General features: G+C 44.2%; 91 protein-coding genes (1 of these 91 running past the window's edge). 46 read left to right on the top strand and 45 right to left on the bottom strand.

Going from position 1 to position 115,343, the window contains the following annotated elements:
* Together yejF and AB6D80_RS01245 are read left to right on the top strand one after the other, a co-directional pair.
* Positions 1-86, top strand: the 3' end of a protein-coding gene (yejF, locus tag AB6D80_RS01250) for a microcin C ABC transporter ATP-binding protein YejF (protein WP_371701076.1). Its footprint begins 1,567 nt before the window's first position; the window shows 86 of its 1,653 coding nt (coding positions 1,568-1,653); its start codon lies off the left edge, out of view; its stop codon occupies positions 84-86.
* Positions 87-202: 116 nt separating this feature from the next.
* Entirely contained in the window at positions 203-748 is a 546-nt protein-coding gene (locus AB6D80_RS01245) for an RNA-binding S4 domain-containing protein (protein WP_371701078.1), read from the top strand.
* A gap of 180 nt (positions 749-928) precedes the next feature.
* Here the strand turns inward: AB6D80_RS01245 and AB6D80_RS01240 are convergent, their stop codons facing one another.
* The 10 genes from AB6D80_RS01240 to AB6D80_RS01195 all read right to left on the bottom strand — a co-directional run bounded on the left by AB6D80_RS01240 (position 929) and on the right by AB6D80_RS01195 (position 9,522).
* Complete coding sequence (locus AB6D80_RS01240; protein WP_004730391.1) at positions 929-1,372, bottom strand: F0F1 ATP synthase subunit epsilon; 444 nt, start codon at positions 1,370-1,372, stop codon at positions 929-931.
* 14 nt (positions 1,373-1,386) lie between these two features.
* A complete protein-coding gene (atpD, locus tag AB6D80_RS01235; RefSeq protein WP_108195932.1) occupies positions 1,387-2,772 on the bottom strand; it encodes a F0F1 ATP synthase subunit beta in 1,386 nt (461 codons plus the stop codon).
* A 44-nt stretch (positions 2,773-2,816) separates the two neighbouring features.
* Complete coding sequence (atpG, locus tag AB6D80_RS01230; RefSeq protein WP_009844931.1) at positions 2,817-3,686, bottom strand: F0F1 ATP synthase subunit gamma; 870 nt, start codon at positions 3,684-3,686, stop codon at positions 2,817-2,819.
* 47 nt (positions 3,687-3,733) lie between these two features.
* Entirely contained in the window at positions 3,734-5,275 is a 1,542-nt protein-coding gene (gene atpA / locus AB6D80_RS01225) for a F0F1 ATP synthase subunit alpha (RefSeq protein ID WP_009844932.1), read from the bottom strand.
* 9 nt (positions 5,276-5,284) lie between these two features.
* Positions 5,285-5,836, bottom strand: coding sequence for a F0F1 ATP synthase subunit delta (locus tag AB6D80_RS01220; RefSeq protein WP_009844933.1), 552 nt, complete (start codon positions 5,834-5,836; stop codon positions 5,285-5,287).
* 11 nt (positions 5,837-5,847) lie between these two features.
* Positions 5,848-6,318 carry a F0F1 ATP synthase subunit B gene (locus AB6D80_RS01215; RefSeq protein ID WP_004730401.1) on the bottom strand — a complete coding sequence of 157 codons (471 nt, stop codon included), beginning with the start codon at positions 6,316-6,318 and terminating at the stop codon, positions 5,848-5,850.
* A 54-nt stretch (positions 6,319-6,372) separates the two neighbouring features.
* A complete protein-coding gene (gene atpE / locus AB6D80_RS01210; RefSeq protein ID WP_004730405.1) occupies positions 6,373-6,609 on the bottom strand; it encodes a F0F1 ATP synthase subunit C in 237 nt (78 codons plus the stop codon).
* Between the two features lie 45 nt (positions 6,610-6,654).
* Positions 6,655-7,425 carry a F0F1 ATP synthase subunit A gene (gene atpB, locus AB6D80_RS01205; RefSeq protein ID WP_372187572.1) on the bottom strand — a complete coding sequence of 257 codons (771 nt, stop codon included), beginning with the start codon at positions 7,423-7,425 and terminating at the stop codon, positions 6,655-6,657.
* 1 nt (position 7,426) lies between these two features.
* Complete coding sequence (locus tag AB6D80_RS01200) at positions 7,427-7,828, bottom strand: hypothetical protein (protein ID WP_017098977.1); 402 nt, start codon at positions 7,826-7,828, stop codon at positions 7,427-7,429.
* A gap of 809 nt (positions 7,829-8,637) precedes the next feature.
* On the bottom strand, positions 8,638-9,522 hold the full coding sequence (locus AB6D80_RS01195) for a LysR family transcriptional regulator (protein WP_017098976.1): 885 nt from the start codon (positions 9,520-9,522) through the stop codon (positions 8,638-8,640).
* 157 nt (positions 9,523-9,679) lie between these two features.
* Between AB6D80_RS01195 and AB6D80_RS01190 the strand changes: the two genes are divergently transcribed.
* The 7 genes from AB6D80_RS01190 to AB6D80_RS01160 all read left to right on the top strand — a co-directional run bounded on the left by AB6D80_RS01190 (position 9,680) and on the right by AB6D80_RS01160 (position 19,239).
* The gene (locus AB6D80_RS01190) at positions 9,680-10,078 is read left to right on the top strand and encodes a RidA family protein (RefSeq protein ID WP_004730412.1); all 399 of its coding nucleotides are present in this window, start codon (positions 9,680-9,682) and stop codon (positions 10,076-10,078) included.
* 199 nt (positions 10,079-10,277) lie between these two features.
* Positions 10,278-11,738 carry an aldehyde dehydrogenase family protein gene (locus AB6D80_RS01185; protein ID WP_372181828.1) on the top strand — a complete coding sequence of 487 codons (1,461 nt, stop codon included), beginning with the start codon at positions 10,278-10,280 and terminating at the stop codon, positions 11,736-11,738.
* Positions 11,739-11,948: 210 nt separating this feature from the next.
* Positions 11,949-12,944 (top strand): membrane dipeptidase, encoded by a 996-nt coding sequence (locus AB6D80_RS01180; protein ID WP_122047072.1) that lies wholly within the window; start codon positions 11,949-11,951, stop codon positions 12,942-12,944.
* 231 nt (positions 12,945-13,175) lie between these two features.
* The gene (locus AB6D80_RS01175; RefSeq protein WP_017098973.1) at positions 13,176-14,783 is read left to right on the top strand and encodes a BCCT family transporter; all 1,608 of its coding nucleotides are present in this window, start codon (positions 13,176-13,178) and stop codon (positions 14,781-14,783) included.
* Between the two features lie 271 nt (positions 14,784-15,054).
* A complete protein-coding gene (locus AB6D80_RS01170; RefSeq protein ID WP_372187570.1) occupies positions 15,055-16,857 on the top strand; it encodes a hypothetical protein in 1,803 nt (600 codons plus the stop codon).
* The gene (locus AB6D80_RS01165; protein WP_048608575.1) at positions 16,854-17,591 is read left to right on the top strand and encodes a DUF3726 domain-containing protein; all 738 of its coding nucleotides are present in this window, start codon (positions 16,854-16,856) and stop codon (positions 17,589-17,591) included. Before AB6D80_RS01170 ends, AB6D80_RS01165 begins: the two co-directional genes overlap by 4 nt.
* Positions 17,592-17,946: 355 nt before the next feature.
* Positions 17,947-19,239 (top strand): alpha/beta fold hydrolase, encoded by a 1,293-nt coding sequence (locus AB6D80_RS01160; RefSeq protein WP_372065945.1) that lies wholly within the window; start codon positions 17,947-17,949, stop codon positions 19,237-19,239.
* A gap of 210 nt (positions 19,240-19,449) precedes the next feature.
* Here the strand turns inward: AB6D80_RS01160 and AB6D80_RS01155 are convergent, their stop codons facing one another.
* The 6 genes from AB6D80_RS01155 to AB6D80_RS01130 all read right to left on the bottom strand — a co-directional run bounded on the left by AB6D80_RS01155 (position 19,450) and on the right by AB6D80_RS01130 (position 24,988).
* Positions 19,450-19,632: a hypothetical protein gene (locus AB6D80_RS01155; RefSeq protein ID WP_017102586.1), complete on the bottom strand. Its 183-nt coding sequence runs from the start codon at positions 19,630-19,632 to the stop codon at positions 19,450-19,452.
* 263 nt (positions 19,633-19,895) lie between these two features.
* Positions 19,896-20,123 carry a PAS factor family protein gene (locus tag AB6D80_RS01150; protein WP_004730426.1) on the bottom strand — a complete coding sequence of 76 codons (228 nt, stop codon included), beginning with the start codon at positions 20,121-20,123 and terminating at the stop codon, positions 19,896-19,898.
* Positions 20,124-20,384: 261 nt separating this feature from the next.
* Positions 20,385-22,541, bottom strand: a complete 2,157-nt coding sequence (locus tag AB6D80_RS01145) for a c-type cytochrome (protein ID WP_372065942.1) — start codon at positions 22,539-22,541, stop codon at positions 20,385-20,387.
* Positions 22,538-23,152, bottom strand: coding sequence for a cbb3-type cytochrome c oxidase subunit II (locus AB6D80_RS01140; RefSeq protein WP_004730430.1), 615 nt, complete (start codon positions 23,150-23,152; stop codon positions 22,538-22,540). The genes AB6D80_RS01145 and AB6D80_RS01140 overlap by 4 nt, the downstream gene beginning before the upstream one ends.
* Complete coding sequence (gene ccoN, locus AB6D80_RS01135; protein ID WP_017089926.1) at positions 23,153-24,577, bottom strand: cytochrome-c oxidase, cbb3-type subunit I; 1,425 nt, start codon at positions 24,575-24,577, stop codon at positions 23,153-23,155.
* Between the two features lie 24 nt (positions 24,578-24,601).
* On the bottom strand, positions 24,602-24,988 hold the full coding sequence (locus tag AB6D80_RS01130; RefSeq protein WP_004730436.1) for a cytochrome c: 387 nt from the start codon (positions 24,986-24,988) through the stop codon (positions 24,602-24,604).
* Positions 24,989-25,408: 420 nt separating this feature from the next.
* On the opposite strand from AB6D80_RS01130, the gene AB6D80_RS01125 reads away from it, so the two are divergent.
* Both AB6D80_RS01125 and AB6D80_RS01120 read left to right on the top strand, forming a co-directional pair.
* Entirely contained in the window at positions 25,409-25,876 is a 468-nt protein-coding gene (locus AB6D80_RS01125) for a hypothetical protein (RefSeq protein ID WP_372187568.1), read from the top strand.
* A 9-nt stretch (positions 25,877-25,885) separates the two neighbouring features.
* Positions 25,886-26,911, top strand: coding sequence for a diguanylate cyclase domain-containing protein (locus AB6D80_RS01120; RefSeq protein WP_372065934.1), 1,026 nt, complete (start codon positions 25,886-25,888; stop codon positions 26,909-26,911).
* 53 nt (positions 26,912-26,964) lie between these two features.
* Here AB6D80_RS01120 and AB6D80_RS01115 read toward each other — a convergent pair whose 3' ends face one another.
* Positions 26,965-29,397, bottom strand: a complete 2,433-nt coding sequence (locus AB6D80_RS01115) for a putative bifunctional diguanylate cyclase/phosphodiesterase (protein ID WP_372065931.1) — start codon at positions 29,395-29,397, stop codon at positions 26,965-26,967.
* Between the two features lie 3 nt (positions 29,398-29,400).
* Positions 29,401-30,432: a PotD/PotF family extracellular solute-binding protein gene (locus AB6D80_RS01110; protein ID WP_135381852.1), complete on the bottom strand. Its 1,032-nt coding sequence runs from the start codon at positions 30,430-30,432 to the stop codon at positions 29,401-29,403.
* A 370-nt stretch (positions 30,433-30,802) separates the two neighbouring features.
* Here AB6D80_RS01110 and AB6D80_RS01105 point away from each other — a divergent pair, with 370 nt between their 5' ends.
* The 5 genes from AB6D80_RS01105 to AB6D80_RS01085 all read left to right on the top strand — a co-directional run bounded on the left by AB6D80_RS01105 (position 30,803) and on the right by AB6D80_RS01085 (position 34,085).
* On the top strand, positions 30,803-31,453 hold the full coding sequence (locus tag AB6D80_RS01105; protein ID WP_009844948.1) for a LysE family transporter: 651 nt from the start codon (positions 30,803-30,805) through the stop codon (positions 31,451-31,453).
* Between the two features lie 288 nt (positions 31,454-31,741).
* Positions 31,742-32,542: a PhzF family phenazine biosynthesis protein gene (locus tag AB6D80_RS01100; protein ID WP_372065927.1), complete on the top strand. Its 801-nt coding sequence runs from the start codon at positions 31,742-31,744 to the stop codon at positions 32,540-32,542.
* Between the two features lie 70 nt (positions 32,543-32,612).
* A complete protein-coding gene (locus AB6D80_RS01095) occupies positions 32,613-33,125 on the top strand; it encodes a YgjV family protein (RefSeq protein ID WP_372065924.1) in 513 nt (170 codons plus the stop codon).
* 124 nt (positions 33,126-33,249) lie between these two features.
* Positions 33,250-33,564: a cupin domain-containing protein gene (locus AB6D80_RS01090; protein WP_371694497.1), complete on the top strand. Its 315-nt coding sequence runs from the start codon at positions 33,250-33,252 to the stop codon at positions 33,562-33,564.
* Between the two features lie 53 nt (positions 33,565-33,617).
* Positions 33,618-34,085 (top strand): GNAT family N-acetyltransferase, encoded by a 468-nt coding sequence (locus tag AB6D80_RS01085; protein WP_371694496.1) that lies wholly within the window; start codon positions 33,618-33,620, stop codon positions 34,083-34,085.
* 127 nt (positions 34,086-34,212) lie between these two features.
* Here AB6D80_RS01085 and AB6D80_RS01080 read toward each other — a convergent pair whose 3' ends face one another.
* Entirely contained in the window at positions 34,213-34,710 is a 498-nt protein-coding gene (locus AB6D80_RS01080) for a fasciclin domain-containing protein (RefSeq protein WP_009844953.1), read from the bottom strand.
* A gap of 447 nt (positions 34,711-35,157) precedes the next feature.
* On the opposite strand from AB6D80_RS01080, the gene AB6D80_RS01075 reads away from it, so the two are divergent.
* Positions 35,158-35,652, top strand: coding sequence for a GNAT family N-acetyltransferase (locus AB6D80_RS01075; protein WP_009844954.1), 495 nt, complete (start codon positions 35,158-35,160; stop codon positions 35,650-35,652).
* Between the two features lie 105 nt (positions 35,653-35,757).
* Here the strand turns inward: AB6D80_RS01075 and AB6D80_RS01070 are convergent, their stop codons facing one another.
* Both AB6D80_RS01070 and AB6D80_RS01065 read right to left on the bottom strand, forming a co-directional pair.
* Complete coding sequence (locus AB6D80_RS01070) at positions 35,758-36,411, bottom strand: DUF2057 family protein (RefSeq protein WP_135384274.1); 654 nt, start codon at positions 36,409-36,411, stop codon at positions 35,758-35,760.
* 290 nt (positions 36,412-36,701) lie between these two features.
* On the bottom strand, positions 36,702-38,264 hold the full coding sequence (locus tag AB6D80_RS01065) for an arylsulfatase (protein ID WP_372065919.1): 1,563 nt from the start codon (positions 38,262-38,264) through the stop codon (positions 36,702-36,704).
* Positions 38,265-38,610: 346 nt separating this feature from the next.
* Between AB6D80_RS01065 and AB6D80_RS01060 the strand changes: the two genes are divergently transcribed.
* The 9 genes from AB6D80_RS01060 (at position 38,611) to AB6D80_RS01020 (ending at position 50,621) form a co-directional block, all read left to right on the top strand.
* Positions 38,611-40,158 (top strand): arylsulfatase, encoded by a 1,548-nt coding sequence (locus tag AB6D80_RS01060; RefSeq protein WP_029222847.1) that lies wholly within the window; start codon positions 38,611-38,613, stop codon positions 40,156-40,158.
* A gap of 207 nt (positions 40,159-40,365) precedes the next feature.
* A complete protein-coding gene (locus tag AB6D80_RS01055; protein WP_372187566.1) occupies positions 40,366-42,753 on the top strand; it encodes a tetratricopeptide repeat protein in 2,388 nt (795 codons plus the stop codon).
* Between the two features lie 184 nt (positions 42,754-42,937).
* Complete coding sequence (locus AB6D80_RS01050) at positions 42,938-43,921, top strand: AAA family ATPase (protein WP_372065912.1); 984 nt, start codon at positions 42,938-42,940, stop codon at positions 43,919-43,921.
* Positions 43,922-43,933: 12 nt separating this feature from the next.
* Positions 43,934-44,896, top strand: coding sequence for a DUF58 domain-containing protein (locus tag AB6D80_RS01045; RefSeq protein WP_048608531.1), 963 nt, complete (start codon positions 43,934-43,936; stop codon positions 44,894-44,896).
* A complete protein-coding gene (locus AB6D80_RS01040; protein ID WP_102582414.1) occupies positions 44,897-45,457 on the top strand; it encodes a DUF4381 domain-containing protein in 561 nt (186 codons plus the stop codon).
* Positions 45,450-46,529 (top strand): VWA domain-containing protein, encoded by a 1,080-nt coding sequence (locus AB6D80_RS01035; RefSeq protein WP_102249222.1) that lies wholly within the window; start codon positions 45,450-45,452, stop codon positions 46,527-46,529. Before AB6D80_RS01040 ends, AB6D80_RS01035 begins: the two co-directional genes overlap by 8 nt.
* A complete protein-coding gene (locus tag AB6D80_RS01030; protein WP_102249223.1) occupies positions 46,522-48,246 on the top strand; it encodes a VWA domain-containing protein in 1,725 nt (574 codons plus the stop codon). Before AB6D80_RS01035 ends, AB6D80_RS01030 begins: the two co-directional genes overlap by 8 nt.
* Positions 48,243-49,637, top strand: a complete 1,395-nt coding sequence (locus tag AB6D80_RS01025) for a BatD family protein (protein ID WP_102249224.1) — start codon at positions 48,243-48,245, stop codon at positions 49,635-49,637. The genes AB6D80_RS01030 and AB6D80_RS01025 overlap by 4 nt, the downstream gene beginning before the upstream one ends.
* 78 nt (positions 49,638-49,715) lie before the next feature.
* Positions 49,716-50,621, top strand: a complete 906-nt coding sequence (locus AB6D80_RS01020) for a LysR family transcriptional regulator (protein ID WP_102249225.1) — start codon at positions 49,716-49,718, stop codon at positions 50,619-50,621.
* A 204-nt stretch (positions 50,622-50,825) separates the two neighbouring features.
* Here the strand turns inward: AB6D80_RS01020 and AB6D80_RS01015 are convergent, their stop codons facing one another.
* Together AB6D80_RS01015 and AB6D80_RS01010 are read right to left on the bottom strand one after the other, a co-directional pair.
* Positions 50,826-52,508 carry an alkaline phosphatase family protein gene (locus AB6D80_RS01015; protein WP_372187564.1) on the bottom strand — a complete coding sequence of 561 codons (1,683 nt, stop codon included), beginning with the start codon at positions 52,506-52,508 and terminating at the stop codon, positions 50,826-50,828.
* 179 nt (positions 52,509-52,687) lie between these two features.
* Positions 52,688-53,476 (bottom strand): SUMF1/EgtB/PvdO family nonheme iron enzyme, encoded by a 789-nt coding sequence (locus tag AB6D80_RS01010; RefSeq protein ID WP_102249227.1) that lies wholly within the window; start codon positions 53,474-53,476, stop codon positions 52,688-52,690.
* A 136-nt stretch (positions 53,477-53,612) separates the two neighbouring features.
* Between AB6D80_RS01010 and AB6D80_RS01005 the strand changes: the two genes are divergently transcribed.
* On the top strand, positions 53,613-54,944 hold the full coding sequence (locus AB6D80_RS01005) for an anaerobic sulfatase maturase (protein ID WP_102249228.1): 1,332 nt from the start codon (positions 53,613-53,615) through the stop codon (positions 54,942-54,944).
* 86 nt (positions 54,945-55,030) lie between these two features.
* Positions 55,031-56,125, top strand: a complete 1,095-nt coding sequence (locus AB6D80_RS01000) for a HEAT repeat domain-containing protein (protein ID WP_102249229.1) — start codon at positions 55,031-55,033, stop codon at positions 56,123-56,125.
* A 107-nt stretch (positions 56,126-56,232) separates the two neighbouring features.
* On the opposite strand, the gene AB6D80_RS00995 is transcribed toward AB6D80_RS01000, so the two are convergent.
* From AB6D80_RS00995 to AB6D80_RS00950, 10 genes are all read right to left on the bottom strand, one after another.
* Complete coding sequence (locus AB6D80_RS00995) at positions 56,233-57,285, bottom strand: sulfate ABC transporter permease (protein ID WP_371706983.1); 1,053 nt, start codon at positions 57,283-57,285, stop codon at positions 56,233-56,235.
* A gap of 1 nt (position 57,286) precedes the next feature.
* Complete coding sequence (locus AB6D80_RS00990; protein WP_009844970.1) at positions 57,287-57,763, bottom strand: hypothetical protein; 477 nt, start codon at positions 57,761-57,763, stop codon at positions 57,287-57,289.
* Positions 57,764-57,772: 9 nt separating this feature from the next.
* The gene (locus AB6D80_RS00985) at positions 57,773-60,976 is read right to left on the bottom strand and encodes a response regulator (RefSeq protein ID WP_102249231.1); all 3,204 of its coding nucleotides are present in this window, start codon (positions 60,974-60,976) and stop codon (positions 57,773-57,775) included.
* Positions 60,977-61,191: 215 nt separating this feature from the next.
* Positions 61,192-61,566 carry a hypothetical protein gene (locus tag AB6D80_RS00980; protein ID WP_102249232.1) on the bottom strand — a complete coding sequence of 125 codons (375 nt, stop codon included), beginning with the start codon at positions 61,564-61,566 and terminating at the stop codon, positions 61,192-61,194.
* A 109-nt stretch (positions 61,567-61,675) separates the two neighbouring features.
* Positions 61,676-63,814 (bottom strand): ATP-binding cassette domain-containing protein, encoded by a 2,139-nt coding sequence (locus AB6D80_RS00975; protein WP_102249233.1) that lies wholly within the window; start codon positions 63,812-63,814, stop codon positions 61,676-61,678.
* Complete coding sequence (locus AB6D80_RS00970) at positions 63,811-65,397, bottom strand: ABC transporter transmembrane domain-containing protein (protein ID WP_017102610.1); 1,587 nt, start codon at positions 65,395-65,397, stop codon at positions 63,811-63,813. Before AB6D80_RS00970 ends, AB6D80_RS00975 begins: the two co-directional genes overlap by 4 nt.
* Positions 65,387-66,811, bottom strand: a complete 1,425-nt coding sequence (locus AB6D80_RS00965) for a TolC family protein (protein ID WP_017102611.1) — start codon at positions 66,809-66,811, stop codon at positions 65,387-65,389. Before AB6D80_RS00965 ends, AB6D80_RS00970 begins: the two co-directional genes overlap by 11 nt.
* Positions 66,786-69,017 (bottom strand): response regulator, encoded by a 2,232-nt coding sequence (locus AB6D80_RS00960; protein WP_017102612.1) that lies wholly within the window; start codon positions 69,015-69,017, stop codon positions 66,786-66,788. The genes AB6D80_RS00965 and AB6D80_RS00960 overlap by 26 nt, the downstream gene beginning before the upstream one ends.
* Before the next feature lie 3 nt (positions 69,018-69,020).
* A complete protein-coding gene (locus AB6D80_RS00955; protein ID WP_009844977.1) occupies positions 69,021-70,370 on the bottom strand; it encodes an HlyD family type I secretion periplasmic adaptor subunit in 1,350 nt (449 codons plus the stop codon).
* Positions 70,371-70,373: 3 nt separating this feature from the next.
* Positions 70,374-70,736 carry a hypothetical protein gene (locus AB6D80_RS00950; RefSeq protein ID WP_017102613.1) on the bottom strand — a complete coding sequence of 121 codons (363 nt, stop codon included), beginning with the start codon at positions 70,734-70,736 and terminating at the stop codon, positions 70,374-70,376.
* Positions 70,737-70,922: 186 nt separating this feature from the next.
* Between AB6D80_RS00950 and AB6D80_RS00945 the strand changes: the two genes are divergently transcribed.
* On the top strand, positions 70,923-85,124 hold the full coding sequence (locus AB6D80_RS00945) for a tandem-95 repeat protein (RefSeq protein WP_372187562.1): 14,202 nt from the start codon (positions 70,923-70,925) through the stop codon (positions 85,122-85,124).
* Between the two features lie 201 nt (positions 85,125-85,325).
* Positions 85,326-85,679, top strand: coding sequence for a hypothetical protein (locus tag AB6D80_RS00940; RefSeq protein ID WP_102249235.1), 354 nt, complete (start codon positions 85,326-85,328; stop codon positions 85,677-85,679).
* A 144-nt stretch (positions 85,680-85,823) separates the two neighbouring features.
* Here the strand turns inward: AB6D80_RS00940 and AB6D80_RS00935 are convergent, their stop codons facing one another.
* From AB6D80_RS00935 to AB6D80_RS00915, 5 genes are all read right to left on the bottom strand, one after another.
* On the bottom strand, positions 85,824-86,720 hold the full coding sequence (locus AB6D80_RS00935; RefSeq protein ID WP_102249236.1) for an RNA polymerase sigma factor RpoD/SigA: 897 nt from the start codon (positions 86,718-86,720) through the stop codon (positions 85,824-85,826).
* A gap of 410 nt (positions 86,721-87,130) precedes the next feature.
* Entirely contained in the window at positions 87,131-87,463 is a 333-nt protein-coding gene (locus AB6D80_RS00930) for an Hpt domain-containing protein (protein WP_009844988.1), read from the bottom strand.
* The gene (locus AB6D80_RS00925; RefSeq protein WP_102249237.1) at positions 87,457-89,046 is read right to left on the bottom strand and encodes a response regulator; all 1,590 of its coding nucleotides are present in this window, start codon (positions 89,044-89,046) and stop codon (positions 87,457-87,459) included. The genes AB6D80_RS00930 and AB6D80_RS00925 overlap by 7 nt, the downstream gene beginning before the upstream one ends.
* 276 nt (positions 89,047-89,322) lie before the next feature.
* Positions 89,323-90,873 (bottom strand): DHA2 family efflux MFS transporter permease subunit, encoded by a 1,551-nt coding sequence (locus AB6D80_RS00920; protein ID WP_102249238.1) that lies wholly within the window; start codon positions 90,871-90,873, stop codon positions 89,323-89,325.
* A 3-nt stretch (positions 90,874-90,876) separates the two neighbouring features.
* The gene (locus tag AB6D80_RS00915; protein WP_372187560.1) at positions 90,877-91,941 is read right to left on the bottom strand and encodes an HlyD family secretion protein; all 1,065 of its coding nucleotides are present in this window, start codon (positions 91,939-91,941) and stop codon (positions 90,877-90,879) included.
* Positions 91,942-92,069: 128 nt separating this feature from the next.
* Between AB6D80_RS00915 and AB6D80_RS00910 the strand changes: the two genes are divergently transcribed.
* Positions 92,070-92,972, top strand: coding sequence for a LysR family transcriptional regulator (locus AB6D80_RS00910; protein WP_372187558.1), 903 nt, complete (start codon positions 92,070-92,072; stop codon positions 92,970-92,972).
* Between the two features lie 72 nt (positions 92,973-93,044).
* Here the strand turns inward: AB6D80_RS00910 and AB6D80_RS00905 are convergent, their stop codons facing one another.
* From AB6D80_RS00905 to AB6D80_RS00890, 4 genes are all read right to left on the bottom strand, one after another.
* Positions 93,045-95,423 carry a glycoside hydrolase gene (locus tag AB6D80_RS00905; RefSeq protein ID WP_372187557.1) on the bottom strand — a complete coding sequence of 793 codons (2,379 nt, stop codon included), beginning with the start codon at positions 95,421-95,423 and terminating at the stop codon, positions 93,045-93,047.
* Positions 95,424-95,542: 119 nt separating this feature from the next.
* On the bottom strand, positions 95,543-96,373 hold the full coding sequence (locus AB6D80_RS00900) for a DUF2861 family protein (RefSeq protein ID WP_372187555.1): 831 nt from the start codon (positions 96,371-96,373) through the stop codon (positions 95,543-95,545).
* Complete coding sequence (locus AB6D80_RS00895) at positions 96,370-97,020, bottom strand: response regulator transcription factor (protein WP_012600722.1); 651 nt, start codon at positions 97,018-97,020, stop codon at positions 96,370-96,372. Before AB6D80_RS00895 ends, AB6D80_RS00900 begins: the two co-directional genes overlap by 4 nt.
* Positions 96,998-98,407: a DUF3404 domain-containing protein gene (locus AB6D80_RS00890; protein WP_372187553.1), complete on the bottom strand. Its 1,410-nt coding sequence runs from the start codon at positions 98,405-98,407 to the stop codon at positions 96,998-97,000. Before AB6D80_RS00890 ends, AB6D80_RS00895 begins: the two co-directional genes overlap by 23 nt.
* Before the next feature lie 243 nt (positions 98,408-98,650).
* On the opposite strand from AB6D80_RS00890, the gene AB6D80_RS00885 reads away from it, so the two are divergent.
* The 10 genes from AB6D80_RS00885 (at position 98,651) to AB6D80_RS00840 (ending at position 107,649) form a co-directional block, all read left to right on the top strand.
* Positions 98,651-99,184, top strand: coding sequence for a YbhB/YbcL family Raf kinase inhibitor-like protein (locus tag AB6D80_RS00885; RefSeq protein WP_029223939.1), 534 nt, complete (start codon positions 98,651-98,653; stop codon positions 99,182-99,184).
* A 65-nt stretch (positions 99,185-99,249) separates the two neighbouring features.
* The gene (locus tag AB6D80_RS00880) at positions 99,250-100,032 is read left to right on the top strand and encodes a helix-turn-helix transcriptional regulator (RefSeq protein ID WP_371701146.1); all 783 of its coding nucleotides are present in this window, start codon (positions 99,250-99,252) and stop codon (positions 100,030-100,032) included.
* Between the two features lie 154 nt (positions 100,033-100,186).
* A complete protein-coding gene (locus tag AB6D80_RS00875; protein ID WP_372187551.1) occupies positions 100,187-101,536 on the top strand; it encodes a D-serine ammonia-lyase in 1,350 nt (449 codons plus the stop codon).
* Positions 101,537-101,789: 253 nt separating this feature from the next.
* Positions 101,790-102,590, top strand: a complete 801-nt coding sequence (locus tag AB6D80_RS00870; RefSeq protein ID WP_102249245.1) for a hypothetical protein — start codon at positions 101,790-101,792, stop codon at positions 102,588-102,590.
* A gap of 251 nt (positions 102,591-102,841) precedes the next feature.
* A complete protein-coding gene (gene trpS / locus AB6D80_RS00865; RefSeq protein WP_372187550.1) occupies positions 102,842-103,903 on the top strand; it encodes a tryptophan--tRNA ligase in 1,062 nt (353 codons plus the stop codon).
* A gap of 137 nt (positions 103,904-104,040) precedes the next feature.
* Positions 104,041-104,409 (top strand): hypothetical protein, encoded by a 369-nt coding sequence (locus AB6D80_RS00860; RefSeq protein ID WP_372187548.1) that lies wholly within the window; start codon positions 104,041-104,043, stop codon positions 104,407-104,409.
* A 124-nt stretch (positions 104,410-104,533) separates the two neighbouring features.
* Positions 104,534-104,911, top strand: a complete 378-nt coding sequence (locus AB6D80_RS00855; RefSeq protein ID WP_372187606.1) for a VOC family protein — start codon at positions 104,534-104,536, stop codon at positions 104,909-104,911.
* A 137-nt stretch (positions 104,912-105,048) separates the two neighbouring features.
* On the top strand, positions 105,049-105,528 hold the full coding sequence (locus tag AB6D80_RS00850) for a hypothetical protein (protein WP_102249246.1): 480 nt from the start codon (positions 105,049-105,051) through the stop codon (positions 105,526-105,528).
* 357 nt (positions 105,529-105,885) lie between these two features.
* The gene (locus AB6D80_RS00845; protein WP_102249247.1) at positions 105,886-106,746 is read left to right on the top strand and encodes a delta-class carbonic anhydrase; all 861 of its coding nucleotides are present in this window, start codon (positions 105,886-105,888) and stop codon (positions 106,744-106,746) included.
* Positions 106,747-107,022: 276 nt separating this feature from the next.
* Positions 107,023-107,649, top strand: a complete 627-nt coding sequence (locus AB6D80_RS00840) for a LysE family translocator (RefSeq protein ID WP_102249248.1) — start codon at positions 107,023-107,025, stop codon at positions 107,647-107,649.
* Positions 107,650-107,751: 102 nt separating this feature from the next.
* Here the strand turns inward: AB6D80_RS00840 and AB6D80_RS00835 are convergent, their stop codons facing one another.
* Complete coding sequence (locus AB6D80_RS00835) at positions 107,752-109,134, bottom strand: MATE family efflux transporter (RefSeq protein WP_017102631.1); 1,383 nt, start codon at positions 109,132-109,134, stop codon at positions 107,752-107,754.
* Between the two features lie 394 nt (positions 109,135-109,528).
* On the opposite strand from AB6D80_RS00835, the gene AB6D80_RS00830 reads away from it, so the two are divergent.
* Complete coding sequence (locus tag AB6D80_RS00830) at positions 109,529-110,254, top strand: Abi-alpha family protein (RefSeq protein ID WP_372187547.1); 726 nt, start codon at positions 109,529-109,531, stop codon at positions 110,252-110,254.
* A gap of 125 nt (positions 110,255-110,379) precedes the next feature.
* Positions 110,380-111,381, top strand: a complete 1,002-nt coding sequence (locus AB6D80_RS00825; protein WP_372187545.1) for a hypothetical protein — start codon at positions 110,380-110,382, stop codon at positions 111,379-111,381.
* Positions 111,382-111,627: 246 nt separating this feature from the next.
* Here the strand turns inward: AB6D80_RS00825 and AB6D80_RS00820 are convergent, their stop codons facing one another.
* Complete coding sequence (locus tag AB6D80_RS00820; protein WP_372187544.1) at positions 111,628-112,158, bottom strand: hypothetical protein; 531 nt, start codon at positions 112,156-112,158, stop codon at positions 111,628-111,630.
* A gap of 305 nt (positions 112,159-112,463) precedes the next feature.
* On the opposite strand from AB6D80_RS00820, the gene AB6D80_RS00815 reads away from it, so the two are divergent.
* From AB6D80_RS00815 to AB6D80_RS00805, 3 genes are all read left to right on the top strand, one after another.
* Complete coding sequence (locus AB6D80_RS00815; RefSeq protein ID WP_102250480.1) at positions 112,464-113,102, top strand: glutathione S-transferase family protein; 639 nt, start codon at positions 112,464-112,466, stop codon at positions 113,100-113,102.
* Positions 113,103-113,258: 156 nt separating this feature from the next.
* A complete protein-coding gene (locus AB6D80_RS00810; protein WP_009846796.1) occupies positions 113,259-113,675 on the top strand; it encodes a GFA family protein in 417 nt (138 codons plus the stop codon).
* Between the two features lie 147 nt (positions 113,676-113,822).
* On the top strand, positions 113,823-114,194 hold the full coding sequence (locus AB6D80_RS00805) for a DUF4440 domain-containing protein (protein WP_102250373.1): 372 nt from the start codon (positions 113,823-113,825) through the stop codon (positions 114,192-114,194).
* A 301-nt stretch (positions 114,195-114,495) separates the two neighbouring features.
* Here AB6D80_RS00805 and AB6D80_RS00800 read toward each other — a convergent pair.
* Positions 114,496-115,343 (bottom strand): transposase (locus AB6D80_RS00800; protein ID WP_372187543.1); only part of this gene is annotated, 848 nt, incomplete at its 5' end.

Below are 115,343 nucleotides of genomic sequence, written 5' to 3'. Positions count from 1 at the left end.
GTGACACAGAAACCTTATTCGGCAATCCCCAGCATGAATACACCAAGCAACTTGTCAGCCTTTCGAATGTTGGTGGTGCGGTATAAAGTGGGTGCGTAACGAGAACAAAAGAGTGCTCGGTGAATTCAACATGGTCATTTAGTTGTTTTAAGATTACACTGCGCCCAATATTTCAGAAGTACATATTTAGGTAGAGGTCACCATGGACCAAGAACATTACGAAGACGCTGACTACGAAGGTCAAGAGCTGGGCGAAGAAGGCGAAGAGATTGAGATTGAAGCAATTGGTATTGATGTATCGTCTCAGCCCATCGAACTCTACAAAGTGTTTAAAATTGCTAACTTAGTGAGTGGTGGCGGTGAAGCTAAACACATCATTTCTGAAGGTTATGTAGCGGTTAATGGTGAATTAGAAACTCGTAAACGTCGTAAAATGTACGATGGCGACTTCTTTGAATTCAACCAAGAGTACTATGTAGTGGTGTGTGATCAGCCAGTACAAGAAGAATCAGAACAGCCGAAAAAGAAAGAAGCGCCTAAAAAAGAGAACAAGGCGAAGAAAGGTCAGTCTAAAAAGGATTCTAAGAAGAAAGAATCTAAGAAAAGCAAAGCAGAAATGCTAAGCGCAACGGCTGAACCAAAGAAAGAGAAAAAAGAGAAGAAAGAAAAAAATCCGAAAAAGAAAGCGGATACGCCAAAGCCAACACGTGACGACAAAAGCGGCCGTAACTCGATTGAATTCTTTTAAACTACAGTTCTAAACGACTGCTCTAAACTGCTTTTCTAAAACGAATCTTTTAAAACTATTCGTTTGAACATCAAGCAACGTTAGACCTAGGTTTTACGTTACGCAGATATCAAAAGGCTCACTAGTTAGTGAGCCTTTTTTGTATTTGTTAGCACAGCTAACGGCCAATAACGCTTATTCTCAGTGTCGAGTGCGAGAAGACGTCAGTTCTGATGCGCGAAGCTGAGCAACGGCTTTTGCGAGTTCAAGCTGAGCTTGTGCAAAGTTGATGTCTACATTGCCCTTATTGATATTCTCTAGGGCTGCATATTTCGCTTCTTCTGCGCGAGCGCGGTCAATATCTTGGCCGTGCAAGGCAGTATCGGCTAACACCGTTACCACATCCGGCTGAACTTCTAGCATCCCGCCAGAAACATACAGCACTTGCCCCTCTGATTTAGGATCTGTGACAAACACTGTTACGCCTGGCTTTATTTTACTGAGAAGCGGGGAGTGACCGGGGCGGATCCCCAGCTCACCATCAGCGCCAGAAACGGCTAAGGCATACGCTGGACCTGAAAACAGCGTACCTTCCGCACTTACAATATTAAGTTGAAATGTATTATCTGTAATTCCGATAGCCATGGTGCACCTGCCTCTTAGAGTGATTTTGCTTTGTTAAGCACTTCGTCGATAGAACCACAGTACAAGAATGCTTGCTCTGGGATATCGTCATATTCGCCGCCTAACAGGCCTTTAAAGCCTCTTAGTGTTTCGCTTAGCGGTACAAATACACCTTTCTGACCAGTAAACACTTCGGCTACGTGGTAAGGCTGAGTTAAGAAACGTTCAATCTTACGAGCGCGAGATACGGTCTGTTTGTCTTCCGTAGACAGCTCATCCATACCAAGAATCGCGATGATGTCTTTTAGCTCTTTGTAGCGTTGCAGCGTTGTTTGGACTTTTTGTGCAATGTCGTAGTGCTCTTGACCAACCACAAGCGGGTCCAATTGGCGAGATGTTGAATCCAATGGGTCGATTGCAGGGTAGAGGCCTAATGCAGCGATATTACGAGACAGTACAACGGTCGCATCTAAGTGAGCAAAGGTTGTTGCTGGCGATGGATCGGTCAAGTCATCCGCAGGTACGTATACCGCTTGGATAGACGTGATAGAGCCTTGTCTAGTCGAAGTGATACGCTCTTGAAGCACACCCATCTCTTCAGCGAGTGTTGGTTGGTAACCTACTGCTGAAGGCATACGACCTAACAGTGCTGACACCTCAGTCCCCGCAAGCGTGTAACGGTAAATGTTATCAATGAACAACAGTACGTCACGACCTTCATCACGGAAGCGCTCAGCCATAGTCAGGCCTGTAAGTGCAACACGTAGACGGTTTCCCGGTGGCTCGTTCATTTGGCCGTAAACCATGGCTACTTTGTCTAGTACACCCGCTTCTTTCATCTCGTAGTAGAAGTCGTTACCTTCACGAGTACGCTCACCAACACCAGTAAATACAGAGAGACCTGAGTGGGCTTTTGCGATGTTGTTGATAAGCTCCATCATGTTGACGGTTTTACCTACGCCAGCACCACCGAACAGACCGATTTTACCGCCCTTTGCGAACGGACAAATAAGGTCGATAACCTTAACGCCGGTCTCAAGAAGTTCAGTGCTGTTTGCTTGTTCTTCATAAGAGGGTGCTTCACGGTGAATTTCGTAGCTTTCTTTTTGACCGATTTCACCGCATTCATCGATGGGCTGACCTAGAACGTTCATGATACGGCCTAAAGTTTCTACGCCCACAGGAACGGTGATTGGAGAACCGGTGTTTTCAACAGTTAGGCCGCGGCGCAAGCCATCTGACGTACCCATTGCTATACAACGAACGATACTGCCACCCAGTTGTTGCTGAACTTCCAATACGAGCGAGCTTGCTTCCTCGCTAGTCACTTTCAATGCATCATAAACGCGTGGGCTGTTGCCGCCGCTGAACTCGACGTCTACCACCGCGCCGATAACTTTAACTATTTTTCCAACACTCATCTCTAAATCCTCAAATTCTATTCTTAACCCGCTCTTTTCTGCCTTTAGACAGCTTGAGCACCTGAGACTATTTCACTCAGTTCTTGGGTGATGGCAGCCTGTCGCGCTTTGTTGTATACCAACTGCAAATCATCGATGAGTTGGCCTGCGTTATCGGTCGCCGCTTTCATGGCCACCATTCGGGCTGCTTGCTCACAGGCAATGCTCTCTACGATGCCTTGATACACTTGCGATTCAATGTATCGATGTAACAGCTCAGAGAGGATGTCTCTTGGTGCTTGTTCATAGATGTAGTCCCAACGACGTGCTTTTTTCGCGCCTCCATCGGCCTCAGAATCTGAAGGGTGTGGCAGCAACTGCAAGGTCGTTGGTTCTTGAACCATGGTGTTGATGAACTGGTTATAAACGAGATACAAGCTGTCGATTTTTTCGTCGTCGTAATGCCCTAGCATCGCGTTAACCGTACCTAAAATGTCTTCTAATTTAGGCGCGTCACCAAGGCCTGACGTTTGCGCGATAACATTGCCGCTGCGTTGGAAGAACGAGATAGCCTTAGATCCCACTAAGGTTGTTTCTACCTCGACTCCTTTGGTGCGCCATTGCTCCATTTCTTCTAACACTTTCTTGAACAAGTTCGAGTTCAAGCCACCACATAAGCCCCGGTCGGACGAAATAATGATGTAAGCAACGCGTTTTGGTTCACGCTGTTGAAGGTAGGGATGCTGGTATTCCAGCGACCCTGATGCGACATGAGAGATAACTTTGCGCATGTTCTCCGCATATGGACGTGTTAGCGTCATATTGTCTTGAACCTTACGCATCTTACTTGCCGCAACCATCTCCATTGCACTGGTGATTTTCTGAGTGTTACTAACACTGCCTATCTTGGTGCGAATTTCTTTAGTATTTGCCATTATCTGCTCCTAATTTGTTTTGATTTCCAGCCAACAAACCGGAGCGTTTACCAAGCTTTCAACGCTACAAAGTCACCGAGAAGCTTTGCAAGAGCGCCATCAATTTCATCGTTGTAGTCACCATTAGCGTTGATGGTGTCGAACAACTCTGGGTTTTGACCTTTTGCGTAAGCAATCAATTCTTCTTCAAAACGTGCAATTTTGTTCAACTCTACGTCAGCCAAATAGCCTTTTTCTGCTGCATAGATAACCGTTGCTTGCTCAGCGACAGACATCGGCGAGTATTGCTTTTGCTTCATCAGTTCGGTTACACGCTCACCATGGTCAAGCTGCTTACGCGTCATGTCATCTAAGTCAGAAGAGAACTGAGCAAATGCGGCTAATTCGCGGTATTGAGCTAATGATGTACGGATACCACCAGACAGCTTCTTGATGATCTTGCACTGCGCTGCGCCACCCACACGAGATACCGAGATACCTGGGTCAACAGCAGGGCGTAGGCCTGAGTTAAACAGTTGGGTTTGTAGGAAAACCTGACCATCAGTAATTGAGATTACGTTGGTTGGTACAAACGCAGATACGTCACCCGCTTGAGTTTCAATGATAGGAAGCGCCGTCAGTGAGCCTGTTTGGCCTTTTACTTCACCGTTCGTAAACTTCTCTACATATTCCGCATTCACTCGTGCTGCACGTTCTAGTAGGCGTGAGTGGAGGTAGAATACGTCGCCAGGGAAGGCTTCACGACCCGGTGGGCGTTTCAGTAGCAATGAGATTTGACGGTAAGCGACGGCTTGTTTTGATAGGTCATCATAGATGATCAGTGCATCTTCACCGCGGTCACGGAAGTATTCGCCCATGGTGCAACCTGCATAAGGTGCTAGGTATTGAAGCGCGGCTGATTCTGATGCTGATGCTACAACAACGATGGTATTTTTAAGCGCATCGTGGTCTTCCAGTTTACGAACCACGTTAGCGATGGTTGAAGCTTTCTGGCCAATCGCCACGTACACACATTTGATGCCAGAATCTTTTTGATTGATGATTGCATCGATGGCTAGCGCCGTTTTACCTGTCTGACGGTCACCGATGATAAGTTCGCGTTGACCTCGACCGATAGGCACCATGGTGTCAACGGCTTTATAGCCTGTCTGAATTGGCTGATCGACGGACTTACGCTCGATTACGCCGGGTGCAATTACTTCAACTGGGTCGAGTCGGTCACAACTCACTGGGCCTTTGCCATCGATTGGCTCGCCTAATGTGTTCACTACACGGCCAAGAAGTCCATTACCGACAGGTACTTCTAAGATACGACCTGTCCCTTTCACTTTCATACCTTCAGAAAGGTCAGTGTAGGGACCCATAACCACGGCACCGACTGAGTGCGTGTCAAGGTTAAGAGCAAGAGCGTATTTGCCACCTGGAAGCTCGATCATCTCACCCTGCATGACATCCGCAAGGCCGTTAATGGTAATGATGCCGTCACGAACCGAGACTATAGTGCCTTCGTTGCGAGCTTCGGTGCTCACATTAAATTTCGAGATGCGATCTTTGATTAGATCGCTGATTTCATTTGAATTTAATTGCATAATTGTTACCTATCTCGCGTGAAGTTGATGGGCTAATCGGTTAATTGATGTGTTCAAAGAACCATCGATGACGGTTTCGCCCGCCTTGATTACGATCCCGCCAACCAGCGAGTCATCAATAACCTGTTCCATTTCAACCTGACGTTCTAATTTCTTCTCAAGTGCAGCAGTGAGTGATGTAACTTGATCTTGTGTAAGCAATTCTGAACTGGTGACAGTGACAGGGATTACACGTTCATGTTCGTCCTTTAGGTCGCTGAACAAGTTAAACAAGTCTCTGATCACTGCAAGACGGCCATTCTCAGCCAAGACTTTAATGAGATTAATGACGTGGTCATCAACGAGTCCTTGGCAAACGTGAATGATGAGATTGACCAGTTCTTCAGATTGCTGTGTATGAACACCTTCTGCTGATGAAATCTGTTTAGCGATCGTTTCTTCTTCCGCTACCGTCACAAGAATGGACAGCATTGAGTGCCACTCTTGTAACTTGTTTTCACCTAAAGCAAAGTCGAACGATGCTTTAGCATAGGGATGAGCAATATTGGTGTAATCTGACATATTGCCTCCGTTTAGAGTTCGCTTATCATTTGATCAACTAACGCTCGGTTCGTTTCAGAATCTAGGTTTTTGCTAATCAATTTCTGTGCACTTTGAATAACAGCATCTGCCATATCCGCCTGAAGTTCACGGCGTAACTTTTGACGTTCGCCTTCTAGCTCAGCTCTACCTTGTTCTAAGATGCGTGCCTTTTCTTGCTCACCTTCTTGGTGAGCTAAGGTGATGATTTCGTTGCGGCGTTTTTTGCCTTGCTCAATCAGTTCGGTCACATTTTTTTTCGCATCTGCGACGAGTTGTGCGCCATTTGATTTTGCTAGTTCTAGCTCTTTCGCTGCATTCTCTGAGTGGCGTAAACCATCAGCGATTTCTTTTTGGCGCTCGTCTAACATCGCGGTGAGAGGGGGCCATACATATTTCATGCATAGCCAAACAAAAATCACGAATGAGATTGCTTGACCAAACATGCTGGCATTTAAGTTCATACCTTCCTCACTAAATCTTGATTATTTACAAATCGATCTTTTCAAAGCTTTTAATTAAGCCACGGCAAAGATGATGTATAGACCGATACCAACACCGATCATCGGTACAGCATCTACAAGGCCCATCATGATGAAGAATTGAGTACGAAGCATTGGAGTAAGGTCTGGTTGACGAGCAACACCTTCAAGGTATTTACCTGCTAAGTTACCAATACCAGATGCTGCACCCGCTGCACCTAAACCGATCAGTAATGCACCTGCTACATATAAAACTGCGCTTACGATATCCATTTGTATCTCCGATAAATAATTTGTTAGTTAATTTTTAGTTATTAATTAATGGTGTTCTTCTGTTGCCATTGCTAAATAAACAACGGTCAGTACCATAAATATAAATGCTTGCAAGAATACGATTAATATGTGGAATAAGGCCCATGGAACACTAAGTGCCCATTGCATCCACCAAGGCATTAGTGCGATAAGGATGAATATCATCTCGCCTGCATAAATATTTCCGAATAATCGTAAGCCTAGTGATATTGGCTTTGAAATTAATGTTATTAATTCAAGAACGAAGTTAACAGGATATAAAAGAGGGTTATCAAATGGCTGAGTAGTGAGCTCTTTGATAAAGCCTTTCAAACCTTTATTTTTTAACGTATAAGTTAACAGTAGAATAAACACACCGAGTGCCATCGACATTGGGACATTTACATCCGCTGTCGGTAGATCTCTAAAGTGTTCTAAACCCATTACACGAGTTAACCCTGGTATTAAATCAATTGGTAATAGGTCGACTGCATTCATTAACAACACCCAAACAAAAGTGGTTAATGCCAGTGGCCCTATTAATTTATCCTCCGCTTGAAAAATCTCTTTGACTAGGTTGTTAACGAAATCAAAGATAAGCTCGATAAAACATTGAAAACGACCTGGAACACCGCTAGTGCCCTTGGTCACTACATATCGAAAAGCTCCAATAAACAATAAACCCGTAATCCAAGATACCAACATTGAGTCAATGTTGAACGCCCAGAAACCATCACCTGTAGTTAAGAAGGTTAAGTGATGCTCTATGTATTCGTGAGCGGTAGTGACTTGATCCATACTACACGTACTCCGATCTTGTAGAGGCAGTAATAAATGGTGTTAAGAAGTACCCAATCATTGTGAAAATGTACGCGTATAATATTACTGGGTTATCCAATTTAAAAAACTGGAATGCCAAGATAAACATTAAGAACGTATAGGTTATTTTCACGACACGACTCATTTGCATTAAGTCACGTAAACTATAATTAGGATTCTTGTGCACCTTTAGGCTTGCATATATAAAACCAAACAGCGGTGGTAACATCGCGATTACGACACCCAAAGCTGAAGACTCCATATCTACTTTATTACCAAAAAACACTTCATATAAAACTACACCGACGGCTAATACTATTTGGCAGAGAATAACTCTTTTAGCAGCAACAAGGATGTCGCTACTTATCCCATTAAGCCTCATAATAAAACCCTATATTTAACAGTGTAAGTCAATATAAAACACAGTTTGAATATGTTTTGTTACTAGCACTTACTTGTTAATAGCAATTTGACTTGTTAATAAACCTTTACTTGTTAACAAAAAAATAATCTTTCTGGCTTTATATCTCCTGACGAAATTAAACGATAAAAACTAATTCGCTATCGTTTCGACAAAATATAAACTACGCCTAAAATTATGTGATCAAAACGACAAAAAGCGACATCAATAATTCCATTTTTGAAATAAATGTTTTTCATTTATGAAAGTAATAGTTGAATAACTTTATTCATGAAAATTTTAAATGCTTTATTTTCAGCGAAAAGGGGCGTTTTTGTGCAAAAGTTTTAGATAGCAATTTGGCAAGTTATGATCTTATCAATTACGTATATTCAAACACTTAGCGTCATTTATAAGTTGATTATTGCGTGCAAATTTACAAGTGGATAAAGCCAGTTTTAATCAGCGATGAAAGCCTTCGTGCATTGAGTGATTTATCTGTACGGCGTTCTCTATCTGGAAGTGATTATTTTTCAAAATAGTTTGTCACGACTTCATTCTTAACGTCTTTCTGGCGATTCGAAACGGAAAAATAGGCGTTTAAGATGAATATGATGGAAGAAATTCAGCTCCTCACGTGGATGTAAGGAGCTGAAGATAGGGCAAAAATCTGAAGGTTAGGGCACTAAGCCCAAGATAGAAAGGTCAAAAGTCTGGAGATTCGAGCTGGAATTTCTTGATGTGTTGCTCTAACAACCGCTTTTTAAGCAAACAAACTCAATCATGTCCCTCTATTCGTCTTCATAACTTAGATATTGAATACATAAGTCATGAAAAGCCTGCGCTTGTGGCGAGATCGTACGATCAGACAATCTGAAAATGCCAATTTGACGCTGTAAGGGCGGGTCAATCAACGGAATCCACACCAAGCGGGTTTCATTGGTTGGGAAAGCCAGTTTAGGCAGCGTGGTCACGCCTATCCCGAGCTCTAACACCGAAAACAACGAAGTAATGTTCTCGACTGAATACAAAGCTTGTTCGCTGAGCATTCGTGCAGGTGTTGGGTCAAGTAGGGTACAAGTCCCGTTACGAATGAAGGGTTGTTTTAACAAAGTTTGCCATTCTATTCCCTCTCGTTGAGAGGCAATGGGGTTGTCCTTGAGGCAGACCACACCAATAGGGTCGGAGAGTAAAGGCGTGAAGTCGATGCTCTCTTCTTCTAAATGGGAGCTATTTCCGAGGGCAACATCCACCTCTCCAGAGAGTAATCTCGCTTCCACACCCGCCGCGTTATCATCAATCAAGCTTACCTCAACATTCGGGTACTGCTCACAAAAAGCCCCTAAAACACTAGGGATTAATTTTGCCGCTACTGATGGCACGCTTGCTATTCGAACTCTTCCTTGTTGTCCTGCCGCGGCTGCGCGTAGGTCATTGTCTAATGCTTTGTAAACATTTAGGAATTGAATAATTTTTGGCAGGCATATTTCCCCGAAAGGTGTCAGGGTTGATTTGTTGCCTGTTTCAAACAGTGGCTGACCAAGTATTTTTTCTAGCTCTTTTATCGACGTAGAAAGCGCCGCTTGCGACCGATTTGCGCGGTGAGATGCTGCTCGAAATCCGCCTTCTTCGACCACTAAAACAAAATGTTTTAACTGTTGTAGCTTAATACTCATGGCACTGATCCTTCTCTAGCCCTTGCTATACCTTACTTTTCGCAAGGTGATAGATTTTATTTATCAAATGCACAAAATTTACCGTTAGATTTATCAGTCGTCAAGGCGCAGTATTTAACCATCTTGAAACATAGTTGTTACAAAGTTGGATGGAATCGTGAACGCACAAACTAAAAAACACCCAGTAAAAACTGAGCTTTTCGCTTCAAAAGCACCACTAGAGTGGGCAATCGTTAATAACGGCACTCTATACACAGCGCAGATTCCAATTGATGAAACTGGCGCAGTAGTAGAAGGCGGTATCGAAGCGCAAACGCGTCAGACTTTTAACAACCTTGTTCATACGTTGGAGTGTGCAGGCGAATCTATGGATTCAGTGCTGCAAGTTCTGATTTACGTGACAGACCGTGAATATCTAAAAACGGTCAACAGCGTATACGGAGAATACTTCAATGCACCTTATCCAAACCGTGCTGCGGTCGTCGTTGCAGGGTTAGCAAGAGAAGAAATGTTGGTTGAGTTCGTGGTTTACGCATCGGCGTCTCAACCTGAATAATTCGACTGTGAACTAAGGCTATTTGCGGATCAAAACTCTTTTAAATTGAAGTGGTTTATTGATACAAGCGACTTGGTTCACTTTAGAAACAAAATATACATCTTATTTTAGCAATTAATTACCTGAATATTAACAGTTTATTAATTAACCAGATGGTTGCCAGACTCAACCGCAACCTAACCGTTACAAGGACAGAATGATGACTCAATTACAGAATGTTCAAGCAGAAAACGCACTTTACATTGGCGGCGAATGGCAAGCGGGTGTAAGCACCGTTGCGAACATTAACCCATCAGATATTTCTGAAAACATCGGTAACTTCGCACAAGCAAGTGCTGACCAAGTTCAACAAGCGATTTCAGCGGCGAAGAACGCTCAACCAGAGTGGGAAAAAACGCCTATTGAACGTAAGCAAGCAGTACTTCAAGCAATCGGTGATGAGCTGATTGCACGTTGTGATGAGCTAGGTACGTTACTTTCTCGTGAAGAAGGTAAGCCTTTTGCTGAAGGTCGTGGCGAAATTTACCGTGCAGGTCAGTTCTTCCAGTACTTTGCGGCTGAAGTGCTTCGTCAAATTGGCGACAACGCAGAATCAGTACGCCCAGGCGTTTCTGTAGAAGTGACTCGTGAAGCGGTGGGTGTTATCGGCATCATCTCTCCTTGGAACTTCCCAACGGCAACAGCAGCTTGGAAAATCGCTCCAGCATTGGCTTTCGGTAACAGCGTTATCTGGAAACCAGCAAACCTAACACCAGCAAGTGCGGTTGCGTTAACTGAGATTATCCACCGCCAAGGCATGCCAGCAGGCACGTTTAACCTTGTTCTAGGTAGTGGTTCGAAAGTAGGTGATGCACTGATCAACTCTAAAGAAGTGAACGGTGTGAGCTTTACTGGTTCTGTTGATACAGGTCGTAAGGTTGCGGCTGCTACAGCGCCAAACTTCGTTCGTTGCCAACTAGAAATGGGCAGTAAGAACGCACTTGTGGTTGCTGATGATGCGGATATCCAAACAGCTGTTGATGCGACTATCGCAGGTTCGTTCTCTGGCGCGGGTCAAAAATGTACAGCATCTTCTCGCCTAGTGGTTATGGATGGCATTCACGACCAATACGTTGAAGCACTGATCAAACGTATGAGCGAGCTTAAAGTGGGTCACGCACTAGAAGACGGCGTATTCATGGGCCCTGTTGTCGATGGTAACCAACTTGAAGCAAACCTTGGTTGGGTTGAGAAAGCACGTCAAAGCGGCGGTGAGCTAGCATTTGGTGGCGAACGCCTAAGCATGAAACACGAAGGTTTCTACATGTCTCCAACGCTGTTCTTGAATACTAAGAACGATTGGGAAGTGAACCAAGAAGAAGTGTTTGCACCAATGGCAAGCGTGATTCGTGTAGCCGACTTAGAAGAAGCTATCGCGACAACAAACGATACTCGCTTTGGTCTAACGGGCGGCATCATTACTCAAAGCCTACGTACTAGCGCAATGTTCAAGCAACAAGCGCAAACAGGTTGTGTGATGGTGAACCTACCAACAGCAGGCACCGACTACCACGTACCGTTTGGTGGTCGTAAAGAGTCTAGCTTCGGTCCTCGTGAGCAAGGTCAGTACGCGAAAGAGTTCTACACAGTCGTGAAGACGGCTTACCAGCGTCCTTACTAATCAACTTTCTATATAAGAATTGGATAGCTGAAGATATTAAGTCTCTAGCTATCCAGCTATCGAATTGGCCTGATTCACAGAGTCAGGCCAACATCCCAACCAAAGCAGCAAACGAAATTAGACAAGTGATTTAACCCATTTTTGAAAACATGTTATTTGAGCGTGTTTTCAAAACCGAGCTAGAACACTGAGCTTTCAATAGGAGTGGTTATGTACCAGCAACGGATTGTTATAGATGGATTGCAATACTGCAATTGGAACAGAGAATATTTCCAAACACTAAAGGCGAGCGGCATTACAGCAGTTCACGCTACCGCGGTTTACCACGAGACAGCTCGTGAAACCTTATCTCGCTTTGCAGAATGGAACTTAAGATTCGAGCAGAATGCAGACATTATCATGCCGATTCATTCAATGGCTGATGTTGAAACTGCAAAAGCGACCGGCAAAGTCGGCATTTTCCTTGGTGCTCAAAACTGTTCTCCAATCGACGATGAGATTGGTCTTATCGAAGTGATGCGCAAGCAAGGTCTTTTGATCATGCAGCTTACTTACAACAACCAGAGCTTATTGGCGACGGGTTGTTACGAGAAGAACGACACTGGTATCACGCGCTTTGGTAAGCAAGCTATCGAAGAGATGAACCGAGTGGGCATGATCATCGATATGTCTCACAGTGCGGAGCGTTCAACGCTTGAAGCGATTGACCTGTCTTCTCGTCCTATTTGTATCAGCCACGCGAACCCAACGTTTGCTCATGATGCACTACGAAACAAATCAAACGATGTGATTAAAGCCCTAACCGAACGCGGTGGCTTAATTGGATTCAGCTTGTACCCATTCCACCTACCAAATGGCAGCCAATGTACGTTGGAAGATTTCTGCCAAATGGTTGCGACGACCGCTGACATGGTTGGCGTAGAACACCTAGGTATTGGTAGTGACCTATGCTTAAACCAACCTCAAGCCGTTCTTGAATGGATGAGAAATGGTCGTTGGTCTAAAGCAATGGACTACGGTGAAGGCTCTGCGAACAACTCAGGTTGGCCAGATGCGTTGCCTTGGTTCTGTGGTAGTGCGGGTATGGAAAATATTTATAACGGATTGATGCGTCATGGTTTCAGCGAGTCTGAAGCTGGGCAAGTCTTGGGAGAAAACTGGTTTAACTTCTTGAAAGATGGCCTAGAGCCTCAAAGTAAGGGTTAAGTGCTTTCTCACTAGTAATCATCGAATTAGCAGCCTTCTAATTAACCTTCATTTAGAAGTGCTGTTGTTACCAATTTAACTATTCAAAAGGAACAACGGTCTATTTCGCAACGCGGTAACCCAAACATGGATTAGCCTGCCCAACACAAAAAACAATAGGGCAGGTGTTAAATACACCTCTTGTAGTCATCATTAAAATGACAGCTGCAAAGAAACCTCTGGAGTCAGAGTATGTCTGATTTAACCAATAGCGTGAAATCTTCAAACGTAAATGCGGGTCAAGCACACACAGCAAGCAACAAAACGAGTAACACAAACCAGTCTGAATCGACTTCAGACAAATTAGGACTTACCAACCCAGCATTATGGTACAGCGGCGGTTTTATCGCTCTGTTCGTGGCGCTTGCTTTATTTGATGGCGAGCTGCTATCAAGCTTAGTAAATACAGGCTTTGCTTGGTCGGTAAAAGTGTTCGGCCCTTATTGGCAAATGCTTCTTCTTCTGACTTTTCTTATTGGTCTTGGCCTGGCGGCAGGGCGAACAGGCAAGGTTATCCTAGGCGGCATCGCGAAACCTGAAATGGATGGCTTCCGTTGGATGGCAATCATCTTCTGTACGCTACTTGCGGGCGGTGGTGTATTTTGGGCGGCAGCAGAGCCTATCGCACACTACGTTAACCCACCACCGTTGTATGGTGCACAAGAAAACGCACAGCAAGGCGCAGTGAATGCTTTATCACAATCATTCATGCACTGGGGTTTCCTAGCATGGGCTATTGTGGGCAGCTTAACGTCTATCGTGGTTATGCACCTTCACTACGACAAAGGCTTGCCTCTTAAACCTCGTATTTTGCTTTACCCAGTTTTGGGCGAAAGAGCACTGAAAGGCCATACCGGCGCACTGATTGATGCATGTTGTATTGTCGCTGTAGCGGCGGGTACTATCGGTCCGATTGGCTTCTTGGGCTTGCAAGTCAGCTACGCTCTGAATGAACTGTTTGGTATTCCAGATGGCTTCACAACTCAGCTAATCATTATCTTGTTCGCTATCGTGCTTTACACATTGTCGGCATTAAGTGGTCTCAACCGCGGAATGCAAATGCTAAGTCGTTACAACGTAATTTTAGCAATGGCATTGATGATTTACATCCTTATCTTCGGTCCAACGAACTTCATCTTCAATGGCTACATTCAAGGTGTAGGCAGCATGATAGATAACTTCATCCCAATGGCAACATACCGTGGTGATGAAGGTTGGTTAAGCTGGTGGACAGTGTTCTTCTGGGGTTGGTTCTTAGGTTACGGTCCAATGATGGCAATCTTTATCGCTCGTATTTCACGCGGTCGTAGTATTCGCCAATTGGTATCAACCATTAGCCTTATCGCACCGTTTGTAACTTGTTTCTGGTTCACGATTGTTGGTGGCTCTGGTCTTGCGTTCGAAATTGCGGACCCAGGCAGCGTAAGTAAAGCGTTCGAAGGCTTCAACTTACCAGGCGCGCTACTGGCGGTAACTCAGCAGTTACCTATGCCGATGCTTATTTCTATTCTGTTCTTGATCTTAACCACGATCTTCATCGTAACGACCGGTGACTCGATGACTTACACCATTAGTGTGGTAGTCAGTGGTGAGACTGAGCCTAACGCAATTATTCGTACCTTCTGGGGTGTGATGATGGGGGTAACAGCGTTGATTCTGATTTCCCTAGGTTCTGGCGGCATTTCAGCGCTGCAATCGTTCATCGTAATCACAGCGGTACCAGTGTCCATAATCTTACTGCCATCGCTCTGGAATGCGCCTCAAATCGCAATCAAGATGGCAAAAGAACAGGGTTTGTAGAAGAGCCGAGTTTATAAAAGAGCAGGGTCTGTAAAGAAAAGAGCCTGCAGAGAAAACGCTCTCTAAAAATGAAAGAGAAACAAGGTGTCAGCCTTTGAAAGAAGGCTGACACAAGATTCCGAAAGGAAGAGGAAACCCGTACTGGTGAAGATACACCGGGCGGCACGTATTTAGGTCAATCGATCTAGTCAGGACAAATAATAAGGGGTGAGTTCACTTACCCCAAATAACGTGAAAGCTAACCAACACACTGTAAAAACGAATGCTTCAAATGATGGCAACGATCGGTTCTGAATGGCTAGCAAAATCCTATAACTATAAGGTGGTGAGCAAAATGGATGCACATCGTTCTACCTACACTGAATCAGCACTACGTGACGCGACTGTCGTCATGGCACCGGAAAGGCTAGGTGCAATGCACCAAACACGTATCAGCTTCGTTAGAACTCTGATTCGTAAAATGGCTCAGCAAGAATGGAAAGTGACGAAACATGAATGGCAATTAGACGCTCAAGGTTTTGGTCATGTTATCTATAAGCTTGCGACGCCAAACCATGTTTATCATTTGGTTGTTTTTTGCGATGAAATTGCAGATGACGAACGAAATGACCGTGTAATTGCTGAAAAGTGGGACGTAACGTTTGCGCTTGTTCTTGGTGATGTTGATGTCGCCCTACTTGAAAGACTTCGTGCGAATGTACCGCTTCAAGAAGCTGGCCGTAATCCAAATAACGTACTTGTGTTGGCGCGTGCAAACAAAAGCGTACGTGTGTTTGAACATATCGTTAGTCACTTGGCTAAAGGTGTTCAACCAACGCCGAAAGAACTGGCTGAAGTGGGTTACATCCTGCGAACGACAGCGGTATACGGTAATGGCAAATTTGGTATTGCTGACTTTAAAATCTTAGAGAAAAATGAAGATTTTAATCAGTCGTTTAGTGCGCAAATGTGTGCGGTGTATATGCTGCGTGAGTTCAGCTTAGACTGGGTTCATTACCTAGCCGAACAACAGGGCGGTGAACAAGCGATTACCTTGCATCGAGGATTACAACGTTACCTTGGTGTTGGTAATGCAACTGGTTTAGGCATGGCGCCATACCTTATTAACCACCCTAGTATTGTCGATCAGTGGATGACGACCCGTGAACATGCATTGGCGGACGTGTTGTCCAGTGAGACTGATACGGCGTTGATCGAGCCACTACGTACCTTAGTTAAAAAAGCGATTTGTCATTTAGAACAAGTCGTTACCATCAATGAAACACAGCAAGAGCTGAACAAAGCTGCTGTTGATGATTTGAAGCACACAGAACAATCATTAGAAGCTTCTGTCAGCCTGTGCGATACATGGTCGCAGTTAGTCGAGCAATCTAAGCAAATGAGTATGGAAGCCCAAGAAATCCTTATCTCATGTTTGATGGAATTGTACCCAGAATTAGTGGACGCCCATCAAGAGCAAATGAATTGCAGCGAAACACTGTCGCTTCCTAGCGGCAAAAAGATTCAAGATCTTCTTGTTGTACTAGAAGAGAAGTATCGCTGGGCGATCGCGACCGACTTTACAAAAGCAGAAAATAACTACTGGTTCTGGTATCGCTCTCAAGACAAAGAAGAGCCAAGACTCGGTGTTCGAGGCGAGGAACTCGGCGAAGAGCGTGAACTGCCGTTGGATATCGGCCGTCAAGCTTACCGCTTGTACCATGCTTTATTGCAATTCGCGCCAGAGCTTTCATTGGCAGAGTTTCTTGTTAAGCAGCCGCAGCATCGTGCCATTGCGCGGCGTGTATGGACGCTAGGTAACAAGGCGATGGGCGACATTCAAATGAATGTGCTACATCAAGACTCACCACCAATGCACTTGCTGCGTTGCAAGCTAGCAATGTTTGGTGCGACTAAGTTTGATCCTCGCTCAGACCGTTGGGTACGAGTGACGTTTTTCCAAGGTGCACCACTGCTTGATGAAATTCATCAGGACGAATGGGTGTTCCCAATCTTACCAAGTGAAGCGGAGATGGCTGACTCAAATAAAGTTCCTACACATATCAACGCTCAACATGGAGGTAAATCGTTATGATCGTTTCTCACAATGAACTGGTAGCGGCCGTTAATAAAGCCTTTTTGGGTATGCGTCGTACATGTGGTGAAGCCGATGTGATAGCGAACATGGTGGCAGATTTACAAATGGTTGGCTTGGATGGTGTTCGTCATTTTAACAACGCGAGCAACTTTATGGGGCTAGAAGACGATTGCCCTGTAGACATCCAAGTGACAAGCGACAACACAGTTGAAGTGGACCTGCACAAGGCGAGCTTAGCGTGTCATCTTCCTGTGGTTATGGATTACGCCATTGAGAAAATGGTCGGCAAAAAGACACTGAAAATCGAGCTAAACAACTGCCATAACCGTTGGTTAGCGTACAGTGAGCTTGTGAAACTGGCAGCGAAAGGCATCGCGTGTACCGCACGTTGGGATAATGGCTCAAACCCTAAGAGCACCTTGTATGTGCTTAACCGTGGTTGCGTTGCTCCAGAACTGTTTTTATCAGATTCGCCACTGACATCGGACGAACATATCCACAATATGACCATCGAACTTTCCGTCCAGGATTTCGATATCGAACGTTTGTCAGATGGCTACCAAACACACATTGAGTCGGAAGCGCTTTTCAAAACTCAAGAGAAAGCGTGGAACGATGGCATTGAAGTTGATGAGGCAGAGTGGGGCGCGTTGAAAGAAACCGCAACGGCCATTCTTGTTGAAAGCAGCCAACGTTCGATTCAAGGTGCAGGGGAGCTAACGACTTCATAATTTGGTGCTTAGTGCTTAGTGCTTAGTGCTTAGTGCATTGATAGCATTATTGATAACACACGCTACAACAGATAAAACCAAAGAGCTTAACGTATCCTCACCTCGTTAAGCTCTTTTTATTTGTGTTCTACTTTTGTTCTTCCTCTCAATAGATCACACCTTAAAATCTCTGTTTTGACACAAGTTGTTACGCGTTGAAGGTAAACTAAGCAATTAGATGAAGCACCTTCACAATCATGTTAAACAAACGGTTTCATTTACAAGCTAGTATGCGTATCTTGCTAAGGAAGGTGCCAAAGGGCGCCGTTTTTATTCGTACCGATGACTTTAGAATCAGATAAAAAAGGAATGAAGCGTGCAAGCTAACTTTATTGATGGAACCACCCTGTATCGTCAGCACTCATTTGAGTTGCCACTCGATTACCAAGCAAAAGATGGACAACAGATCCAAGTCTTCGCACGTGAGCTGGTTGATCTCGCTAAAGATGCGCAAGAGCTGCCGTGGTTGATCTACTTTCAGGGCGGCCCAGGCTTTCCATCTCCACGAGTGAGCGGTCAATCAGGTTGGCTAAAGCGTGCATTACAAAACTATCGTGTTCTGCTTCTTGACCAACGTGGTACAGGCAACAGCACGGTGATCAGCCATGAAACGTTGGCCCATCTGTCTCCAGAACAACAAGTTGAGTACTTAACGCATTTCAGAGCGGATAACATCGTTCGTGACGCTGAAGCGATTCGTGAACAGTTTGGTATTAAGCAATGGTCGACGATTGGTCAAAGCTTTGGTGGCTTCTGTACACTGAGCTATTTGTCGCTGTTCCCACAGAGCTTGCAGCGTTGTTATGTGACTGGCGGCATTCCTTCTATTGAACGCGAAGCTGACGATGTTTATCGTGCGACTTACAAGCGTGTAGAAGACAAAAACAGAGCCTTCTTTGCTCAATTCCCACAAGCACAAGCGATGTGTCGCGAGATCTCTGATTACCTGCTTAACAATGATGTGAGACTGCCAAACGGTCAGGTGTTTACAGTTGAACAGTTCCAGCTAATAGGTATTAATCTTGGTGGCGGCGAAGCAAACCTTCCAATGTATTTCACACTGGAGAGTGCGTTTGTTGAAGTGAACGGAAGCAAGCAGTTGAGCTACAGCTTCTTAAATCAAATGCAGCAAGAGCAGGGCTACCTAACGAACCCAATCTACGCTATTTTGCATGAATCGATTTACTGCCAAGGTGCAGCGTCTAACTGGTCTGCACACCGAGTACGCGAGCAGTACCCACACTTTAACTATCAATCGGGTAGCGAGTTCTGGTTTACCGGAGAAATGGTGTACCCATGGATGTTCGACCAACTAGAAACGCTTAAGCCATTACGTGAAGCGGCAAATATGTTGGCCGAGAAGTCGGACTGGGGCGCTTTGTACAACGCAGAGCAGCTGAGTAAGAATACGGTTCCAATGGCATGCGCAGTTTACGCTGACGATATGTACGTAGAGCTGGATTACAGCCGCGAAACACTGGCGAACATTCCAAACTCAAAAGCGTGGATTACCAACGAGTATGAGCACAATGGTTTGAGAATGGATGGTGAACGAATTGTCGATAAGTTAATGACGATGGTTGATGCGTTAGAGAACCTGCCAAAATAGTCAAACTCTCTGCGTAGGTTATCTACGTTAGAAGCTATCGATGTTAGAAGCTCTCTACGTTAGAGACAAGATACGCTAGAAACAAGAAAACGCTGCATCCGTGCAGCGTTTTTTTATGTCATCAAACTCTGTTTTACTCAGTATCGTATTGATTACTAAAGCGAGTAAAACAGAGAGTTTAAGAACCGGGAGGGATAGTTCCTAAACTCATTATGGTTGGATGACGATATCTTGATTTTCAGTAGTCGATAAGCTGGCGCGGTTCTGTTCGATAAGTTGAGCCGCATAAGAGGGAGTCACAGCTTGAACTTCGCCCTTGGAACGAATAGTTAGTGCTTCCCACGCATGATCACGGTATTTGCCTGTTTGTGTATATTCAATAAGTACTCTCATGATTCTTCAATCCGATGTGTGGTTAACGTGCTACTAACATTAGCGCCATTGTTGAGGTTGCACACCTGTTAAAAATGGAACATAAGATTAACCAAATGAGAATGCGTGTAACTTGAAAAACAGACCTTATTGAACTGATCTTAACTAACAGTATTTATCGTACCTAACTGCATTCATCGTAACCAACGGTACTTATCGTAAATGGCATCCATAAAAAACGCTGCACAGTGGCAGCGTTAAAGTTGAGAGCGGTTGAAGATTACTTAGCTGTTTTCTAAGCCAACAATCTTGCGTGCAGACATCACTGCGCTATCCAAATCGGTCAATCTACCAGCACTTGCTGGACCAAGAACTGATGAATACAAAGCCAACTGCTTCTCAAATGATAAATCTAATTGGTTATATAGATTTTGGCGGATTTGAGCGTGTTGCTGTGGCTTTGCGCTCGACAGACCTTCCAATGTATCGTAGATGAGTGTAGTTGTATCCATAACTGTCCTTAGTACATCTTTAGAAAATTTTGCATATTATGCACTTGGTGTCATCTTTGTTCTGCGAGATTGATCGCATTATGTGCAGCTCTGCTTAATTGTGTAATCAGTTAGTTATAATTGTGTTGTGGTCTCAATCGTTGAGAGTGTCAGTTTGATAACAATTAAAAGGAGACACGCTGGTCTCCTTTTAATTGATTAAGCCGTGATAGAAGTAACGTATTGTGGCTGCTTACCGAGTAAATTGAATACGTACAGAACCTAGCGAATGTTAATGTTCTTATCTCGACTTTCGTACATTTCAGGTGTGGTGTGTAACCCTCCAGCGTAACCTGCAGCTTCAAGAGTTTCTCTTACCTCTCGAACGTGTTCTGCCGTTACTGGTTCCTCTCTATCTCCAAGGTGCAATCGCACGAAGGTGATCAACTCAGCTAACCTTTGATCCGACAGCACATCTTCAAAGCTTGCCATTGGCATGAAGTTTCTGTCTTTGTCGAGATAGGTGGGTTGTAGTCCACGGACGGTTACCGCGATGGTGTTGAATGGATCGCTGTGCATGATTATGCCGTTATTCAACAGAGTAGGGGCGATAGGGTCACGTCCCTTACCATCGTCACCATGACAGGCTCCACATGTCTGGCGATACGTGGTGTAAATGTCAGTCGCGTAAGAGTCTTCATCAAACCCTTTGGGCTGCAACGGAACGGCGTCACTGCTGATGGTGTTGTTGATGTCACCACTGAGTAGGTAATAGGACATCGACTCGATATCTTCACGCGTCATCAAGCTTAGGCTGTTTTTTACTACGTCTGCCATGCCCGCAAAAGCAGTCCCTTTGTCTGAGTGACCCGTGTGTAAGAAATCGGTCAGTGTCGCTTCATCCCAACCATCGACATACAGCTCGTTGGCCGTGATATCGGGCGCATTCCAACCGTCAATCAAGTTACCTTGGAAAATACGTTCGGGTATCAGAGCTTGAGCAATGTTTCGAGGGGTATGGCACTCAGAGCAGTGTCCAAGACCAGCCACCCAATATTTCCCTTGTTGCCATTTCTCAACGTTTTCGACTTCCGATTTAAGTTCTTCAGGCACTTGATAGTCAATCGGGTCGGTATCCATGAACACAATGTTCCACCCGAGCAGACCTAGACGTATATTCGAGGGAAACATCATGCTGTTGTCGTCATTGCGGCGAGGCACCGCGGTGATTGACTGCATGTATTCCCACAAGTCGAGCATGTCTTGGTCGGTGAGGTATTGATAAGAGGTGTAAGGCATTGCAGGGTACAGGTAACCATTCTTACCTTTGCCTGCAACTAACGCGGCTCGGAAATTATCAAAATCGTAAGTACCAATACCTTCCGTTGTATGGGGTGTAATATTGGTTGAATATACGGTGCCGAAAGGGGTCACAAACGGCAGGCCGCCAGCAAAAGGTTCGCCACCTTCGGCACTATGACACGCGACACAGTCACCGGCATAAGCGAGGTATTCACCACGTTCAACAGACTGAGCTTCTATGTTCGCGAGTCTTTGCTGCTGCTCTGAGCCCGCATGTCGAATGTAAGCACCCAGTGCGAGTATCTCGTTTTCCGTAAGCTGTTTATCAAATGCAGGCATCAGGTTGTTCAAGCCTTTGTTGATAGTGTGCTGAATTTCTTCAATACTGCCGCCATGCAGCCAAATATCGTCGGAAAGATCAGGGACGCCGATCGCCGGATTCGCGATAGAACCATCGGCGTGACAAGATGAACAATATTTTGCAAACAGCTCTTTGCCGACTTTAACTTTTACTTCTGGAACATCGGTATGGCGTTGATTGAGCGAAGCTAAGTAGTAAGAAACCTTAGCCACTTCATCGGGGCGCATTATCTCGCTCCAACCCGGCATCGCGCCATTTCGCCCTTTGGCGATCGAATGAATGATCGCTTCATCACTACCACCATATAGCCATTCTTGGTCAATAAGGTTAGGGAAGTGTTTCTGACCTTGAGCGTTGTCGCGGTGACAAGCCGCGCAGTGAGTTTGGAACAAGATTTGTCCGCTGTTTACTATTTCGGGTATGCCAGACAATCCTTCGAGGGTGGTTTCCGTTGTTTGAGAGAATTGCTCGTTTAACGTTGTGCTGGGTGAGCTGAGTTTGTCGTCACTTTGCTTCCAATCGACTAACCCTTCCCATTCGCCAAGCCCGGGGTAGAGCACCAAATAACCAGCAGACAAAAGAAATGCGACCGCATAGCTTACAAACAACAGCTTAGGTGGAGGCGCATCTTTCTCTTCAATACCATCAAAGGTGCCAATGGTGTGGTCGTGATCGGCCTTGTGATTGCTACGCCAGTATTTAACGACAACAGACACCATCAGAATAAAGAATATTAAGGTTAAGAGTACCGCCCATAGATTCCAGAATGTGCTCATTGTGATACCTCCTGTGACGTATCTTTACCCAGGCTTTGTAAATAGCGAATCAGCGCTTCACCTTTGGTTTTGCCTCTTACTTGCAATCTGGCATCACCAATTTCTTGATCGGTATAAGGCACACCTAAGGTACGTAAAACCTCCATTTTGGCGCTGATATCATCGCCAGTAAGCGTCTGCTCAAACAGCCACGGGTAAGAGGGCATGATCGATGTAGGAACGACTTTTCTAGGATCAGTTAGGTGAATAACATGCCACTGGTCAGAATACTTTCTACCTAAGTTAGTGAGGTCAGGGCCGGTACGTTTAGAACCCCACAAGTTAGGAAATTCGTAAATATCGTCGGCTTCTTTATTCGGGCGACCATTACGTTTCACTTCTGGCTCTAGAGGGCGAACCATTTGGGTGTGACACACATGGCAACCTTCACTGATGTAGATGTCTCGCCCTGCCAACTCAATCGGTGTGAGTGGCATTGCTAAACTGCCTTTGGCAATATCGTCTCCGCGGACAATGCTTGGCACTACCCAAACCAACAAAGAGAAGGAGGCAACGACAACGGTGGTCAAAATTAAAATGACGATTGAATGTGTAAAGTCTTTACTCATCATTTAAGCCCCCTCATTAACGGTATGTTTAGCGTCGTGTACTACTGGCATACGAACCGTTTTGTACAAGTTGAATGCCATTAAAAACAGTCCAAGTACAAACAGCGCGCCACCAAAGAAACGCATGAATAGCCAAGGTGCTTTAAAGTCCATAGCCTCAACAAAACTGTAAATCAGTTCGCCATTTTCATTTTGAGCGAGCCACATATAACCCTCACCGATGCCTGCGATCCAAAGTGCTATCGCATAGATGGCGACGCCAGCATGAGCGAGCCAAAAGTGCCACTTAATCAGTCGTCGTGACCAAAGATCGGTTTGGCCCCATAAGCGTGGAATGAAATAGTAAAAAACCGCTATCCCTGACATTCCAACCCATCCAAGAGCTGCGGAATGTACGTGACCGATGATCCATTCGGTGTTGTGTGCCACCATGTTGAACCAGCGAATAGCGAGTAGGGGACCTTCGAATGTCGCCAAGCAGTAGTAAAGAATTGCTGAGAAAAAGAATAAAAGAATGTAGTCGGACTTCAGCTTTTCTTTGTTTTGTAGAAGGGTCATTGCGCTATTGAACGCACCAGCCCAAGAAGGGAGCCACAGGATCAAAGACATTACGATGCCGATGTTCTGAATCCAGATAGGAACGGAAGAGTAAACCAAATGGTGCGTTCCGGCCCACGTGTAAAAGCCGACCAAGCCCCAAAAATGGATCACAGACAAACGGTACGAGTAGATAGGTCGATCCGCCGCTTTAGGTATGAAATAGTAGTTCATACCAATCACACCAGCGGTCAGCAAGAAGCCGACGGCATTATGTCCCCACCACCATTGAACAATCGCATCTTGAGCGCCTGCAAACACAGAGTAGGACTTCATCGCCAACACAGGCATCGCGAGGTTGTTCACGATGAAAATCATTGCAACGACGATGATGAAAGCAGCAAAGAACCAGTTAGCCACGAAGATATGGCTGACCTTTCGTTTAGCAAGGGTGCCAAAGAACAACACCGCATACAGCACCCAAACCAACACAATCATCAAGTCGATTGGCCACTCAAGCTCCGCATACTCTTTTGAGCTGGTGTGGCCTGCGGGTAAGGAAATGACCGCAAGCAATAGAATAAATTGCCATCCCCAAAATACCATCCATGAAAGGCTTTTATTGAACAACTCACAATGGCCTGTTCGCTGGGCAATGTACAAAGATGTCCCCATCAAGATGTTCACGACGAACCCGTAAATCACCCCAGATGTATGTAGCGGGCGCAGTCGACCAAACTGGAAATATTGAGAATCGAAGTTTAAGACTGGCCAATACAATTGCGCGGCGAGAATCACCCCGATGATCATACCTACGATTGCCCACACTAAAGACGCGATGATGAAGTACTTAACGACCTTAATGTTGTATTGCGGTGTCACTTGTTCCATAACAAGGCTCCTTGCCTAAAGCTTTTATTCGCTGACTGAATTTGATTCGTTGAGTGAGTTTGAATCGTTGCCGAGCATTGAATAGAAATAGGAAATATCGCGGATGTCTTGGTCTGAAAGTGTGTCGGCTTGTTGCTGCATGAGAATTGCCAAACCACTGGTTCTTTCCCTTGTCTGATAGTCTTTTAACGAGGAAATGAGATATCCCACCTTTTGACCGCGAAGGTTCGGGTAGGGGTCTTGCGTTGAGATGCCATCAACGCCATGGCAGGTCATGCACACCTTTGCTTTCTGCTTACCTAACTCGAATTGTTCTTGATTAACGTCAGCAGAAACAGGAAACATGACCAACGTCATTACTAGGGTTGAAAGTGTCGTCATGGGGTTAAATTTTTTTATATTCAAACTCATTCTCGATTCCCTTGATTATGAAATGAGTAAGCTTTTTAAGAGCGACACACGATACCTGCTGGTGGAATAGAAGTGACAGATATCAGAAAACTAGGCTCTCAAAGCTGCTTACGTTCGATTAAAGGTTATGCAGCAACAAGCATTCTTGCTACTTACTGACTCATATTTATTGTTAATTTTGATGGTCAGTACGTATTCAGTGGCTGGATTGGATTACTCATTGCCTTTAAAAAGCCGGGATTACTGGTATGAACGCTAATTAAAGTCTTATTTAGAGGAGGGAAGGTGTTGTTCGCATCGGGTTACAGGAATGAAACGTTATCTCAGAAAGAGTCGAACTGCATTATTGAGAAAATAGGCAATGTCTAAGCAAGTCAAATGACCAATATGAACTAGACTCAATTTAGTGACCTTTTTAGAATGGAGTTTAAAATGAGAGCTGCACTTCTGTTTATACTTTCACTTTGTTCATTTTCTATTTTTGCAGAATCCGAACTCACAATATTCGATCACCTAGGGCAAAAGCATCAATTCAGTCGAGAACAACTGCTATTGCTCCCTCAAAAAGAAATTACCACCTCATTACCTTGGCTGGATGGGGAAGTGGTTTATAGCGGTGTGGCCTTACAAACGGTGCTTGAAACAAAGGACTTACCCATGGCTTCGCAAGTGACCTTTGTTGCACTAAACGACTATAAAATAGCGGTGCCCAAAGAAGACTTTGACGATTACCAGTCGATCATTGCAATTAAACAAAATGGCCAATTTATGTCAGTCAGAGAAAAAGGGCCGTACTGGTTGATATATCCACTTTCTTCGACTCCAGATATAGATAATACAGACTTCCATGCCAAGATGATCTGGCAGATACGCGATATTCATTTGTAAGGACTTCGTATGAAAAAGCTGTTGTCATTGACTGCCATTAAAGTCGTCGTGTTATCTTTAGCGGCAGTGGTGCTCACCGTTAATATCTACAGTGTTACCCGCATTAACGATATTAATAAGAGTTTTTCTACACGACAAAATGAGGCAACGTGGTTCGTCTTTCAATTGGTGAAAGAATACGCTAATTTCTTGATGGTAAGCCGTTCTGAAACCATTGATTATGATGAGTTATGGTTAGCGTACGATATTACGTGGAGCCGTTTTGACATATTGATTAACAGCACTGAGTCTTCCAATTTCATCAAGTCAGCAAACTTTAAACCTTATTTTAGTGCGGAATTTGACAAATTTAAGAGCTTGGAATCCTCAATTAAACTGGTCAGTCAAGGGTTGTTGCCCAAGGAATCTCTGCAGAAAAAAGTCGATATTTGCTACCACACACTCGTCGATTTTATTAATGACAAGTTTCGATTACAAAGCCCTGTGATTGAAGAAAACACCTCAATGGTTGATAACTTGGTTACCGTTCATCGGATCAGTAGCGTTTTTCTTGTTGGCATCTTGTTATTGACTGGGATTATTTTTTATATGGATTTTTCTATTAAAAGAAAGCTCTACTCTACGGATTTTATTACAGGGTTTCGCAATCGAATTTCGTTGATGAAATTTGTTAAGAATAGCTACTCGAAGGACAAAAACTTTGATCTCTATTTTGTCCGAATCAGAAATCTTACCGAGATTAATCAAAAATATGGCCTTGAATATGGGGACCTTGTGGTGAGCTCGGCTGCTAAGTCTTTGACCACCAAGATCCCTGAAAGCACCATTTCATTCCGTAGCAGTGGAAGCCAGTTCTTATTCTTCATTCCTGATCATTTGTACGCGAGTGATGAAATTCAGGACAAGTTTAACGACGTCCTTAGTGATTACATCTCTGCAGGTAACTTAGAATTGATGATTGACGCCGTAGTGAGGCACAAGAAGAACATAAGCTCTAAAGACATGATGGAGCTGTTGACCTCGATGCAAGGCTAAGCATCTAAAAGGTTTGGTCGTGGTTATTAACTAGTCATGCTTTCAAGATACGACTACTGTTTCTGATTAAGTGCCACAATCCTTTCGTTAGAGCTTGGTTCTAAAAGGGCTTGCTGATCCAGAATAGTTTGCGGATTGTGGTCACGAACAAATTCAATGAACTCAATGTAAGTGAGTGGTTGGCTGAAAAAATAACCCTGTATTAAGTCGCAGTCGGCTTTTTTAAGGTGATGATATTGTTCGAGAGACTCGACACCTTCGCCAACAACGAAGGTGTCACAAGAGTGTCCTAAGTTAACCATGGATTCGACCATCTTTCGGTCAGCTTTGTCGTCGACGATATTATCGATAAAGCTTTTATCAATTTTAAGCTCATCGACAGGGTAGTGAAGAAGTTGGTTAAAAGCTGTATAGCCAGTACCGAAATCGTCAAGAGACACTTTTAAACCTAAGCTCCTGATACTTTCGATAGTCTGCACTGTAAGTTTACTGCTTTTAACGTAACTGGTTTCGGTAATTTCTATAATGATGTTGGCTGGTGGTACTTGATAACGCTCGATTACCTTTCGAATATTGTCTGCAAAGTTACGATTGTAAAGTTCCATTGCTGATATATTTATTGATAAGCTACCTGTGTACTTGTGAATTTCAGAGAGCTCTTTATAGCTTTTTATTGCGGTACTAATGACCCACATGTCGAGTTTGGATATCAAGTTACTTCTTTCGGCGACCGGAATAAACTCATCCGGGCCAGCCTTTATATCAAATAGAGCAGGGCAGCGAATCAGACATTCTGCTCCGTCAATCTGAAGTGTCTTAGCATTGAAAATAGGCATAAAGCGAAGTTCAAAGTTGTCGCTTTCACAACACTCCAATAGCCTTTTTTCGATAACGTCATGTCTTTCTAGTGAATGAAGTAGTTCTTCGCCGTAAACGATTCGGCTTTCTCCATCACTGTGCGCTTTGGCATTAATCAGCATCTCATCGATGCATCGGTGCCATATCTCCTCGAACTTAGGGGTATCGACGGGTAGTACACCTGTTGCAATTGAAAGCCTGAAACCATAGTAATCAAGGAAAGTCGTGCCTGTTAGGGTGTTGTTAATGTTCTCAATTTCTTCGTTTATTGATTGGTGCTCACCCATTTCCAATATGGCAATGAATTGGTTTCCTCCTAGCCTTGCAACTGAATAGTCGCTGCAACTGAAGCCGAAAGAGGATTGTTGATTCTGCAGGGTTTCTCTTAGTGTTTTGGCCAGACTAACGAGTACATTGTCACCTACTTTTGCACCATATAAGTCATTGATTTTACGGAAATCGATAATGTCCCAGCAAACCAGATAGCAATGAGGGCTTATCGAGCTTTTTAGACGCACATCGAGGTGTCGGATGAACGAGCGTCGGTTGGCTAATTTAGTTAATTGATCAAATTCAGCTTCGAACTTTAATTCCGTGAGTGAATCAATGTAAGCGTTCTTCAAACCATCAATTTCACTGTGCCCGGATGAACGCTTGAAATACCTCAGTTTAAGTCCGCCAATCGATATCTCGTGTAGTAGCTCTCTGAGTGGACGTACTAATTGGTAGCGCACCACCATGTGTACGATGAGCATAATAATGAATAGTGTCGTCAAACTGCCAAGTAAGGTCTGCTTAGCAATGATAGATTTTTCCTGATTGAATTTTTTTTCGCGAATATTAACTTGAGCGAGGAAGTGACGGCTGTTCATCTCAACTTTGATTCTGTCTTTGGTTTGTTCAAACGATTTGATAACAAACTGCGTATTCTCTATGTGTGCAGTATTCGATGATGGCTCAATCAGAAGCTGCATATTGTCATCATCGTTGTATTTTATTAGTAAGTTGGATAGTTGTTTTAATGGACCATCTGCAATTAGTATGTATCGATTTAGGCTGTCGTTTGCACGTTTGTCTTGTGGGAGCAAGTAAGGGTCGATTGCAATAACGTAAGCGTATCTAAGTTCACCACTCACAGAGATATATGAGAAGCCTTTATGAGACAGCTCGTTTTTATTGATTAACGAGGTATAGATATCGAAGATTTTTTCATAGATGTTATCGGGGATCTTTAACCCTTCGAAAGGGTCTGCTCGTAACGTAGATAGCGTTAACTGAAACTTAGGATCAACGATATAGATGTTACGTTGACCAAATTGATTAACGTGACTTTGGTTTAAGACACGAAGCACTCTTTTTTCCAGCAGGGACAAGGTTGTGTAGTCACTAGGGTTTTGAATATATCGCAAGAACTGTAGCGATGAACCTATATCTTTTACAAGCAAAGATAGACCAAGTTGCTCGTATTCAGCCGCCACGAGCGCGGTGTTCACATCAGATTGTACTTCGTCTAAGTACATGTGTTTCGCGTGGTTAGAGGCTAAGTGGTAAGTAACCATTCCGCCTATTGCAAATACGAACAATAAAGTAGGAATGAGCACAAAGTAGAGCTTCTTTAATACTGGCATTAATTATCTCAAACTGTCGACAATGCGGTTACGAATTTGAATGCTATTGGGTTCGAGTTGCTGATACAGATAGCTGCGTTCTAAAACCTCTTTGCTAGGGAAAAGCTCCGGATCATTTTGGTATTCTTGCGTTGTTAAGGCTTTTGCTTTTGAGCTTGGAGTTGCAAACCATGAATCCATTGCGTTTTGAGCGGCGATCTCGGGTTGCGACAAGAATGATAGAATCGTTGTTGCTTGTGCAGACAACTCTCCGTTATTAATCGCAGCAATGCACTCTAACCATAACGTTGTGCCTTCTTGAGGTACGATGTAAACCCAAGAGGCATCAGGCTCCAAATCATTGAGTACATAACTGTCACCAGAATAACCGTAGGCAAGGTCGATGTTAGCAAGACGTTCGGGTTGGCGAATATAGTCGATGACGTATTCGTTGCTTTCTAGGTGTGGCTTTTGAGCTTGCAGGGTTTTATAGGCAACGCGAAGTTCCTGCTCATTATTGGTGAATGGATCAAATTGATTTGCTAACAGTGCAGTACTCACCAAATCCGTAGGTTCGTAATACATACTTATGCGGCCACTGCTGTTCGTGTCTGGTTCGAGAATAGCGTTCCAAGAGGTGGGAGCGTTTAGTTTGTCACTGCGATATAAGATTCCCGCAGTCCCCCAAGCGTAGGGAATGCCATACTCGCCACATCCTTCAACCCACCGTGAATCTATGTTACCAGCAATGGATTGTTGTAACTCACTGAGATTATGAAACAGGTTCTGCTTGGCTAACGCATTGAGCTTTACACTTTCTATAATGACTAGCTCAAATGCGCCACGACGTTCGCTTAATAGCACTTCATCTCTGATCGACTCATCAGAAAAAAACTGCTGTTTCAAAGAAATGCCGTACGTGTCACTTAGTTGGGTCACGACACTATTGGATAGAAATTCATCCCAATTGTAGAGATAAATATCATTTTGTTGGCTAAACGCTGTGCCAGTTAAAAAGGATGATGACGCAAGAACTGAAACATAAAATGCTTTCACTGACGGATTCCTTTCCTACTTTGCTTAACTAAATCGTAGCCCAAATTTTGCGACATAGCTCAAATTTAGGTCTCTAATTTCAGTTCAACCTAACGCAATGCATCTAGGTGTGAAAATCCTATGACCTAATTGGAACTAAAAGTAAGCTTTGAGCACAAAATCATTATGTTAAATCAAGGGGATATCAACCTTTGACCGACGAACGCCTGAAGAAGTGCACGAATGACTCATCTACTTCCGATTTGGCACGACGAAAACACGGGATTTGTTTGATTATTAGGTCATTAGTAAATATATATTCATCTACTTGAGCATTTTTTCGTTAGTTATGCAATAGTAGGGCATTAATTGAACGACAGGAGGTTGGTTTATGGATGCAGGTTTAGTTGGGATTTTTGTTACCGTGGCGATTGCTCACTTTTTGGCGCTATTGAGCCCCGGACCAGATTTTGTGATTGTGGTAAAGAGTGCTGTTAAAAATAAGGGTAGAAAAGCACTCGGCGTTGCATTCGGTATTGCCAGTGCCAATGCAGTCTATATTGGTTTGTGTCTTATTGGGGTCGGTTCTATTTTGGCAGCTTCGGTTTCAGTGATGATCGCTTTAAAAATTATTGGCGGTTTGTTTCTGGTGTACCTTGCAGTTCAAGCGATAAGAGCGAAAAAATGTAATTACAGTAATATCGATGTTGTCGAAGAAGGTGTCTCCATTCAAACCACTTTTCTTAAAGAATTTGTTACGGGTTTTCTATCGGGAATCCTTAATCCTAAAAACCTTTTGTTCTATTTGAGCTTATTCACGGTTGTACTGAATAATGAGGTGGGTTTCATGTTTAAATTAGGGTTAGGCATTTGGATGACAGTGGTTGTGTTTGTGTGGGATGCCGCGATTATCTTCCTTTTATCTGCACCTAAAGTTCGACGAGAGTTTACACGTGTTGCTTACTATATTGATAAAGTGACAGGAGTTATGTTGGGTCTGCTTGGCTTGACCATTGTGAAATCTGCTCTGGTACGTCAGTAGATTCAATAAAGTTACCATTGCTGAGTAACCTCACGTTTGTGGCACGATACAATGCCTATGTGCCGCGAATGTGTGCTTGTTTCCTACCAGGGCTGATACGTTTTATCTCTTATCTGCCCGATGTTAAACCCTCAGGTTAATCCACCAATTCTTTTCATAACTGCTTGTTTATCATTCCTTAGTTCTTAAATAAGTATTAATAATGTTGCTGTTGAACACTTGTAGCACGGGGTGTTTGTGCTTATTGTAGGCTGCAATGTCTATTCAATATCAGCGCTAGGAGCCATTGTGAATTTAGAGATATATCAAGTGGATTCGTTCACAACTCAAGCTTTTAAAGGAAACCCTGCAGGGGTTTGTATTTCACAAGAACCTTTAGAAGAGTCGTTGATGTATTCGATTGCTGAAGAGATGGCAGTATCAGAAACGGCATTCTTAGCCCTCAATACGATGACGTTGAAATGGTTCACACCAGAAGTTGAAGTCAAATTATGCGGTCACGGTACGTTGGCAACAGCGCATGTGATGAAGGAAAGAGGGTTAGTCAATGTGGGTGAGGTTGTGACGTTTGATACGCTTTCAGGAGAGCTATCTGCCACAGTTTGTGACTCCACAATCGAGCTTGACTTCCCAAGTACTGTGCTTGATCTTGGATTGGATACTAATAAAGATTTGCTTGAATATTTAGGGCTGTGTGAAGCCCAAGTCGTGTCATACAGTGAGTTCGATACCAAGCAGTTTATTGAGGTTGTCAGCGAACAAGTTTTATTAGATTTATCACCAAACTTTGATGCTCTAAAGCGTATTAAAGGTCGAGGCGTTGTTGTGACAGCATTGTTGTCGAACTCTGAGCTTGATTTTGTTTCGCGCTATTTTGCGCCGTGGGTGGGTGTTAACGAAGATCCCGTTACGGGTTCAGCGCATTGCGCTCTCACACAATACTGGTCCGAGAAACTAAACAAAGCGCATTTCAATGCTTACCAAGCGTCGCGCCGCGGTGGGTATGTATCGACAGAGCTATTACCGAATGGTCGTATAAAACTGATGGGGTCTGCAACCACCGTAATCAGTGGTACTTTAAAAGTCTAAACTTCAATATCATTCATAAAACAGCAACGTCATAATTTAAATCTGCTAGGTCACTACTTAAGGAATAATCGTGTCAGCTTTTTATCTTTCTCAGGTATTAGTCGCAATTGCTATTTGTTTCGATCTTCTGTCTTTTCAATTTAAAGAGAGGAAGAAAATCGTCACATGCTTGTTTTTTGCAGGCGTTCTTATTTCTAGTCATTTCATTTTGCTCGAACAATGGACGGCGGCAAGTTTGATGATCATCGCGACCATTCGATATTTGACGAGCGTGTTTTCTACGTCACCCAAATTTAAATATTTGTTCAGTTCCATGTCAGTAGTCGCAACGGTTGTGACTTACTCGGGGCTCACTAGCATATTGAGTTGCTTTGCTTCCGTATTTCAAACCTTTGCAGCCTTCAATAAAGATGACCGTCGATTAAGAGAGTTGATGATCATCGGAACTAGCTTTTGGTTGGTTCATAATTACTTAGTTGGTTCTCCAACTGCTGTACTGATGGAAGCGCTATTTATCTGCAGTAACTTGGTTGGCTATTATCGTTTCTATTTCAGAAAAAGTGCTGTGGCTTATAGCTTATAGCTTATAGCTTATAGCTTATAGCTTATAGCTTATAGCTTATAGCTCAGGCGCTCAGGAAGCTAAGCTTTAGATAAAACGATAAAGCACTGCACCATATTCATCTAACAAGGATTAGGAGAGAGCGATGTCAAATATCTACTCGGATGTGCCTTCGTCAATACCCGACGAAATCTTCAACGACATCATTACTACTGAGAATGTGCGGATTGAAAGAATAATATCTCATGGGCACCGTTCTCCAGAACAAGGTTGGTATGACCAAAATGAAAACGAATGGGTTATGGTGCTAGAGGGGCAAGGTGTTATTGAGTTCGAAGACGGACGTGTCGTTACCTTGTCTAAAGGGGATTACATCAATATTGCCGCGAGAGAGAAGCACAAGGTTGTAGGTACGGATAGAGACGTTGTGACTATTTGGCTAGCTGTGTTTTATCGTTAGTATTGCTATCAAGTAGTGAATAGGCAATCAGCAATACATGAAAGGACTGTGTCGTGGTTAGAATTCGAAATTACCAAGTTAGTGATGCCAAAGCATTATGGGAGATCTATTTCCATACTGTTCGAAATATTAACGTTCGAGACTATTCTCAAGAACAAGTTGAGGCTTGGGCTCCAAGTGACTTTGACTCCGAGGTGTGGGAAAAGTGTCTGCATCGTATCCAACCTTTTGTTGCGGAGTTGGATGGCCACATTGTTGGCTATACTGACCTGCAACCAAATGGGTTGATTGACCACTTCTTTTGTCATCATGAATATCAAGGTAAAGGTGTAGGGCGAGCTTTGATGGAGCATGTATTCGAGATTGGTCGATTTCGTGGTGTATCGAGATACTTCTCTGAGGTGAGTATTACCGCTATGCCTTTCTATGAGCACCTTGGCTTTAAGTTAGTGAATGAACAGGAAGTCGAAATACGTGGCGTTAAGCTGACTAATTACGTGATGGAGAAAACCACTAAGTAGCCATTAACGTTATGTCTAGTGTAGGTAAAATTGGATATGCTCAACGCTTAGCCCAGTAGGTTAAAAAGGGTGTGAATTGTCACACCCTCAAAGAGTTTGGTTTGCCTGAGACTTTCTTTCTATTTGATTATTTCGGGAGCAAGACCGTATCGATTACGTGGATTACACCATTGCTTGCTTCCACATCAGCCGCAATCACTTTTGCATTGTTAACCATAACCGTGCCATCGCTTACGCTTATCATCACGTTTTGACCTTGGATTGTTGTCGCTTTGTCTATTTTCATAACGTCTGCCGCCATCACTTTCCCTGCGACTACATGATAAGTTAGCACTGCGACTAATTTGTCTTTGTTTTCCGGTTTCAAAAGCATATCGACAGTACCATCTGGCAGCTTGGCAAATGCTTCATCGGTCGGAGCGAAAACGGTAAAAGGTCCTTCTCCTTTCAAAGTATCTACAAGTCCACCCGCTTTAACAGCAGCTACAAGTGTATTGAAAGAGCCATTTCCTACTGCGACATCGACGATATCTTTTTTCATCTCATGATGATTGGCGTTAGCGAATGCACTAAAAAAAAGTGCAGCGACAAGAAGAGATAGAGACTTGCTAATTTTATTAATCATGTTGGAATCCTTTGAGTTTGTCCGTTATTTTCGTCAGGTATTACGAAAGGCTCAAAGCGATGGATCAATTTATACCAATCACAGTAAGTAAGTGATCAAAAATAGCGCAGGAAAAAAGCTTGAGAACAAGGCTGCTCTTTTCAATAAATAGTTATTCTACAATCAAAAAACCTAACGACGTTATCGATATTTTTAACAAGCTAGGGTGAACAGTTATTTACTACGATTGGTATTATTATACCTTTGAGCTATTTGCTTCGAGAGCGAACTTTACTCTATGAACAGGCGAGTGAGGGCCTTCAATGGTGCATTTTTAGTATTTGAGTTTGTTATTTATGGGCTATGACGATTATTCAATTATTTCTGTCACTTACGGTTGTAGCTACTCGTTGCTATCCGTAATATGAAAATTAGCTTAAGGATAGAAATAGACAGTAAGGAATCACTTTGGAAATACAAATTAGACATCTTGAAACCACAGACAACCAAGACATTTTTGATATTTATCGTCATTCATCAGTATCAGAAAATACCTCACAAAAACCTTTCCTTAGCTCTGATCAAGTGGAGCGATTGTTTGGTCATTCAGACCATTTCACTTTAGTCGCAGAAGTGTCAGGTAAAGTCGTTGGGCACATTACCTTATTCATGACGACTAAGGTGAGAGACCGACATAGTGCTGGCTTAGGGATTGCGATTCACCCTGATGCACACGGCAAAGGGGTTGGGAAGGCATTAATGAAAGAAGCGATTAATCAGGCTGATAATTGGCTTAATCTGGTCCGTCTGGAGCTAGAGGTTCATGCCGATAACAACGCTGCCATTGCTTTGTATGAACGAGTAGGTTTTCAGTTAGAAGGCACTAAAAGGCTGAGTACATTCAAAGGCGGGAAATACATTGATATGTTGTTGATGTCGAGGATTAGACCTGATTATCGTTGATTGTTAGACCTATAACGTCCTATTTAGATGAAATCAAAGAAGCTGGCAGTGTGCCAGCTTCTTTGGTTTGAACGAGATATTTTATAGACTTGTTCGTAATCGAATCTACTTGTTCACGTAATCTTTGAATTTCTGCTTCGTTTCAGCATCGGCTTTTTCGTACCAAAAATACAACATTTCTTCAGCTGTGTTAGCCGCATTTCCATCAATTTTTGCTGGAAGTGTTACAGGTTGAACAACCGCCGCTGTTGCGCCTGCTGTTGTACCTATAGCTAGTGCAGCAATGCCGCCTTGCTGGTTGTATTCTTTTGCTTCTTGAGGGTATTTACGTCCAATTTGCATACCGTCTTTAACTAGCTTGTCTTGCTTAACGCTGATTTCATTCTGGTTCTCGTCAACAAGGCTCCACTCTAAGTTTTTAAACCCAGATTTTGCTTCTGCTGTGTTGCGGTATTTTGGCAGATCGAAAGTCAGTGTGGTATCAGTCGCATCGAATGTTGCGATAACAGCATCGCTGTCTACGAATTCACGATCGTTACCTTTATCAAATGCAAGTTGATATTGGAATACGATTTGGTTTTGGCCATCTGGTACCGTCAGTGTTTTATGAGAAGAGAATAAGCCGCCGTCTAAGTCAGGCTTAGCTTCGTTAACCGCTAGAATATCAACACTGGATGGAACTTGGATTTCAACGTCAGCTAATACTGAAGGTGCAGCAACGATAGCTGAGAGTAGGGCAATGCTTTGGATTGTCTTCATAATCATACAGTTGTTAGGGTGAGTTAAAATACAATCGCACGCATATCTCTGTATTTCAAGTGATGTCCGTGGGATTTGAAAAAATTTGCGTAATCTTAACGTAACGGTCATAAACGAGGCGAGCTACAAGGCTATGCGAGTAAATGTATGCGGATAACCTTGTTCGTCACTCGTCTGTTAAAGGCTTATGTGGGACAGTTTTCATTGTTGATATACTGAAAAGCCGTGGTAGCACTTGAGCTATCACGGCTTTGTTTCGCTTTCCTAGGGTTGGTTAAGCTTTTAGCTAATTATTTAGCTTGCGCTGCTGCCGCTTCTAATTGCTTAAGTTTACCTTGAAGCATGTAAGCATTTTGGTTGAAGTTACCAGGGTTCAACACTTGGCTTTGCTGCATTGGGTAGTCAGGTAGCGTGTTCATGAACTCTTGTACTTTGCCGCCTACTGGTACGAATAGCCACATGTTATCTGCCATCCAGCGTAGGTACATGCCCGATTCGTGTGGTGCTTTTTCGAATGGGTCAGCACGTAGATGAACGACTTGAGGCCAGTTTGGTTGGAAGCGAACTGCATCAACAATGTTCCCGTCCATTACTGCGAAAGAAATTTTGAAGTCATTCCAACGTACCGCATTTAGTTCAGCGTTAGCAGAGAAGTAAAGCATGCTATCACGAGGGCCTTGCTCTTCTTTACCTTGGAAGTAAGGTAGGAAGTTGTAACCATCTAGGTGTACACGCCAGTTTTTACCGTTGTAAGTCGCACCTTTATCAGACGCTAGTTTCTCAACCACTTTATCATCACCAGCGGCTGCTAGTAGAGTCGGGATCCAGTCTTGGTGACCCATGATGTCGTTGATCTTAGTTCCCGGCTTGATAGTACCAGGCCAGCGAACTAGCTGAGGAACACGCATACCACCTTCGTAAGTTGTACCTTTCTCACCGTGGAAGTAAGTTGCACCACCATCAGGCCAAGATACTGTCTCTGCACCGTTATCGGTAGAGTAGATTACGATGGTGTTGTCTGCGATCTTAAGCTCATCAAGCTTGTCTAGAAGGATACCGACTTGGTCATCGTGCTCTAACATGCCATCAGCGTAGATGCTGATACCAGATTTACCTTGATACTTCTCTTGTAGACGAGTCCAAACGTGCATGCGAGTCGTGTTGTGCCAGATGAAGAATGGTTTGTCAGCTTTCACCGCTTTTTCCATGAATGCTAAAGATTCTTCTAGGAACTCTTCATCCGCATGCTCCATACGCTTACGCGTCATAGGGCCTGTATCTTCAATCTTACCGTCAGAAGTCGACTTGATTACACCACGAGGGCCAAAGTTCTTACGGAACTCAGGATCTTTAGGGTAGTAGTATGTCTCTGGCTCTTCTTCCGCATTTAGGTGATAAAGGTTACCAAAGAACTGGTCGAAACCGTGGTTCGTTGGAAGATGCTTATCTTGGTCACCCATGTGGTTTTTACCGAACTGAGCTGTCATGTAGCCCTGTTCTTTAAGAAGGTCTGCGATAGTTGGAGCCCAATCAGGGATACCATGGTCAGAGCCCGGCATACCGATAGTCAGTAGACCTGTACGGAAAGGTTCTTGGCCGGTTAGGAATGCAGCACGGCCAGCAGTACACGATTGTTGACCGTAGTGGTCAGTAAATAGTGCGCCTTCGTTAGCAATACGGTCGATGTTAGGTGTTTCGTAACCCATCATACCGTTGTTGTATGCACTGATGTTGAATACACCAATGTCATCACCCCAGATAGCAAGAATGTTTGGTTTTTCTGCTGCTATTGCCGCTGAAGAAGCTGCTAATAAGCCAACACCTAATGCTAGTTTATTAATTTTAGTACCCATAAGGACTCCGATTCACTTTTAAGATTAATGCGTTAGAACAACACATCGATGAGCAAATGTTATTCTCAAAATTCCGTTCCGTCCTTTTATAGTGCTTATAACCAATCGTTATGATGTCTAGTTAACTTATTGATTCATATCAGTTCCAGTGTGTTGCCAGAACAGCCCCTTAGTTTGTATGTGTGATCCTTATCATGTTTGTTGCCGTAAACCATATCGATGACTTCTGTATCCATATCTCGATAAAAATGACAAAAATATTAATAGCTTAGGTAATCTCGCGTATGCGCAAAAAATGAACTATACGTTGTAGGGCAGGATGCAAATAACTTACGAAGAGGTTTCTATGACAGCGAAGTATGGCGCTAAACGTCGATTAGCGATTTTGGGTACAGCAATGATGGCCGCGTCTAGCGCCACTTTTGCAGCAGAAAAGCCAAATATATTGGTCATTTGGGGGGACGACATTGGTCAATCCAATGTGAGTGCGTACACATTTGGCTTAATGGGTTACCGCACTCCAAATATTGATAGCATCGCCAAAGAAGGCATGATGTTTACCGATTATTATGCGGAGCAGTCTTGTACCGCAGGTCGCTCAACGTTCATCACGGGTCAAAGTGTTCTTAGAACGGGTTTAAGTAAAGTTGGCCTTCCAGGAGCAGACATTGGTTTGCAAGCGGAGGATGCAACGATTGCAGAAATGCTTAAACCTATGGGGTACATGACAGGTCAATTTGGTAAAAACCACCTTGGCGATAAAGATGAATTCCTTCCAACAGCACACGGGTTTGACGAATTTTTTGGCAACCTTTACCACCTGAATGCTGAAGAAGAACCGGAGAATGAAGATTACCCAACTGACCCAGAGTTCCGTAAGAAATTTGGCCCTCGTGGTGTGATCAAATCATTCGCAGATGGCAAGATTGAAGATACAGGCCCACTAACGCGTAAGCGTATGGAAACGGTCGATGAAGAAACACTAGACGCGGCACTTGATTTCATGGATCGCGCAGTGAAAGCGGACAAACCATTCTTCGTTTGGTGGAACGCAACAAGAATGCACTTTAGAACGCACGTGCAGCCAGATAGCAAAGGTGTAACCGGCATCAGTAATTACGCTGATGGTATGGTTGAGCACGATCGACACGTTGGACAACTATTGAAGCAAGTGGATGAGTTGGGCATCAAAGACAACACCATCGTTTTCTACTCAACGGATAACGGTCCACACATGAACTCTTGGCCTGATGCCGGTACAACGCCGTTCCGTGGTGAGAAAAACACCAACTGGGAAGGCGCATACCGTGTACCAGCAATGGTTCGTTGGCCAGGAAAGATTGAACCGGGCAGTGTTTCAAATGAAATCATGCACCACATGGACTGGATGCCAACCTTCGTTGCAGCTGCTGGTGATGATCAGATCAAAGAGAAACTACTGAAAGGTCATACTGCGGGTGATAAAACGTTTAAAGTTCATCTAGATGGCTACAACTTCCTTCCTTACCTAACCGGTGAAGAAGAGAAAGGTCGTCGTTCGGAGATCTTCTACTTTACCGATGACGGTGACCTTGCGGCACTTCGTTACAACCAATGGAAAGCGGTGTTCATGGAGCAGCGTGCGACGGGTACCATGCAAATTTGGGCAGAACCGTTTGTAACGTTACGTCTTCCTAAGCTGTTTAACCTCCGAATGGACCCATACGAAAACGCAGATATCACATCGAATACGTACTATGACTGGTTGTTAGACCATGCCTATATGTTCGTTCCTGCGCAAGCGTATGTTGGCAAGTTCTTAGAAACCTTTGCTGAATATCCACCACGTCAAAAAGCAGCAAGCTTTAGCTTGGATCAGGTTATGGAAAAACTTCAAGAGAACCATAATAAGTAAGCTTTGGTTTATTGAAACTGATGTTTGATGAAACTGGTAACACGAAAGAGCTCTTCGGAGCTCTTTTTTTATGAGCATATCGATGAGTAGATATCAGTCGTGAATATGAATCACAACTATCGAGCCCACTGCCGCTAAATAATTGTAATTTCGTTGTTTTTACGTCTACCTTATTAAGCATAAGGATGTATAAAAACAAGGAATGTTATGTCTGCATGGTTGTGCTCACTAGTGAACGGATTGAAACACCAGCGAGTTGCAGTATTATCCGCAATGTTGTCTTTACCTATGTTGTCGACACTCAGTGTCAATGTGTATGCGAATGAACAAGCTCCGACGACGACTGAAGCTTCGCTTATTGATTCAGAAACCTTAGATGCCAGCTCTACCAAGGCTACGTATGTTGGTTCTGAAGCATGCGTTGACTGTCACAGCGAAGAAGTGGAAGCGTGGCAAGGCTCTCATCATGATATGGCGATGAAACACGCGACTGATGAGTCCGTTTTGGGCGATTTCAACGATCAAACCGTGACTCATAAAGGAAAGCCCAACCGTTTTTTTCGCAAGGGAGAAGAGTTTTGGGTCAACATCGAAGGGCCGGATGGCCAATTCAAAGATTACAAAATCAGCTATACCTTCGCCTTTGAACCTCTACAACAGTACATGGTTGAGTTTGAAGACGGACGCGTACAGTTGATTCCTTTCGCTTGGGACTCTCGCACTGAGGGCGAAGGCGGTCAACGCTGGTTTAACCCCTACCCGGATACCACCAACACTGATGAATTCTACTGGACCAATAGCGGTCAAAACTGGAACTTCATGTGTGCCGATTGCCACTCAACGAACCTAGAGAAAAACTACGACAGCGCGAGTAATACCTATAACACTACTTGGTCTGAGATTAATGTCGGTTGTGAAGCCTGTCATGGCCCTGCAAGCGAGCACGTTGAGCAGGCCCAGTTAGCCAAAGCGAATGGCGAAAAGGATGTTCAAGCCTCCGCGCATTATGGCTTTGATCGCGACTTGTCGAAGTCGGTTAAAGAATGGGTCTACCAAGAGGGCAACTCAACCCTGCAACCAAAAGACATCATCCATACCAACCAAGTTCAAACCTGTGCTCAATGCCACAGCCGACGTACTCAGTTAAATGAAACGGGTGACCACGTGAACGGGTCTTTCTTCGATAAGTATCGCTTGAGCTTGATTACCCCTGAGCTTTACCACAACGACGGTCAAATCTACGATGAAGATTACGTTTACGGATCTTTCTTGCAATCAGTGATGGCTGAAAAAGGCGTCACATGTACTAACTGTCACGATCCACATACTGCAGAACTGAAAATTGCCGAAGAAGCGGTGTGTAGCCAATGTCACATTGCATCAGAGTACACGCCTGAAAAACACACCTTCCACGAGGCGAATACCGAAGCTTCACAATGTACGACTTGTCACATGCCAGAGACGACTTACATGGAGGTCGACCCAAGACGCGACCACAGTTGGCATATCCCGTGTCCTGATATTAGCCAACACATTAAAACGCCGAACGTGTGTACTAGCTGTCATGAAGATCAAACCGACCAGTGGGCTGATAAACAAATCGGTAAATGGTTCCCAGATTCTAAGTATCGCAACCAACAACATTTTGCTGTCGCCTTTTACGCGGATTCAATAGGGCACAGAGGAGCAGAAGATGCACTGGCGTATTCGGCTCAAGATTCCAGCTTAAGCAACATCATTCGAGCATCAAGCTTAGAACGCTTGGGTGGCAACACGGGTAAGAACACGCTTATTTCATTGGCAAGAGCAGTGAAACACGATGATGAGATGATCCGTTTAGGCGTCGTGCAAGGTTCCTCAGGTTTTCCATTTACTGATCGTTGGCAGATTCTAGAGCCACTATTGAAAGATCCTGTATTGTCGATTCGCTCAGAAACCGCAGGTGCGTTGGTGCGTAACTGGGGAGAAATGAATCCTCTGCAGAAAGATCAAATCAAACCTGCATTGCAAGAATACATTGAGATACAGCAATTTAATGCCGACAGAGGGTTTGGTCGTACGAACCTAGGTAACGTTTACCGAGATTTAGGTCAACACGACAAAGCGATTGAGTTTTATCTAGGCGCTATCGACATTGAGCCTTACTTCGAGAACAGCTATGCCAACTTGGCTGATTTGTATCGAGCGCAAGGTAACGAAGCAAAAGCGTTGTCGACATTGAAGCAAGGTATTAAAGCTCAGCCGAAATCGAGTGTATTGCCATACAGCGCAGGATTATCTCTGCTTCGTGTGAAAGATTACGACCAAGCAACCGACTACCTTAAACAAGCCGCTGAAACTGCGCAAACTGACCCACAATATTGGTATGTGTACGGATTGGCTTTGGAGAAGTCTGATGTGCTTGCGGCAAGTAAATCATTGCACAAGGCTTACCAATTTAGCCGTAACCCACAGCACCTGTATGCCCAGTGTGAAGTGTTGGCGCGAAACAGCCATATACCGGGCGTACCAAAGGCGTTTGAGCAATGTATTTCATCACTGAGCAAAGTGGCACCGCCGGAGGCCATTAACCAATTGAAAGCTAAGTTTGAATAAAGCGATGAGGTGAGTTTGGCTATTGTGCTTGCTGCTTATTCCGCTTGTAACCAATTATCGCGCTTATGAGCAATTATCACGTTTATAATTTATCGCGCTGATGAACAATTATCACGTGTATAACTAATAGTTATGGGGCTTGTGAGTAGGATGTACGCAGCCAGATTGAATTAAGGGAAGACCTATGAACCATGCACAACAAGCAATAAACCAACTGATTGAACAAACAGAGAAAAGTGTTATCGGTCAGAGCCACGTCGTTCGGGCTCTGGTGATAGGGTTATTGACTAATGGGCATGTGCTTTTAGAGGGACTTCCCGGTACAGCGAAAACTCGTTCAGTGAAATCGCTGGCGAACCTACTGAACACCAGTTTTGGTCGAATTCAGTTTACGCCTGACCTGCTGCCATCAGATGTAACCGGTACAGAAGTGTATCAAGAGCTTGATGGCAAGCCTCAGCTGCATTTCCAACCGGGTCCTATTTTTAATAGCATCGTTCTGGCCGATGAAGTGAACCGTGCGCCCGCAAAAGTACAGGCTGCTCTGCTTGAAGCGATGGCAGAAGGGACGATTACGGTGGGTGGTCAAACTCACATCCTTCCTGACTTGTTCATGGTCTTGGCGACTCAAAACCCGGTTGAACAAGAAGGTACATATCCGCTACCTGAGGCGCAGATGGACCGTTTCATCATGAAAGTGACGGTCGACTACCCAGAAGACGAAGCGGAACGCGACATTATTAGATTGGTGCGTAGTGAAGAGTTAGGCAGCGAAACGAGCTCAGAGCTAGTCACACCGCAACACATCGATCCTGAATTAGTGCTTGAAGCACGTCGCCAGCTTCCTGATATTACGGTTTCTGATTTAGTCGAAAACTACATTGTGGCTTTGGTTATGGCGACTCGTAAGCCAGAGCGTTACCCAGAATCAAATTTGTCTAAATGGATAGAGATTGGTTCAAGCCCACGAGCGTCAATCTCGTTAGATAAATGTGCCCGCGCTTATGCGTGGCTACAGGGGCGTGACCACGTCACGTTAGATGATGTGCGTGCAATGCTACCCACCGTACTAGGACATCGATTCTCGTTGTCTTATGACGCATTGGCCGATGGTGTTGACCATCAAAGAGTGGTTGAAGAGCTGCTTGATAATGTTGAGATCGGATAACAAGGGAGCGTCATGGCGAAGCCAACACAAGCTCCCAGATCGCAAGGCCTTGATCCACGACTGTATTGTGATTACTCAAGGTTAGTGCGAATTCAGGCTCAAGCTGAGTCGTTTTCGCTACTGCCTCATCTAAAGGCGGGCAGCGTGCTGTCGGGTAGACACAACTCATTGTTCCGAGGTCGAGGTTTGAACTTCGAGGAGCTACGTCACTACCAACTTGGTGATGACATTCGTAATCTCGATTGGAAAGTCACGATGCGAACAGGCAAACCTCATGTTCGTAGTTATACCGAAGAGAAAGACCGTAATGTGATGATCTGTGTTGATCAGCGCAGCTCGATGTTCTTTGCTTCTCAAAACACTATGAAATCTGTTGTGGCCGCCGAAGTCGCAGCATTGTGTGGATGGCGAGTGCTGAAAGATGGTGACCGTGTCGGCTTCGTTTTAGCTTCACACCAAAAGCTCTTTCATACCAAAGCGCAGCGTTCTCAATCGGACTTATTGGCTCAACTAAAACACCTCACCAAAGCCAATCAAAGCTTAGGTGTCAGTGTGAGCGACAGCGAAGGTGTTGGGTTTAGCCAGTGGATTGAACTGATCAAACGCATGAGATTAAAGCAGTCGACCTTAATCTTTATTAGTGATTGGCGAGATTGCCAAGAGCAACATCTTGACCGACTAAAGCAACTGCAACAACACAACGATATCTTAGCCATTATGGTGACCGATCCATTAGAACAATCATTGCCTCAAGATCTTGCAAGCGCAAATTGGGTGGTGGGTGATGGTCGCTTTCAACTTAATCTGGATAGCCAATCTAAGGTTAACCTCGCAAGTGAAAGCCTTGCCCAAAAAGCGGCACTCCAGAAACAGTCGCTTGCTAAATTGATGGCGATGAAAAACCTTCCTTATATCGAATTAGACACGTCAGGCAATCACATTTCACAGCTGCAAAAGCTAGTGGGAGGGCGCTAGATGGCCGTTGAACATACGCCTCCAAGTACTTATATCCTTCGCGACCTACATGATGTCGCCATTCCCGAGAGCGTGAGCTGGATGCCGCAAACCATTGGTTGGAAGATCCTCGGCGTTATTCTGTTATTGGTCGCCATCTATCTGGCTTATCGCTTGGCGTTAAGGTGGTGGAATAACCGTTATCGTAAAGAAGCGCTTCAAGAGCTCATGGTATTGGATGCACGAGACAAGAACTCAACCGAACGAACCTTTAAAGTCCTTAAAGTGGTGCTTCGCTACCTAGACAGCAGCAATGCTAAGTTGTTTGGCCAAGCTTATGTAAACCGTTTGAATGCCTATCTGCCTGTTAACGCTAACGCGAGTGAAAAGAGCAATGCGTTCTTTGCCGATGAAGTTTCGGAATTATGGATGCAAAGCCTAATTGACCCTAATGTGCGTCTGAGCTTTGAACAGCGATTAGAGGTAATTCAAACCGCGATGATGTGGCTAAAGCTTCATAAACCCGATGTACAAACAAAACCGAATGTACAGGTAATGGCTGAGGGGCAAGACAATGTTTGATGTTTTATCTGCCAGCTTTGAATTTGCGCACCCACTGTGGTTTATCGCACTACCTTTGCCTTTACTCGTTTACTTCGCCGTACCTGCTTATCGCACTAAACAAATGGCCATCAAGGTGCCATTTTTCAGTGAGTTGGTTGAAGCGATTGGCGAGGCTCCATCAGAAGGTGCAAGCCAATTAACACCAAGCTGGTGGCAACGCACTACGCTGATCATTACCTGGGTATTAGTGATCTGCGCATTAGCGAAACCTACCATTCTTGGTGAGCCACAAGTTCGTGAACAATTAGGTCGCGACGTGATGGTGGTTGTCGATTTGTCTGGCTCAATGGCTGAACAAGATTTTACGTCTAAACAAGGGGATAAAATCTCTCGCTTAGATGCGACCAAAGAGGTGTTAGCCGATTTCGCGAAAACCAGAAAAGGGGACCGACTCGGTTTGATCTTGTTTGGTGATGCAGCGTTTGTACAAACGCCATTTACCGCCGACCAAGATGTATGGCTTGAACTGCTTAATCAAACCGATGTCGCGATGGCAGGGCAAAGCACGCACTTAGGTGATGCGATTGGTCTTGCGATTAAGGTGTTTGAGCAAAGTGAGAAGCAAAGTGCTGCCGTTCAAGATTCAAGTGTTGATGCCAACGTGAAAGAGAAAGTCGTGATCGTATTAACCGACGGTAATGACACCGGAAGCTTTGTTGAACCGATTGATGCCGCCAAAGTCGCCAAGGCGAAAGGCGTTCGTATTCACGTTATCGCCATGGGTGATCCTCAAACCGTGGGAGAAGTGGCGTTGGATATGGAAACCATCAAACGAGTAGCGCAAGAATCCGGTGGTGAAGCCTTTGAGGCACTTAACCGCGACGAACTTACCAAAGCCTACGCTCAGATTGGTGAGCTAGAACCACAATTATATGAAAGTACCACTTATCGCCCTAAACAGGGGCTGCACCATTACTTAATGGCGATTGTTGTTGTGATGTATCTGACTGCCTTTAGTCTGGCGACTTTACGTAGAAGGTCGCTTTTGGCTTCTAAAACTAAAAAATTGAAAGGAGAGGATGATGCCTGATTCTCTCACTCTGCAACAGTTCTTTACCCAGTTTCATTTTATCCGACCTTTGTGGTTGTTGGCCTTTATTCCGATGTTCTTCCTGTTATGGGTTCGTTGGAGAGAAGAGACCAAACCAACGTGGAAAGACATTCTACCTGCACACTTACGTGATGCATTGACCATTGGTGAAACAGGCTGGCGTAGGCAGCTGCCATTGAAGCTATTGGTGGTGATTGTAACTATCGCCATCATTATCTGTTCTGGCCCAACATGGCAACGTGAGGCTTCGCCTTTTGGTGAAGACAAAGCGTCGATGTTGGTTGTGCTTGATAACAGTGAATCTATGCTCGCTAAAGACTTACCACCGAGTCGCTTGGAACGATCTAAGCAGAAGATTAGAGACTTATTAGCAGCTCGGAAAGGCGGTAATACGGGCTTAGTTGTTTACGCAGGCAGCGCACACGTCGCGATGCCCGTTACTCAAGACAGCAAGGTATTCGAACCGTTTCTAGCGGCTATCACACCCGATATCATGCCGGTATCAGGTAAGTCAGCAGAAGAAGCACTGCCATTGATTAATCAACAACTGTCTGGTGAGTTAGGCTCTTCTGTACTGCTGGTATCAGATGGTGTCAACCCAAGCACCATTAGGGCGTACGAGAGTTTCTTTAACGACAATCCGTATCAGTTGCTCATTCTCGCCGCAGGAAACAGTAATGTGGTGAGCGATAACCCAGTCGACCTAGATTCACTGCGTAACTTAGCGAGTAAGACGGGTGGACGAGTGGTTGAGGTGACCGTTGATGATTCGGATATCCAACAACTGAACAGAGCGGTTGAAAGAAACATGCAGCTCAACGGCGAATCTTCAATGCCTTGGAAAGACATGGGCTATGGCTTGCTTATCCCAATGGCGATTATCATGTTGTTGTGGTTCAGAAAAGGATGGCTGGTGCAGTGGTGTGTCGTTGGTCTAGTGATTTCGGGCAGCATTTATTCACCAAGCACTTTTGCGAAAACAGTCAACTTAACTGCTGAGAAACCCGTTGTGGTGGAGTCGGTTACGGTTTGGGATAAAACAGCCCAATGGTGGTGGGATTTATGGTTAACGCCCGACCAGCAAGGTCAACGCCTGTTGAACCAGAAGGAATACCTTGAAGCGGCAAAACATTTTACTGACCCAATGCGAAAGGGCGCGGCTTACTACTATGCTCGTGATTTTAAGTTAGCTCACAGTGCCTTTTTACAAACCAAAACCGATTATGGTTTGTATAACGCCGCGAGTGCTTTAGCTCGACAGCGAGAATACCTTGCCGCGCGAGACCTTTTGAAGTCATTAAGCGAGAAAGAGGGTCTGTCACCAGAACTAAGAACGGATGTGGAGAACAATCTTGCTGTGCTTAGTGGCATTGTCGAAGAGGTTAATCGCACCAGTGAAAGCCAATCAGGCACAACTGATGGCCCTGAAGAATCTTTAGAATTAGATGACGACCAGCCGCGCACGGGTGATGGTGCAGACGAGGAAACGGTAGCGGAATTGATGCTTAAGGAAACACTTAACGCGAATGAGATTTTGGGTAGCCAAGAGCTTGCCGACAAGTGGTTGAAGCGAGTAGAAGCCGATCCTAAGTTCTTCTTGAAATCCAAATTCCAAATTCAGTTAAGAGATCCTGCGCCTTCGATCGAGCAGATGCGAAAACAAGAACAGACGCCAAAACAGGAGCAAACCCAATGAGTCGACATGATTTAGCTCTTGAATTGATTCAAGTAAAGGTAGGGCGCTCAGAATCCTTTAAACTAACCAAGACCTTGCTTGTGTCGATGGTTCTATTGATTAGCACTGTTTTCCCTACACTTGCTTCTGCGACGGATATCTATGATCTGCAGAAGAGTGGTGATGTTGAACTGATCGCTTGGGTTGGAGACAAACCGAAGTCAGGCGATAAGATAACGCCGACTAAAGTGAGCGTTAATGAGCAGGTAATTCTGAATATTGAGGTGGCGACGCCGCGTTGGTTAACGGGAGGGACTCGAATCGGCAGTATCGAAATCCCTAACGTGATCGCTAAGCAACGTAACCAACTCGCGACTAATTACACGGAACGGGTCAATGGCACTACATGGTCGCGTCAACGTTGGGAAGTGACGCTTTATCCGATGACTTCTGGCGAGTTTGTGATTCCAACCGTACCGGTTCGTATTCAAGTGTCAGCTCCTGATGGGTCAAACGTTGGTGGCACGCTTTATACGCAGCCGATTAAGTTTGAAGCCTCATTACCGTCTGGTTTGTTAAGCGATGAATCGCCTTGGTTTTCAGCGACAGACGTGGATGTTGAGCAGCAATGGCAACGTTCGAGCGAAGACTTAAAAGTGGGTGATGCGGTTACTCGAACCGTGACCATCAAAGCGAAAGACAGTTTGTCGGTGTTACTTCCCAATGTGTTGACCAATGAATCGACACAGCAATATCAAGCTTACCCGCAACCTAATCGTTTAGATGACACACAAGAACGTGGTGACTACCGTTCCAGTAGAATTGAAGAGACGGTTTATGTGATTCAGCAAGGTGGTGAGTTTACCTTACCGGAGTTCACATTCCAGTGGTGGGACAGCAAAAAACAGCGTCTTGAGAGCGTGGTAATAAAAGGCGAAGTGTTTGAAGCAAAACACACATTCCAATCCTTCATCAAAGCTTACATGTCGGTCTTTATAAACATTGGTTTGGCAGTGGTCTTATGTGGCATGTTATTCGTTGCGGCGAAGCGCTATTACAAAAATCGACCAACACCAAGTTGGTTGGTATTGCGTCGTTTGCTTAAGCAAAATAATTGGCCCGCATTGAGAACCTTTATCTATCGTCAATTACGAAACGAAACCTCTCAGCTAGAGCTGGATAAAGCGCAGCTAAGTAAAGAGCAACTGGGTAAAGCGAACGAACAAAAGCGTTGGATAGAAGACAGTGAATCCCTCCAACAAGGGCGAGAAGACAAAAACGTATTTACTCGTTTGTGGAGAGGGTTACGTAACTTACCCAATGACACATCAAACTCAAGCAATTCTCGTTCAATTTTCGACCGCTTGAAAATCCCTAAAGCCTTGCCAGACTTAAAAGATAGAACTAAGTAGCAAACTTTAGTCATTCGCATCGAACAAAATCGGCAGGCTCTCTACTATAGGGGACCTGCTTCTTTAATATGGAACTGTATGAAAAGCACCGAACTCAATTTAATTCCTATATTTGTTGCTATCTATGAAGAGCAGAACTTATCTAGGGCTGCTAATCGCATGGATATAAGCCAACCTGCTGTGAGCAAAGCGCTTGCACGGTTGCGAGATATCTATGACGAGCCACTGTTTCACCGAACCACATCAGGCGTAGAGCCAACCACATTCGCTATTGATATCTACCCGGCAATGGCCGCTGCGCTAAAAAACTTTACGTCTACCTTATCCGCATCAAGAGATTTCGACCCCAAAACTTCAGGGCGCGTGTATTCAATTGCCTGCGTCTCGGCGGCGAGCTACGAAATGATGCCAAGAGTGATGCAGTTAATCAGCCAAGTTGCACCTGGTATCGCGTTAGAAATTCACCCTCTATTTACGGAAGATTACGAGTCTGATTTAAGGCTTCAAAGACATGATGTTATTATCGATATGACACCTAAAGGAAGAACCATGCTCAAGCATGAGGTGATTTCTAAAGAGGAGCTGGTGGTCGTTTGCCGCAAAGACCATCCTACGATTGGTGATACGATTGATATGGAGCAGTTCTTATCAGTTGAGCATGTGGTTGTATCTCGTTGGCATGCACGTAAAAGCTTATTGAGTTCTGAACACTACAGTGACCTTGAAAAACGAAGAATAGTCTATCGTGCTGCGGGTGTTGTTGAGATGCTTCCAGTTATTGAGGGCTCTGATTACATCGGAGTGTTACCTATGTCATCGGTGCGTTGTTTTTCTGAAAAGTACGCGGTTAAAACACTACCACTGCCATTCGAATTGGAAGACCTCGATATGTGTATGATTTGGCACCCGAGTCGCACTAATGAACCTAGCCACAAGTGGTTGCGGGCTAAGATCAAAGCGGCAGCAAAAGACATATCAAGTTAACCTTTAAAGGGAGTTTAATGGAAAATGTTTGTGTGAATAGCCGTTATTCCTAGCACTGACATACGTTGATTGGATTTCGACCTAACAACAGGCAATCAAAAAGAGCCGCTTATCTGTTTTGACTGAATCAGTCTGAATTGATAAGTGGCTCTTTTACTTGGTGTGGGTTTCGACATTAAAACTAAGAAACCTCAATGACATCTTTTATTCGGTAATTTCTTGGAGAACTTCTCCAATTGAACCACTTGGTTGAGTGATACCCAGTTTATTCGAAAGCGTTGGTGCAATGTCGTATGGCGTGATTGCACGCGAGATTTTCTGAGCTTCAACGTCGTAGCCTGCGAAGATGACAGGGACATGTGTATCGTACTTCCATGGCGAGCCATGAGTCGAGGCGATTTGAAGGCCTTCCATGTCGTTAATGTAGCTACGTGGAGCAAATACCACATACACATCGCCAGAACGAGCTGGGTGGTAGTTGTTCTTAATGAGCTGCATTACATGAGTATCAGGTACTCGGTTTGCCGCGATATCACTGCTTGATACGGCAAACGCCACTCCCTTCACTTTCGCTATTTCATCGGCGATCGCTTCCTGTACTTTAGCTAGGTCAAGTTTCTTCTCTGCGATTAAATCGTGATTCAGATAAATATAAGGCTGTGCGTACAAGCGTATTGCGTCTTTGGATAAACCAAACTCATCCTTCAACCTTTGCTCTACGCCACTCGAGAGCAGTGTGTCTTTATTGAAGTATTGAGCTTGATTGAAGCCAAGCGCATTTGCCGCAGGTGAAGATTCAGGTACACCGTGGTCGGCAGACAACACAATTAGTGTATTCTTTAGTCCGACTTGGTGATCAACGGTTTTAAGAAGCTTGGCGATCGTCTTATCAAGTCTGATAAGGTTGTCTTCTGTCTCTAGGCTTTCAGGGCCGTATAAGTGCACCACGTAGTCGTTTGATGAGAAACTTACAGACAGGTAATCGGTCACGTCACCTTGACCTAGCTTCTCTTGCATCAACAGTGTGCTTGCAAAGTTTTCTGTGATTTCATCGCCAGCCGGGCTAACGGTTAGCGTTGTGCTGTAGTACTTGTAACTCGCGGGGCCATAAGGGTGAGGGAAGGTGCGTTGGAAATCACCGAGTTTCACTTTGTGTTCGGTATCGTGCTCTTGCAGCGTGTAGTTTTCACGTGGTAATGAGAGATCCCACTTCTGTTTCGAGTACTCTGCAGCAATCGCTTTCTCGTTCCAACGTGATACCCAATCTGGATACTCGTCGTAGTAATAGTTGCTGGTGACAAACTCAGATTGCGCTTTGGAGAACCAGAAGGCTTTACCACTGTGTCCCGCCAATGAGATTGCGCCGCGGTCTTTCACGGATACACCGAACACTTTTGATTTGCCACTATTGGAAATTGTCAGCTCGTCACCAAACGTGGTGGCAAGTATAGGCTCTGGAGATCGCCCATCACCTTGTGCTGTCTTCTGAGTTGGGTCGATCTCAGTTGCTTTATCGACACCCGCACCAGAGGTCAACATTTTGTAGTTACCGTCTTCTACGTTATACACCAAACGTTCTTCGCTACGGTCATACCAAACGTTACCTACCATGCCGTGTACGCTCGGTGGAGCGCCGGTTGCAAGCGACACATGGCCCACGATCGTTTCCGTGTTGCCATGTTGATAGTTCGCGTTGGTGTAGTAAGTACCGTTATCCATTAAGTACCGGAAACCACCTTCACCGAAGTTGTGCTTATATCGTTCGATAAGATCTGCGCGCAGGCCATCTACCGTGATTTGAAGGACTAGATTTGGCTTCTCTGCTGCTGAGACAGGGAAGGCACAGAGTAACGCGAGTGTAAGTCCTGAAAGCTTGGTGTATTGCATAGAAGTTCCTTATTCAGCGTTGCCGCAGAGTTCTAACGTTTGGTCAGATTTCTAACGTGTGTCAAATTTCTAATGTGTGTATAGTGCAAGTCGTATTTTAGTATCGCTTGTGAAGATTGTTGATTCATAACCGTTGGCACCTTTAGTTAGTTCATTCTTTAACTAGCTCACAGCTTTAGCTAGTTCGTATCCTTAACTAAACGCAGGCCCATATCTGACATAGTGATCGATTGGCTTGCGAAGTCGCGACGGTAACTTTCAGATTCGTTTTCGTCATAAGCAAAGCTGCCACCGCGAACCGATTTATGTGATAAACCAACGTCGCTGTGTTTTGCGTTGTTAGGATTGTCTGTTGGACCGAATCGGTAGAAGGTGTCATCGAAGGCATCAATCACAAACTCACCCACGTTTCCGGTCATGTCATATAAGCCTAGTTCATTTGGCTTCTTTAGCCCGACTGGATGTGCGCTATTTTTAGAATTTGCTGAGTACCACGCAACATCATCTAAGTTATTGGAACCACTGTAAGTATAGCCTTTGCTCTTGTTGCCACCTTTCGCTGCAAATTCCCATTCAGCTTCAGTCGGCAGACGGTATTCTTCACCTGTAAGTTCGTTCAATTGTTCAACGAAGTAGTTCGCCTGTTGCCAACTTAAGTTATTGACCGGAACTTGTGGGTTTTGGAAATAACTGAGAGATGAACCCATCACCGATTCGAACAATTCTTGAGTCACCTCAAACTTCGCAATGTAGAAACTATCTACAGTTATATCTCGCGCTGGTTGTTCTGCTTTGGTCGCTTCAGGATCGTTCGAACCCATGGTGAATGTACCACCTTCAACTAGCACCATCTCTTGGTCGATTTGTTGGGCGATAGGGTGTGTAGGCACGCTCGCACAGCCGCTTAGGAAAATAGTCATGGTGACGCTGCTGATCGCCGCTAATTGTTTGTAATTGAAAAATTTCATCACGTGCCTCGAATGTTCGAAATAGAGGGCAATTTTAACGTTTAAGGTCATTCCTATTGGTTATAAAGGGTATAACATGCCACTGACTGAAATAGGCATTATGATGGCTACAGACACTAAGATAGGTAGATAAATCATGCACATTACTCAAGGTCCACAATACAATGGTAAAGCGTCTAAACGCTTGCATGTTATGGCTAAGCCAATTGGCGCAGCATGCAACATTGACTGTAAATATTGTTATTACCTAAGTAAGCAAGATTTGTTGGAGTACAAGAAAGGCAGTTCTCCAAGAATGGATGATGAGACGCTAGAAACCTACATCCGACAATATATCGAAGGTCAAAACACGCCTGAAATTATCTTCTCATGGCAGGGCGGCGAGCCAACTATGCTGGGTTTAGCGTACTTTGAAAGAGTGGTTGAGCTACAAAAAAAGTACCAGCCTGAAGGTGTGTTGATTTCAAATGATCTACAAACCAATGGCACACTGCTGAATGACGATTGGGGCCGATTCTTAGCAAAGAATAACTTCCTGATTGGCTTGAGTATTGATGGCCCTGAAATGCTGCACAATGCGTATCGTGTTAATAGAGCAGGCCGTGGTACATTCAAACAAGTGATGGCGGCGGTTGAGTTGCTGCACAAACATCAAGTTAAATTTGCAACGTTGACTTGTGTGAATAACCTCACCAGTCAAAATGCACTTGAGGTGTATCGCTTCCTACGTGATGTGGTGAAGTCTCCACAAATGCAGTTTATTCCTATCGTTGAACAGAAAACCTTTAGAACGGTTGCGCCACAAACATCCCAAGTGAGTGAGCAGCTAAAACAAGGCGACAAACGCCTGATCCCCGGCCATAAAGATTCGATCATGGAATCGTGGTGTGTGTCGGACTTGGCTTGGGGTAACTTCCTGATCTCTGTGTTTGATGAGTGGGCGAAGAACGACATCGGTAAAGTGTTCGTTCAGTATTTTGAAGCGAGCTTAGAAACGTGGATTGGTCGTCCGAATCCGCTTTGCACTCTGAATGAGATCTGCGGTAAAGGCCTAGCGATGGAGCCAAACGGTGATGTGTTCTCTTGTGACCACTACGTTTACCCTGAATACAAAATTGGCAATATCCACCACGAGAAGCTTGATGATTTGGCGTACAGCGCACCACAGCAAAAGTTTGGTTTTGCTAAATCACGCACAATGACCAGTCAATGTCAGCAGTGTGAGTACAAGTTTGCTTGTCATGGTGAATGTCCGAAAAACCGCTTTATCAAAACTCGCGCAGGTGAACCGGGCTTGAACTACTTATGTGCTGGTTGGCACAAGTTCTTTTCTCATGCCGACAAGTCGATGGCTTATATTGCTCGTGCGATGGGGCACTCAGTGGCTCATGGCAAATTCAGTGACTCGGTATTGATGGCGCATCGTGCAAAACAGGCGCAACAAGCTACGTTCGAGACCAAGTTTTAACTCGTTTTTTGGGTCAACGGCCCAAGATAAATTTAATCAGATACGAGTCTAAGGACAGGCTAAGTTCTCCAGTTTAAGGTAATACTATGATGAAGAAGAGTTTAGCGACGGCTGTTGCTCTATTAGTTTCAACGTCCGCATTAGTTTCAACGTCCGCATTGATATCAACGTCTGCATTGATTTCAACGTCAGCAATGGCTGCCAATAGCGTTCAACAAACCGTTGACGCACCGGCACAAAATATCAATCAAGTGCTCGAAATGACGGACACTCAAACCCGTATTCAACAGTTGTCTTACATGGCACAAGATCAAAATCAATCTGTTGAAAATCGTACTGGTGCACTGCAAGAGCTTGCTTCATATCCAAGCCAGAATGCGCTGGTGGCGGTGGCAAGAGGTTTGAAAGATCAAAACCCTGAAGTTCGTGAGGCTTCGATTATCGGTTCTTCGCCATATCAACTTGAGCATCGTTGGGCGTTAGTTTCGCCTTTGCTGAGCGATACAGACTCTATGGTTCGTCATTCAGCAACATCGAACTTAGTTCGTGATTACAATACGTTAGATAAAGAACAGAAAGCACAAATCGAACAACCTGTCGCTGAGTTAATAACATTCTTGGAATCACAAGAATCTGAAAAGTTTCAATTGTTGTTCGCTGACGTGCTCCGTTGGCACAATGAATGGGATAAAGCGGAAACGATTTATCTTGAGTTGATTAATACTCACCAGAAAGACCCTCAAGTTTGGCTGAGCTACGCGGATAACTTCCGAGCTCAGAATAAAGATCAACAAGCGGTCGAGGTGTTGGATCGTGGTTTGAAGAACGTGCCGGACAATGCAGCGATGCACTATTCTAAATCATTAACTTTGGTTCGCCTTGAAGACAAGGCAGCAGCAGCCAAAGAGATTGAAGTAGCAGCAGAACTTGCAAAAGATAACAGCTACTACTGGTACTTGAATGGGGTACTACAAGAAGAGCTGGATATCGACAAATCGACTAAATCGTTCGAGAAGGCGTATTTGATCTCTGGTTCTCCGGAGCAGTTATACGCGGTATGTGATATCTACGTGCGATACGGCAACGACAAGACTGATGATTGCTTAAGTGAGCTAGGTAAAGTGGCTCCTGACTATGTTATTGAGCAGCTGAAAGAGAAGCGAGTAGCGCCAAGCTCATAATATTTGAATGAGTAAATAGATAAGCCGCTTATGAAAAGCCAGTCGAAATATTCGACTGGCTTTTTTGGATCTTAATTGCTGCAAGTGACCATCGATTTGAATTCGAGCTAAAAAACAAAACTCAACATGATGGTGTAGAGCAATGCATCTTTATCGGTTTTAGGGGCGTCAATAAAGACACCGTTTGACCTACGAGCTTCGAAGAATTGCATTTCACCATTGATAGATATATTTGACATCAAGTCGTAATCTACACCAACTAAGTAGCTATTCCCTTCTAAGTGCTCATTGGCGTTAAATTGCGCGCCGTATACTACGTAAGGTGTGAATACTCCTAAATGGTAACCTAGGCTGGCGTACATGGATGAAGAAACGTCACTGATTTGACCTTCGCTCGCCAATACCGCTTGGCCAAATTCATATTCAGCGCCTAGCGACCAAAGTTGGATGTGTTGGTTGTCTGCTGTTGGAAGCGTGCCAACGTTTTTAATTTTTGTCGTTTGATCGAAATTTGAATCAAGGAAAGATAAGTTCCAACGATAGTTATCACCACTTAATTGAAGGTTTGCACCAAACATTCGATTTGTTTCGAATTCCAGCTCGGTTGTCGAATTGAACTCTACTTCATTCTTATCTTTGATTCCGACAAATGGAGAGAGTTGTAGGGTAGCTTCATCGGTTACATCATGAGTCCAACTCACTTTGACACCGTTGAAAGCGGTAATACCAAGAACGCTGTTATACACCTCTGTCGGTGGTCTTGCCGTCATATAGGCTTGGCCAACATAATAGTATTCAGAGGCAAGGAATAGTGGCAGTCGTAATCGACCAATACTCACATCGAAGTCGTTAAATTCATAGCCCAAGTAAGCCCACTCGAGTTGAGGATCACTCCAATCATATTGGGGTGGTTTGACAACTTGTACGGAAGCTTTAAATGAGTTGTAAAAGTAATCGAGTTGAACTCCAAGTGTGGTATCACAGTCATAACAATTTTCATCGGTAAAACCATTGTTGATGATTAAAGGGGAGTCGTTATCTGATGTTGCCCAAGAAGTAGAACCAAATCCGCTTAACGAAAAATTATCGGTAAGTTCAATAATAGCGAAAGCCGGAGAGGCAATTGAAGCACATAGCACTGACGTAATTATTTTTTTCATATTATTTCTCCGAGCTTATAACGTATAGAACATTGGCATTTTCAGGGAGCGTCGAGAGCGGGGCGTACCCAATTCGATTGGGCTTGTCATCAAGCCAGTCAACCAAGGTTTCGGTGGACGCCGATTTAATCTCTCTTGGATAACGAGCTTTACCTGAGAAGGATAAGCTCGCCCAATGGGCATTCATTTGAGCTGCGTTTTTTCCAAGCAGTTGTTGGTAAAAAACTTCACGTTCGCTGCTGTTTTCAGGCCAATCAGAAAGTTCTACACGTTTACCATCGAGTCGTTTTGTTTTTCCTCTATACAGCTTCCTTGCTTTGTTTATCGATATTTCTTCAAATCCTGAATCTAAAGAGAATATGGCGTAATCTTCTGCGGCATGAGCTGGGCTGAGAAGAAGCAAGTTTCCTAATAGCCCTACCGCGACTGGCAATATGACTCTGCGTGGAAGTGTTTTTATTGTTTTAATCCAATCCATGGGTTTCTCCTAACAAGTCGCACTTTCTATTTGATGGAATAGCTTTTCTTTTCTTACGGGCTTCGCTACGTATCCATCCATGCCTGAATCAAAGCACTTTTGAATGTCATCATCGATAACACTGGCGGTTAGCGCGATGATAGGGGTTTTGCTTAAGCCTAGGTTTTTCTCATGCTCCCGAATCTCCTTAGTTGCTGTGAAACCGTCCATAACGGGCATCATGCAATCCATTAGTATAATGTCGAAACTACTGTCGTTTTGGTACATATCAACGGCAATTTGACCATTCTCTGCAATTTCAAAAGCGTAACCAGCCCTTGTTAGCATGACCGAAGCGACTTTTTGGTTAACTCGATTGTCTTCGACGAGTAGTATTCTTTCAGATTTGATCGGAACCGGGTTTTGTTCTCTTTCCTCTGGCACAGTCCGTTTAGCTGCAGCATTAAGAATCGGCGTTACGGTCGCGGGTTTTTTCGTAGATTTAGTTTTGTAGGCAACAGGAAGTGGCATTGCTTCAACGGCGGCAAGTACTTTTTCTTTTAACATTTCAAATTTGAATGGCTTTGGCACATAGTCATCCATGCCCACGTCGAAACACCTTTGAATATCGTCATCAATAACACTGGCGGTCAGGGCAATGATAGGGATACGACGCGTGGCATTGGTCTCTTTTTCAACGCGGCGAATATTACTTGTCGCTTCAAAGCCATCCATAACCGGCATCATGCAGTCCATGAGTATTGCTGCGTAGTGAGGGTTCGATCTGAACATGTCCACGGCTTCCTGGCCATTATTCGCAAACTCGAATTCAAAACCACTTTTACCAACATGAAGCCCGGCAATTTTTTGGTTGACCTTGTTGTCTTCGACGATCAGAATTTTGTGTTGTATCTCTAGAGAAGGTTGGCTCGCCTCTGAAAGCTCAACCCGACCCTGTGTATCACAGAGCTCAACCGCTTTAATCAAACGTAAACCGAGTAGGGGTTGTGATACTTGAGCCGTAACATAATTGCCGATGTCAGCCGGCTCGCTCAAAAATGATCGAATCAAGCAGATAGTGATGCCGTTTTGGTGGAGCTTATCTAAGTCACTGGTATAGTCACTGGCTTGGAATGTGTCATCTTCAGCAAAGACAACTGTGATTGGGTTAGCGTGCTTTTGAATCGTGAGTTGTTGTGTAAGCTCAGCTGTATCTCTCGTTTGTTGGGTTATTTCTAAACCATAGAGGTTAAGGTCCCATTCTATTCGTTTAGAGAGCATGTTCGCGTTACCTAGAACATAAATGTCGGCGGTTGCTGTGCTTGGTTTTGGCAACATTAAATCAATGGGTAATTCTAGATCGAAGTAGAAACAACTGCCTTTACCTTTGACGGAGTCGAGTTGGATCTGACCACCCATAAGTTCAACAAGCTGAGTACTGATCGCAAGGCCAAGACCAGTACCACCGAATTGTCTGGTCGTTGAATCATCTTCTTGAGCGAACGGTTCGAATATCTGTTTCTGTTGCTGTTTATCGATACCAATCCCCGTGTCTCGCACAGAAAACCTTAGGGTGACATTGTTTTCTGCTTTGTTTAGCGTTTGGATTGACAGGGTAACGCCACCTTCTGCTGTGAACTTCACCGCGTTCGACATAAAGTTCATCAAGATCTGTCTTAATCGGTGATCATCGATCATCACGCGTGCAGGTGTGTCTGGGCTGATATCAACGTTCACTGATATTTTTTGCTCTTTAGCTTTTGGCGCGACAATAGATGCGATGTCGTAAATGGATTCTCTAATCGATGCCGAATGCGGGCTGATTAATAGCATGCCAGATTCAATCTTAGAGAAGTCTAAGATGTCGTTGATCAGGCTTAGCAGTAGTTGGGATGAGGTCTCGATCGTATCTACATAATCACGTTGTGTTGGTGTAAGTGGTGTGTCTGACAGGATCTCCGAAATTCCGATAACGCCATTCAGTGGGGTTCGAATTTCATGAGACATATTGGCCAAGAAGCTACTTTTCGCTTTGCTAGCTTGTATCGCGTGGTCTTTGGCTTCTTCGGCGTCTTCTTTAGCTCGCTCTGCGTCTTCTTTAGCTATCGTTAACTTCTCTTTTGCATGTTCTCGTTCGATGGTGAGTCGCTCTACTTGCTGAGCAAATAGGCTGAGTTCGTCTTTGCCTTGAATCAGTTTGGCCAAAGAAGGGCGGGTATCATCGTTTTCACTTTTTAAGAACCTAAGAACTAGCCCAAGATTGTTGGTGACTTGTTTCGCTAAACTGAGGGTTAATCCCATAACAGTTGCTGCAAGCAACGTGACGATGGAAATAAATAGCGTTCTTTCTGTTTGAGCATCTGAGATCGCTTGAGCTACTTCGGCTTGGAACTCTTGTTTGATCACGTCACCTAAATTCTGCAACAGGCTTAGGCGAGCACTCATCGCATTGAGTCCGGTAGTGATCTCTTGTGGAGTCAATGCGCTTATTGTGGATGAACTATGAAGTGCGTGACGTATCTCTTGGCTTTTCATAAAAGCCTCATCTTTAAACACTTCAATCATGAGTGAAACTTGATGTGTATTGGCATTCAAGGATACAAATCTTTCTAAGAACAAAACTTGCCTAGCATTGAGGCTTTCAACCAACTCGGCTAGTTCAGAATCATACTCTTGATGATTTTGGTAAATATCGAAGAGCGAAGCGCTGAGCTTAAATTCTTCATTTGACCAAAACATCAACCACTCTAGTTGATGCAAGGCGGTGAGGTGCTGTTGAATCTCACGCTTGGTGATATCAAAAGGGACTTTCTCAATGGCCAACAACAATTGTTGGTACAAGTCACTTTGCCACTCAATCGCATCCAGCTTATCGAAACTGTCGGTCGTTTTCATAGTCGACAAGGTTGCCTCACTGAAGTCGGCCAGCAGTTGGTTCACTTCTTCGGAACTGTTTAGAAATATGCTGGGTGAAAGTGCTTTGAGCTCGGCATTTACCTTAGCACTTCGATTAACGAACTCTTCAGTGTTTGGGGCCAAAGTACTTCGATACAAGACAGAGATATCTTCAAGGTAAATTGCTAACTGATTGGTTCGCTCAAAATCGTTTAACTGCGTAGTCAGAAAGTAAGCTTGTCTACCGGCTAAGAAAAGGAGCAATGAGATCGGTAGTAGAACTAAGCCAAAGAGTTTATGTTTAACTGAAAGGTTATTCCAGACCGTAAGTGTCGACATATTAAGGATCCATCCAACTGGTTTTATATAAAAACAGTAGAATAAAAATGCCGATATGGAAACTTTGAAACTGTAAATTTAATGGAAGTGTGGGAGGGGTATAAGTTCTTGTGATTCCACAGCTTATTTTGAAATAGCTTGTCTTGCTAGCAATTTATAGCGTTTGGCGGTCGGTTTGATTTTGATGCTTATTGATGAGTATCTTAAAAAGCGAGTTAATTAGGGTGATTTTTATCGAGACTTAGTTCAAATAGAAGTTGCTCTAACCCCGTTTTTGCAGAAGGTTCTAGCGCCCAAACACCGAGTATTCTGTTCAGTGCAGCGCGGTACACTCTGTTTTTGAGTAGGAAAGCGAGCGTACGCGTATCGTTGCTCAGAACATTTGATTGTACGACGGTTAACTCAGCTTTGTTCTCGATATCGATTTTCTGAAGATTGAAAACGGGTAGAAAGGCACACTCATACCAAACTTCTATGATCTCTCGAAGTTCGATTTCCTCTTCAGGCACATCGCAGCCCTGAAGTTGATGGTTTTCAGGAATTGCGGATAAGTAAGCTACATCAAGCTTGTCTGCAACGAATGTGTACATTTGCTTCCTTTGTATCGGTGATTTTAGAGCGAATCATCTCTCTCACTTATGTTTTTGTCAATTACATCTATTTATCTAACGAGTAATTTGTGAATAAGCATCGTCGTGTTTAACTCAAGCTGTTTAAGTATTTGTCTGTTAAGCCAAAATATTTCAAGTTGCCATCAGGTTCTAGAACCAAACTCATATTGGAAGTAGCGATCAAACCGGGATCATTGGTCGAAAAAATGACGGTTTTATTCAGCAACTTATCGCTGAACAGGCGGTTAAAATACTGGGCGTTTTCATTTTCAGCCCCGTTGAACGGTTCATCAATGATTATCAGAGATTGCTCACAGTTACCTAAACCAAGTGCCAAACGCAGCTTTTGTTGAATGCCATTGGGAAGACCTTTGCACTTATCGACACTCAATTGAGTCGCTAAGCCTTCTGGCAGCCATTCGTCTAGCTCGAAGAAGCTCACCATCTCCTGCATTTTCTCTGTCGGAATGAGTCCGTTATGCAGAATGAAGTTGGTTTCTAGTGAGCCTTCAAAAATATGCAGGTTAAAAGGGATGTAGTTAATTGAGGTGCGATAACGGTAGCTATTGAACTGTTTAATGTTGTAACCATCGACAGAAACTGCGCCTTGATAGCGGTCTTCTAGCCCAGCAATGATTGAAATTAAGGTGGTTTTTCCGCAGCCCGTAGGGCCACAAATGACCACTTTTGCACTGGGTGGTATTTTGAACCCCAAGTTGGTTAACCCTGTTGCTGCCCCTGTGTAACGGTGGCTGACACCACTGCCCACAATATTTCCTTGGAACAGCCGAATAGGCGGGCTTTTTTCTAGCGTTAACTTGTCGTCATTCATCGACATCAAGTTGTTGATCTGTGCCGACGAAGCCTTGATGGATTGAAACTTAGAAATTGAGTTATAGATGCCCATTATCGGGCCTAGTGCTTTCCAAACGAGAATAACGGTTGCGAGCATCGCGCCCGCATCAGAAGTGCCTTCCATGACTCCGATTACTGCGGTCACGATACTTGCAGTACCAATCACCTGAATCAAACTACCACCTGCAGCCTGAATTTTACTGTTGGTTACAGCGACATTCTCCGCATCATTGGTGCTTTGCATATGGGAGGCACTAAAACGAGATTGAACCACGCGCAACAAAGGCAAACCCTGAATGGTCTTGATACCACGAAGGATTTCATTCCATTGATAAGAGACCATCGCATTGGCGCGAGAGCTTTTAGATGTGGCTTGTGAGTAGATGTAACGAGAGTAAACACAGAACACCAACATCAATATTAAGCCGCCCATCACCACAAGTGCAGCGGTGCCAGACATCAGAGCAATCGCAATGATGAATACAATCACAAACGGCATATCAAAGTAACTAAGGGTCGATTCTGCGGTCACTAAGCGGCGGAAGGTATCGATATCTTTCAAACGAGCCAACTGAGACGAAACCCCTGCGGTTGAAGTCATTGCGTAGGGCAGCCAAAGCAGTTTCGATATTACGGCTTGGGATATGTGAACCGCGAGATCTTTACCGGAGGTCGCAATGATGTTGACTCGCATCTTTTTGAAGAAGTATTCCGAGAAGCCGACGATCACGGCAAATAGGGTCAACCAATAGAGCGTGGCTTGAGAACTCGAAGTCAGTGCGAAGTTATAGACACTCATGATGAAGAATGGCTGTAACGCACCGAGAATACTGATGACGAAGCTCAGAATGATCAGGCTTTTAAGTTCATTGTTGTAACGATAGAAAGCGTATTTTATCCAATTGCTTCTGTCTTGCGATTCCGGAGGTGGTTCGCGGAACAGACGAGAGTACTCGCTAATAGAAATCAGCAAGCAGGGCTTTTTACACATTGGGTATTCAATGGTGTTGTTGTTCGTGTAATCAAACAGCAGCAACTTCCCATCTTTTGTCCCTAAGAAGATGGCACTGAGGTTTTCTATCTCAATAAAGCACGGGTGAGGATATTTATCGATATTCTCGAGTGTCTTTAGTTTGGTCACATCACAGCGGTATCCAAGGCGCTCTATGGTTGCTGTAAAGCTATCGCCGTCTTTGGGTTTTGGAATAAAAGCATCGCTGAGTATAGCGGGCGTGCCTTCCCATTCGAGCGCTATCAAGGTGTAGGCCAAACCACGAATAAGTGGCGATTGACTGTAACGTTCGTCGTATCCACTAGATTCAAAATCCAAAACACGTTGCGGCACATTATTGAAGTCTACTAGGATACTCATTGGTCACCTCCGATAAGTTTTACGCGTTTGAGGCGGTGGTTAAGTTTATCCATCTTATTGCTGGCGATGATTAAGATTTTGTCATTGGCACGATAGGCGGTACTGGTCAGCACGACGCGCGCAAATTCTTCATCAAAGACGCAGTCTATATCGTCGAATATCAACACACGCTTACTGGCGAGCAGGGCACGGACTAATAACAGAGCATAGCCAACTTGGCGTGAGAATGGGTTACGCATGTGACCTTTGAGCTCGGTATAGAAACCTGCAGGCAGCCCATCAATTTGAGCCTTGATGTTCATGGTTTCACATAAGGCGAAAGCCGTATTGTTCAGGCTTGGACGGAAACAGGTTAGGTTATCAATAATGGTCCCTTCCACGAATGAACTTGTTTTATCGACCATCAGCACGCTGTTACGCCAAACGTTGTAGTTTACGTCACTCAGAGGCGTGTCATTAATCATGATGTCCAGTTTGTTATCATTGTTCTGACGTGTAATACAGTTAGCAAGGTGGGTCTTGCCGGAGCCACTTTTCCCGGTAAGCAAATAAGTTTGTCCGAGTTCGAATTCGATACGCTGCTTTTCAGAATATTTAACAGAAATACGTTCTACTTCGGTCGTCTCATGTTGATGTTCAACCGACGCGGCCAGTTCAAGAAGTTCGGCGATACGTTGTATATGGAGCTTGTTTAGTTCCCAGCGGCTCGCGGTACGCATCACTTGTTGGTAGGGCGCGAAGTAACGATTGGTAAGCATGATTATCGCGGCCATAATGCCTTGGCTTGACTCCATATTGATCACGGCTGTTGCCAATACCACAACAACACAAGCAATCGAGAGTTGTTGGATGAGCGCTAAGATTAAGCCAAAATTCGATTCAATCTGTTCGTATTTGATGTTTTCAACTTCACGTTCCTCGACCATTTGTGTCATCAGGCTTTCAACGCGGTATTCCATATTTCGAGCTTTGATATCAAGCGGGCTAGAGATGATCTCGATGATTTTGGAGGTGGTTAACCCTTCGATGTCTGACTTATTCTGCAAACTACCAATCTTTTGTTTGGAAAGGCTCCACGCGAAAATAGCCAAGATGACAGAGGCAATCAGAAGTGTAATACCAGCCCATATGTTGATGAGTCCTATGATAAGGATGGTAATCAAACTGACAGCAAGGTTGATCAGTGCTCGAACCGATTCTCCACCAAAAAAGGTTTTCAGTTCTGGAATGGTCGAAATACGCTCCAAATATTCACCGGGCTCTAAACGGCGGAATTTAGAGATCTCAGCCAAACAGATGGATTGAAATACCTTATTGGTTAAGTTGGTCTCAAACTGCCTCATGATGACAGAGGAAATCTTCTCTTCCTGATTTTTCAGGTGGTAGTCAAGGAAGATGGAAATCAAGATAATCGTAAACAGTAAGAACAGAGTATCTTGTGCTTGGTTGGGTAACACTCGGTCAAAAATGATCAGAATAGAGAAGGGCAGTACCAAGCCAAACAGGGTCGATATTATCGTTGAGAAAGTCAGATAACACTTATCTGCCATATTGATCTTTTGCGAAAATTGCTCAGTTTGCATTACGACCTCCTTTTCTCAATGACTCCGTTGAGAGAAGGTGTTTCGGCACCAAATCTTGATTGTCTCGTCCCTCAATATCGCTCATCAATTGCATGATGCTCTCTATCGATTGAATTGAGAGTATGCCTTTAATTTGCTCAAGCTTGATGGTCTCGATGATGTAGTCGTATCGTGCGCTTTCATAGTCTCTCAAAGCGCTGAACAGTTTACTTTCCGCCGCCAGCAAGTCGGTGATGGTACGCGTGCCTAATTGGTAGGCTCTTTGGATCCCTTTATAAGAGGCATAGTTGGCGCGAATGATGTTCTCGTAACTGCTTATAGATTGCGAAAAATCGTTGATGTTGAGTACAGAGGTGTTCACGCTGTTGCGCGTGGTGTAAAGCGAGTCTTGATAAAGCAGTTCAGTACGTTCAATTGCCGTCGATGATTTTTGATATCCATAGTAATCAGAACCACCAGACAAAATAGGCAAGGCTAGGTTCAAGCCAACGCTAGTTGAGTTGCTTTCGCCTGTCGCTGTGATGTCGGTTTTATCGTAGTTATTGGCGTCATCGTGACGATAGCTGGCTGAGAGTGACACGGTAGGTAAGAAGTTTGTACCGCTCTCTTTTAAGCTTCTACGGCTTCTCTCGACGTTTTTCTTGGCTACTAGTAAGTCGTTGTTGAGCTTTAACGCTTGATCCATGATTGAGTGTTGTTCGCTTTCGTTTATCTCTTTTAATGGCACACTTTCGTATATATCCTGTGATGGAGTGATAGGGTACTGAATCTGAATGGATAGCCCGTTGAGAATGACACGGCGATCTTTCTGCAAGGTTCTTAATCGATTCGACACACCTTCTTTCTGAGCGATAACTTCGTACAGCTCGCTGGCGGCTGTGTTCCCCAACTCTACGTTGCGTCGCATCTGATGTTCACGAGTCTCAGACGACTTAAGCTCTACCTTGGTCGCTTTTATTTGCGCATTGTTTTTCAAATACTCGAAGTATTGAGAGCCGATTTCAGAGATAGTGCTCTGGATTTTGTTCTCGTGTTTAATTTCTTCAATATTGAAGTCGAGTTTTGCCGTTCCATATTTAAAAATATCACCAAGATTGAATATCGATTGGGTAAGGGAAAGGCTGTAGCTGTTTGAGTTATAGCTGGAGGTTTCATCGGGCACGCTCGATAACAAGGTTTCATTCTCATTCCATGTAGTATCAGCTGCACCATTGAGTGAAGGAAGAAACTTAGAGCGGCTGATCCCAATGTTGTATTCGTTCTCTTCCACACCTTTATCACTGGCGCGAAGGGATAGGCTGTTTTGCAGGCCGAGTTCTACCGCCTCAAGCAGGGTCGTCGCCGATACTGAAGGTGTTGTGCTGAATGCAAGCGCAGCCATAATGCTGCTAGTTAAGTTTCTGTACCGCCACATACTTGTTGATCACCTTGATGATTTGGTCGCTTTTGTAAGGTTTGCTGATCACGTAATCCATTCCGGCTTCAATACAAGCCTGGTGTTCGTTACTGCTGGTCAATGCGGTTGCCCCTATGATGGTACAAGGGTTTTTCTCGTTCTCTTGTTCAAACTGGCGAATGCGTTTGGTCGCTTCAATGCCGCCCATACCTGGCATGATGCAGTCCATGAAAATGATGTCAGAACGTTTATTCATGAAGTGCTCTACTGCGTCGGCACCATCGCCAACCGTGTCTGGTTCATACTCTTGTTTGGTTAAAATTCGTTTAAGTAAGATCTGTTGAACTCGGTCATCCTCTACGATAAGGAATGAACTGTTTTCCATCTGCTCTTCTGATGCTTCTGCTTCCATAATGGTGAGTAAGTTCGGAATAAACTCATAAGGAATCGCAGGGGAGTTGATGATCTTATCGACGAAGCTGTGACACTCTTGTGCATGCTGAGTATTGGTTACTGACAGCAACAGCTTGGTATTTGGATGATTCTTAAGTTGAGATTTCACCGTTTTGCTCAGTGATGGCAGCTTGTTAGGTTCAAAGGTATCGGTCAGCATGATGGCATCGTACTCACCAAAGGTCTTCGCCGCTGAAAACAACTCATTTGCAGTGCGGATTTCAGTGATATCAAGCCCCAAGTTACTGAGCATTTTCTTCATTACATCTATACGAACTTGTGTATTGGCGCAAAGCAGTAAACGCTTGCCGTCGAAGCGAGTTTTCTCTGTATGGAAATTCTTCGCCTTGAGATCAAGCTCGATCTGAAAACGTTCCTGTGTACCCGATTGGAACCAGTGACTTTCGTAATACCCGTAATCTTTTAATACGCTTTTCGCTAAGTCGTCTGTGTTAGCAGTATGGTGTTTATGATCGCTCCAATGGAGCTTATTGAGCTTGGCGACAGAGACATCCAGTGTTGAAAGGAAATTCAGATTGATGGTGACACGTGTATTTTCCATATCCGAAGCTGCGCCAGACTCTATTGTCACGAACAACTTCTTGTTTGATTTAAGTTGGATGGCGTTAGAAAGCTGCAGGAACAAGATCCAGAACAAGCTGGTGGATTGGCCTTCCACACGGTTCGGCAAATTATCAGAGATAAAGCAGTCGAGTTGACCTTCGTTCCTCTGAACTTTGGCGCTGATATGAATCATCAATTCAGACAACACGCTCAGTAAAGAGAATTCCTTCGACTTACTTTCCGTACCCTGTGAAATCAAACGGTTATAGTTTTCTGCTAACTCAGATAACGTACTACATGCTGAGGTAATATCCTTCGCCATCAATACGCCGTTTTCATCGGTTTCTTGAACCAGATATTGGACACCACCGTTGATGGTGTTGGTGATTCCGCGAATCTCATAGCCGATTAGCGCATACAGCTGTTTGTAGAGATCGTTATTGCGCTTTTGGTCTTCCAATTTACTGAAAATCAGTTTGAGGTGAGAGTAGATCTGGCGTTGTTTCGGATTGATGCTCACTTCATTCAGAAGCTCTTCGAGTCTTTGTAAGTCGAGTTGTTTCAGCTCTTGATAGAGAGCATCGAACTCATAGTCGATTTCTCGTTCATTAGAGCTGGATTTCTTCAGCTTCAACATAGCAACTGAGTTCGATAGGACCGTGATTACTGCCAGTATCACGACCACCATAAACAACCAGATAAAGAACTCATTTTTCTCTGACATCAAGTCGCTCGCATGGTTGTTGAACATGGTGCGGTAGTTGTCGTCCATCTGTAGGTAGTTGTTGGTCAGTGACAGGTATAAGTCGAGTACGTCGTTGCGTGTTTTAGTGCTGTCGGAAAAGCGATTGATAGCTAATTCAAGTTGGGTGTATTCAGTCGCGCCAACCAAGCTGAACTCAGTTTTGTTCAAAGAGGCTAGCGATCTAAATTCATCTATTTCACGCTTCAAGTTAACTAGATTGAATTCGTTAGTACCACAAGTGTCGGTACTTAAGCACTGCTGTAGAGTTTGAATATCTTGTTCGATGGTCTGATTAAGCTTCTGAGCTTGTATGAGCAGTGGGGCACTTTGCACTTGAGCAACCGAATCTACTTTTGACCAAGAAAAGTATAAATAGAAAGCGAGCGCCGCTAGTACTACGCTGAACAATATGCTCAGACGTAGAGCTGGTACGGAAATGTTATAAGAAGGTTTTCCGCTCATTGATTACCTCTCATCGAATGCATCTTCGATGGCTGACATCACAGGTTTTGCAGCGTATTCGATCACGCGACGCGAGCCTGTTTTTACGTCGGCGGTAAATTCCATATAAGGTGATAATTTGTATTGAGTGCCTCCTCGTTCAAGAAAGTTTCGATCAATCTCAATCTCTGCCAAATAGAATTCGGCATCTTCTTCTTCGTATGATGAACGGCTAATTGAGGCGATGGTTCCCTCAACAAATCCATATTTTGCGAAGTTATAAGTATCCATTTTTACTTTTACCGCCTGGCCAATTTCAACAAACCCCATGTCTTTACGCGGAATTTTCGCTTCACCGTGTAGGGAGTTATTGATTGGAGCAATATCAGCGATACTCTCGCCGGGTGGTATTACCGCAGAACGGAAGTTGAAGTGTAATTTGTCGACCACACCATCCACTGGTGAGTAGACTATGAGTCGGTCTACCTTATCGGAGTGCTGTGGTTGTAAGATCCGTTTTAGTTTGAGGTCTTTATTGGCCTGGATGATTTGTGCTTGGTACTCAGAGTTTCGGTTCTCAACCAAGTCTCGATGTTGTTTCTCGAGTTTGTCGAGCTGGAAACGTTCATTCATGACGGACTCATCAAGGTTTTCAATCTCACGAACCATATTGGATTCTTGTACTTTCATATTTAGAACGTCGACATATGACGCCATCTCTTCTTTATAAAGCGTGTTTTTGATGTTGAGTTGTTTGCGAATGAGTGAGAGTTGGTTCTCTGAGCTTTTGCGACGCTTTAGCATTGATCCAATTAGAGAGTTTTTGTGTTTAATATCGTGAGTGATCAGCTCTTCGTTAGAGCGGTTCTTCGAGAACTCTTGCTGCCACGTATTCATGTTGACTTGAACTTGTTCTGGGTACTTTTCGATGTAAGAAGCAAAGTTTGGTTCGACCATGTCACGCAAGCTTTCATAACGGATTTTATCGAGTTCCAGCTGAATGATTTCGGTGTTCACTGTATCGAGTTGGGTGTTACGGTCGAGTGAGCGGATTCGAGCAATAGGTTGGCCTTCATACACAACTTCCCCTTTTCTCACTAACAGCTCTTCTAAAATACCGCCTTCTAGATGTTGAACTTTCTCAACATCAGACTCTAGTAACAGCTCGCCACGCACAGAAACGACAATGTCGATGCGTGCTTGTGACGCTACGGCGATAGCCACCAAAGCAAGTAGAAAAATGATGAGTAACGTCTTGTGAACGCTAGTCATCGCACTTGCAAGCACGATGGTGTCATCTGCTGTGACCTTGGAAGCCTCGTTGTTAGAAACAAGCGCTTTTCTTAGGTGATGCTCTATTTGGTTATTGCTCATGACCTACCTCGATGACTCGTCATCTACAACTTCCTTAATATCCAACAAGTGATGGATTTGTCTATTGACGTTTTGTAGTTCAGTTTTTACATCCTCTAAAAGCGCTTCCGGCGCAGGGAATTCGTGTTTACTCAAATGTTCCAACTTGGCCATTTTGGGCGGCAGGTCTTGGTCGCATAACAAAGTTAAGATGGTTTTCAATTTTTTAGAGTAGTTGTTGAGTTCATCAAAACGATTACCTTTATGAAGCATCTCTATGTTCATCGGTGCGTCCGAAAAGTCCTTATAAAAGTCGCCTAGCAGCAATTGCAGCCCTTTGTGGTTGTTGTCGATTGAACGCAATAAATTCGTCATGTCTATCATCATTCCACTGCCTTAATTGCTTTAATCACAATAACTAAGGATCTTTAAAGGCAGTTTTCAAATTTTTTTTACTTCTTTATGCATAAAAAGAAAAATATGAAAAAAGTTGTATAAAAACTTGGTTTTTCAAAATGGTGTCCTTTAATGCCTCTAAATACGATCAGTTAGCTAGTAGCAACGGAGGCTGTAATGGCAGGCGAAAATAACCAAAACAACCAAAATGAAGATCTCAATGACGCGGTAGAACAGACGGACACGAACGACGCGGGTACGCCCTCCCAACAGCAGAATCAACAGAACACGATTGCGTCGACGGTAGCGACGGGTGCTGAAAATACCGACGCGGCAGACGAAGTGAACCAAGCGTTGGAAGACAATCCAAGTGGTGCTGGTAATTCAGAAGAAGCAGCAGCTTCTGGTGCGGCTGTTCAAGAAGAGACGCCAGAAAGCGATGGAGATTCAGATGCAGCTCAATCTAATGTAGTCGGTGGTGCGGCTTCGGAAGCTGGCTCGGATAATGCTGCTGGCAGTGGTGGCGGAGCAGGTGCTGGCGCTCAAGCCGTAGGTGGCGATAACGCAGAGGCTGCGACAGGTGGAGCCGACGCTGAGGGTAATGAAGAACAAGGCCAAGCAGCACGTACATCTGCAGCGCCGAGTGCTACATCTTCTGAATCTGATGGCCAACAAGTCGATGATGACCTCGATTCACAGACAGTCGAAGAGACATTTGCCGTTGATGTTCAAGCTTCAGATGAAGAGACCATCAGTGAAGTAGAAGATGACTTTGATTCTGAGACAACAAGTGAAACGTTCAAAATCAAAGTGGAAAGTGAAAATGATGCTCCAGAGGCTGAACAAGATCTGGCTTACATCATGGATGAAGATGGCTCCATAACATTTACTCAAGAACAATTACTCGAATACGCAAGTGATGTTGATGGTGATGAGCTTGTTGCTTCAAATGTTCAAGTCGGCGCAGATGCAACGGTTCAAGATAATGGTGACGGTACATTCACAGTTGTACCTTCCGCTGACTTTAATGGCGAGCTAGACCTTACTTTTGATATCAGTGACGGCCAAGAAACCATAAGTAGTGCAATTGATTTAACGGTTCGTCCTATTAATGACGCACCTGTACCAGAAGATAAAACGTTTGAAATAGAGGAAGACGGAACTCTTGTCTTCACCGACGCTGATCTTCTTTCTGGTGCGACGGACATTGAAGGTGACAACCTTACTATTGAAAGTGTGACCTACGACGGTGGCGACGGTATTCTTACCGACAACGGTAATGGCACATACACCTTCGCACCGAATGAAAACTTTAATGGCGACGTAAACTTCGGTTTCGATGTATCAGATGGTACCGATACAGTCTCTACCAACATCGATGTGAGCGTAACAGCGGTTGATGATGCGCCTGTGTCAGGTGACCTAGCATACTCAATCGATGAAGACGGTTCTATCCGTTTAAGCCAAGAGCAGCTTCTATCGCAAGCGTCTGACGTTGAAGGCGATGACCTGACAGCCAGCAGCCTAACAGTTGGCGGTGATGCAACCGTTACTCAAAACGATGATGGCAGTTTCACTATCACGCCAGATGAGAACTTCAATGGCGACATTGATATCAGTTTTGATATCTCTGATGGCACCAATACCGTTCAAGCTTCCGCAGACCTAACTGTTAACCCAGTTAATGATCTGCCAGTGCCTCAAGATCAACAGTTCAGTATTGCAGAAGACGGTACTTTACTGTTCACAGACGCGGATCTGCTTACAGGTGCGACAGACGTTGAAGGTGATAACCTGACGGTTGAAGGTATCAGTTATGAAGGTACTGATGGCGCACTGACTGACCTGGGTGGGGGCTCATACAGCTTTGCGCCAAATGAAAACTTCAATGGCGACGTAAACTTTAGTTTCGATGTTTCAGACGGCACCGATACGGTGTCTGCAAACATTGATATTAGCGTGACTCCAGAGAACGATCCGCCAGTTGCTGGCTCTACGTCTTACACAGTTAATGAAGACAATTCGATTACCATTTCTGATGCACAACTATTGGCAACATCTTCAGACATCGAAGGTGATGTATCGATAGACAGCGTGACTTACTCGGGTAGTGATGGTGTCCTTGAAATCAACGGTAATGGCACTTACACCTTCTCGCCAAATGAGAACTTCAGCGGTGAAATTGCCCTAGATGTAGTGGTTGCCGATGAAGAAGGTGCAACCGATGCGACAACTGCGGGTATCACCGTACTTGAAGTGAATGATCCGCCAGTCGCAGGCCCAACGTCTTACACCATTGATGAAGACTCAGTACTGACCTTCAGTGAGTCACAAATGCTACTGAATGCTTCTGATTTAGAAGGGGATGTTGAGCTTGTCGGCATTAGCTACGACGGCCCTGATGGCATCTTCTCAGTCAATGGAGATGGGACTTGTAGCTTTGCACCGAATGAGAACTTTAATGGCCAAGTTCAACTTGACGTGACTATTCGTGATGAAGACGGCGCAGAAGTTGATACGGTCATCAACGTGGATGTTCTGCCAATTAATGATGCACCAGTCTCGGGTGATTTGGCTTACAACGTTAACGAAGACGGTTCAATCACATTGAGCCAAGATCAGTTGTTGTCTCAAGCGTCCGATGTTGAAGGTGAAGACCTAACCGCGAGCGACCTAACGGTTGATGGAAACGCAACGGTAACCGCTAATGATGATGGTAGCTTCACCATTGTTCCTGATGCGAACTTCAATGGTGACGTTGATATCCAATTCAACATCACGGATGGTACTGACACGGTTCAAGCAACCGCCGATCTTACTGTTAATCCAATCAATGATCTGCCAGTTCCTCAAGATCAACAGTTCAGTGTAGAAGAAGACGGTACGCTCCAATTCACTGACGCTGACCTGCTTACTGATGCCACCGATATCGATGGCGATGACCTCACCGTAGAAGGCATCAGCTACACAGGCGGTGACGGTGTATTAACGGACCATGGTGATGGTACTTATACCTTTGCACCAAACGAAAACTTCAATGGCGATGTAAACTTCGGCTTCGATGTGTCTGATGGCACAGAAACGGTTAGTGCAAATATTGATGTGAGCGTGACACCTGAGAACGATCCGCCAGTTGCTGGCTCTACCTCGTACATGGTCAATGAAGACAACGCTATCACAATTTCTGATGAGCAATTGTTAGCAAACTCTTCTGACGTTGAAGGTGCGGTATCGGTTGATAGCGTGACCTACAGTGGTACGGATGGTGTGTTCCAAGACAATGGTGACGGCAGTTATACCTTCCTTCCTAATGAAAACTTCAGTGGCGATATCAGCCTTGACGTTATTGTTGCTGATGAAGACGGTTCGATTGATGAGACCACCGCGGGCATTACCGTTCTAGAAGTGAATGATCCACCGGTCGCAGGTCCAACGTCATACACCATTGATGAAGATTCGGTTCTGACGTTCAGTGAATCTCAGATTCTTGTGAATGCTTCGGATATCGAAGGCGATGTAGAACTTGTTGGCATTAACTACGATGGCTCTGACGGTATCTTCACTGTAAATGGTGATGGTACATGCAGCTTTGCACCCAATGAAAACTTTAATGGTCAGGTTCAATTGGGTGTGACCATTCAAGATGAAGATGGTGCGACGGTAGAGACACAGATTAATGTTGATGTACTGCCAATTAACGATCCACCAGTATCGGGCGATTTGGCTTACACCATCAACGAAGACAGCTTAATCACACTAAGCCAAGAGCAGTTACTGGCGCGAGCTGGTGATATTGATAGCGAAAACCTAGAAGCTATTAACCTTTCGACCGATGAAAATGCAACCATCCAACAAAACGACGATGGTAGCTACACCATTACACCAGACGCTGATTACAACGGCGACCTAGACCTGAGTTTCGATATCATCGATAACGATGGTGGTGAGGTTCAAGTCGGTCTTGATATCACAGTGAACCCGTTGAATGACTTGCCACAAGCGCAAGATCAACAGTTCACGATTGAAGAAGACGGTACGTTACTCTTCACCGATGCTGACCTACTTGCAGGCGCGTCAGATATTGATGGTGATGAACTGTCGATTGAAAACGTGCTCTACACGGGCGCTGATGGTGTTCTTACTGATAATGGCGATGGAAGCTACAGCTTTGCGCCAAACGAGAACTTCAATGGTGATGTGAACTTCAGTTTTGATGTGTCAGATGGCACGGATACGGTTCAAGCCAACATTGATGTCAGCGTGACACCAGAGAACGATCCACCGGTTGCAGGTAGCACGTCTTACACCGTTCATGAAGACAACTCAATTACCATCAGCGACGAACAGTTACTTGCTAACACTTCGGACATTGAAGGTGATGTGGCAGTCGATAGCGTGACTTACACTGGCGCTGATGGTGTCTTTGAAGACAACGGTGACGGTACTTACACCTTCTCACCAAACGAAAACTTCAACGGCGAAGTTAGCCTTGATGTTGTCGTTACCGATGAAGAGGGTGCAACTGAATCGACCACCGCGGGTATTACTGTACTTGAGGTGAACGATCCACCAATCGCAGGCTCAACCAGCTACTCAGTCAACGAGGACGAAGTTATCACCATCAGTTCAGAGCAACTGTTGGCGAACGCTTCTGATATCGAAGGTGAAGTGGCGATTGATAGCGTTAACTACACAGGCTCAGACGGTATCTTTACCGACAATGGTGATGGCACATTCAGCTTCGCACCAAACGCTAACTTCGATGGCGATGTAAGCCTTGATGTTGTCGTTACTGATGAAGAAGGCGCAACCGTAGCGACCAACGCAAGCATTGATGTTCTGCCTGTTAACGATGCTCCGGTATCGGGCGACTTGGCGTACAGCGTGGACGAAGATGGTTCAATTACCCTGAGCCAAGAGCAATTACTTGCTCAAGCGAGTGATGTGGATGGCGATGACTTAACAGCGGCTAACCTGACCGTTGGTGGTGATGCGACAGTTACTGCAAACGATGATGGTAGTTTCACTATCACGCCAGATGCTAACTTCAATGGCGACATTGATTTGAACTTCGACATTACCGATGGTGATGCGACGCTTCAAGCAACAGCTGACCTAACGGTTAACCCAGTTAATGACTTGCCAACAGTAGGTGAGCCACAATTTGTGACTCAAGAAGACACCAGCTTTACCTTCACAGAAGAGCAACTGCTGCAAAATGCGGGCGACATTGATGGCGATAACCTATCGGTTGAAAATGTGGCTTCAGATAGCGGTACTTTGGTTGATAACGGCGACGGTACTTACACATTCGCACCGAATGAAAACTTCGACGGCAATGTAAATGTGACGTTCGACGTGAATGACGGTACAGCGACAGTACCAGCAGAAGCGACAATTGATGTTCAATCTGTGGTTGATATGCCAGAGCTGTCGATTGCGTCTGACCTAGTGATTGTTTCAGACAACTTCGAGTCTGGCTCAAACGGCTGGAATACCGGTACTGAAAGCTCACAAGGCTTCGAGTCGGGTGACATGCTAGGTCGTATTGGTGGAACGGGCGGTGATGAAGCCGTCAGCAAAACTTACGACATTCCAAGTGATGTGAGCGAAGTTAATATCTCGTTTAGCTTCTACGAAATCGATTCTTGGGATGGTGAGTCGTTCCAAATCTTTGTTGGTGGCGAAGAGCTAACGACATTAGATAATTCTGCGTTCCGTACTCAAGATGGCACTACAACGCTTTACGACTCAGAGGGTAATGAAGTCGGCGAAGTGGTTCACGGCGTGTCGCAAGGTGAGGGCTTCAGTGGTTGGAATGACCAAGCACACCAAATCAACCTAACGGTACCAGTAGAAGACGGCCAACTTGAACTTGGCTTCGGTTCAACCCTGAATCAAAGCGTTAATGACGAATCGTTTGGTATCGACAACATCGAAATCACAGTGTCTGACGCGGAATACCAAATCATTGGTACCGAAGATACACCTGTACCACTCGATATTGATGCCGCTCTAACCGATACCGATGGCTCAGAAAACCTTGCTATCTTGATTGAAGACGTGCCAGAAGGCAGCTCGCTTTCTGCAGGTATCGATAACGGTGATGGCACTTGGTCATTGCAACCAGGCGAGCTAGAAGGGCTAGAGTTTATTCCTTCAGGTGACTTCAATGGTGATGTGGTTCTAACCGTGAATGCGACATCGACTGATGTTGATACGGGCACTACCGCAACGGCAACACAAGATGTGACGATTCACATCTCGCCAGCGAACGATGCTCCAGAAGTTGACGGTGATATTAGTGCCGTTACAGCCGAAGATAACAGCATCACGCTAACTCAAGAACAGTTGCTAGAGCACGCTGTCGACATTGATGGCGATGACCTATCAGCAATCAATCTAACCACCAATGATGAAAATGCGACCGTTCAAATGAACGACGATGGCAGTTTCACCATTACACCGAGCGAAAACTTCAACGGTAATATCGAATTTAGTTACGATGTAACCGATGGGGAAGACATGGTCGCTGCAGGCCTAGATTTGACAGTAACACCTGTCAATGATGCGCCAGAGCCACAAGACCAAGCATTCACTATTGGTGAAGATGGGGTTCTTAACTTCTCTGACGCTGACCTGTTAACGGGTGCAACGGATGTTGAAGGTGATGACTTAACGGTAGAAGGTGTGACATACACGGGTCCTGATGGCGTTCTTACTGATAATGGCGACGGAAGCTACAGCTTTGCGCCAAACGAGAACTTCAATGGTGATGTGAACTTCAGCTTTGATGTGTCAGATGGCACGGATACGGTTCAAGCGAACATCGATGTGAGCGTGACGCCTGAGAACGATCCACCAGTGGCGGGCAGCACGTCTTACACTGTGCATGAAGACAACTCAATCACGATCAGTAACGAACAGCTATTAGCCAACTCTTCAGATGTTGAAGGTGAGGTTGCGATTGATAGCGTGACTTACACTGGCAGTGATGGTGTGTTCGAAGACAACGGTGACGGCACTTACACCTTCTCTCCAAACGAGAACTTCAATGGTGATGTGAGTTTAGCGGTTGTTGTTACCGATGAAGAAGGGGCAACAGAAGCGACCACCGCGGGAATCACCGTACTTGAGGTTAACGATCCGCCAATCGCAGGTTCTACCAGCTACTCAGTGAACGAAGATGAAGTTATCACCATCAGTGCAGAGCAACTGTTGGCGAACTCTTCTGATATTGAAGGTGAAGTGGCGATTGATAGCGTTAACTACACAGGCGCTGACGGCATCTTTACTGATAATGGCGATGGAACATTCAGCTTCGCGCCGAACGCAAACTTCGACGGAGATGTTAGCCTTGATGTCGTGGTGACCGATGAGGATGGCGCAACGACAGCTACAACGGCAAGCATTGATGTGCTTCCAATTAACGATCCACCAGTATCGGGTGACTTGTCATACAGCATTGATGAAGATGGTTCGATTACTCTGACTCAAGAGCAATTGCTATCTCAAGCCTCGGATGTGGATGGTGATGATCTGACCGCAAGCAACTTAAGCGCAGGTGATAATGCAACCGTTGTTGATAATGGCGATGGCACCTTTACGGTAACGCCAGATGCTAACTTCAATGGCGATATCGACCTAAGCTTTGATATTTCGGACGGTACTGAGTCGATTGTGGCGAATGCCGATCTGACGGTTAACCCTGTTAATGACCTGCCAACTAACGACGATGTTTATGCCAATGTTGATGAAGACAACACCATCACTATCACGCAGGAGCAGCTACTTGCGAATGCCGCAGATATTGAAGGTGATGACCTTGTCGCTTCCGACTTAACCTTAGTGGGTGACGATGCAACGATTGTCGATAACGGCGATGGCACGTTCTCAATCACTCCAAGCGAGAACTTCAATGGCTACATCGATGTTGCCTACAGCATCAACGATGGCGACACACCAATTGCCGCTAACTTGGGCTTAACCGTTGACCCAGTTAACGACGCGCCAATTGTTTCTGCTGATGTGGCGATAACCATAGAAGAAGATGGTTCATACACAATCACTCAAGAAGAGCTCCTACAATTCGCGACTGACATCGAAGACGATGACATGACTGCAATTATCGGAGAGCCGGGCGATGAAACAACCGTAACCGGTACCGTGTTGGATGCTGAAACCGGCAATCCAATCGCAGGTGCGGATGTGACGTTAACCGACAACGCGGGTCACTCTTACACCACGGTGACGGATCAATCAGGTAACTACTCTGTGAGCGGTCCTGTTGTCGACCAAGGTACTGTTACTATTGAACAAGAAGGCTCTATTACTAGCAGCTTCCTAGTTCCAGCTGGTGAAGATACCAACGGTGGCGTAACTGCAATATCTGAAGTACTTGAAGAAACAGATATGCGTATCGTGGTCACATGGGGTGAAAGCCCACGTGATATGGACAACCATCTATGGCTCTACGATACAGAGAATGGCAATGAGCTAGACCATATTTACTATCGCGACATGAGCCATGATTTGGGTGAAGGTAACATTGTTCAACAAGATGTAGATGACACAAATGGTGGCGGCCCTGAAACCATCACTATTCCAAATTATCAAGATGCTGACATGCACTATTCAGTACACAACTACACCAGCAGAAGTTGGGATGTAGATGGTGTTGAAGATGTACAAGTTCAGGTGTTTGTAGGCGATACATTGGTTGAAACCTTTAGCCCTGATTTATCCGATAACCCATCAGGTGACCATTGGCATGTATTTGATATCGTGAATGGCGTTATTGTTCCAAGCCAAGATGTAGGCAGCGAGAATGCGTTTGATTTACCAACGGCAGAAGAAGCGCTCGCGAATGAAAACGGCATTGATATCTCTGAATTGCTAACGGGCGATGAAGGTGATGACTCTGGTGATACGGGTGGAAACGAACCAAGTGTTGGAGATGTTTCCATTGAGAACGCTCTTATCACTGACAATGGTGATGGTACTTACACCATTACACCGGAAGAGAACTTCAATGGTGAATTCTCGATTAGCTACAACGTAGACGATGGCAACGGTGGGGTTGCGCCTACGGAACTAGACGTGACCGTAACAGCAGTTAACGACCTTTCTGTAATTTACGACCACGACTACACCATTAATGAAGATGGCTCGCTGACCTTTACCGATGAACAGCTACTGACTGGTGCAACGGATATTGACGGCGATGATCTTTCTGTCGAGTCGGTTAACTACGAAGGCGCAGACGGTGTGTTCACGGATAACGGCGACGGTACTTATACCTTTGCTCCAAACGAGAACTTCAATGGTAATGTCGACCTAACTTACGATGTGAGCGATGGTACAGATGTTGTATCGGCGAATATTGATGTTCAAGTGGTTCCAATCAACGACGTACCGGTAGCAGGTTCTACAACTTACAGCGTTGAAGAAGACGGCAGTATTACGCTAAGCGATGCACAACTTCTGGCGAATAGCTCGGATGTTGAAGGGGAAGTGTTTGTCAGCGATGTAAGCTACAGCGGCACTGATGGTGTATTCACTGATAATGGTGATGGTACTTACACCTTTGCTCCAAACGAAAACTTTAACGGTGACATCAGTCTTGATGTCTCTGTTATGGATGAAGATGGCGCAACCGCTGAAACAACCGCAGGTATCGACGTCATTGCTGTCAATGACTTGCCGGTTGCAGGTTCAACGACCTACAGCGTTGACGAAGATAACGTGATTACCGTCTCTGAAGCACAGCTTCTTGCGAACAGCTCAGACATTGAAGGTGATGTATCCGTTAGCGACGTTTCCTACTCAGGCGCAGACGGTATCTTTACTGACAATGGTGATGGTACTTACAGCTTCGCACCAAATGAAAACTTTAACGGCAATGTCAGCCTAGATGTCACCGTTGCTGATGAAGAGGGTGCAACGGCTGAAACCACTGCGGGTATTGAAGTTATCGCGGTTAACGACGCGCCAGTGTCAGGTGACTTGGCTTACTCAGTGGATGAAGATGGTTCAATCACACTAAGCCAAGAGCAGCTGCTTGCTCAAGCATCGGATGTGGACGGCGATGATCTTACCGCTGCCAACCTAACCGCAGGTGATAACGCTACCGTTACGGCAAACGATGATGGTTCATTTACCATTACCCCGGATGCCGACTTTAATGGCGATATTGACCTTAGCTTCGACCTTTCTGATGGTACTGAAACGGTTGTTGCAACGGCCGACCTTACTGTGAATCCAGTGAATGACATTGCGGTTGTAGAAGATGTCGCTTACACCATTGAAGAAGATGGTTCACTTACCTTTACAGACGATCAACTGCTAGCGGGTGCCTCTGATATTGATGGTGACGAGCTTTCAGTTGCCGATGTGTCTTACACTGGAGCAGAGGGTGTGTTCACCGACAATGGCGATGGCACTTACACCTTTGCACCGAACGAGAACTTCAATGGTGACGTAAGTTTGGACTTCTCAGTATCTGACGGTACAGAGACGGTTGATGCAAATATCGACGTAACGGTAACAGACGTTAACGATGCACCAGTGGCAGGCGCAACGTCTTACCAAATGAACGAAGATGGCACCATCACATTGAGCCCTGAGCAGTTGATTGCTAATAGCTCTGATGTGGACGGGGAAGTGTCGCTTGATAGCGTGAGCTACTCAGGTGCAGACGGTATCTTGGTTCAAAATGAAGATGGTTCGGTAACGTTCGCACCAAACGAAAACTTTAACGGCGACATCAACCTTGACGTGACGGTTATTGATGACGACGGTGCAACGGCTCAAACCACCGCTGGTATTGAAGTTATTGCAGTTAACGACGCACCAGTGGCTGGAAACGTGGCTTACTCGGTTGATGAAGACGGTTCAATTACGTTATCTCAAGAGCAGTTACTGGCTAACGCATCAGATGTCGATGGTGATGCACTGACCGCAAGTAACCTATCTGCAGGAGACAATGCGACTGTAACAGCGAATGATGATGGTTCATTTACTATCACACCGGATGCTGACTTCAACGGCGACATAGACCTAAGCTTCGATGTGTCAGATGGTCTTGAAACTGTTCAAGCAGGCGTCGACCTAACGGTTAACCCAGTCAATGACTTACCGACAGCCGCTGACCAAAGCTTCACAGTTGAGGAAGATGGAACGCTAATCTTCACGGATGCAGATCTACTAGCAGGCGCTGCAGACATCGACGGAGATGACCTGTCTATCTCGGATGTGTCTTACACGGGCGCAGAAGGTGTGTTCACGGATAACGGTGATGGCACTTACAGCTTTGCGCCCAACGAGAACTTCAATGGTGATGTAAACCTTGGCTTCACAGTGTTTGATGGCACTGAGACAGTCGATGCCAATATTGATGTGACCGTAACGGATGTGAATGATGCGCCGGTTGCGGGTTCTACGTCTTATCAAATGAATGAAGATGGCACGATTAACATTAGCCCTGAACAGTTGATTGCTAATAGCTCTGACGTTGATGGTGAAGTGTCGCTTGAAAGCGTGACTTACTCAGGCTCTGACGGCACCTTGGTTCAAAACGATAATGGGTCTGTGACCTTCACGCCAAACGAGAACTTTAACGGTGATATCAGCCTAGATGTGGTCGTGACCGATGATGACGGTGCAACTGCAACAACAACGGCAGGTATCGAAGTTCTGGCTGTGAACGATGGACCAGAGTCTGAGGAAGTGGAACTAACCACAGCCGAAGACAGCACCATTCTAATCACACAAGACATGTTGTTAGCTCAAGCTACCGACATCGATAACACCGCAGATGAGCTGTCAGCTTCGGGTCTACAAATCGACCCTAGCTTGGGTGAGTTGCTAGACAACGAAGATGGTACTTGGTCATTTACACCAAACGAAAACTTCAATGGCGATGTGCCAATGACGTTTAACGTTAGTGATGGCCAAGAGACAATTTCAGTCGACGGTAACATCGATGTCACGCCAGTGAACGATGCACCTGAAGCACCAATGATTGAGATGCAAGGCGAAGAAGATGTGGTCATGGTGATTGACCCTGCTTACATCGCGGATCAAGTTACAGACCTTGATGGCGATGAGATCAGCATTGAAAGCATCACAGTTCGAGCTCCAGCGAATGCGACCTTAACTCAGCAACCAGACGGCATGTATCACTTAGTGACTACTCAAGACTTTAATGGCTTAGTAGAACTGGGTTATCAAGCGACTGACGGTGAAGAAGTGGTTGATGGGTCGCTGAATGTGGATGTCATTCCTGTTAACGACGCACCGTTTAACGTCGGTAACGCAATGATGACCACAAATGAAGATGGCGCGTTCACCTTCGATGCTGGCGACTTGATGAACCTGTTCGGTGACATTGATACCGCTGACCTTGTTGTTTCACGCATTATTACCGCAGACGGTGAAGATGGTGGTGAAGTAACAGACAACGGTGATGGTACTTGGACATTCACACCAACAGGCGACTTTGCAGGCGTCTCTGACCTACAAGTTGTCGTGAGTGATGGTGAGTTTGAAACCGTTCTCGATGTTCCAGTGTACGTACGTCCTGTCGCAGATGGCGCGGTTATTTCAACTGACCATGACGGTCCATTAGTGTTCGGTGAAGATGAAACCGGTCACTTAGGATTGAATGTTGGACTAGTCGATGATTCAGAAACGCTAAGTAACCTAGTGATGACAGGTTTCCCTGTTGGATTCGAGGTAACAGATGGTGTGAATACCGTGATGATCACTGAGCCGGGTCAATACATCGACCTGTTCGACTGGGATATCTCAAACATTCAAATGACGCCGCCTGAAGACTTCCATGGTGAGTTCTTCGTAACGGTTAGCGCAACAACGGTTGATTACGGAGATGAGCCGGAAGCGTTTGAAGATGGCATCGATTCTGGTGATTTCGAAACCGTAGCGGGTGATTCCATCATCCTAACGGCGGACGACCTAATCGGTTTGGCTGAGAATGTGGATGCTGACAGCGATGATGAAGTGAAATTGGTTCATCTTGCCGACCGCAGCCAAGGTGAGATTGTCGATAATGGCGATGGCACTTGGACGTTCACACCAGCACCAGGCTTTACTGGCGAAGCAGATATAGCTTACGTGGTTGATAAAGATGGCGTGCTTCATGATGAGCAAACTGGCGTGGTCGTGAAAGAAGGCGACTCGCAAGAGAATGCTGCACCAGAAGTTAACAGCATCACGACGACGGAAATCGCAGCGGATGCAACCTTGTCGTTCACTGATGAAGACATGTTAGCGAACCTGAGCGATGCAGAAGGCGATAGCTTGAGCATTGAGTCAGTAAGCTTGATGGAAGGTCAGGGTGTAATTGAGAGCGATAACCAAGGTAACTATCAATTCACACCTGCTGAAGACTACACCGGCGATGTTCAAGTTGGGTTTATAGCGACCGATGGTGAAAACCGCATCGAAAGCTTCTTCAATGTGGATATCCAAGGTGGTGATGAAGCAGCGGCGAGTGAAGGTTATGCCTTAGCTGATGATGGTTCACTAACTATCACGGATGCACAGCTGGTGGATGAGTTGGGCGTGAGTGATTCTGCACAAGTTGTTGATGTTGCAGACGCGAACGATGCTGGCTTCTTTGCCGAATCAGGTGAAGGTGAGTGGACTTACTGGCCGAACGAAGACTTCGATGGCAACTTAGCGATGAATGTTGAAGTTAACGACGGCGGTGAAGTATCAAGTCACAGCTTAAGTATCCAAGTAGCCGATGATTCAGTACAAAGTGATGAACCACAAGTTCAAGCTGCTCAGGCAACAGAAGAGCAACAAGTGGAAGTGGCTCAACAAGCTGATGACCAAGCTCAAGATGCTGAAACTGAAGACAGTACAGTAGATGTAACCGCGGCACCGGGTGATACCATCTCTATCTCGATTCCAGATGAGGTAAGTGGTAACGAATCGGTTGATTACGCTGATATGTCTGGCTTACCTGAGGGCGCTACTGTGAGCAACGCACTGGATAACGGTGATGGTAGCTTCACAATCAGTGGCAACCTAGAGCAGCCTGTATCTGTCGAACTACCAGAAGGTTACGAAGGTACTAGCGAGATCCAATTCCAAGGTTACGACGAATTGGGTAGTTCAATAGACGGTGCTAACGGTTCTGTTGAGGTTGAGGTCGATGACCAATACACCATGCAAGGTTCTACTCAAGAGCAGCAACCAGACATGGCAGGTATGGAATCTGGTGGCAGCGACTGGACAAGTTCAGGTGGTCAAGATCAAGGTGTTGACTTCACGGACGACTCTGGAAGCTTCGATTCAGATTCTCAAACTGGAACCGATCAAGGCAACGACTTCGACCAAAGCTCGATTTAATCGAGAGGGCTTAGTTTTAGTCTGAACCGACATTTAGTCTAAACCAACAAGTAGATCGGGCAGCGTAAAGTTGCCCTCATTAAAGCCATGTAGAGTCATTGATGCATGGCTTTTTTATTTGTTTTGTTTCGCTAAATAAACTTGAGAACAGATAAAAATGTCCTTAATTATTAGAAGAGTTAGTTAGAAAGGAGGGACGACATGTATCGTTATGTCAGTTCGCCACAAGCGTCGAGATACATCGTACCACCACCTCAACATCGTGAGTTGTCGAGTGTGGATGTACCTGAGTCTGAATTGGAGATGCGAGAAATTCTAAATAATTGGTTTGCCGATGGTTTGGCTCCCATTATTCAAAGTGATGACGATTACATTTCGGCAAGCGACCAAGTGCGATTTGAAAAACTTAGCCGCACGGTTGGCATGTTATTGAGGAACAAAGACTATTACTTTGCCACTAAGCGTATCCTATCTTTGTGGGAGCAAGATTGCCTTGAAACCACCTATGTTAATTACCTCATTCTACGCAGCGAAAGAGGTACTTCGTTAAGGTGATTAAACGCAGCCTGGATTCGCTGACCATGATTGCTTGTTTTGAGAGCTATGATGACTCAAGTTTGCTAAGAAAGCAGGCAAACAAAAAGGGCAAGCTTTTGAGGCTCACCCTTGTGATTGTTCTTTAAATGTCTATTTAGCTATTTAGACCCAACCATCAAATTTGAGTCGTTTTTGAATTCTCTCGACTGCTTCTTTCTGCATTTGTCTAACACGCTCATTAGAAACATTCACATCTTGCATTTGTCCCACCTCAGACAGTGTTTTCACCTTGTTATCAAAGAAACCAAAACGGTGAATGAGAACCTTCTGTAATTTGGGTGGCAGTGTGTTTATTATTTGCTCTAGAGCTTGGGTAAAAGACTGATCTTCACAATCTTTTTGCGGGTCAGGGATATACTCACTTTCACACTGTTCAAGTACTATTGGTGCGTGGCTGATACCAACCGTTGTTGTCACGTCAATAAACCCGCTAAGCGCCACGAGTTGGTCGACACGTTTTGCCTTAACGCCAGAGCTGTCTGACAACTCTGAAATAGAAATTTCTTTACTCATTTTTTTACTTACATCGAGCTTCTTGGACGCGAGGCTATTTATTTCTTTGCATACGTGGGCGGGCAATCGGACAGTACGACCTTTATTCATCAATGCCGCTTCAATATTCTCTCGAATCCACCATACGGCGTAAGTCGAAAAGCGATAACCGGGTTCTGGATCGTATTTATCGATTGCCTTAATCAAGCCAATGTTACCTTCTTCAATCAGGTCGAGCAGGGTGAAGTTATTGCCTTTACGTTTTAGGTAGCTCTTTGCGATTTTTACAACAAGTCGCAGGTTTGATTCGATCATGATGTCACGTGCATGTTTGTCACCCGCGCGATTCAATTTTGCGTAATACACCTCATCTTCACGCGACAGCAAATCAATCCCCACAATATCCTTTAGATAGCGAGCATAAGGTTCTGCAGTGGTAGAAAATGATTCTTTAGTGGGTGTGTCATCCGTGAGCCCCTGAAACGCAGCAAAACTGTCATTGTTCATTTCCTTGTCCTTTTTTAGCCGACTGAACGTTTTATTTTATATTTTATTATTATGCCACCAAGTGATTAACGCTTGGTTTCACTAGAGTGTAGATAACAGTTCCTTCTTTACCAATAAATAAAATGCAATTTCGTATGTTTATGTCACAAAAAGATCTACAAATGTTTAACTATTTTGCATCTCATCAAGTATGTTGATTTTTCATTTAAAACATTAAGGCGGCTAGTTTATAAAGCATGTGTTATGCATTGGTTTATCTAGATAAATGACGTGAATTTATAGGTGTGGGTTAGAACTATAATTGAGAGGGAAAATGATGAGAAAAATGACAAGAGTCGAGGTTCAATGTTTCCAAGTACCTCAACTCCTTTGGCTACTAAGTTTCACCACGTAACTCTTAGTTCTATCGATTAATAAGTGCTGAGTACATCATCGATTTGTTGATTGATGATTTTTACTTCGCTATAGATAACCGAAAGGTCATCCGTTTGAGGTGCTAGTTTATTGGATGTGTTTTGCTCGACTCTTTCTAAGGCGGCTGTAGCTGTTTCCTCGCCGAAGCTGGCCAATATGCCTTTTAATGTATGTACGATAAAATGAAGCTTGCCCCAATCTTGTTGCTGTACCAGTTCTTGTATCTCTTCTAATGAATTGCCATGGTCTTCTTGATACACAGACAATACAGCGAAGATTATTTCTCTGTCATTATCTAAGTAGGCATTTAAGGCATCGATATCTAGCATATAGACTCCTGTTGGCTGTATGTTGAAAATGGGCTAGGCGGCTTACTCGAAAAACCAGCTCTTAATGAATCACTAATCCATTGATTCCATTTTGGAGGAAGTTCTAACTGTAAAATTTCTCTTAAATAGTCGTCGCTAAGTTTTTCATCTATATGAGCTTTATGGACGGCGTATATATAGTCAAGTTTGGCGGCAACTGAATATGGGTAACTGTGAATGTAGTCCTTTAATTCCTGGATCGACCCAAAGTTTTCAATGTTTATACAAGTTGAAGGGTCGACATTTTTGGACTCAAGTTTGTGGTTTACTGCTTCTCCACGAGATTTTAGACACTCCACTGTTAAGTGATAAAGAGAGTATTCCCCAAAATGGACGAGCAGTGGTAATAGTTGAGCGAGCAAGTAAGTTGGTTGGCTGTGGAAATTATTCGCTAACAGCGTTGAAGCTCTAATCACTTTTTTGTGGGCAACCTGAGGGCTATTTTCAATGAGCAAGATACTGCTCTGAAACAGGGCAAGGCTGGCCAAAACCTGCTGCTGTTGTTTTACCGGAAGTTTCAGGTTTACTAACTCGGTGAATTGGTTGGCGTGCTCAAGCAAAATACGTTTGTACTTTAGTTGCGTCTCGCGCTGATAAGTCGCTTTTAACGAATTAAAGTGCGCACAAATGGAGTGAATGACATCAATGTCAGCAGCTGAAATATGGGTAGCATACATCTCACCTAACTTTATGATCATACGTGTGTTGTCTACGTTCTCAGCCAAGTCAATCGCCCTGATTGCACGATGGCTGATACTTGGTGTCATCTCAAATGCACGAATCGCTAATTTCAGAGCAGGAAGCAGCATCTTATGTTTTTCGTAGATACAGCTTAAGCAGTCAATGACGCTCAATGAGAGTGGCTGCGCGATCAGAAAGTTGTGGAGCTTATCTATGGCTAGCTCCTGTTTTCCTAAACTGTCGAGAATCAGAGCTTCAGCAACCAGTTTTGTCGGGTGCATGTTGGTTTTCGAGTGGTTAATGACGCTAGAGAGTAATTGCCATTTCTTACCTGAAATTAAATGTTCAATCAGTGTCGCTTCGAATTGAACGCTAGTGCCATTAGGCGAGACCGCTAATGCTTGAGCCAATTTCTCCTGACTGGTGATTGGATATAACTCGTTCAGTTGTGTCAGCTTCTTCGAGACGGACACAGCACTTTGGATCTTTTTACCTAACCTCTGAGTATGAATCGGTTTAGAAACGAAATGGTGTGCCTCGCCTGAAAGGGCAGTTAATACCGTTTCTTGACGCATATCCCCAGAGAGCAAGATTGTCGCCACCGTATGATCGATGAGCCTGTTTCGATACAGAATCCCCAACAGCTCAAAGCCAGTAAAAGACTGTTCTAAGTGGTAGTCAATGAGGAGTACATGAAAAGAGTGCGTCTCGACCGCTTTAATTGCTTGTCGATAGTCGGTCGCAATAAAGATGCAATCATGTGCAATGCCCAAGCTCGAGAGTTGCTGCTTTATAAGAATAGTTGCACTCTTGGAGTCGTCGACAATCAAAATCCGAAGGTCTGTTGGTAAGGTCAAATCCATTTTCCTCAATACCAAATATTATCTTTAATTTAGGTGTCAGGTTGCACATTGTCAAGGTGCCTATATCACATAAAAATACTCAATAAACTATTGGTAATTAAAACATTTATGAAATCCTTCTAACGCAGGTGACTTTTACTTGATTTTCGTTGGGTTATACGTGTTTTAGAAATAAAAAAAGAGGCAAGCCGATAAGCATACCTCTCAGTTTAATTGTTCGATTTGTTATTCGAAATGTTGTTCTTTTCTTGAAGCTCTATTAAATAAAACTCTGCGCTAATCACGCATATTTAGAATCAATACTGCAGCTAGAGCCAAGAACGCCGTCATCATTAAGAACACATCGTTGTAAGCCATAATGGCAGCGTCACGTTGCATTGTGCCAAGTAGGCTAGCTTGCGCTTGTTGCATCGCTGTCGCGGCATCACTGCCAGATTGGATAAAGAACGCTTGTTGATTTTTGAGAGTTTGCCAACCTAACTGACTCACTGAAGGTAGCGACTCTTTGATGTGTGCAAGATGCTCACGGGTTTTGTTATCCAATAGCGTAGCGATAATCGCAATACTGAACGCGCCACCCAAATTACGCATTACGTTGGTTAAGGTCGAAGCGTCAGGCGTGTCCATTTTGCTGATGTTTTTCATCGCAACCAAAGACAGCGGAACCATAATAAACGGGCTACCGATAGCACGAAGGACCATAGACAAGATCAACTGTTGACCACCAAAATCAATCGTCATATGCGTGTTCACGTAACAACTGAAGCCAAACATCGCGAAACCAAAAGTAACCAAGTACTTAGGCTTAATGATTTGGGTCAGCTTAGGAACGATTGGGAATATCAACAACTGTGGGAAACCCATCCACATCAAGACTTCACCAATCTCCATCGCATTGTATTGTTGGATTTGAGTGAGATACATTGGTAGCACATAGATAGAGCCGAGCAATGCCATCCCTAGAATCAAATAGGCGATACAAGACATAGCAAATTGCCCATCCCGCAATAGCCGCAAATTCACCAGTGGCTTTTTGTGTTGGAGTTCGTTTATCACGAAGTAAACCAAACTCACTGCAGACACAATACTTAGGCCAATGATAAAGCTCGAACTGAACCACTCTTCACGGTTACCTTCTTCTAGCACCACTTCCAAACAACCGAGCCCTAATGCCATGGTCGCGATACCAAACCAGTCAGCTTTTTTCAGTGTGCCAAGGTCGAGCTTTTCATCATCCAAGCCATATCGGATCATGGTGATCACGAGTAGAGCGGGTGGGATATTGATGTAGAAAATATAGTGCCACGAGAAGTTTTCGGTCAACCAGCCACCAAACGTTGGGCCGATTGACGGAGCAAATGTCGCCGTTACGCCGAACAATGCCATACCCACGGCACGCTTGTTGACAGGCAAAAGCTGAATCACTAGCGAGAAAGCAAGAGGGATTAAAGCACCACCACTAAAACCTTGCATTGCACGGAACACGATCATCGAGGTCATATTCCAAGAGAATGAACACAGTAAAGATGAAATGGTGAAGATGGCCGTCGTCCACGTAATATAACGACGTTTACCAAGCGCTTTAGAAAGCCAACCACTGAGTGGGATAGCAATCATCTCTGCGACTAGATAAGACGTAGAGATCCACGAGCTTTCATCTAAGGTGGCAGATAGCGCACCTTGAATATCTTTGAGAGACGAGTTGGTGATCTGAATATCCAAAATCGCCATAAACGCGCCAATCAAACCGCCAAATAGGGCGATCCAATGACGTCTTGAAACCTCGCCATCATCATTAGTGTGGGTGACAACACCAGCGTTACTCATGGTCTAGCCTCGTTTATCGATGGTCGCTACCACAGACAAACCAGGAAGCAGTCGACCTTTCAACTCTTGCTGATCTGGAATGATGATTTTCACCGGTACACGTTGAACAATTTTAGTGAAGTTACCTGTCGCGTTTTCTGGCGGCAGTAGCGCAAACTTGGCACCAGTCGCAGGGGAGAAGCTGTCGACAACGCCTTCGAGTGGTTGTCCTGGGAACGCATCTAATTCAACTTCTACGGATTGACCTTTATGAATGCCGCTTAGCTGTGTCTCTTTGAAGTTAGCTTCAATCCACACTTGGTTGTTTGGTACTAAACTCATCAATGGCGCGCCTGCTTGAATCAATAAGCCTTCACGTACGCTGCGTTTGCCAATTACACCATCTGCTGGCGCGTACACTTTGGTGTAATCAAGGTTAAGTTGTGCTTGATCTCTTTGCGCTTGAGCTTCAGTTACCGATGCGTTTGCTTGTTCTATCTCACTAGCAATAACGGTTAATTGATCGTTGGTCGCAACGAGGTTTGCTTTTGCTTCTTCGAGATCTGCTTGAGTGACTTTTTGCTGTGCAGCCATGCTATCGACTTCATCTTGAGACGCGTAGTTACGTTTTAGTAAGCTACGAGAACGTACCACTTGCTGAATAGCACGTTCGTATTCAGCTTGTGCGGAATCGACACGGCTTTCTGCTTGGTTAATTTTGCTACGTTGTAATGTTTGTTGTGCCACTAGATTTTTTACGTCTGATTGCACCACGCTTAAATGGGCATTGGCCTGAGCGAGTGCTGACTGGTAATCACGGTCATCGATTTGAACCAACAAATCACCTTCTTTAACCGATTGGTTATCACTCACATAAGATTTAACGATATAGCCACTTACTTTAGGACTAATATTGGTAATGTCGCCTTGTAGGTAGGCGTTATCAGTAGATTCAAAGTACTGGCCATAGCCGTACCAATATCCTGCGCCAGCTAAACCCAATGACAGCATGATCGCAGTAGCAATAAGCGGGGCTTTTTTACGTTTTTTTGTGCTTACTGATTGCGAAGCGTTGTTGTTCTCTGTCATTTTTTATTTCTCATTTTGTTTTTATTTAGATGTAACGAATTGTAAATGAATTCGATTGATTGATAAGATAGGAAAAAAGGGAAACACTGTTGCATGAATCTTACTAATAGGGCTTTGGGAGAAGTACGATGGACTTAAATGCTGTGACTGTTTTTACACAAGTTGTTGATTGTGGGAGTTTCACGCACGCAGCTGAAGCATTGAACATGACCAAGTCGACCGTCAGCCGAAAGCTAGACGAGCTGGAACAGCACCTAGGTGTGAGGTTGATCACTCGTTCGACACGAAGTTTAGTTTTAACGCCAGAGGGTGAGCGCTTTTATCAGTCGAGCATGCAGATGCAAGAGATCATGAACCAAGCTGAGTTAGAGGTTTCTGCCAATCAGGATTTGATCCGAGGGCAGTTGAATGTTGTGTTGCCTGTCGAATTGGGGCATCAAGTATTAGCCACATACATCCACAGTTTCCTAAAAGAGCACCCAAACGTGACTTTGAACTTAGAACTGTCGAATCGAGAAGTCGACATCATTGCGGAGGGGATCGATCTTTACGCGCAAATTGGTGAGCTGGTGGACTCGAGTCTGGTTTCTCGATATCTCACGACTTCAAAAAGAACGCTTGTGGCGAGCCCTGAATATCTAGAACAGTTTGGAGAAATCAAAACGCCCTCAGACTTAAAATCTCCATTTCGTATGGTTGAGGTCGTGAACAAGGCGGCACGTTTACCCAAGTGGCATTTACAATTAGAAGCTGGTGAGTCGATTTTGATCGATCTGCCGTGCCAGTTGCGGGTGAATACCATTACGGCGTGTCTAACTGCATGTGTGGACGGTCTTGGTTTAGCAGTGCTGCCTGAGTTCATTTGTCGTGAGCACTTCAAGACTGGCAAGTTGATTCGTTTGTTGCCTGAATATGAGATGCCTGAGGTTTCAGTAAGCCTAGTGTATGCAGATAGACAGTTGATGCCGAAACGTAAAAAGGTCTTTATCGACTATCTACTGACTGCCTTTCAAAATAGGAAGCACAAGTAACGGGCTGAACATTAGCGGGTAAATAAGTGCTTAGGCTTCCAATTAATCGCTTTTGCCTAAACCGTATCGAAGCTAATGATAAGTTGACTGCCAATCGACGACTTGTCCATTCACTAATATAGCTTTGACCGATAGGGCAGCAATATCTATACCGTTGTGACGAAAGGCCTTGTTGGAGAAGTTAGCAATGATCTTACTCCCGTCACTGAACTCGGTTTGATGAACATCGCCGTTCTTATCTAACCACTCGAAATCAACTAACTGTTTATCCCATAACTGTTCGTGCATCGGTTCAAAGCCATCTTGATAATGTTTGAGTGCTTTGATTCTCGGACTCGAACTTGATAAAGCTTCATCCCTGGTCAAGTGAACCATCGCTGGCGTGTTGTACAGCATGGCGGTTAAGTCACGTTCTGCTTGTACATTAGTGAACTTAAGGCTGTCTGAATGCCAATGGTGCGTATTGATCACTTCATCATGGAAAACTGCTTGGTATAACGGAATTCGGTATTGAGGCGAAAACAGTAGCGACTTGTAGGGCTCTTTAACCTCGGCGGGTTTAAAGAAGAAGTCAGGCTTATGGTCTGGGTACCAACGACCTAAGTAATAGGGAGATCGGCGATTCTCTTTCATGTCTTTATCTGTCCAGCCAAAACCAACCGTTTCTAAGCCGTGCGCAAACGCGATGCCTTTTGTTGTTAGGCTGTTGCCGTCTTCAGATCCTAATACTAACGATGGTTGCTCGCTTAGCCACTGCATTCGATTGTTGAAGGCAGAAAGCATATCCGATTCGTTTGTATCGCCATTGCCATTGCTGTTGCTATGACTATCTGTAGAGCCGCTGTAATCTTCACGTGCCATGGCGGTTGCATCAACATCTAAGAACAAGCTATTGAAGTTGCCGAATTTTATAATGTCTTGAGCGCGCTGTTTTACGTATTCTAAATGGCAGTTCGGATTTAGATAGAATCCGTTACCTCTAAACCCTTTTTTTAGGCTGCCATCCGCTAGTTCAATGGCACAACTTTGACGCATTGGCTCTGGTAATTGAGCGGTTAGCCAGTTGTCGTTCAGCTTCGCAGGAATGGCTGTGTTGTAGGAGTCATAGGTGCCGACCAGATATCCTGACTGTTTTGCCAGAGCCACAGCGTTAGGTTGATAGAATGCTGGCATCCAATTGTCGAATCCGAGCCAAAGTTTGCTTAAGCCTGCCTTATTTAGATTGGTTACCATGTCTGAAGACAACGCTTGTCCCCAAGTGTCTGACGAGTTTAGGTAGGGGGAGGCGTGCTCTAGCAACCAGTTCTTCTTATCCTGTGCTGCTTTGTATTGCGCTTTAATCGTGTTGTTTTCGAGTGTCGGATTACCGATTGGAAATAACACCTGCAACGACTGGCTAATAGAGTCCAACAATAACTGTTTGTGGTACTGGCTAAACCAATCTTTGCCTTTAGACAGAGGGGATAACTCTCGCTTCGCTTCACTTGAAATGTTTAATTGAGAGTCCTCTAGATACCAAGCGTTTAATCCCCACCAGTCGCTCACATCTTGGATGCTTAATGGGTCTTTACCAAACAAGTAGACGTGGCTTGCGCCGATTAGCTTATTTATATCTGGATTACGCTTTTGCTTTTCGACAAGCGATTCAGAGAGACCATTTTCAATTCGCCGATCGCGATAGTGTTTGGCGCCATGTAACCAAGAGTCTCCAAGTGTTATCCGAACCGTAAAAGGCCGTGATTGATTCAGCGTTGTAAATTGGTGTGAAGCGCTCATATCAATCTTGGTCTTCTCATCAGAGGACGTATCCGACGATACATCAGAAAAGAACAATTGGTTGTTGGTTGGGGTAATCATCTGATAACTGATGAATTGATCGTTCTGCTGTACAGTCCAAAAAGGCATTTTTAAGTCTTGAGTGGTGTTGCTTCCAGAATGGTTGTCGACTAGGTAATTGGCCCACTGCTTATTGTTGGTAGGAACGCGCATACCCTCACTAAAGGGCAGAAATAGAGTCTGAGTTTGTTGTTCTGCTAGGTCAAACCAAACGAGTTCAATGGGTTGGTTTCGTTTTACTTGTGTGTTTTCAGGTAAGGTGAATTGGACAAGAAGATTATGTTCCTTCAACTCAGCTTCAACATTGATTCCACTCGGCATGAGTGTCCAAGATGCCTTGGTTTTTGAGTCTATGACTAGGTGAGTAACTTTTTGAGGTTGACGATCAACGGTCAAAGCAGCGCTATTCACACTTAAGCCATTCCAATCTATCGCTAATGTTTTTGTTGAAATCGACACTATATTGCTGGCGTTAATGTTGTTGGTGTTGGCGGTGTGGCTATTGCTGATAAGGGCGATTTGATTATCTTGTGCGTTTGCCGAGAGCGCACAAGTCGTGAATAGAGCTGCAATAGCAAAAGACGTAAGAGTAAGTTGATGACGAACGTTGACCATATCTAGATTCCGTAAAGGGTAAGTACGGCCATTACACCCAAGTCGCGTTGGTGTTTTGTCACCTATTTGTCTCTATTCTTTCCCTTAGGCGTTTAATGCCATTGTATAGCGAGCTTAACTTAGAAAGGCACCGCGACACGCTGTACATATTGGATTTCAATCGCACCTTGGTATTCAAACATTTCAACCGATGCACTCAAATGTTTGGCTTTAGTTGCCGAAGGGCTTTCTGTCGGAACTGTTGTTTCAAGTGACTTGATTGGTACCTTGAAACCTAACATATCGTAGTTTTCATCAAACCACTGCCAACTGACATTGGCGTCTGGGCAGCTGTCGATTATCTCAGGCGGTGTTACCACAATGTGAGGGTCGTTGAGTTTGCTTTCGAGTGTTAGCCATCGCTTGTTGTCGTCTAAAGCAACAATAATAGGGTAGTTGTTCGAACCTATCGTTAACTGATAAACACCCGATTCCGGTTTGATGAGCATCTCACTGGTTTCAATTTCTTGATATTCGACATCAGTATAGAGTTGTCCGTCGATAACCACTTTCCCATCAGGCGAGACCAGAGAAATACGTTGTGTTTGATCTTCTAACACTTCGTTGAGTTGCTCCGCAGACACTTTGATTTGATAGCCTTGTGATGAAAGACCGTGGCGCGTGATAAAGCTAACTTGAATGTGATGTTTCGTCTCAGTGTCTTGTCTTAGTGAAGTTCCGCATTGAGTTTGGCTCAGTATCTCTTGTTTAACTGGCAACCAAAGCTCACTATCAAGTGTTTGTTGATTGAGTGCGATTTGAAGCTCTTGCCACGCGACTTGAGGTTGCTCATCAAGCAGAGATTGATACGTATGTTGCAATGGCGTGTCTGTAAACCAAGCCGCATTACACGCAAAGGGCATTGTAAAGGGTAATGTGCAGAACAGTGCTGTTAGAGAGTTTACTTTCATTGTGATTCCCCAGCCAAACGATAACCAACTCCACGATGCGTTTCTAGTTTCAGCGTTGGAAGCTTTTGACGTAAACGCAGTATGTGGTTATCAACGGTTCTTGTGCTTGGGAAGGCTTGATAACCCCAAATTTTATTGAGCAACTCATCTCGATGAAACACACGACTTTGGTTCTGAATAAACAGTACCAATAGCTGAAACTCTTTAGGTTTCAACGTGATTGGACTTTCATCCAGATAAGCTATCCGTTCCGACAAGTTGATTTGGATATTTGCGTAATTTAAGTGGCTAACACCTAACGGGCGAAGCTGCGTAATGACTCTAGCAAGCAATTCATCGTTCGAAAAAGGCTTAGTCACGTAATCTTTGGCACCTGCCATTAAACCTTCAACACGTTGTTGAACTTCAACTTTGGCGGTCAACACAATTACAGGAAGGGCTTTGATCAGTAACCAATTAGGTAAGTGTCGCAAGCTGTCGCCGTCTTCAAGTTGTCGATCAAGCACCACGAGATCGGCTCGTAACCACAGCTTACTGGCACTCTGAGCATCTTGCACCCAAAGGCATTGATAACCATTGGACTCAAAGAAGCTGACGAGGCCTTGCCCAAGCAGTTGGTCGTCTTCAATCAGCAGTAGGGTGTTCATAAGCGATTTCCAAAATACATCGGGTTGGATTACGGAGAATGATGAGACGGCCATTCGCTTGTTTCATCAAGTGTTCGACAATAGTCAGGCCAATGCCCATATTATCTTGTTTGTGATTGGCGCACCGTGTTGTTCTTGAAATAAGTCGTTGTATCAAAGAGGGGAAGTGACCCTCATCTTGTACTTCTATTCTCAGTTTATCTGCAAGGGAGATCTTAACTAAAACCTTACCTTGTCCATGCTGCTTAGCATTCTTGATTAAGTTATCAAGACAGATGGTCAGCCAGTAATAAGGCAGGTTAAGTTCAACATCTCTTGCTTCACATTGATAAGCAATATTGTGCTTTTCGCAGACATGGTCGAGCCACTCTTCCAATGATGCGTTTTGCTTCAACAAAGGCTCCGACTGATCCGAACTTAGATACACTTTGCTGTTTTCGGTGAGCTGAGAAAGCCTTTGATAGTCTGAAATTAAACGCCAAACTGCCCCTTGGATCTCATCGGGAAAATCGTCGTAGCGGTTTCTGAACATTTCGACGGTTAGACCTAGGCTAGTAATTGGCGTGCGCAGTTCATGAGTAAGAAGCTGTAAAACGAACTGCCTCTCTTTTCGTTGTTTTGTTCTTAGGTACAAGACTCTGCCGAGCCCGGATAACAATGTAAACAGCAATGTAAAGATCAACGTTTTCATGATCAGGTTGTCGTTGCTCGACTCGCTCAGGCACAGGTTACTGTAACGAAAAGAACAGCTTTCGCCTGACAAGATCACTTCTTGTTGCTCGGCGATAGGCTTCCAAACTTCCGATGGAATCGCTTTCCAACCTTGTTCGCCACTCAACCAAAGCACATCATCTTGTTGCCAAGCGCGGTATCCATTGAGCAGTGCTTCTCTGCCTTGTGCAGTGAGTGCTTCTAGTTTGGTATATAAAGGGTGCTGTGGGTTGGTAATGCTCAAAAACGGGCGTATTTGCTCGCTTACGTCTGGGTAAGCTGCCAAATAACGATCAGCAAAGCTGCCACCGGCAGGGTGACGTTTGGAGTGTGCTGCAAACCAAATCGAATCCAATGCTTGTTGCTGACATAAGGAGAGCTCAAACTCGATGGCATCATGTAATGAAGGGTTACTGCTTTCAATTGCTTGGCAGTGATCCTGTATTGACGCTAACGCTGCGATGTCGTCCCAACTGAATTGGTTGAAATCAGGATAGCGGCTACTTTCATGGAGCAGAACTTTCGGATACTGAGCTAACTCTTGTTGAGATACTAAGATTGGAGATGATTGCCAGCTCAGTTGATACAGGGTTTGCCACTTATCTTGCAAACTTTGGGCATTGGCTAGAGTTGGGAGCCAAAAGATCAAGCCAAGGGCTAAGGTAAACCTGCGCATCCAATCATTCTCGTTAAAAGTCGTGGGGCGAGTCTAAAGAGTTTTGGACGTGATTTGTAACCTGAATGTCAACAAGTGTTCCTTTAACAACAAATTGTCGAGTGGGTCATGTTTTAAAATAATAAATTAAAAATACAGTAAGTATCATTTGAATGGATTAAACTAGATAATTGTGTACTTATTGTCATTTTTGGGCGGATGGAGGGGACTATACTGGGCTCATACCTAATCAGAGGAACCACCATGAAAACACTCATTAAATCAGTATTGGCACTTAGTATCTTAACAGCTGGCTCGGCTCAGGCATTCGAACTAACGAGTAATGATATTCAAGAAGGTCACCCAATGGCGAAGACGTTTGAATATTCAAGTTGGGGCTGTGATGGCGAGAACTTGTCACCGCAGTTGATGTGGAAAGATGCTCCAGCAGGAACCAAAAGCTTTGCAATCACGGCTTATGATCCAGATGCACCAACTGAAAGTGGTTTCTGGCACTGGGTGGCGTTTGATATTCCAGCAACAGTGAGCGAGCTACCTCGCGGTGTCGATATCTCTAAAGTGGGTGGCAAAGAAGGCCGCATCGATTATGGAACGGTAGGTTTCGGTGGCGCTTGTCCTCCAGAAAAAGATGGTATGCACCGTTATCAATTCACGGTTTGGGCATTGCCAACGGATAAGCTCAACCTAGACGAAAACACGCCATCGGCTGTGGTTGGATTCACGTTGAACAGCATGGCTTTAGACAAAGCGAAACTGACGGCAACTTATACACGCTAATAGCTTATGTACGTTAAAAGCTTATACACCTACATAATAAGCAAATAAGCAAATAAGGGGATGAGATGAATCATCAATATCAAGTGACGATCTTTCGTGCAGAGCAGTTACAAAAACTGCGTAATGTGAGGATACTATCCCCTAGTATTATTCAGATCATTACAGGCAGTAAGCGCCTGTTTTGGAAAGACTCAGCGGCAGAACTCTCACATTCTGAGCTGCTGTTGTGTGAGGCATCAGCGTCATTGAGTTTTGAGAACATGCCCCACAAAGGACGTTTCCTTTCGCGTGTATTCAGTTTTCATTTCCAACCGACGCAAGCAATGCTCGATCTGAGTGAGGATCGAGCAATTGAACTGGATTTACCCACCGTGGAGGCAGATCGAGGTTTGCAAGATTCTCTCAATGCGTTGTTTTCGTTTGATCGTCAGAGCATGAGTGAACAAACCCAACAATTTTGGTTGCAGGGTTTGTATCAGCAATTAGCCGAGAAGGGCGTGTTGCATCGATTGTTTATTAGCTCAAACGTTTCGTTTAGCCAGAAACTCAGCCACTACCTTTCGTATTCACCGGACGAGAAACATCCGTTAGAGTCGGTAGCAGAGCGTTTTGCGATGAGTCGCGCCACGCTTATCCGAAAGCTCAAACTGGAAGGTATGCAATATCGTGAGGTGTTGGCTGAAGTTCGGTTGAGTCACGCACTTTATCTGATGCAAAACGGACAGCAGAATGTGGCGATGTTGGCTCAGTCTTGCGGTTACCAATCGGAAGGACGTTTTAGTCAGCGCTTTAAAGGAAAATTTGGTTTGTCGCCTAGTGAATACATCAAGACAGTGGTCAGTAATTAAGTCGCAAGGCGTATCGAGCAAAGCAAGCCTAGTTAATTACAGGTCATTGAATAATGGTGTAAATACCGTTTTAATAGGTTCAAAACCAAATGTTTGTACGAGCGCAGATTGCTGAGTACCAGAGATGATGGCGCTATACCAGAGAAGGTCACCCATGACTGATTTGAACCCAAAAAGTGAATTAAATATAGAGAAGATCACCAACGATTTCCCGTTGTTAAGACAACTTATAGCGCTAGAAGAAGTGAGTTGGTTTAACCCAAACATCACGACGTTAGAGCAAGGTTTGCCCTATGTGGGATTAAGTGAAGAGGACATTCAAGATGCAAGCGTCCGATTACAAAGGTTTGCCCCTTATTTGGCGAAGGCATTCCCTGAAACACAAGCGACCAATGGCATCATCGAGTCTGAGCTTGTTGACATTCCATCTATGAAATCAGTATTGCAAGCGCATTATCAGCAGCCTATCAAAGGGCGTTTGATGATGAAAAAAGACAGTCACTTGCCGATTTCAGGTTCAATCAAAGCCCGTGGTGGCATTTATGAAGTATTAACGCATGCCGAGAAGCTTTCCATTAAAGCTGGGTTACTGTGTGAGAGCGATGACTACAGTAAGTTGCTCGAACCTGAATTTCGTAACTTCTTCCAACAATACAGCATTGCGGTAGGATCTACGGGTAACTTAGGCATGTCGATTGGCATCATGAGTGCCAAGTTAGGCTTTACAGTGTCGGTTCACATGTCTGCTGATGCGAGAGCGTGGAAGAAAAACAAACTGCGTGAGCATGGTGTCAACGTCGTTGAGTATGAACAAGATTATGGTGTTGCGGTAGAGCAAGGGCGCAAAGAAGCGGAACAAGACCCGAGTTGTTTCTTCATTGATGATGAAAACTCTCAAACTCTATTTCTTGGTTACTCGGTGGCAGGACAAAGGCTCAAACAGCAATTTGATCAGCAACAGATTGTCGTCGACAAAGAACACCCACTGTTTGTTTACTTGCCATGTGGAGTCGGTGGCGGCCCCGGTGGTGTGGCATTTGGCTTGAAGATGGCTTTTGGTGACCATGTACACTGTATTTTTGCTGAGCCGACCCATTCGCCTTGTATGTTGCTGGGTGTCCATACCGGCTTGCATGACGAAATCGCAGTCCAAGATCTCGGTATTGATAATCTAACCGCAGCAGACGGGCTTGCAGTTGGCCGTGCTTCTGGTTTTGTTGGTCGAGCTATGGAACGTTTACTCGACGGCTATTACACGTTAACCGACGAACGTATGTATCAATTGTTAGGTGAACTGAACCAAGTGGAGGGTATTCAATTGGAGCCTTCAGCACTCGCGGGTATGCCGGGTGTGATTCATGTTGAACAGAATAGAGAATACCTTACTCGTCTAGAAATTGATGAGTCGACGCTAGCGAATGCAACACACCTTGTGTGGGCGACAGGCGGAGGCATGGTGCCACCAAAAGAAATGGCAACCTACTTAGCGAAGTCATCGGCTTAACCCTGAATCTTTTATCGTTTAATTGTTTGTAAATATCAGTTGTTGCAAATATAAGCTGCTAAAAAGATAAGTCATGATAGAAGAGTGTTGTTTATAGCTTGAACACACTCTTTCTCACCTCTAAATCCCACCGTAATTCAAACAATAATTTGCGCAGATCGTTATCCAAAACACACATTTTATAAATTAAGCTTCTTAGATGTTCTAACTATCAGTTAGGTTGAGTGGCATTCAACTTGATAGGGATTGAGCAATGCAGACGGACAAAGTGATACAGACAAGACATATAAACACACCAGAAAAATTACTACAGCGTTTAGATGCGATTGGGGAGTCTTTGGAAGCATCGGGTAAGGCTCATGCTTTACTGGGATTGGGCTCGGTAGGTATTGAAACAGAACGACTTGATCAGTATTCAGATGTCGATTTTTTCGCGATAGTACAAACGGGGCATAAGCAGTATTTCTTAGACAGCTTGCATTGGCTCTCAGACATTCTTCCAATCGACTATGCCGTAAGGAACACCATCGATGGCTACAAAGTACTTTATGCCGATGGAATATTCTGTGAGTTTGCGGTATTCGAACCACACGAATTAGCGCATATTCCATTTGCTGAAGGTCGCATTGTTTGGCAGGAAGCCGACTTTGATACTCAGTGCTGTGCGCCACTTGAAAAAGGTGTCGCTGAAGCGAATTCTCAAGAGTGGATCATCGGCGAGGCGTTAACCAATCTTTATGTGGGCATGAGCCGATATAATCGCGGTGAGAAGCTTTCTGGCTCTCGCTTTGTTCAATCTTACGCGCTTGATCGTCTAATCGATCTTGTCGATCAAACTGAAACGTCTGAGCCAGAATTCGTTGATGAATTTATGTCGGACAGAAGGCTAGAGGCGCGCTTTCCTAAGTTTGCTCAATTGCTACCAACCTTTACCCAAGGTTACGAGCGCACGGCTGAATCGGCACTTGCCCAACTAGCGTTCCTCAACACCCACTTCACAGTTAACCAAGCCATGTGTGACCGAATCACTGAACTGTGTTCCAGTAAAGATTAAGCCTATAACCTGTTAATCTTAAGACCTATTTTCTTGGTGCGCGTAAATAACAGTTGTCGCTCGTCTGTATTGTTGATAGGTTTTAACCATGAAATTTAATTCTGCTTCAACTTCAATTTTCTTTTGGTGGTGCTCTCAATAGAGCAGCACGGAATACTTACATTCTTTAGCTGCTGGACGGTAGCTAAGAATGTCATCAAAAATGTCGCCTCTTTTTATCTCCAGTAGCCTTTTTAACTTGGAGATACACCATGAATACCAACTCAAACAGCCATACCGACAGCAATAATATTGGCAGTAAGAACAATACCAACAAGCCTGAAATCATTCTGACTGGCGATAGAGCAACTGGGCCTTTGCATTTGGGTCATTACGTCGGTTCACTTAAACAAAGAGTCTCTTTGCAGCATATTCACGACCAAACGATATTGGTTGCCGACATGCAAGGGCTTACCGACAACGCCCATAATCCTTCAAAGGTTTCGTCCAATATTCTTAATGTGGTCGCTGATTATCTTGCGGTGGGTATCGACCCGACCAAGACCACGATTTGTCTGCAATCACAGTTGCCGGTGTTAGCTGAGCTCACCATGTTCTACAGCAATCTTGTTTCTATCGCTCGCTTGGAACGCAATCCAACGGTCAAAAGTGAAATTCAGAACAAGGAATTTGGACGATCTATTCCAGCAGGCTTCCTCACTTATCCAATCTCACAGGCGGCAGACATCACTGCTTTTAACGCGACTTTAGTGCCTGTTGGCGATGATCAATTGCCGATGTTGGAACAAACCAATGAGATAGCAAGAAAGGTTAACTCGCTTGCTGGTAAACCAATCTTAAATGAATGTAGGCCGCTTCTCAGCAATGCATCTCGCCTCCCTAGTACTGATGGTAAAAGTAAGATGTCTAAATCGATGGGCAACGCCATTAATTTGGGTGCAACAGAGAAAGAGATCAGAGCTGCAGTCAAATCCATGTATACCGATCCAAATCATCTACGAATTGAAGAGCCAGGCAAGGTAGAAGGCAATATCGTGTTCACTTATCTTGATGCTTTTCACACAGACGCTAACTATGTCAGTCAACTAAAAGAGCATTACCAAAGAGGTGGGCTAGGCGATGGACAAACTAAGAAAGTGTTGGAAGAGTGCCTGCAAGAGATGCTTCGTCCTATTCGTGAAAGAAGAGCTGAGTTACTGGATGATAAAGCGCAGCTCATCGATATTTTGCGAAATGGTAGCGAAGTCTCTAGGGAAAGGACGCAAAAGGTACTGTTCGATGTAAAAGGCGTCTTTGGTCTGAATATTATCTAGCACTGGCTGTATGTAAATAAAGTCAATTAATTTGAATGATGATTACGGTTGATTTATAAATTGGATTTTGTGGATGGAAATGAGGTTGTATGGCAACGTATGATCTCAAATTCCAACTTTCAAGTTATGGTAATTAAATGAAAACTAACGTTTTACTCCCTTTGCTACTTCCAGTTTTGGTCTTAATGTCTGGCTGTTCAGATGTAGTTAGCGATGAGTATTCGACCTATGCGCAAGCCAAACAAGAGCGATTGTTCGAAAGAGGTTGGTTACCCGACATTCTGCCTAAATCTACCGTGAAGATTGTAGTGAATAACGATCTGGATGCGAATACTTCAGAAGGAAGCTTCGTTATCAGCGAGCCAGCATTGTCTGAATTTATTGGGAAATTAAAGCTGACTGAATCAACCAATCAATTTCAGTTTGTGGATGGCGAGAATGTTTGGGTGTTCAAGATTGGTGATGATAGTGTAGTTTCCTACACGCTCAGTAAGCGCGAAGGCTAAGTTAAGTAATTCCAACCTACATTTCTGTTATGAGTTATGTGGGTTGTCGAATGACATTGTTCACCTAACTGTGCCTAGTCACCGCCAATAAGCCCTTATCACTCTCAATTACAGGCAAGTAATGATGGAAATCAGTCATTTAGATCATTTGGTATTAACCGTGAAAGATTTACAAGTTACGGTCGATTTTTACCAACGGGTACTTGGAATGAAGCCTATCGAATTTGGCGAGGGCAGGTTGGCGTTGTCATTTGGGACGCAGAAGATCAATTTACACCTCAGCGGTAGCGAGTTCGAGCCGAAGGCAAGGCGTGTGCAGGTCGGTAGTGCAGACCTCTGCTTTGTTACCAATACACCAATGGCTCAAGTTGTCGAACATATCAAATCGCAAGGAGTCGCGATAGAAGAAGGGCCCGTACCACGAACAGGTGCAATAGGGACAATTGTCTCTGTTTATATTCGTGATCCTGATGGCAACCTGATTGAGCTCTCGAATTATTAGTCTTAGGCACTAAACCTGTACGCTTTTGTTTACTCTTCAAGAACGCGACTTTTTGTGTTTACTCCGCTTATCACTGGATGTCGTCAGCCAAACAAAATACAATCGAACAATGTTTTATTAATTCGTGCTTTATCATTATGATGAGAAATTTACTCATATTCATCGTTAGCCTGTTCTTCTTAACAGCTTGTTCTTCAACGAGTAATCATCAGCTAGACGATGAGACATTGAGCAACGAAGACGCAATGTCGAAAAGCTTGGAAGAAGAGAACAATATCGATGTTGCAATTGATACAAGTGCTGAGACCAACGTTGAATCTTCCCATGAGTCGTTCGTTAATCATCAACCAATAACTGATCATGAATCAAACTCAAACCTTGATTCAAATAATGACATGATAACTCACGCCAATGCAGAGCCAGAATCTGTGGAACCCTCCCAAATAGCAGCGACAGAAACAACGGAAAGCGATGCTAAGAGTGGCGGTGAAAAAGGCATCGGAAGCTATTTTATTCGTCATAACAAACCGACTAAGACCGTGATTAAATCACTAGAGGGTGTGACAGATGCATTGAACGTCATGACGTTTGGGATATTTGCCACCGGTAATGGTTAAATCGTTAACCTAGAACGACAACCTAATAGATAGAATGAAACGTGAAGGCGAGCCAGATGGTTCGCCTTTTTTGAGCTTCTAAATCTGGCCATCCTTCTTCCTAAGAATCGTGTTCACTTATCTGAGCGCTGAGTCAGGCGACGGTTAACGAAAATAGGAAATTATTAGTTCTGGAAGGGACTCGCCGAATTTACCCTGTTTGACTTGTTATATGCATCAAGGGTTCTAATACTCATCCCAAAGTAAGCAATGAAATCTAATCTTACAAAGACAAGTCTTATATTCACTTACGAGCATAGTAAGATGTTTGCTGTTATGTCGGCTTAGGTTTAGTTATCAATATTCTAGGGAAGAAAAATGAAGAATAAGAGTGTGTTTTTAAGTGTCGCGATGGTGATGTTGTCAGCTCATGCAAATGCATCAGATGCGAACCATGAGTCTGTATCAGATGGTGTTATCGCAGAACAAAGAGCGAAGCTTTCTGAAAATACCCAAGGACAAGGTTTTGGACCGCAAGCTCCACGAGATTTGGGTTCATTAGAAGGAACAAATACCAGGTTGTTCTCGGATGCTCCTGATTCAACAGCGATGAACTTATGTAATATTCACTTCCATAAAAATGCTGAGCATAAAGGCGGCGAGTTTACTCAATACGCTGGTAACGGTGATGGTAAGGGATTCCAGAGTGGCTTTAAATACACAGGCAAGCTGAGTTCTGCTGAGCTGAAACCATTTGAGGGCAAGGTTTGTCCGAGCGAGCATGGTTCTTTGCATTCGGGTGACACCATTGAAGTTCACTATGTTTATTCAACGGCGCAAGTTGAACCGGGTGAAACACTGGGTGCTTGTTTTAACGACGCGATTACCAACCCGCAACTGCGTGTAGAAACCCAAGTTTACGTATTAGTGAATGACGACAAAGCACTCGACTTTGAAGCGCTCGCTAAACATTCAAAAGTGAACGGCTTACACCAAGCACCAAACATCCCACAAGATACGGGCTCAGCGATTCAATACGCAGGCTCTACAACGGGTCCTGGTTACAATGAACAAGGTTCACCTTTCCAAGTAACATGGAGCGTTCGTCCACAAGTAGCGAAAGTAAACATCGCGACAGTGGGGAGCTGGTGTGAAGGCAATGACTTCAACGAAGACCACGCCCACGGTGTAAGAAATATAGTCGTAAACCCAGAGTTACTGTCTCCAATCGCTAACTAATCTTGTCACGTTGATTTTCTATCATTGTTTTCGAAGGCGAGCCTCTAGGTTCGCCTTTTTTGTGTCTTAACGAAAAACACTTTGGTGACTGGTTTAAGTTTATGTTTGGGGCTGAGGCTGAGGCTAGGTTTAAGCTTAGTGGGGAAATTACGTGTCACACTTATTCAAAACATGAGTTGTGTTAAACGTGCTTAGTCAAAAACGTTCTTTACGCGAATCGAAGCTCCATGATACGTTCATGATCAATTATGTTGGGTTATAGATAAGGACAGTCTAATGTCACTAGAAGGTGCGATTACATTCTTTATTGCCATGTTTATATTTGGTATTACTCCGGGGCCTGGCGTATTTGCCATTTTAGCTCGAGGCATGGTTAATGGTTGGCGAAAGTGCATCACTCTATCGTTAGGGATGATATGCAGTGATCTTATTTACCTTGCGCTTGCCTGTTTCGGTCTAGCAACGATTGCCGAGAATTGGTCGATTGCGTTTGAGGTGATTCGCTACCTTGGTGCGGCTTATTTGATTTACTTGGGCTACAAGATGTTTAAGAGCCTACCTGAAGTACAAGGCTCAGCGGAACTTGCAGCCAAACAAAGTCAGAAATCCGAACTCGCGAGTTTCGCGCAAGGCTTTTTGATTTCAGCTTCAAACCCTAAAGTGATTCTGTTTTATATTTCGTTCTTGCCGACTTTCATTGATCTGACAGTTCTGCGCTCACAAGATATTGTCTTGGTTTCTGGTTTAGCATCTGTTGCTCTAATGTCCGGTTTAATGCTTATCGCTGTAGGAGCGGGCAGAATGGCAGGTTTGCTGAAAACGCCACGCGCGCATAGAAGATTAAATCAAAGTGCTGGTGGAATAATGATTGCTGCTGGATCATATTTGGCGATAAACAGATAAATACAGTTCAATTTAAACAGAAAAAGCGCGTTGTTGCATAGTGGCAGTAACGCGCTTTTTTGCATTTATTTTCCGGTGTGGTATTCGCTTACTAGAGCAGTATTAGCGAATTGCTGCGTTAATTGAAGGCAGTAAATCGCGCTTCTTAATCACGTATCGCAAGCGAATTAACATCAGCGTAGCAGAGATACTTAAACCCGTAAGAATACCAATCCAAAACCCTTCTTCCCCCATTGCTGGAACAATGTGGTCTGTTAGCCCGAGCACCATGCCGAGTGGAAGTGCCAAGCCCCAGTATGAAGCAATGGCTAACATCATCGGGATCTTGGTATCTTTATAACCACGCAGTGCACCGTTAGCAGACGTTTGTAATGCATCACTGAACTGGTACATAGCCGTAAAGGTCAACAATACTGCTGCCGTTGCACTTATCGCAGGGTCGGTCGTGTAAAGTCTAATGATCCACTCAGGGAACAGAAGGAACATCGCAACTGAAAACAAGGAAATTAACGCTGCAACTAAGATACCGACTTTACTGCGCTCAATTGCGGCTAGTTCGTCTTTCTCACCCAAAGCGTGACCAACACGAATCGTAATACCAAACGAGATACTCATCGGAATCACGTAAGTCAGGCTCGAAATGTTAAGTGCAATTTGCGCGGCTGCTACGTTCTCTGCACCAATACGACCAATCATCAACGCGATAACCGCAAAGATACTGCCGCACACCGCGATGTTCATCCCGATAGGTAAACCTAATCTTAGAAGGTGAAGCATCTCTTTTGCTTTTGGCTTTGCATCTGAAAAGTTGATGATAGTTTTGTAGTGGTGATGACCTTTAATGTAGGAATACAGCATTCCCGACATTAGCCAATACACTAAGCTAGTCGCCCAGCCACAGCCCACAGCCCCCATTTCAGGGAAGCCAAACTTGCCGTAGATAAGCACGTAGTTGACCGGAATATTCACCAACAAACCAACCACCGAAATGATCATCGGTACTTTGGTGTTGTTCATACCCTCACAAAAGCCATTCAAGGTGTAGAAGAGGGCAATACCCGGCACACCGAAGGCTAGGGCAAACGCATAGTCGCTACCAATTGGAATGATCTCAGAGGCAACCCCAATCCACTCTAAGATCGGTTTCGCACTCACTAAGTAAGCGATGAGCAAGACGCTAGCAATTAATGCTAACCAAACCATTTGGAAGAACTCAACAGAGATACTTTGAAAGTCACGTGCACCGCGGTGGTAAGCGACAACAGGCGTTAACGCCATAATCACGCCACGAAGTAGCAGCAACACAGGAATCCAAAGGCTAGTACCAAGTGCAATAGCGGCGAGATCGGCAGGGCTTACTTGGCCAGCCATTGTCGTATCGACAAATCCCATCGCTTGGGTCGCTATTTGAGTCAAAATGATAGGAATCGAAAGATGCATAAGCGCACCCGATTCACGAGTAAAAGGACGAAGTTTCGTTAGCATGGAAGTTCACAACACCAATATAAATACACGAATGATGGCAGGATGGCCGGTGTGCATTTTAGGATGTGCCCCGTTGGGCGGGCGACAATATAAACACCTTACCGTATAGGGTCAAGCATTGGATTTACAGGGGCTAATTTGCTCTGGAGGAGCGCCAGGTTTGCATGATGCTAGATACTGTTTCTATGTACATAACCTGATGATTTTAATGTGAATCATACTAGATAGAAAGTTTCTATATTTGCCTGTTGAATTTCAATGCACACATCATAAGTCACTGTTATGGATGAACTAAATTTAGTACAATTGATGGCATAAGAAACTAGATAGAAAAATTCTATATTTAAATGCAGAATTTTTCTGTCTAAGAACTGTTATGTTCTAAGGAGTAAAAATGGGTTGGTTAGAAGATATTGGTAAATCATTACCAATAGAAAAAATTTATGATGACTTAGCTAGCGGAGCTGTCAGTGAAGTCGGTGATTTGGCTAAAAATACAGTAAAAGCAGCGAGATGTGTTCTTGCTCCTATTGATTACTTGGCAACTCAACAAGAGCGGTTTCAACGTTATTTGCAACGTGTAAACGATAAGGTTCCGGAGGAACAGCAAGTTAATGCTCATCCACAGATTGCAGGCCCTGTCATGGCTAACCTCAAATACGTTGAGGAGGAGAGTGTTATTACAGAAATGTTTCTAAATCTTTTGGCTCGTGCTATCGACCAAGAGCGAGTAAACGAAGCACATCCTGCATTTGCCAATATCATCAGTCAGCTGTCACCAGATGAAGCTAAAATGTTGTATTACTTCGAAAGAAAGGAGTATGTGTTAAAACAGAGCTCCACATTTTATCCTAGCTCGAATACCTTCGGTCCCAGAAATACTACTAACAACGAGTTTCCTGTAGAACGTTTAATGTACCCTCAAAATTATTTTATGTACTTGGACCATTTACATAGCCTGAATCTTGCTGGAATGTGGCAGCGTGGTAATCAACAGCCCACGTATGCAGGAGGGCAACAAAATGGTGTTGTGATTACTAGTGCTACTCAGCTGACTCCATTTGGTGAACTGTTCATTAAAGCCTGTATTCCAGAAGATATTGAAATATACGAAAAATAAATGGCACGAACATAACAAAGCATTTAAGAGTGATTCGCAACGCTTGGCAGTTTCGCTTCGCTCAAGTATAGCCAAGCGCCGCTCACACCTTAATGCGGCGTTAAGCCTATAGGAGTTATATCAGCGTGAATAATAAATATGTAGCATTTTACCCATCAAGACCATATTGGGCTATTGGAGCATTAGAGGTTGATACTGCATTTGTTCATCAAAATTTTACAGAATTAATGTCTGAGATCGTTTATCAGAAAGACGGTGATGATTTTGATTTGGCTATATGTAGAGATGGTCGAATTATGCTCAATCTAAAGGCGTGCGATAAAAATTTAGATACAGGTATCGACAAGGTAGTTGAGCGCTGGAATATTTATCTTGGTTATCTTAACTCTTTTTACTTGTTGTTAGATTCTGCCGCTATTGGAGTCATGGGCATAAGTTATTTCTCATTACATGAGATAACGAATAGAGACGCTTTCCCTCTAAGCATTGAAAATGGGAAAGTTAAATCTGAGAGTATATCTTCCGAGAGTATTGCATCTACGTATCAAATGGCTCGATATTTATCAAGCTATAGGCAAGGACTCCCACTAAGTATTGACACTAGGTTGTCAAGTCGACATGTTATAAATGTCGAAGCTATCGAACTAGCAGCTAGTAATTTTGAAAAGTTATTTTCTATTTCAGGGATGCAAAAAGAGTTATCTTCTATATCAAAGAGCATTAGCGAATATAAAGTTGGAAACTATGAAACATCTGTAATTCTATCTTGGTTTTGTGCGGAGAAAATAGTTTCACATCAATGGAATAGCCATTTAATAAGTTTAGATCGCAATTTCGGTGATAATAAGCGTATTAATTCGAAAAGATTAAAACAGCTAACAGATAGGGATTACACAATAAGTATAATCATCAATATGTTAGAGCTATGGGGGGTGCTGCCATTTGAACTATATAAGGATATTGAGAAGGTTAGAGTAGCAAGAAACAAAATCGCTCATGGAGATAGCAAATACATAGCTAATTCAGCAGATGCATGTCTTGCTATCAATTCTGCCTTAGATTTAGTTAATATTTTTTATAAAATACAAGTAAAGCCAAGTTTGGGATTCCAAGTGTCTGGTATATAGGCTTAACAAGCAATTTAAGAGGGATTCACAACGCTTGGCACTTTTGCTTCTACTTCAGTTTTAGTGTTTATGGCACAATGCTTTAGGTCTGGGTGGAGGCGTTGTTCACCCCTTAATTGGGCGTTAACTGCCATTGTCAGAGTCAACACTTGGATTTTAATTCGTTCCGATATTAATTCGAATCGTCGAAGGCTCCTAGAAATAAGGATCCTAAATGACCTGTGTTATCTCAAAAACCTAAGCACCTTAATTTAGGCCGAATTTTTCAATCAAATTCGATTTTATCTTGTACTGGTAGTAACGATTTTCATTTCCACATTCGCTACCAGACTTAAACTTTATTGCCCCATTCTGAGTATATTTTGAATTAACAAAGAAGTATTCACATCCTTCTATCTTAGATTCGTTATAATGTTCAGATTCTCGAATTTTAATACCCAATAAAGTGCCATTATTTTCAAAGCCTTTAAATTGGTGCATTATTTTCTGATCTTTCTCAGTAATGTTCACACCTTTACCAATTAACTTTTTAGATATCTGGTGTAACTTCTCTTTTTTATCAAACATGTCGACAAGTTCTTTTGTTACTCTTATTGCTGTTTCATCCTCTGTACAGATAAAGTCTAGCGGCGAACGAGCCAATGAAAAACATTGCACAGAAGGCTTTGAAAGGTATGTTATTGACTTTTCTAAATTGTCCTTGTCTGTTGCGTTAAGTTCAATTGCGCTAGCTTGCATTGAAATGAGTAAGGTGGCACCAATTAATAGCTTTTTCAAAATGATAATCTCATGGGTGATTTCTAGTTTAGGTGACTATATAGGTCCCTATTTTTCGTATCATTATACTAAATTAGAGCTTCGGCTGCACTTTTGCATAGTGGACTAACGAATTGTAATCCTTCATTAATGGCTAGCGCGAATATGTCAGTTAACAAACTGTTTAAGAGTGATTCTCAACACGTGGCATTTTTACTATGCGTTGCGTATAGTGTTTAAGGTGGCATGCGGCGGCATCGGTATTGTGTTGCTCACACCTTAACAGGACGTTATGAGTATTTGTGGATTAAGAAAAGGAAGTCATTTTGTATCAGTTATATTATTACCCAAACAACGCGAGTTTAGCTCCGCACTTCTTATTACATTTCATGGAATTAGACTATCAATTGTTGTTAGTTGATAGGAAATCGAGCTTCCACAAATCAGCTGAATATTTAAAATTGAATCCAGCGGGTAGAATTCCTACATTAATTGACGATGGAATGGCAATCTTTGAAAGCTCTGCGATTTGTATTCATCTTTGTGAGCAAAACCCTAAGCATGGTTTGCTCCCTCAGTTTGGGAGCAAAAGTAGACCTCAGTTTTTCCAATGGTTAGCGTACTTGAATAATACACTTCAAGCTGAGTTAATGGTTCGATATTATCCACATCGACATACAAATGATGAAAGTACTATTCCAAATGTGGTTGCAGCGCAAGATGATCGAATTGGTGACTCACTATCCGTAATTAATGATCAACTTGAGGGTAATAAATACCTTTTAGGCGATGAAATTTCAGCCTGTGATTTCTTCTTATTTATGCTTTCTGGGTGGTGTTTACCAATTAAGAAATCGCCATTAAGTTTTGAGCATCTGTCAGCTTATCTAAATCGTTTATCATCACATCCAACAATCATGGCTGTTTGTGAGTTAGAGGGTATCGATCTTAGCCCATTTAAGTAATACTCATAACAAATGCATCAACACGATTTGCTACACTCGGCGTTGTCAGTTTGCCTTTAGTTTCAGTGGTTAAGGCAGTAAAATTCAGTTAAGTCTGTATCGTAGCAAACGTGTTATGCAGGCGTTAGCTGCCATCCATGTTCAAAGGAGAAACAAATGGGTTATCCACTTCAAGGAGCATGTCAGTGCGGACAAGTTACCTATGAATTACATGAAAAACCATTAATGGTCTTTGCTTGTCACTGTACCGAGTGTCAAAAGCTATCTACCAGTCCATTTAGTATCACTGCGGTTGTTGATGTATCTAAGATAGAGTTTTCGGGTCAACTGAGCAGTTGGGAGCGCTTAGCTGATAGTGGTAATCGGAACTGTGCGATGTTCTGCCCAAGTTGTGGAAACAGAATTTATCACTTTAACCCAGATGCACCGGAAACAGTTAAGTTAAAGCTAAAACCAATTGATCTATCTTCAACTGATATTTTCGAGCCTCAAGCGCATGTTTGGGTTAGTGAAAAACTGGAATGGTATCAGATACCAAATAATGTAAAGGTCTTTCCCAAGCAGCCGAGCTAGCAGCTAACAAATTGTTCAAGCAGACAGCTAACGTTTGGCGGTTTTGGTTTGGTTGAGTTTAGTGATTACGGTGGCTTTGTTTGAGCGCAGTGGTAGTTAGCTGCTACTTAACAAGGCGTTATATGTTTTTTCAGCATTGGAGAAATAATGGAAGTTTTAATTGAACAGGAAATCGCTCTACATCAGTATGAGATTAGGCAAGATCCTAATGAAGTAGCAAGGTTGCTTCATTCGAGCTTTAAAGAAGTTGGGCGTTCGGGGTGTAGTTTTGATTACTTTTCTATTTTGAGAATGATGCAAAGTGAAGAACCTTCAGATGGTTATATCCACTCTCAAGATTTTGAGTGTATCTTGTTGGAACCTTCAGTTCAGCTGCTTCTATACAAATCAGCATGGGTTTCAAAATCTGGTGAAGTTAGCGCATTTTCTAAGCGGTCGTCGATCTGGGCGTTCACTGGTCACGGTTGGCAGATGAAATATCATCAAGGAACTCCATGTGAAAAGTTTGAACTTCTGTAATTATTGCTGAAGTTTTAGAATTTTGGGTTGTGTACCCTACATATAACTAATAAGGATTAAGGTGTTGCGTAGCCAACACTAAATCCCAAGTGTTGAACAAGCCCGAAGCCACTTTATTAAGTAAATTGTACGATTGAACTTGAAGGGCACATCGCTTTGAGGCTTTTCTCAAGGCGAGCGAGGTCAAGATAAGGTTGCGATAGCAATCTTATCAACCAGTTAGCTGTTTTTCGTTTCTTTCGTTGTCACATCTCCTCTGTTTTCGTCAATGCCATTCTCCTTATTATCCAATGCCTTTCGGCTAGGTGGGTCGGCTTACTCCAACACATGCCATTTCATGTGCACAGCAAGGGCATACTCGTATCGCTTTGCTCCTTATCGGTGCTGTCACTGGCGGCATCATATAGAGTAGGTTCAACAGCAACAGCTGAATACGAACTCTTAAGGCGTGTGCTTGACCACGTAAAAATCCGTAGTCTCTTACTCGCTGTAACCCTTTGGGGAGCACGTGCTGCAAAATGAGCAGCAAGAACTTAAGGATGGGCAAAGTGCGCGTTCGCCATGTATTGGTTTGGCTCTCTTTATAGCGGAACGTGACCGTATCATCGGTGATATGGATGATGTCTTCATCAGGCAACACACCACGATAGAGATAGCGAGCTAAATAACTCAGTGCAGCCTGACCATAACCAACCTGCCTACAATCGACCACCCATTGCTTGGGTATGCCACTCGGCAGCCACAACGTTGGATGCTGATTAATGGCCTCTAGCATTCTTGCTCGCCAGACTTTGGCCAAAGCAAACGCGTTAAAAAGGTAATGCTTGTTGCCTTTGTGCCACGTTCGCCTTGATGGGTCGTATTGGCCTGCCGCCACAATAATGTGCAGGTGTGGATGCAAGTTTCGTTGTCGGCTGTGGGTATGCAGCACGGCTGTAAACCCAAGTTCACCTTGCATCTGTCTTTTCGCAAAGTCCTTTAAAACCCCCGATGCCACCTTAAACATACCGTTATATGTCGCTCTAGGTTGATGTCTTGCTAAGACTCTTAGTTGATACGGCAAAGTGAAGGTCACCATGAAATAGTGAACAGGTAACCGCTTTTGCTGCTGACGTTGTAGCCAGTCAGAAGTGGTGCGTTGTTGGCATT

Origin of the sequence: Vibrio sp. 10N.247.310.17, from assembly GCF_041466605.1 — a bacterium.
Lineage (GTDB): Bacteria > Pseudomonadota > Gammaproteobacteria > Enterobacterales > Vibrionaceae > Vibrio > Vibrio tasmaniensis_A.
This window is presented reverse-complemented; position numbering and strand designations above follow the sequence as displayed.

Excerpts from the sequence above, each read along its gene's own strand:
- AB6D80_RS01245 (WP_371701078.1), top strand. The coding sequence starts at position 203 with ATGGACCAAGAACATTACGAAGACGCTGACTACGAAGGTCAAGAGCTG.
- AB6D80_RS01240 (WP_004730391.1), bottom strand. The coding sequence starts at position 1,372 with ATGGCTATCGGAATTACAGATAATACATTTCAACTTAATATTGTAAGT.
- atpD (WP_108195932.1), bottom strand. The coding sequence starts at position 2,772 with ATGAGTGTTGGAAAAATAGTTAAAGTTATCGGCGCGGTGGTAGACGTC.
- atpG (WP_009844931.1), bottom strand. The coding sequence starts at position 3,686 with ATGGCAAATACTAAAGAAATTCGCACCAAGATAGGCAGTGTTAGTAAC.
- atpA (WP_009844932.1), bottom strand. The coding sequence starts at position 5,275 with ATGCAATTAAATTCAAATGAAATCAGCGATCTAATCAAAGATCGCATC.
- AB6D80_RS01220 (WP_009844933.1), bottom strand. The coding sequence starts at position 5,836 with ATGTCAGATTACACCAATATTGCTCATCCCTATGCTAAAGCATCGTTC.
- AB6D80_RS01215 (WP_004730401.1), bottom strand. The coding sequence starts at position 6,318 with ATGAACTTAAATGCCAGCATGTTTGGTCAAGCAATCTCATTCGTGATT.
- atpE (WP_004730405.1), bottom strand. The coding sequence starts at position 6,609 with ATGGATATCGTAAGCGCAGTTTTATATGTAGCAGGTGCATTACTGATC.
- atpB (WP_372187572.1), bottom strand. The coding sequence starts at position 7,425 with ATGGATCAAGTCACTACCGCTCACGAATACATAGAGCATCACTTAACC.
- AB6D80_RS01200 (WP_017098977.1), bottom strand. The coding sequence starts at position 7,828 with ATGAGGCTTAATGGGATAAGTAGCGACATCCTTGTTGCTGCTAAAAGA.
- AB6D80_RS01195 (WP_017098976.1), bottom strand. The coding sequence starts at position 9,522 with ATGAGTATTAAGCTACAACAGTTAAAACATTTTGTTTTAGTGGTCGAA.
- AB6D80_RS01185 (WP_372181828.1), top strand. The coding sequence starts at position 10,278 with ATGACTCAATTACAGAATGTTCAAGCAGAAAACGCACTTTACATTGGC.
- AB6D80_RS01180 (WP_122047072.1), top strand. The coding sequence starts at position 11,949 with ATGTACCAGCAACGGATTGTTATAGATGGATTGCAATACTGCAATTGG.
- AB6D80_RS01175 (WP_017098973.1), top strand. The coding sequence starts at position 13,176 with ATGTCTGATTTAACCAATAGCGTGAAATCTTCAAACGTAAATGCGGGT.
- AB6D80_RS01170 (WP_372187570.1), top strand. The coding sequence starts at position 15,055 with ATGATGGCAACGATCGGTTCTGAATGGCTAGCAAAATCCTATAACTAT.
- AB6D80_RS01165 (WP_048608575.1), top strand. The coding sequence starts at position 16,854 with ATGATCGTTTCTCACAATGAACTGGTAGCGGCCGTTAATAAAGCCTTT.
- AB6D80_RS01155 (WP_017102586.1), bottom strand. The coding sequence starts at position 19,632 with ATGAGAGTACTTATTGAATATACACAAACAGGCAAATACCGTGATCAT.
- AB6D80_RS01150 (WP_004730426.1), bottom strand. The coding sequence starts at position 20,123 with ATGGATACAACTACACTCATCTACGATACATTGGAAGGTCTGTCGAGC.
- AB6D80_RS01145 (WP_372065942.1), bottom strand. The coding sequence starts at position 22,541 with ATGAGCACATTCTGGAATCTATGGGCGGTACTCTTAACCTTAATATTC.
- AB6D80_RS01140 (WP_004730430.1), bottom strand. The coding sequence starts at position 23,152 with ATGATGAGTAAAGACTTTACACATTCAATCGTCATTTTAATTTTGACC.
- ccoN (WP_017089926.1), bottom strand. The coding sequence starts at position 24,577 with ATGGAACAAGTGACACCGCAATACAACATTAAGGTCGTTAAGTACTTC.
- AB6D80_RS01130 (WP_004730436.1), bottom strand. The coding sequence starts at position 24,988 with ATGAGTTTGAATATAAAAAAATTTAACCCCATGACGACACTTTCAACC.
- AB6D80_RS01125 (WP_372187568.1), top strand. The coding sequence starts at position 25,409 with ATGGAGTTTAAAATGAGAGCTGCACTTCTGTTTATACTTTCACTTTGT.
- AB6D80_RS01120 (WP_372065934.1), top strand. The coding sequence starts at position 25,886 with ATGAAAAAGCTGTTGTCATTGACTGCCATTAAAGTCGTCGTGTTATCT.
- AB6D80_RS01115 (WP_372065931.1), bottom strand. The coding sequence starts at position 29,397 with ATGCCAGTATTAAAGAAGCTCTACTTTGTGCTCATTCCTACTTTATTG.
- AB6D80_RS01105 (WP_009844948.1), top strand. The coding sequence starts at position 30,803 with ATGGATGCAGGTTTAGTTGGGATTTTTGTTACCGTGGCGATTGCTCAC.
- AB6D80_RS01090 (WP_371694497.1), top strand. The coding sequence starts at position 33,250 with ATGTCAAATATCTACTCGGATGTGCCTTCGTCAATACCCGACGAAATC.
- AB6D80_RS01080 (WP_009844953.1), bottom strand. The coding sequence starts at position 34,710 with ATGATTAATAAAATTAGCAAGTCTCTATCTCTTCTTGTCGCTGCACTT.
- AB6D80_RS01070 (WP_135384274.1), bottom strand. The coding sequence starts at position 36,411 with ATGAAGACAATCCAAAGCATTGCCCTACTCTCAGCTATCGTTGCTGCA.
- AB6D80_RS01065 (WP_372065919.1), bottom strand. The coding sequence starts at position 38,264 with ATGGGTACTAAAATTAATAAACTAGCATTAGGTGTTGGCTTATTAGCA.
- AB6D80_RS01060 (WP_029222847.1), top strand. The coding sequence starts at position 38,611 with ATGACAGCGAAGTATGGCGCTAAACGTCGATTAGCGATTTTGGGTACA.
- AB6D80_RS01055 (WP_372187566.1), top strand. The coding sequence starts at position 40,366 with ATGTCTGCATGGTTGTGCTCACTAGTGAACGGATTGAAACACCAGCGA.
- AB6D80_RS01050 (WP_372065912.1), top strand. The coding sequence starts at position 42,938 with ATGAACCATGCACAACAAGCAATAAACCAACTGATTGAACAAACAGAG.
- AB6D80_RS01045 (WP_048608531.1), top strand. The coding sequence starts at position 43,934 with ATGGCGAAGCCAACACAAGCTCCCAGATCGCAAGGCCTTGATCCACGA.
- AB6D80_RS01040 (WP_102582414.1), top strand. The coding sequence starts at position 44,897 with ATGGCCGTTGAACATACGCCTCCAAGTACTTATATCCTTCGCGACCTA.
- AB6D80_RS01035 (WP_102249222.1), top strand. The coding sequence starts at position 45,450 with ATGTTTGATGTTTTATCTGCCAGCTTTGAATTTGCGCACCCACTGTGG.
- AB6D80_RS01030 (WP_102249223.1), top strand. The coding sequence starts at position 46,522 with ATGCCTGATTCTCTCACTCTGCAACAGTTCTTTACCCAGTTTCATTTT.
- AB6D80_RS01025 (WP_102249224.1), top strand. The coding sequence starts at position 48,243 with ATGAGTCGACATGATTTAGCTCTTGAATTGATTCAAGTAAAGGTAGGG.
- AB6D80_RS01020 (WP_102249225.1), top strand. The coding sequence starts at position 49,716 with ATGAAAAGCACCGAACTCAATTTAATTCCTATATTTGTTGCTATCTAT.
- AB6D80_RS01015 (WP_372187564.1), bottom strand. The coding sequence starts at position 52,508 with ATGCAATACACCAAGCTTTCAGGACTTACACTCGCGTTACTCTGTGCC.
- AB6D80_RS01010 (WP_102249227.1), bottom strand. The coding sequence starts at position 53,476 with ATGAAATTTTTCAATTACAAACAATTAGCGGCGATCAGCAGCGTCACC.
- AB6D80_RS01005 (WP_102249228.1), top strand. The coding sequence starts at position 53,613 with ATGCACATTACTCAAGGTCCACAATACAATGGTAAAGCGTCTAAACGC.
- AB6D80_RS01000 (WP_102249229.1), top strand. The coding sequence starts at position 55,031 with ATGATGAAGAAGAGTTTAGCGACGGCTGTTGCTCTATTAGTTTCAACG.
- AB6D80_RS00995 (WP_371706983.1), bottom strand. The coding sequence starts at position 57,285 with ATGAAAAAAATAATTACGTCAGTGCTATGTGCTTCAATTGCCTCTCCG.
- AB6D80_RS00990 (WP_009844970.1), bottom strand. The coding sequence starts at position 57,763 with ATGGATTGGATTAAAACAATAAAAACACTTCCACGCAGAGTCATATTG.
- AB6D80_RS00985 (WP_102249231.1), bottom strand. The coding sequence starts at position 60,976 with ATGTCGACACTTACGGTCTGGAATAACCTTTCAGTTAAACATAAACTC.
- AB6D80_RS00980 (WP_102249232.1), bottom strand. The coding sequence starts at position 61,566 with ATGTACACATTCGTTGCAGACAAGCTTGATGTAGCTTACTTATCCGCA.
- AB6D80_RS00975 (WP_102249233.1), bottom strand. The coding sequence starts at position 63,814 with ATGAGTATCCTAGTAGACTTCAATAATGTGCCGCAACGTGTTTTGGAT.
- AB6D80_RS00970 (WP_017102610.1), bottom strand. The coding sequence starts at position 65,397 with ATGCAAACTGAGCAATTTTCGCAAAAGATCAATATGGCAGATAAGTGT.
- AB6D80_RS00965 (WP_017102611.1), bottom strand. The coding sequence starts at position 66,811 with ATGTGGCGGTACAGAAACTTAACTAGCAGCATTATGGCTGCGCTTGCA.
- AB6D80_RS00960 (WP_017102612.1), bottom strand. The coding sequence starts at position 69,017 with ATGAGCGGAAAACCTTCTTATAACATTTCCGTACCAGCTCTACGTCTG.
- AB6D80_RS00955 (WP_009844977.1), bottom strand. The coding sequence starts at position 70,370 with ATGAGCAATAACCAAATAGAGCATCACCTAAGAAAAGCGCTTGTTTCT.
- AB6D80_RS00950 (WP_017102613.1), bottom strand. The coding sequence starts at position 70,736 with ATGATGATAGACATGACGAATTTATTGCGTTCAATCGACAACAACCAC.
- AB6D80_RS00945 (WP_372187562.1), top strand. The coding sequence starts at position 70,923 with ATGGCAGGCGAAAATAACCAAAACAACCAAAATGAAGATCTCAATGAC.
- AB6D80_RS00940 (WP_102249235.1), top strand. The coding sequence starts at position 85,326 with ATGTATCGTTATGTCAGTTCGCCACAAGCGTCGAGATACATCGTACCA.
- AB6D80_RS00935 (WP_102249236.1), bottom strand. The coding sequence starts at position 86,720 with ATGAACAATGACAGTTTTGCTGCGTTTCAGGGGCTCACGGATGACACA.
- AB6D80_RS00930 (WP_009844988.1), bottom strand. The coding sequence starts at position 87,463 with ATGCTAGATATCGATGCCTTAAATGCCTACTTAGATAATGACAGAGAA.
- AB6D80_RS00925 (WP_102249237.1), bottom strand. The coding sequence starts at position 89,046 with ATGGATTTGACCTTACCAACAGACCTTCGGATTTTGATTGTCGACGAC.
- AB6D80_RS00920 (WP_102249238.1), bottom strand. The coding sequence starts at position 90,873 with ATGAGTAACGCTGGTGTTGTCACCCACACTAATGATGATGGCGAGGTT.
- AB6D80_RS00915 (WP_372187560.1), bottom strand. The coding sequence starts at position 91,941 with ATGACAGAGAACAACAACGCTTCGCAATCAGTAAGCACAAAAAAACGT.
- AB6D80_RS00910 (WP_372187558.1), top strand. The coding sequence starts at position 92,070 with ATGGACTTAAATGCTGTGACTGTTTTTACACAAGTTGTTGATTGTGGG.
- AB6D80_RS00905 (WP_372187557.1), bottom strand. The coding sequence starts at position 95,423 with ATGGTCAACGTTCGTCATCAACTTACTCTTACGTCTTTTGCTATTGCA.
- AB6D80_RS00900 (WP_372187555.1), bottom strand. The coding sequence starts at position 96,373 with ATGAAAGTAAACTCTCTAACAGCACTGTTCTGCACATTACCCTTTACA.
- AB6D80_RS00895 (WP_012600722.1), bottom strand. The coding sequence starts at position 97,020 with ATGAACACCCTACTGCTGATTGAAGACGACCAACTGCTTGGGCAAGGC.
- AB6D80_RS00890 (WP_372187553.1), bottom strand. The coding sequence starts at position 98,407 with ATGCGCAGGTTTACCTTAGCCCTTGGCTTGATCTTTTGGCTCCCAACT.
- AB6D80_RS00885 (WP_029223939.1), top strand. The coding sequence starts at position 98,651 with ATGAAAACACTCATTAAATCAGTATTGGCACTTAGTATCTTAACAGCT.
- AB6D80_RS00880 (WP_371701146.1), top strand. The coding sequence starts at position 99,250 with ATGAATCATCAATATCAAGTGACGATCTTTCGTGCAGAGCAGTTACAA.
- AB6D80_RS00875 (WP_372187551.1), top strand. The coding sequence starts at position 100,187 with ATGACTGATTTGAACCCAAAAAGTGAATTAAATATAGAGAAGATCACC.
- AB6D80_RS00870 (WP_102249245.1), top strand. The coding sequence starts at position 101,790 with ATGCAGACGGACAAAGTGATACAGACAAGACATATAAACACACCAGAA.
- trpS (WP_372187550.1), top strand. The coding sequence starts at position 102,842 with ATGAATACCAACTCAAACAGCCATACCGACAGCAATAATATTGGCAGT.
- AB6D80_RS00860 (WP_372187548.1), top strand. The coding sequence starts at position 104,041 with ATGAAAACTAACGTTTTACTCCCTTTGCTACTTCCAGTTTTGGTCTTA.
- AB6D80_RS00855 (WP_372187606.1), top strand. The coding sequence starts at position 104,534 with ATGGAAATCAGTCATTTAGATCATTTGGTATTAACCGTGAAAGATTTA.
- AB6D80_RS00850 (WP_102249246.1), top strand. The coding sequence starts at position 105,049 with ATGATGAGAAATTTACTCATATTCATCGTTAGCCTGTTCTTCTTAACA.
- AB6D80_RS00845 (WP_102249247.1), top strand. The coding sequence starts at position 105,886 with ATGAAGAATAAGAGTGTGTTTTTAAGTGTCGCGATGGTGATGTTGTCA.
- AB6D80_RS00840 (WP_102249248.1), top strand. The coding sequence starts at position 107,023 with ATGTCACTAGAAGGTGCGATTACATTCTTTATTGCCATGTTTATATTT.
- AB6D80_RS00835 (WP_017102631.1), bottom strand. The coding sequence starts at position 109,134 with ATGCTAACGAAACTTCGTCCTTTTACTCGTGAATCGGGTGCGCTTATG.
- AB6D80_RS00830 (WP_372187547.1), top strand. The coding sequence starts at position 109,529 with ATGGGTTGGTTAGAAGATATTGGTAAATCATTACCAATAGAAAAAATT.
- AB6D80_RS00810 (WP_009846796.1), top strand. The coding sequence starts at position 113,259 with ATGGGTTATCCACTTCAAGGAGCATGTCAGTGCGGACAAGTTACCTAT.
- AB6D80_RS00805 (WP_102250373.1), top strand. The coding sequence starts at position 113,823 with ATGGAAGTTTTAATTGAACAGGAAATCGCTCTACATCAGTATGAGATT.